The sequence below is a fragment of the Acrocarpospora macrocephala genome (assembly GCF_009687865.1).
In the GTDB taxonomy this organism is placed as follows: Bacteria; Actinomycetota; Actinomycetes; order Streptosporangiales; family Streptosporangiaceae; genus Acrocarpospora; species Acrocarpospora macrocephala.
In genome coordinates this window covers 1-94,994 of record NZ_BLAE01000045.1, presented here as the reverse complement: position 1 = coordinate 94,994, position 94,994 = coordinate 1, and the positions used below count along the sequence as shown (strand labels likewise).

At 68.1% G+C, this 94,994-nt stretch carries 90 protein-coding genes; 39 read left to right on the top strand and 51 right to left on the bottom strand.

Annotation, left to right across the window (positions count from 1 at the left end; genetic code table 11):
* The 5 genes from Amac_RS34565 to Amac_RS34540 all read right to left on the bottom strand — a co-directional run.
* On the bottom strand, positions 1-934 hold a 934-nt coding region (locus tag Amac_RS34565; RefSeq protein ID WP_155358618.1), incomplete at its 3' end, for a trypsin-like serine peptidase.
* A 420-nt stretch (positions 935-1,354) separates the two neighbouring features.
* The gene (locus Amac_RS54535) at positions 1,355-2,728 is read right to left on the bottom strand and encodes a trypsin-like serine peptidase (RefSeq protein WP_174900259.1); all 1,374 of its coding nucleotides are present in this window, start codon (positions 2,726-2,728) and stop codon (positions 1,355-1,357) included.
* A gap of 406 nt (positions 2,729-3,134) precedes the next feature.
* On the bottom strand, positions 3,135-4,382 hold the full coding sequence (locus Amac_RS34550; RefSeq protein ID WP_155358617.1) for a trypsin-like serine peptidase: 1,248 nt from the start codon (positions 4,380-4,382) through the stop codon (positions 3,135-3,137).
* Positions 4,383-5,098: 716 nt separating this feature from the next.
* Positions 5,099-6,286, bottom strand: coding sequence for a trypsin-like serine peptidase (locus Amac_RS34545; protein WP_155358616.1), 1,188 nt, complete (start codon positions 6,284-6,286; stop codon positions 5,099-5,101).
* Between the two features lie 73 nt (positions 6,287-6,359).
* A complete protein-coding gene (locus Amac_RS34540) occupies positions 6,360-7,427 on the bottom strand; it encodes a trypsin-like serine peptidase (protein WP_155358615.1) in 1,068 nt (355 codons plus the stop codon).
* A gap of 153 nt (positions 7,428-7,580) precedes the next feature.
* On the opposite strand from Amac_RS34540, the gene Amac_RS34535 reads away from it, so the two are divergent.
* Positions 7,581-8,036 carry an SSI family serine proteinase inhibitor gene (locus tag Amac_RS34535; RefSeq protein WP_170322806.1) on the top strand — a complete coding sequence of 152 codons (456 nt, stop codon included), beginning with the start codon at positions 7,581-7,583 and terminating at the stop codon, positions 8,034-8,036.
* Between the two features lie 54 nt (positions 8,037-8,090).
* Here the strand turns inward: Amac_RS34535 and Amac_RS34530 are convergent, their stop codons facing one another.
* Positions 8,091-9,188, bottom strand: a complete 1,098-nt coding sequence (locus Amac_RS34530; RefSeq protein WP_155358613.1) for a trypsin-like serine peptidase — start codon at positions 9,186-9,188, stop codon at positions 8,091-8,093.
* A 389-nt stretch (positions 9,189-9,577) separates the two neighbouring features.
* Between Amac_RS34530 and Amac_RS34525 the strand changes: the two genes are divergently transcribed.
* On the top strand, positions 9,578-10,432 hold the full coding sequence (locus Amac_RS34525; RefSeq protein ID WP_155358612.1) for a hypothetical protein: 855 nt from the start codon (positions 9,578-9,580) through the stop codon (positions 10,430-10,432).
* 9 nt (positions 10,433-10,441) lie between these two features.
* On the top strand, positions 10,442-11,404 hold the full coding sequence (locus Amac_RS34520) for a zinc-binding dehydrogenase (protein WP_155358611.1): 963 nt from the start codon (positions 10,442-10,444) through the stop codon (positions 11,402-11,404).
* 63 nt (positions 11,405-11,467) lie between these two features.
* Here Amac_RS34520 and Amac_RS34515 read toward each other — a convergent pair whose 3' ends face one another.
* From Amac_RS34515 to Amac_RS34485, 7 genes are all read right to left on the bottom strand, one after another.
* Positions 11,468-12,271, bottom strand: coding sequence for a helix-turn-helix transcriptional regulator (locus Amac_RS34515; RefSeq protein WP_155358610.1), 804 nt, complete (start codon positions 12,269-12,271; stop codon positions 11,468-11,470).
* Positions 12,268-13,068, bottom strand: coding sequence for a DUF4097 family beta strand repeat-containing protein (locus Amac_RS34510; RefSeq protein ID WP_155358609.1), 801 nt, complete (start codon positions 13,066-13,068; stop codon positions 12,268-12,270). The genes Amac_RS34515 and Amac_RS34510 overlap by 4 nt, the downstream gene beginning before the upstream one ends.
* Before the next feature lie 146 nt (positions 13,069-13,214).
* Positions 13,215-14,837, bottom strand: coding sequence for an amidohydrolase (locus Amac_RS34505; protein ID WP_155358608.1), 1,623 nt, complete (start codon positions 14,835-14,837; stop codon positions 13,215-13,217).
* 64 nt (positions 14,838-14,901) lie between these two features.
* On the bottom strand, positions 14,902-16,380 hold the full coding sequence (locus Amac_RS34500; RefSeq protein WP_155358607.1) for an aldehyde dehydrogenase family protein: 1,479 nt from the start codon (positions 16,378-16,380) through the stop codon (positions 14,902-14,904).
* Positions 16,377-16,775 carry a cupin domain-containing protein gene (locus Amac_RS34495; protein ID WP_155358606.1) on the bottom strand — a complete coding sequence of 133 codons (399 nt, stop codon included), beginning with the start codon at positions 16,773-16,775 and terminating at the stop codon, positions 16,377-16,379. The genes Amac_RS34500 and Amac_RS34495 overlap by 4 nt, the downstream gene beginning before the upstream one ends.
* Before the next feature lie 27 nt (positions 16,776-16,802).
* Positions 16,803-18,404, bottom strand: coding sequence for a phytoene desaturase family protein (locus Amac_RS34490; RefSeq protein WP_155358605.1), 1,602 nt, complete (start codon positions 18,402-18,404; stop codon positions 16,803-16,805).
* Between the two features lie 32 nt (positions 18,405-18,436).
* A complete protein-coding gene (locus Amac_RS34485) occupies positions 18,437-18,823 on the bottom strand; it encodes a nuclear transport factor 2 family protein (protein ID WP_170322805.1) in 387 nt (128 codons plus the stop codon).
* A 132-nt stretch (positions 18,824-18,955) separates the two neighbouring features.
* Between Amac_RS34485 and Amac_RS34480 the strand changes: the two genes are divergently transcribed.
* The 5 genes from Amac_RS34480 (at position 18,956) to Amac_RS34460 (ending at position 24,896) form a co-directional block, all read left to right on the top strand.
* The gene (locus Amac_RS34480) at positions 18,956-20,068 is read left to right on the top strand and encodes a PLP-dependent cysteine synthase family protein (RefSeq protein WP_218041464.1); all 1,113 of its coding nucleotides are present in this window, start codon (positions 18,956-18,958) and stop codon (positions 20,066-20,068) included.
* Between the two features lie 118 nt (positions 20,069-20,186).
* Positions 20,187-21,254, top strand: a complete 1,068-nt coding sequence (locus Amac_RS34475) for an ABC transporter substrate-binding protein (protein WP_155358603.1) — start codon at positions 20,187-20,189, stop codon at positions 21,252-21,254.
* A 113-nt stretch (positions 21,255-21,367) separates the two neighbouring features.
* A complete protein-coding gene (locus Amac_RS34470; RefSeq protein WP_155358602.1) occupies positions 21,368-23,035 on the top strand; it encodes an ABC transporter permease subunit in 1,668 nt (555 codons plus the stop codon).
* Positions 23,032-24,123, top strand: a complete 1,092-nt coding sequence (locus tag Amac_RS34465; protein ID WP_155358601.1) for an ABC transporter ATP-binding protein — start codon at positions 23,032-23,034, stop codon at positions 24,121-24,123. The genes Amac_RS34470 and Amac_RS34465 overlap by 4 nt, the downstream gene beginning before the upstream one ends.
* Before the next feature lie 11 nt (positions 24,124-24,134).
* Positions 24,135-24,896, top strand: a complete 762-nt coding sequence (locus tag Amac_RS34460) for an IclR family transcriptional regulator (protein ID WP_170322804.1) — start codon at positions 24,135-24,137, stop codon at positions 24,894-24,896.
* A 20-nt stretch (positions 24,897-24,916) separates the two neighbouring features.
* Here Amac_RS34460 and Amac_RS34455 read toward each other — a convergent pair whose 3' ends face one another.
* The 4 genes from Amac_RS34455 to Amac_RS34440 all read right to left on the bottom strand — a co-directional run bounded on the left by Amac_RS34455 (position 24,917) and on the right by Amac_RS34440 (position 32,153).
* Positions 24,917-25,096: a DUF6104 family protein gene (locus Amac_RS34455; RefSeq protein WP_155345236.1), complete on the bottom strand. Its 180-nt coding sequence runs from the start codon at positions 25,094-25,096 to the stop codon at positions 24,917-24,919.
* A 69-nt stretch (positions 25,097-25,165) separates the two neighbouring features.
* Positions 25,166-28,831, bottom strand: coding sequence for a multifunctional oxoglutarate decarboxylase/oxoglutarate dehydrogenase thiamine pyrophosphate-binding subunit/dihydrolipoyllysine-residue succinyltransferase subunit (locus Amac_RS34450; RefSeq protein WP_155358599.1), 3,666 nt, complete (start codon positions 28,829-28,831; stop codon positions 25,166-25,168).
* A gap of 127 nt (positions 28,832-28,958) precedes the next feature.
* On the bottom strand, positions 28,959-29,600 hold the full coding sequence (locus Amac_RS34445) for a B3/B4 domain-containing protein (RefSeq protein WP_155358598.1): 642 nt from the start codon (positions 29,598-29,600) through the stop codon (positions 28,959-28,961).
* 45 nt (positions 29,601-29,645) lie between these two features.
* Positions 29,646-32,153: a glycoside hydrolase family 9 protein gene (locus tag Amac_RS34440; protein ID WP_155358597.1), complete on the bottom strand. Its 2,508-nt coding sequence runs from the start codon at positions 32,151-32,153 to the stop codon at positions 29,646-29,648.
* 266 nt (positions 32,154-32,419) lie between these two features.
* Here Amac_RS34440 and Amac_RS34435 point away from each other — a divergent pair, with 266 nt between their 5' ends.
* From Amac_RS34435 to Amac_RS34420, 4 genes are read left to right on the top strand one after another with little or no spacing between them, the layout of a single operon-like run.
* On the top strand, positions 32,420-32,992 hold the full coding sequence (locus tag Amac_RS34435) for a winged helix-turn-helix domain-containing protein (protein ID WP_155358596.1): 573 nt from the start codon (positions 32,420-32,422) through the stop codon (positions 32,990-32,992).
* 19 nt (positions 32,993-33,011) lie between these two features.
* Positions 33,012-34,283 (top strand): MFS transporter, encoded by a 1,272-nt coding sequence (locus tag Amac_RS34430; RefSeq protein WP_155358595.1) that lies wholly within the window; start codon positions 33,012-33,014, stop codon positions 34,281-34,283.
* Positions 34,280-35,338, top strand: coding sequence for an MBL fold metallo-hydrolase (locus Amac_RS34425; RefSeq protein ID WP_246268913.1), 1,059 nt, complete (start codon positions 34,280-34,282; stop codon positions 35,336-35,338). The genes Amac_RS34430 and Amac_RS34425 overlap by 4 nt, the downstream gene beginning before the upstream one ends.
* 46 nt (positions 35,339-35,384) lie before the next feature.
* Complete coding sequence (locus Amac_RS34420) at positions 35,385-36,527, top strand: Fic family protein (protein WP_155358593.1); 1,143 nt, start codon at positions 35,385-35,387, stop codon at positions 36,525-36,527.
* 208 nt (positions 36,528-36,735) lie between these two features.
* On the opposite strand, the gene Amac_RS34415 is transcribed toward Amac_RS34420, so the two are convergent.
* Positions 36,736-37,632: an SDR family oxidoreductase gene (locus tag Amac_RS34415; protein ID WP_155358592.1), complete on the bottom strand. Its 897-nt coding sequence runs from the start codon at positions 37,630-37,632 to the stop codon at positions 36,736-36,738.
* A gap of 247 nt (positions 37,633-37,879) precedes the next feature.
* Here Amac_RS34415 and Amac_RS34410 point away from each other — a divergent pair, with 247 nt between their 5' ends.
* Positions 37,880-38,929, top strand: a complete 1,050-nt coding sequence (locus tag Amac_RS34410) for an NAD(P)H-dependent amine dehydrogenase family protein (protein WP_155358591.1) — start codon at positions 37,880-37,882, stop codon at positions 38,927-38,929.
* Between the two features lie 17 nt (positions 38,930-38,946).
* On the opposite strand, the gene Amac_RS34405 is transcribed toward Amac_RS34410, so the two are convergent.
* The 7 genes from Amac_RS34405 to Amac_RS34375 all read right to left on the bottom strand — a co-directional run bounded on the left by Amac_RS34405 (position 38,947) and on the right by Amac_RS34375 (position 45,540).
* Complete coding sequence (locus tag Amac_RS34405; RefSeq protein ID WP_155358590.1) at positions 38,947-39,585, bottom strand: flavin reductase family protein; 639 nt, start codon at positions 39,583-39,585, stop codon at positions 38,947-38,949.
* The gene (locus Amac_RS34400) at positions 39,582-40,094 is read right to left on the bottom strand and encodes an NADPH-dependent FMN reductase (RefSeq protein ID WP_155358589.1); all 513 of its coding nucleotides are present in this window, start codon (positions 40,092-40,094) and stop codon (positions 39,582-39,584) included. Before Amac_RS34400 ends, Amac_RS34405 begins: the two co-directional genes overlap by 4 nt.
* Positions 40,094-41,416 carry an LLM class flavin-dependent oxidoreductase gene (locus tag Amac_RS34395; RefSeq protein ID WP_281356376.1) on the bottom strand — a complete coding sequence of 441 codons (1,323 nt, stop codon included), beginning with the start codon at positions 41,414-41,416 and terminating at the stop codon, positions 40,094-40,096. Before Amac_RS34395 ends, Amac_RS34400 begins: the two co-directional genes overlap by 1 nt.
* A complete protein-coding gene (locus Amac_RS34390; protein ID WP_246268912.1) occupies positions 41,413-42,345 on the bottom strand; it encodes an ABC transporter permease in 933 nt (310 codons plus the stop codon). Before Amac_RS34390 ends, Amac_RS34395 begins: the two co-directional genes overlap by 4 nt.
* Positions 42,338-43,135, bottom strand: a complete 798-nt coding sequence (locus tag Amac_RS34385) for an ABC transporter ATP-binding protein (RefSeq protein ID WP_155358588.1) — start codon at positions 43,133-43,135, stop codon at positions 42,338-42,340. The genes Amac_RS34390 and Amac_RS34385 overlap by 8 nt, the downstream gene beginning before the upstream one ends.
* Complete coding sequence (locus tag Amac_RS34380; protein ID WP_246268911.1) at positions 43,132-44,109, bottom strand: ABC transporter substrate-binding protein; 978 nt, start codon at positions 44,107-44,109, stop codon at positions 43,132-43,134. The genes Amac_RS34385 and Amac_RS34380 overlap by 4 nt, the downstream gene beginning before the upstream one ends.
* 216 nt (positions 44,110-44,325) lie before the next feature.
* Positions 44,326-45,540, bottom strand: a complete 1,215-nt coding sequence (locus Amac_RS34375; protein WP_218041462.1) for a PP2C family protein-serine/threonine phosphatase — start codon at positions 45,538-45,540, stop codon at positions 44,326-44,328.
* Between the two features lie 162 nt (positions 45,541-45,702).
* On the opposite strand from Amac_RS34375, the gene Amac_RS34370 reads away from it, so the two are divergent.
* The gene (locus Amac_RS34370) at positions 45,703-46,902 is read left to right on the top strand and encodes a UDP-N-acetylglucosamine--N-acetylmuramyl-(pentapeptide) pyrophosphoryl-undecaprenol N-acetylglucosamine transferase (RefSeq protein ID WP_155358587.1); all 1,200 of its coding nucleotides are present in this window, start codon (positions 45,703-45,705) and stop codon (positions 46,900-46,902) included.
* Positions 46,903-46,918: 16 nt separating this feature from the next.
* Positions 46,919-47,122, top strand: a complete 204-nt coding sequence (locus Amac_RS34365) for a helix-turn-helix domain-containing protein (RefSeq protein ID WP_218041461.1) — start codon at positions 46,919-46,921, stop codon at positions 47,120-47,122.
* A 137-nt stretch (positions 47,123-47,259) separates the two neighbouring features.
* Here the strand turns inward: Amac_RS34365 and Amac_RS34360 are convergent, their stop codons facing one another.
* Positions 47,260-47,874, bottom strand: coding sequence for a class I SAM-dependent methyltransferase (locus Amac_RS34360; RefSeq protein WP_155358586.1), 615 nt, complete (start codon positions 47,872-47,874; stop codon positions 47,260-47,262).
* Between the two features lie 66 nt (positions 47,875-47,940).
* On the bottom strand, positions 47,941-48,279 hold the full coding sequence (locus Amac_RS55465; protein ID WP_218041460.1) for a hypothetical protein: 339 nt from the start codon (positions 48,277-48,279) through the stop codon (positions 47,941-47,943).
* 23 nt (positions 48,280-48,302) lie between these two features.
* Here Amac_RS55465 and Amac_RS34350 point away from each other — a divergent pair, with 23 nt between their 5' ends.
* The gene (locus Amac_RS34350) at positions 48,303-49,037 is read left to right on the top strand and encodes an aminoglycoside 3'-phosphotransferase (protein WP_218041459.1); all 735 of its coding nucleotides are present in this window, start codon (positions 48,303-48,305) and stop codon (positions 49,035-49,037) included.
* 60 nt (positions 49,038-49,097) lie between these two features.
* On the opposite strand, the gene Amac_RS56610 is transcribed toward Amac_RS34350, so the two are convergent.
* Together Amac_RS56610 and Amac_RS34340 are read right to left on the bottom strand one after the other, a co-directional pair.
* Positions 49,098-53,060, bottom strand: coding sequence for a ThuA domain-containing protein (locus Amac_RS56610; protein WP_174900258.1), 3,963 nt, complete (start codon positions 53,058-53,060; stop codon positions 49,098-49,100).
* 167 nt (positions 53,061-53,227) lie between these two features.
* Positions 53,228-54,397, bottom strand: coding sequence for an ROK family protein (locus Amac_RS34340; protein ID WP_155358625.1), 1,170 nt, complete (start codon positions 54,395-54,397; stop codon positions 53,228-53,230).
* A 116-nt stretch (positions 54,398-54,513) separates the two neighbouring features.
* Between Amac_RS34340 and Amac_RS34335 the strand changes: the two genes are divergently transcribed.
* From Amac_RS34335 to Amac_RS34315, 5 genes are all read left to right on the top strand, one after another.
* Positions 54,514-56,046: a sugar ABC transporter ATP-binding protein gene (locus Amac_RS34335; protein WP_155358584.1), complete on the top strand. Its 1,533-nt coding sequence runs from the start codon at positions 54,514-54,516 to the stop codon at positions 56,044-56,046.
* 33 nt (positions 56,047-56,079) lie between these two features.
* Positions 56,080-57,132, top strand: a complete 1,053-nt coding sequence (locus Amac_RS34330; RefSeq protein WP_155358583.1) for an ABC transporter permease — start codon at positions 56,080-56,082, stop codon at positions 57,130-57,132.
* 81 nt (positions 57,133-57,213) lie between these two features.
* Positions 57,214-58,278 carry a substrate-binding domain-containing protein gene (locus tag Amac_RS34325; RefSeq protein ID WP_155358582.1) on the top strand — a complete coding sequence of 355 codons (1,065 nt, stop codon included), beginning with the start codon at positions 57,214-57,216 and terminating at the stop codon, positions 58,276-58,278.
* Entirely contained in the window at positions 58,275-59,441 is a 1,167-nt protein-coding gene (locus tag Amac_RS34320; RefSeq protein ID WP_246268910.1) for a Gfo/Idh/MocA family protein, read from the top strand. Before Amac_RS34325 ends, Amac_RS34320 begins: the two co-directional genes overlap by 4 nt.
* Positions 59,442-59,586: 145 nt before the next feature.
* The gene (locus Amac_RS34315) at positions 59,587-60,591 is read left to right on the top strand and encodes a sugar phosphate isomerase/epimerase family protein (protein ID WP_155345254.1); all 1,005 of its coding nucleotides are present in this window, start codon (positions 59,587-59,589) and stop codon (positions 60,589-60,591) included.
* A gap of 69 nt (positions 60,592-60,660) precedes the next feature.
* Here the strand turns inward: Amac_RS34315 and Amac_RS34310 are convergent, their stop codons facing one another.
* The 3 genes from Amac_RS34310 to Amac_RS34300 are packed head-to-tail and all read right to left on the bottom strand — an operon-like array spanning position 60,661 to position 62,433.
* Positions 60,661-61,746 carry a Zn-dependent alcohol dehydrogenase gene (locus tag Amac_RS34310; RefSeq protein WP_155358581.1) on the bottom strand — a complete coding sequence of 362 codons (1,086 nt, stop codon included), beginning with the start codon at positions 61,744-61,746 and terminating at the stop codon, positions 60,661-60,663.
* A 29-nt stretch (positions 61,747-61,775) separates the two neighbouring features.
* The gene (locus Amac_RS34305) at positions 61,776-61,970 is read right to left on the bottom strand and encodes a ferredoxin (protein WP_155358580.1); all 195 of its coding nucleotides are present in this window, start codon (positions 61,968-61,970) and stop codon (positions 61,776-61,778) included.
* 10 nt (positions 61,971-61,980) lie between these two features.
* Entirely contained in the window at positions 61,981-62,433 is a 453-nt protein-coding gene (locus Amac_RS34300) for a pyridoxamine 5'-phosphate oxidase family protein (RefSeq protein ID WP_155358579.1), read from the bottom strand.
* A 66-nt stretch (positions 62,434-62,499) separates the two neighbouring features.
* Here Amac_RS34300 and Amac_RS34295 point away from each other — a divergent pair, with 66 nt between their 5' ends.
* Positions 62,500-63,123: a class I SAM-dependent methyltransferase gene (locus Amac_RS34295; RefSeq protein WP_155358623.1), complete on the top strand. Its 624-nt coding sequence runs from the start codon at positions 62,500-62,502 to the stop codon at positions 63,121-63,123.
* Here Amac_RS34295 and phnE read toward each other — a convergent pair.
* From phnE to Amac_RS34275, 4 genes are all read right to left on the bottom strand, one after another.
* Positions 63,116-63,859, bottom strand: a complete 744-nt coding sequence (gene phnE / locus Amac_RS34290; protein ID WP_218041458.1) for a phosphonate ABC transporter, permease protein PhnE — start codon at positions 63,857-63,859, stop codon at positions 63,116-63,118. The two genes, Amac_RS34295 and phnE, sit on opposite strands and share 8 nt — an antisense overlap.
* A 35-nt stretch (positions 63,860-63,894) precedes the next feature.
* The gene (locus tag Amac_RS34285) at positions 63,895-64,605 is read right to left on the bottom strand and encodes a phosphonate ABC transporter ATP-binding protein (RefSeq protein ID WP_155358577.1); all 711 of its coding nucleotides are present in this window, start codon (positions 64,603-64,605) and stop codon (positions 63,895-63,897) included.
* A gap of 2 nt (positions 64,606-64,607) precedes the next feature.
* Positions 64,608-64,997, bottom strand: coding sequence for a phosphate/phosphite/phosphonate ABC transporter substrate-binding protein (locus Amac_RS34280; protein ID WP_281356378.1), 390 nt, complete (start codon positions 64,995-64,997; stop codon positions 64,608-64,610).
* Between the two features lie 105 nt (positions 64,998-65,102).
* Positions 65,103-66,218, bottom strand: a complete 1,116-nt coding sequence (locus Amac_RS34275) for a TIGR03364 family FAD-dependent oxidoreductase (RefSeq protein ID WP_155358575.1) — start codon at positions 66,216-66,218, stop codon at positions 65,103-65,105.
* A 132-nt stretch (positions 66,219-66,350) separates the two neighbouring features.
* On the opposite strand from Amac_RS34275, the gene Amac_RS34270 reads away from it, so the two are divergent.
* Together Amac_RS34270 and Amac_RS34265 are read left to right on the top strand one after the other, a co-directional pair.
* A complete protein-coding gene (locus Amac_RS34270) occupies positions 66,351-67,103 on the top strand; it encodes a GntR family transcriptional regulator (RefSeq protein WP_155358574.1) in 753 nt (250 codons plus the stop codon).
* A complete protein-coding gene (locus Amac_RS34265) occupies positions 67,100-67,747 on the top strand; it encodes a phosphonatase-like hydrolase (protein WP_155358573.1) in 648 nt (215 codons plus the stop codon). The genes Amac_RS34270 and Amac_RS34265 overlap by 4 nt, the downstream gene beginning before the upstream one ends.
* Here Amac_RS34265 and Amac_RS34260 read toward each other — a convergent pair.
* From Amac_RS34260 to Amac_RS34250, 3 genes are read right to left on the bottom strand one after another with little or no spacing between them, the layout of a single operon-like run.
* A complete protein-coding gene (locus Amac_RS34260) occupies positions 67,744-68,805 on the bottom strand; it encodes a prenyltransferase (protein ID WP_155358572.1) in 1,062 nt (353 codons plus the stop codon). The two genes, Amac_RS34265 and Amac_RS34260, sit on opposite strands and share 4 nt — an antisense overlap.
* Complete coding sequence (locus Amac_RS34255; protein ID WP_155358571.1) at positions 68,802-69,530, bottom strand: class I SAM-dependent methyltransferase; 729 nt, start codon at positions 69,528-69,530, stop codon at positions 68,802-68,804. The genes Amac_RS34260 and Amac_RS34255 overlap by 4 nt, the downstream gene beginning before the upstream one ends.
* 7 nt (positions 69,531-69,537) lie before the next feature.
* A complete protein-coding gene (locus Amac_RS34250) occupies positions 69,538-70,767 on the bottom strand; it encodes a glycosyltransferase family 4 protein (protein ID WP_174900257.1) in 1,230 nt (409 codons plus the stop codon).
* 229 nt (positions 70,768-70,996) lie between these two features.
* On the opposite strand from Amac_RS34250, the gene gmd reads away from it, so the two are divergent.
* The 3 genes from gmd to Amac_RS34235 all read left to right on the top strand — a co-directional run bounded on the left by gmd (position 70,997) and on the right by Amac_RS34235 (position 73,545).
* Positions 70,997-72,001 carry a GDP-mannose 4,6-dehydratase gene (gene gmd, locus Amac_RS34245; RefSeq protein ID WP_425544308.1) on the top strand — a complete coding sequence of 335 codons (1,005 nt, stop codon included), beginning with the start codon at positions 70,997-70,999 and terminating at the stop codon, positions 71,999-72,001.
* A gap of 81 nt (positions 72,002-72,082) precedes the next feature.
* The gene (locus Amac_RS34240) at positions 72,083-72,634 is read left to right on the top strand and encodes an RNA polymerase sigma factor (protein WP_155358568.1); all 552 of its coding nucleotides are present in this window, start codon (positions 72,083-72,085) and stop codon (positions 72,632-72,634) included.
* A complete protein-coding gene (locus Amac_RS34235; RefSeq protein ID WP_155358567.1) occupies positions 72,634-73,545 on the top strand; it encodes a hypothetical protein in 912 nt (303 codons plus the stop codon). The genes Amac_RS34240 and Amac_RS34235 overlap by 1 nt, the downstream gene beginning before the upstream one ends.
* Here Amac_RS34235 and Amac_RS34230 read toward each other — a convergent pair.
* On the bottom strand, positions 73,542-74,744 hold the full coding sequence (locus tag Amac_RS34230; protein ID WP_155358566.1) for a cytochrome P450: 1,203 nt from the start codon (positions 74,742-74,744) through the stop codon (positions 73,542-73,544). The genes Amac_RS34235 and Amac_RS34230 overlap by 4 nt on opposite strands.
* A gap of 250 nt (positions 74,745-74,994) precedes the next feature.
* On the opposite strand from Amac_RS34230, the gene Amac_RS34225 reads away from it, so the two are divergent.
* The 8 genes from Amac_RS34225 (at position 74,995) to Amac_RS34190 (ending at position 81,953) form a co-directional block, all read left to right on the top strand.
* Positions 74,995-75,801 carry a fumarylacetoacetate hydrolase family protein gene (locus Amac_RS34225; protein ID WP_444978808.1) on the top strand — a complete coding sequence of 269 codons (807 nt, stop codon included), beginning with the start codon at positions 74,995-74,997 and terminating at the stop codon, positions 75,799-75,801.
* Positions 75,798-77,108 carry an L-fuconate dehydratase gene (locus tag Amac_RS34220; RefSeq protein ID WP_246268907.1) on the top strand — a complete coding sequence of 437 codons (1,311 nt, stop codon included), beginning with the start codon at positions 75,798-75,800 and terminating at the stop codon, positions 77,106-77,108. The genes Amac_RS34225 and Amac_RS34220 overlap by 4 nt, the downstream gene beginning before the upstream one ends.
* A complete protein-coding gene (locus tag Amac_RS34215; protein WP_155358564.1) occupies positions 77,105-77,851 on the top strand; it encodes an SDR family NAD(P)-dependent oxidoreductase in 747 nt (248 codons plus the stop codon). Before Amac_RS34220 ends, Amac_RS34215 begins: the two co-directional genes overlap by 4 nt.
* A 142-nt stretch (positions 77,852-77,993) precedes the next feature.
* Positions 77,994-78,299: an L-rhamnose mutarotase gene (locus Amac_RS34210; RefSeq protein WP_155345271.1), complete on the top strand. Its 306-nt coding sequence runs from the start codon at positions 77,994-77,996 to the stop codon at positions 78,297-78,299.
* A gap of 67 nt (positions 78,300-78,366) precedes the next feature.
* On the top strand, positions 78,367-79,284 hold the full coding sequence (locus tag Amac_RS34205; RefSeq protein ID WP_246268905.1) for an aldo/keto reductase: 918 nt from the start codon (positions 78,367-78,369) through the stop codon (positions 79,282-79,284).
* Between the two features lie 46 nt (positions 79,285-79,330).
* Positions 79,331-80,113 (top strand): amidohydrolase family protein, encoded by a 783-nt coding sequence (locus Amac_RS34200; protein WP_246268903.1) that lies wholly within the window; start codon positions 79,331-79,333, stop codon positions 80,111-80,113.
* Positions 80,114-80,431: 318 nt separating this feature from the next.
* Positions 80,432-80,620, top strand: coding sequence for a LacI family DNA-binding transcriptional regulator (locus Amac_RS58425; RefSeq protein ID WP_425544309.1), 189 nt, complete (start codon positions 80,432-80,434; stop codon positions 80,618-80,620).
* Between the two features lie 148 nt (positions 80,621-80,768).
* Complete coding sequence (locus tag Amac_RS34190) at positions 80,769-81,953, top strand: C40 family peptidase (RefSeq protein WP_155358560.1); 1,185 nt, start codon at positions 80,769-80,771, stop codon at positions 81,951-81,953.
* 185 nt (positions 81,954-82,138) lie between these two features.
* Here Amac_RS34190 and Amac_RS34185 read toward each other — a convergent pair whose 3' ends face one another.
* The gene (locus tag Amac_RS34185; RefSeq protein WP_155358559.1) at positions 82,139-83,029 is read right to left on the bottom strand and encodes a sigma-70 family RNA polymerase sigma factor; all 891 of its coding nucleotides are present in this window, start codon (positions 83,027-83,029) and stop codon (positions 82,139-82,141) included.
* 85 nt (positions 83,030-83,114) lie between these two features.
* Here Amac_RS34185 and Amac_RS34180 point away from each other — a divergent pair, with 85 nt between their 5' ends.
* Positions 83,115-83,564: a carboxymuconolactone decarboxylase family protein gene (locus tag Amac_RS34180; RefSeq protein ID WP_246268901.1), complete on the top strand. Its 450-nt coding sequence runs from the start codon at positions 83,115-83,117 to the stop codon at positions 83,562-83,564.
* Here the strand turns inward: Amac_RS34180 and Amac_RS34175 are convergent.
* A complete protein-coding gene (locus Amac_RS34175) occupies positions 83,533-83,925 on the bottom strand; it encodes a dihydrofolate reductase family protein (protein ID WP_218041456.1) in 393 nt (130 codons plus the stop codon). The genes Amac_RS34180 and Amac_RS34175 overlap by 32 nt on opposite strands.
* 92 nt (positions 83,926-84,017) lie before the next feature.
* On the opposite strand from Amac_RS34175, the gene Amac_RS34170 reads away from it, so the two are divergent.
* Positions 84,018-84,758: an SAM-dependent methyltransferase gene (locus Amac_RS34170; protein ID WP_155358557.1), complete on the top strand. Its 741-nt coding sequence runs from the start codon at positions 84,018-84,020 to the stop codon at positions 84,756-84,758.
* Here the strand turns inward: Amac_RS34170 and Amac_RS34165 are convergent.
* The 9 genes from Amac_RS34165 to Amac_RS53945 all read right to left on the bottom strand — a co-directional run bounded on the left by Amac_RS34165 (position 84,755) and on the right by Amac_RS53945 (position 92,918).
* Positions 84,755-85,927: an ABC transporter permease gene (locus tag Amac_RS34165; protein ID WP_155358621.1), complete on the bottom strand. Its 1,173-nt coding sequence runs from the start codon at positions 85,925-85,927 to the stop codon at positions 84,755-84,757. The two genes, Amac_RS34170 and Amac_RS34165, sit on opposite strands and share 4 nt — an antisense overlap.
* Before the next feature lie 17 nt (positions 85,928-85,944).
* Positions 85,945-86,625, bottom strand: coding sequence for an ABC transporter ATP-binding protein (locus Amac_RS34160; protein WP_155358556.1), 681 nt, complete (start codon positions 86,623-86,625; stop codon positions 85,945-85,947).
* Positions 86,622-87,683 carry a peptidoglycan-binding domain-containing protein gene (locus Amac_RS34155; RefSeq protein WP_155358555.1) on the bottom strand — a complete coding sequence of 354 codons (1,062 nt, stop codon included), beginning with the start codon at positions 87,681-87,683 and terminating at the stop codon, positions 86,622-86,624. Before Amac_RS34155 ends, Amac_RS34160 begins: the two co-directional genes overlap by 4 nt.
* Entirely contained in the window at positions 87,683-88,177 is a 495-nt protein-coding gene (locus tag Amac_RS34150) for a hypothetical protein (RefSeq protein WP_155358554.1), read from the bottom strand. The genes Amac_RS34155 and Amac_RS34150 overlap by 1 nt, the downstream gene beginning before the upstream one ends.
* 45 nt (positions 88,178-88,222) lie before the next feature.
* Complete coding sequence (locus tag Amac_RS34145) at positions 88,223-89,623, bottom strand: sensor histidine kinase (protein ID WP_155358553.1); 1,401 nt, start codon at positions 89,621-89,623, stop codon at positions 88,223-88,225.
* Positions 89,620-90,303: a response regulator transcription factor gene (locus Amac_RS34140; protein ID WP_155358552.1), complete on the bottom strand. Its 684-nt coding sequence runs from the start codon at positions 90,301-90,303 to the stop codon at positions 89,620-89,622. Before Amac_RS34140 ends, Amac_RS34145 begins: the two co-directional genes overlap by 4 nt.
* Before the next feature lie 46 nt (positions 90,304-90,349).
* A complete protein-coding gene (locus Amac_RS34135) occupies positions 90,350-91,039 on the bottom strand; it encodes a FadR/GntR family transcriptional regulator (protein ID WP_281356375.1) in 690 nt (229 codons plus the stop codon).
* Between the two features lie 13 nt (positions 91,040-91,052).
* Positions 91,053-92,087, bottom strand: coding sequence for an MBL fold metallo-hydrolase (locus Amac_RS34130; protein ID WP_307729789.1), 1,035 nt, complete (start codon positions 92,085-92,087; stop codon positions 91,053-91,055).
* Positions 92,088-92,474: 387 nt separating this feature from the next.
* Positions 92,475-92,918 (bottom strand): hypothetical protein, encoded by a 444-nt coding sequence (locus Amac_RS53945; RefSeq protein WP_170322801.1) that lies wholly within the window; start codon positions 92,916-92,918, stop codon positions 92,475-92,477.
* Between the two features lie 406 nt (positions 92,919-93,324).
* Here Amac_RS53945 and Amac_RS34120 point away from each other — a divergent pair, with 406 nt between their 5' ends.
* A complete protein-coding gene (locus Amac_RS34120) occupies positions 93,325-94,263 on the top strand; it encodes a helix-turn-helix domain-containing protein (RefSeq protein WP_155358550.1) in 939 nt (312 codons plus the stop codon).
* Positions 94,254-94,466 (top strand): DUF397 domain-containing protein, encoded by a 213-nt coding sequence (locus tag Amac_RS34115; protein ID WP_155358619.1) that lies wholly within the window; start codon positions 94,254-94,256, stop codon positions 94,464-94,466. The genes Amac_RS34120 and Amac_RS34115 overlap by 10 nt, the downstream gene beginning before the upstream one ends.
* Positions 94,467-94,994: the final 528 nt, after the last annotated feature.

The following is a 94,994-nucleotide window of genomic DNA, read 5'->3' as shown; positions in this document are numbered from 1 at the left end:
CGGCGCTGGCAGCGAAGGTCTTGCCGTAGCTCCACTTGAGGGTCTTGCCGGAGTAGGCGTAGTTGCCGTCCGGGTGCGACCCGCTCGGGTAGCCGAACACGAAGACCGGCTTGCCGACCTTCTGGTTGTAGGCCAGACCCTGGCCACCGACGTTGTCGCCGAGGCGACCGGCGTCGATCCACTTCCAGACGTAGAACTTGCCCTCGAACTTCCAACGCGCCCACGGCGAGTACGTGTTGTACACGGCCTCGGTGACCTCGACGAAGGAACCGATGTCGGACGGCTTCTTGATGTCGGCGAAGCCACCGTGCGGGAGCTTCAGGCCGTTGTAGACCGTGACGAAGGCGTAGTCGCGGTCGCCGTCCTCGTAGACGTCGAAGTCGTAGTGCGTGAAGGCCTGCTTGCCGACGTACACGCCCCACGGGGTCTTGCCCTGGTAGTAACCCGGGACGAACACCCAGCGGTCCAGCGTGGCCTTGTTGGACTCCGTGTCGTAGACACAGCTACCAGCGGTGGCCACCAGGTTCTTGTACGCCGACTGGATCGACGAAGCGGTGCACCAGTGCGGCTTCTTGTCGGAGCCGAGGAAGAACACCTTGCCCGAGGTCTTGGGCAGGTTGACGTTCTTCGACTTCGCGGTCGACTTCTTCTCGTCGCCGATCGCCGGAACGACACCGGGCTTGCTGTCCGCAGCCGGGCCACCGGTCGAGATGTGCTTGGCGACGATCTTCGTCTCCACGTCGTACGGCGTGGCGGCGATCAGGTTGGCCGCGCCTTCGGCAAACCAGAACGCCGCAATGTTCTTGCCCGCGATCGCGGTGGTGGCCAGCGGGGTGCCGACCACGTCACCAGCAGCGGTGGCCGGAGCGGCGAGGCCCGCGGCCAGGAGGCCGGCGGTGGCGACGACGCCACCGAAGGCGAGAGTGCGCTTCATGGGGGAACTCCTTGGTCTGTCGTGGAACGCCTCATGCGTCCCATGCGTCAGGAAAGGGATAGCCCGGAACTTACAGCGCAGATCTTGATAGGAGGAAGTCGTTCCGGCATACCGTGTGACGACTCTGCGTGTGCGTTATCTTTTCGTGACATGTCAGATTTCTTGTCAATCCGGGCCAGGAAGTGACATTTGGCCAGCTGGTTGACTGGGTGATGACCTTGGAGTCCAGGATGATCCTGTGGCAAGTGGGGCCCGCGAGGCAACGGGTGTGTGACGTAAATCACACTGAATCGATGGCACTGAGATGAGGTTGGACGCGTCTAACCGCGCGCACCCCAGAAAACGAACAAGGGCCCGGCCGCGAGGCCGAGCCCTTGCTATGGGGTGATCACCTCGACCTGACGAGATGACCCTTGACCGTTAGTCCCAGAAGATCGGGCGCTTCCAGCCGGAGGGAACCTCGTAAGGAACAGCGATGCTGCCGCTCCACTTGTTGGCGACCGCCTTGTAGACGCCGTAGAGCTCGCCGTCGAAGTACGGGGAGACCGAGACGTCGATCCGGTTGTTGCCGTCGGTGTCGGACACCTTGCTCGTCACACCGTTGAGGTAGCCGAGGCGGCGGGAGTTCTTGTAGGTCATCAGCCACGCGGAACCGGCGGAGCCGGCGCCGGTGAAGGAGGACTTGACCCCGATCAGTTCCTCGGCCTTGATGGCGAGGGCCTGCGCCTTGAAGGTCTTGCCATACGACCACTTCTGGGTGATCCCGGTGTAGGCGTAGTTGCCGTCCGGGTGCGACCCGCTGGGGTAGCCGAACACGAAGACCGGCTTGCCGACCTTCTGGTTGTAGGCCAGACCCTGCCCGCCCACGTTGTTGCCGAGCGCGCCGGCGTCCTCGAAGGCCCAGACGTAGTACTTGTACTTCTTCTTCTGGTCCTCGGTGAACGCCGCCACGTTGGTCTCGGCGGTGATCGGAGCGGTGCCCGCCTCGAGCGGCTTCGCGTAGCACCAGCGCTCGCGGTCACGGAAGCCGCGCGGGAACTCCTTGAAGACGTTCCACGAAACTTCCTTGTACGCGCCCGGGTTCTGGTCGAACGGCTTCACCACTCCGTCATGCGGCATCGCGAGGCCGTTGTACACCTGAACGAAGGCGTAGTCGCGGTCGTAGTCCTCGTAGACGTCGAAGTCGTAGTGGGTGTAAGCCTGCTTGCCGACGTAGATGCCCCACGGGGTCTTGCCCTGGTAGTAACCCGGGACGAACACCCAGTTGTCGAACGTGGTGGCGTTGCTGTCGGTGTCGTAGACACAGTGCCCAGCGGTCGCGACCAGGTTCTTGTACGTCGACTGGATCGAGGTCGCGGTGCACCAGCGTTTGTCCGGGAGGCCGTCCTTCTCCACGGCCTTACCGGTCCGCGGGTCGGTGCCGCTGCCGTCCGGCACGTTGAAGAACACCTTGCCGACGGTCTTCGGCAGGTTGATGTTCTTCGAGGTGCTGGTGGACTTCTTCTCGTCGCCGATCGCGGGGACCGCGCCGGGCTTGCTGTCCGCGGCGGGGCCACCGGTCGACACGTGCTTGGCGACGACCTTGGTCTCGATGTTGTACGGCGTGGCGGCGATCAGGTTCGCCGCCTTGTTGCCGTACCAGTACGCGACGGTCGCCCAGGCCGCGATGCCCTGGTTGGCCAGCGCGTCGGAGGCCACGTCGTTGTCGGCCTGCGCGGGCGCGGTCACGAGACCGGCCGCGAGCAGGCTTGCCGTGGTGGCGACAACGCCACCGAAGGCGAGAGTGCGCTTCATAGGGGAACTCCTTGGTCTGTCGTGGAACGCCTCTTGCGTCCCATGCGTCAGGAAAGGGATAGCCCGGACCATACAGCGGAGATCATGAAGCGATAAAGCCAAACCGAATAGCTGAATTGTTGCTCTGGGTGACGGAGATAATTCCGTTACTTAATAGCCGACCGGAAAGTCCGTTGGGTCGGAATGTGTGACGTCCTGATGAATAAATTTCCGGTCGATATATAAGTCGACCCCTGCGGACGCGCCATTCCGTGACCGTCCGCAGGGGCATGTGATGCAGATCACATGCAATGAGGACCTGGTGGCTGGTGTGAAAGCAGACATTTCCGGAAACGACAAAGGGCCCGGCCATAAGGCCGGGCCCTTTGTTTGGTGTCAGTCAGGGTTCAGAACCCCAGCTTCAACCTCACTTGTACGACGGCACCGCGATCGAGCCCGACCAAAGGTTCTTGGCCGCGCTGTAGACGCCGAACAGCTCACCGTCGAAGTACGGGGAGATGCTGGTGTCGTAGCGGTTGTTGCTGTCGGTGTCGGAGACGCCGATGGTCACACCGTTCAGGTAGCCGAGACGACGGGTGTTCTTGTACCCGACCAGCCACGACGAACCCAGCGCGCCCTCACCGGTGAAGGACGACTTGACCCCGATGAGCTCCTCGGCCTTGATGGCCGAAGCGCTGGCAGCGAAGGTCTTGCCGTAGCTCCACTTGAGGGTCTTGCCGGAGTAGGCGTAGTTGCCGTCCGGGTGCGAACCGCTCGGGTAGCCGAAGACGAAGACCGGCTTGCCGACCTTCTGGTTGTAGGCCAGACCCTGCCCACCGACGTTGTCACCCAGACGACCGGCGTCAACGAAGGCATAGGCGTAGTACTTGCCGTTCCACTGGAAGCAGTGGTAGCCCTTGGCGCGCCACTCGTACGGGAAGTTGTCGTAAACTTCCTTCGACACTTCCTTGTAGTCGCCGAGCACGTCGCTGCCGTCGTGCAGGCCCTTGACACCGTTGTAGACGGTGACGAACGCGTAGTCGCGGTCGCCGTCCTCGTAGGTGTCGAAGTCGTAGTGGGTGAAAGCCTGCTTGCCCACGTAGATGCCCCACGGGGTCTTGCCCTGGTAGTAACCGGGGACAAACACCCAGGAGCTCGTCGTGGACTTGTTCCTGTCTGTGTCGTAGACACAGCTACCCGCGGTGGCGACCAGGTTCTTGTAAGCGGCCTGGATCGACGTGGCGGTGCACCAGTGCGGGTTGATGGCCTGCGGCCACCAGTAGGTCCGGCCGTTCTTCGTGATCGGAACCCACTTGTAGCCGTCGCTGAAGAACACCTTGCCCGTGGTCTTGGGCAGGTTGACGTTCTTCGACTTGGCGGCCGTCTTCTTCTCGTCGCCGATCGCCGGAACGACACCGGGCTTGCTGTCCGCAGCCGGGCCACCGGTCGAGATGTGCTTGGCGACGATCTTCGTCTCCACGTCGTACGGCGTGGCCGCAATGAGGTTCGCAGCGCCCTCGGCGAGCCAGAACGCGGAGATCTCGTATGCGGTGATGCCGGTGTTGGCCAGCGGGGTGCCGACCACGTCATCGGCGGCCTGAGCCGGGGCGGCGAGGCCCGCGGCCAGGAGGCCAGCGGTGGCAACAATGCCACCAAAGGCGATGGTGCGCTTCATGGGGAACTCCTTGGTCTGTCGTGGAACGCCTCTTGCGTCCCATGCGTCAGGAAAGGGATAGCCCGCACCATACAGCGGAGATCTTGCGACCATAAAGACAGATCAAGAAATCACGTCGTTACGGTAAGTAGTCGACATCACTCCGTTATCGGGTTGGCTACGAGTCAATCTGGCAGTCAACCTGTTGCGGACGATGTTCGAGCAGCTAAAGGGCCTCGTGGTTGTTGTGGGAGGTCAGAGGGGCGTGTGACGGCGTTTGTCGCGGTCCAACCGGGATGTGACGCAGATCACACTCCCGCGCGAGATTGTGGAGACGTTCAAGGGGTCCGAGTCAGGATCGAGCTTGGTCGTCTGGCGTGGTTCGCGCGGCGATCGCACCGCCGAAGGGCGGGAGGGCGCTTCGTCGGAAGGGCGGCTCCTGGCTCTCTGTCCGGGTGGGGCCGGCCTCGCACCCCATTCATCAGAAATGACGAAAAGGACTTTACTCACGGAGCTGTCACGACAAAAGACGATGTATATAACGAGTTAAATGCGGCGCGTCATTAATCAACGGTCATCGCATGTCTGGCCATATTCTGGTGTTCCCTCACTCCGGGCTCCGACGTAGGGTGTGAGGTAAGTCACATGAAAGCGCGGAATCGTGTCGAACCCCGGACATGGCGAAGGGCCTGGCTGATGGTGTGCGCCGTAGCCAGGCCCTTCGGTCTATGGGGTGATTACGCGATAGAACCCGACCACAGGTTCGCCGCGTGCTTGTAGATGTCGTAGGTCTCGCCGTCGAAGTACGGCGAGAGGCTGGTGTCGATCCGGTCATTGCCGTCGGTGTCGGAAACCGCGGTCGTGACGCCGTTCAGGAAGCCCTTGCGGGTGCTGTTGCTGTACTTGTACAGCCAGGCCGAACCCGAAGAACCCTCACCGGTGAAGCTGCACTTGATGCCCAGCAGCTCCTCCGCCTTGATTTCCGCCGCCGAGGCGCCGAAGGTCTTGCCGTAGCACCACTTCTGGGTCTGGCCGCTGTAGGCGTAGTTGCCGTCCGGGTGCGACCCGCTCGGGTAGCCGAAGACGTAGTCGGTGACGTTGCGCTTCTGGTTCCAGGCGATGCCCTGCCCGCCCACGTTGTCGCCGAGGCGTCCAGCGTCCACGAACTTCCAGATGTAGTACTTGCCGTTCTTCTTCATGGTGTAGTTGTTGACCACCCACGGGTAGCTGCCGTAGCTGCGGTACTTGTCGTACTCCGCCTTGGTGACCTGCTTCCAGTCGCCTTCGAGCGGGCCGCCGCTGTGCGGGGCCTTCAGGCCGTTGTAGACGGTGACGAAGGCGTAGCTCCGGTCGAAGTCCTCGTAGACGTCGAAGTCGTAGTGGGTGAAGGCCTGCTTGCCGACGTAGATGCCCCACGGGGTCTTGCCCTGGTAGTAGCCGGGCACGAACACCCAGTACTTGAGCGTGGCCGCGTTGGACTCGACGTCGTAGACGCACTGGCCCGCGGTGGCGACCAGGTTGCGGTACTTGGACTGCAGCGAGGTGGCCGTGCACCAGTGCGGCTTCTTGTCGTCGTCGAGGAAGAAGACCTTGCCGGTGGTCTTGGGCAGGTTGACGTTCTTGGACTTGGTCGATCCGGCGCCGCCGATGGGCTCGACCTTGCCGGGCTTGCCGTCGGCGGCGGGGCCGCCCTTGGACAGGTGCTTGGCGACGACCTTCGTCTCCACGTCGTACGGGGTGGCCGCGATCAGGTTGGCCTTGTTCTGGGCGTACCAGAAGGCGACGACGTTCCAGGCGGCGACGCCGCTGCCGGCCAGCGGGTCGGCGGCCACGTCGTCGGCGGCCGCGGCGGGGGAGACCAGGGCGGCGCTCAGTAAGCCGGCGGACGCGGTGAGGAGGACGAGGTTCTTCGCACGGGTGTGCATGGGACTCCTTCAAGCCAGAGGGTGTGCTGGGATGAAGGTAAAGACATGTGCTTTCAAGTGGCTTGCAGACCACTTAGCCCGTGGCTTGCTTGGCCGCTTCGGCGTACACGCGCTGGGTGACCGCGTTGAAGTAGGGCGTCGAGATCGCGTCCAGCTTGCCGTCGCCGTTGACGTTCCAGGTCAGGCTGGTCACGCCGTTGATGAACCCGGTCTGCCTGGCCTGGTTGTAGTTGAGCACCCAGGGCCCGCCGCTGGCCCCGGCGGTGAACCCGCAGGACCGCAGCAGCACGCCGTGGCTGAGCAGGTACGTCGGGGCGGTCACGTACTTCCGGTCGGTCACCCCGCTGCACGGGCGCACCGTCTGCCCGTTGTACGGCCTGCTCCCGTCCGGATGCGCCCCCGCCGGGTAGCCGAACGCGTTGACCGCCAGCGAGGTGCCCTTCGTCGCGGTGAATCGGAACGCGCCAACCTTGTCTTCCAGGCGTCCCACGTCGGTGCGCTGGTAGCCGCCCGAGGTGGTCTTCCAGGTGAAGCCGCGGTTCACGGTCACGAACGCGTAGTCCCGGTCGAAGTCGCCCTTACCTGGGTAGTCCAGGTGCAGGAAGAGCGTGTGCCCGACGTAGATCCCGGCGTCGGTGCTCCCGTTGGCGTACGACGGGATGAAGATCCAGTTCTCCACCGTGCGGTTCTGGGCGAGCGAGTAGCCGCAGTGGCCGGCGGTCGCCACCAGGTTGCGGTTCTTGGAGTGCACCACCGAGCCGGAGCACCAATACTCCTTGGTCCCGAGCTTGAAGAACACCTTGCCGACCATGGGCGGCTGGTTCGGGTCCTTCTTGGCCGCCTTCTTCTTGTCGGGGGCGGCCTTCGTGCCCGCCGCCGCGACCTCCGCGACGGACGGGGTGGCCTTCGCGCCTTGCGACGGTTTGCTGCTCGGCACGTAGGTGCTGGCCTGCCTGAGGCGTTCCGGTGTCCAGTAGGCGGCGATTCGCTGCATCTCGGTGGCGCTTGAGCCGAGCGAGTAGGTCACCACATCGTTGGGCAGCAAGGTCTTTGTGGGAGCCTGCGCCAGTGCTGGTCCCGAAGCCACGAGCACGGCGGCCACGCTCACGCCTAGGGCGGTGAGGGGGGTTCGCCTGGACATCGGGGGCCTTTCCGCTGGTGATATCGATCGTAAGGGGTGATTTTTCCAGATCCACTGTGATTCGGCACACCTTCTTGACTTTCTCGTTATGAAACAGGTGGAACCGAACGTGCCTGGAGTGCGTCAGATTTCCCCATGGTGCGGAGTGGGCACTTGATCGTCTTGCGGCCCGCGGAGATCGTTGCGCTCATGCGCATGCCGTCCGGGGGCCGCCTGGCCGCCCTTCTCGCCGCCACCGCCATCGTGACCTGCTCGGCGGCCACGCCGCCGCCACCGGTCCAGCCCGATCTCCCGCAACCGGGGAAAAACAGGGAGTTCGTGCTCAGCATCGGCCACGACGGGACAACGAACAAACGCTTCGTGCTGCTGGGCTGCTCGCCGCCGCGCGGCACCCACCCGAAGGCCGCCGCGGCGTGCGCCACGCTGGCCAAGGTCGGCGGCGACCTCACCGCGCTGGAACCCGACCAGGACGCCATGTGCACGAAGGAATTCATGCCGGTCACCATCACCGCCAACGGCGTCTGGGACGGCAAGTTCAGCTGGTTCGAGCGCACCTACGGCAATGCCTGTGAGATGCGCTCGATGATGGGCCCGCTGTTCGACTTCTAACGCACGAAGGGCCCGGCCCCCCAAGGGGAGCCGGGCCTTTCGTCTATCGATGGATCACTGGGTCCACCGGTTGGCCGCGACCTTGTAGACGTCGTAGGTCTCGCTGTTGAAGTACGGCGAGGACAGACGGTCGTACCGGTCGTTTCCGTCGGTGTCCCAGGCGACGCTGTTGACACCGTTGAGGAGGCCGGTGCGGCTCTTGCTCTTGTAGTTCATGAGCAGCGGGCCGCCGCTGGCGCCTGCGGTCATGCCGCACTTGATGCCGATGTGCTCCTGCAGGTTGTACTTCGCGGCGGCAGGCATCGGAGCGGTCTTGCCGTAGCACCACTTCATCGTCCGCCCGGTGAAGGGACGGTCGCCGTCGGGGTGCGGGCCCGCAGGGTAGCCGAAGGAGAACACGGTGACCTTGGTGCTGCGGTTCCAGGTGAAGCCCTGGCCGCCCACGTTGTCACCGAGTCGCCCGACCGGCGTCTTGGTGAACTTCCCCTTGTCCCAGGTGACCTTGAACCCGGAGGAGACGTTGACGAACGCGTAGTCGTAGTCGTAGTCCTCCTTCACGACGAAGTCGTCGTGCGCCTGGTACCACTTGGCGGGGTAGATCCCGTACGGGGTCTTGCCCTCCCACGCCTGGTTCCCATCCCAGTACGACGGGATGAAGATCCAGTTGTCGTAGAACCGGTTGCTGTCGGGGTCGTACACGCAGTGTCCCGCGGTGGCGACGACGTTGCGGTACTTGCCCTGCAGCGACGTACCCGAGCAGTACTTCCAGCTCTTCGGGTCGAAGGGGTTCTTGCCCGGCAGGGTGAAGAACACTCGGCCGACCGTGTTGGGCAGGTTGACCTGCTTGCTCTTGGTGGTCACCTTCGCTTCGCCGCCGATGGGCGGGACCACGCCGGCCTTGCCGTCCGGCTCGGCCGCGCTGGGCTTGCCCGAACCCTTGACGGAGTTGCCCAGATCCTCGGTGCGGTCCTTGGCCGCCCGAAGCCGCTCGGGCGTCCAGAACGCGGTGGCCGCGTCCGCGGTGGTGACGGCCGCCTTGGCGGTGACGTCCTGGGGGTCGGTGGCCGACGCGGAGGTGCTGGCGCCGACGACGCCGAACGCGACCAGCGCGCCGGCGACGGGGATGGAGATGCGCCGTGCTCGGGAGATCAATGTGACTCCTTTCTTAACGAGTCCGGCGCGCTTGGACGGGCCGCGCAGGTGCCCACCGGGGCTGCCTACTGTCGCGGCGATCCACTTCACGCTTTTCTCGTTAAACGGTTGGGACGAATTTGAGGGGACGTCCCAATTCAGAGGAAACGCATAGAACGTTAATGACCGTTCGCCGCGTGCGGCGCAGCTATAACGAGAAGGCTCGGCGTGGTGGCCCTTCCGTTATTCATAACCGCCGGTTATGAATTGTCTGCGCAGGTCAGCGGGCATGTGAGGAATCGGTTGACAAGTTATTCGCGGTCGGTCTCCATCGATTTCCATCTCGCCTGTAACAGGCGCATCAAAAGTGTCAGGTTGCCAGCCGGACGCCGGGGGCCGATGATTTCGGTGTGGCAGGGTTCGACGTGATCGAACAGCGGCCGTCGCGGCGGCGCTGGATCGCGGGAGTGGTGCTCGCGCTGGCGGTGGCGGTCCCGATCGGGGGCGTGCTGTTCAGCCGGGACACCCGCGCGCCCGAGCCGGAGCCGACGCCGCGTCCGGTGGTGTCCGCGTTACCCTCCGCCGCGAACATGGTGCATCCCGTGGAGACCGGGGACGAGGTCCGGACGATCAAGGTCGCCTTCCCGGACGGCAGCCGGGCGCGGGTCAGCTATCCGGCGGATCTGCGCCTGGCCGATCTGGGGCTCCGGCCGTACGCGACGGTGTTGATGGGCACGGCCTTCCGCGAGCTGATCGCGCCCTACCAGGGCGCCGCCGAGGTGGCCGCGGGCGGGCCCATGATCAGGAGGCTGACCCCGCAGGTGTCGCTCTGGCCCCGCCAGGTGGGCGGCGGCGGCCAGATCCTGCTGTACGGCTTCGACGACTGGCAGATCACGCTGCGGGACCAGCCGATGCCGCTCACCTTCGAGGACCGGATCACGCTGGCCGAGAGCGTGCACGGCGAGGTGACCCCGGATGGGTTCCTCACCTTCCGTACCGATCCGCCGGTCAAGCTGATGGAGCCGGGGCGCATCCTGGCCGGGCAGCCGGTCGGCCCGCAGCTGTGGATCGGCGGCGGGGTCGGGCCGCTGGTGGTGCTCACGCCGCTGCCGGACTGCGGCGCCGACTCCCGGATCGCGCCCGCCATCACCCGACGCTCCGGGGCCTTCGGCGCGGCCTGCCGGAACGGCTACCAGGTGTCGGCGTCGGGGCGGCGCGACTTCGTGGAGCGGGCCATCGAAACCATCAAGATCCGGCCCGAGTAATGTTCTGGCATGTTCGCTGTCACCGCATCGCAGACCGATCCCGACGACCCGCTCAGCGGCCTGACCCTCGGCGAGCGGCCTGACCCGGCGGTCCCCGACGGCTGGACCACAGTCCGCGTCCGGGCCGCCGCGCTCAACCACCACGACCTGTGGACGCTCAAAGGCGTCGGCATCAGCCAGGACCGCCTGCCCATCGTGCTCGGCTGCGACGCCGCCGGGGTGGACGAGGACGGGCGGGAGGTCATCGTGCACGCGGTCATTGGGACGCCGGTGCACGGGGACGAGACGCTGGATCCGAAACGGTCCCTGCTGTCGGAGGTCCACGACGGCACGTTCGCGGAGAAGGTGGCGGTGCCGCGCGGGAACCTGGTGCCCAAACCGGCCGGGTTGTCGTTCGAGGACGCGGCCTGCCTGCCGACCGCCTGGCTGACCGCCTACCGGATGTTGTTCGAGAAGGCGGCGGCGCGGCCGGGGGAGACCGTGCTGGTGCAGGGGGTGGGCGGCGGCGTGGCGACCGCGCTGATCGCGCTGGGCCGGGCCGGGGGCCTGCGCATGTGGGCCACCAGCCGGTCGGCGGACAAGCGCGAGCGCGCGCTCGATCTGGGCGCGGACCGGGTCTTCGAGACCGGGGCCCGGCTGCCGGAACGGGTGGACGCGGTCATGGAGACCGTCGGCCTGGCCACCTGGGACCACTCGCTCAGCGCGGTGCGGCCGGGCGGGCGGGTCGTGATCAGCGGGGCCACCAGCGGCTTGGTGGCCCCCACCAAGCTGGCCCAGGTGTTCTTCCAGCAGAAGTCGATCATCGGCTCGACGATGGGAACCCGGGAGCAGCTGGCCCGGCTCGCCGTCTTCCTCGACCAGACCGGCCTCCGCCCGGTGATCGACCGGGTGCTGCCGCTGGAGCGAGCCAGGGAAGGTTTCGCCGCCATGCACGCGGGCGACCTGTTCGGCAAAGTGGTGTTCACCGTGTAGGTGCTGTGGGCGACCGCTGGTCATGCGGGTTCGGCCGCCCGTTACCTCCCACCGGGCGTCGGTTCAGGAGTCGAAGCGGGACTTGATCCGGGCCGCGGCCTCCTCCAGGATCGCCCGGCAGGCGGCCAGGTCGGCGTCGGAGAGGCGGGTCTCGGCCGCGCCGGAGCGGATGTCGGAGACGAAGTCCGCCAGTGCCTGGCCGAGGGCGGCGTCGTTGGCGGTCGCCTGCTCGGCGGAGACGTCACCGCCGCGTTCCGGGCCGAACGGGAAGCCGGTCATGGACCAGGTCTCGGTCCAGATCCGCCGCCACTCGCTCTTCCAGCGGTCGGTCTCGTCCTTCCACTGCCGCTTCTGCCGCCGCCACTCGTCCTTCTGCTCTTCCCGCTGCCGCCGCCACTCGTCCTTCTGTTCCTCCCGCTGACGCCGCCACTCATCTTTCTGGCCGCGCCAGGCGTCCCTGGAATCCCTGCCGTGCTCCTGGTTGATGTTCCTGGCCATCTGGGTGAGCTCCTGGCGCAGCGAGCGCACGGTCTGCCGCACGTCCTCCTTGACCTCGCGCGCGATGTCCTGCACCGAGGCGGTGATCTCGCGCTCCAGGTCGGCCAGCTCGTCCATCCGGTCGACCAGCTCGGCCCGGCCCTGATCGGTCAGGGTGAACACCTTCTTGCCCTCGACCACCTCGTGGGTGACCAGGCCCTCCTCCTCCAGCCGCGCCAGCCGGGGATAGATCGTGCCGGGTGAGGGGGAGTAGACGCCGAGGAACCGGTCCTGGAGCAACCGGATCACCTCGTAACCGTGCCGTGGGCTCTCCTCCAGCAGCTTCAGCAGGTAGAGCCGAAGCCGTCCATGCCCGAAAACGGGACTCATGCCTGGGTGTCCTTACTTAGCAGGGTGATCTCTCCCGAGACGGTGGTGGCCCGCAGCGAGGCCATGCCGCCGCCCAACCGGCCCGACAGCGACCGTTGGCCCGGCCCGCCGCCGTTCACGAGCCCGGGGAACTCGCTCTCCAGCGTGCCGGAGGTGGATTTGAGGGACACGTCGGTGTGCACCGTACGCGGAAGGCGAACGAACACCGCGCCCGAGATGCTGGAGAATGCGACGTTGCCGGTCGGGGTCAGCTCCAGATCGGCGGTGATCCGGCCGGTCACCGTCTTCGCGCGCAGCCGGTGCGGCACGCCGTCGGCCACGGTCAGCTCGCCGGAGACGCTGCTGAAGGTGAGATCCCCGGCCAGCGCCCGGCTCTCCACCGTGCCGGCCACGGTGTCGGCGGCGATGTCGCCGCTCACCCCGTCCAGCACGATATTTCCTGACACGCTCTTCACCCGCGTACGGCCTTCGAACCCGGCCAGCACCGCACCCGCCGTGATCACCCCGGCCTGCACCGGGCACTCCTTCGGCACCGTCAGGGTCAGCACGCAGCGCCGGTCCCCGGACCGCAGCCAGCCGAGCACCCCGTCCCAGGTGAGGTCGCCGTAGCTGACGGTCAGCCAGCCCTCCTCGTCGTGCTCCACCACCAGCGGCGCGCCGCGGATCTCGCTCACCTCCAGGGTGGGCGGTCCTTCGCTGGCGAGCACCGCCAGATGACCTCCGACGATCCGCACCGACAGCCCGGTCACCGGGCCGAACGTCAGCTGCTCGGGTTTCTCTATCGTCCAACGGGACATGACGCAGCGCCTTTCACGCGAACATCTCTATAAACACGATATGTCGCGTCAGGCAAAAGTCAAGATGTATCGCGTTACTGGGAAGCCGCGGAAGGCCTCCTACGCTCGCGTCGGCGGCAGCACCGCACCGGTCTGCTCGTCCACACTCAGCCTCGCTCGAAGACCAGCGTTCCGCCGATCCAGGTCTGCAGGACGGTCAGGGCGGCCAGATCCGTCGGCTCGGTTTCCAACGGGTCCGCAGCCAGAAGCACGAAGTCGGCGAACTTGCCCACCTCAAGCGACCCGACCCGGTCCTCCCAGCCGATCGAGAACGCCGACCACTCGGTGTACATCCGCAGCGCCTCCTCGACCGCGACCGCCTCCTGGAGATCCAGCACGTCGCCGTCGTTGGTACGCCGGGTGACCGCGGCCTGCATCGCGGGGAACGGGTCGTGCTGGTCCTCGGTGATGCCGATCGCGTCGGAGTTGCCCGGGATCGGCAAGCCGTGGTCGATCAGCCTACGGAACGGCATCACGGTCCCGATCCGGTCGCTGCCCAGGTGCGCGACGTATCCGGCCGCAGTGGTCAGGATGAAGGCCGGCTGCGGAACGGGGACGACTCCGGAGGCTACCAGCCGCTTGATCCGCTCGTCGGTCATGAACATGTTGCCCGCGTGCTCGATGCGGTGCCGGGCGACGCCGTGCCGCCCGGCCGGCAGTGCCAACGCGCCGTCCAGAGCCTGGTCCAGGGCACGGTCGCCGATCGCGTGCATGGCGATCTGCAGTCCCGCATCATCGGCGGTGGCGACCAGGGCGGCGACCTCCTCGTCGGTGAACGCCAGTTCACCGCGGTAGCCGGGCTGGGCGGGGTAATCCTCGTGGAGGGCGGACGCCCCCGCGGTGAGCCCGCCGTCGAGGAAGACCTTGAAACCGACCATCGCGAGATGGTCCGGGTCGAGGGCGTCGATACGGTCCTTGGTACGGCCGGCGCGCACGTCCTCGGCCGACACCACCGCCCCCAGCTTCGGGTACAGCGCGGCCCGCAGCACCAGGTCACCGTCGACAGCGACGGAGGCGATCGCTTCCAACCCGGCGCGGTGCAGCGGGATGTCGCCGACCGTGGTGACGCCGACCGCGAGGTACCGGTCCTGCACCCGTTTGATCGCCGCCGCGAGATCCGGGACCGACGGCTGCGGGCCGCCGAGAGGCTCGAACATGTCATAGGTGCGGCCGGTGGCGACGCCGGTGGCCGGGTCGCGCTCGATCCGGCCGCCGGGCGCGTTCGGAGTGTCGTCGTCGACACCCAGCAGCTCCAGGCCCAGCGAGTTGAAGACGTTGACGTGGTAGCTCGCCCGGTACATCACCGGATGGGTAGTGCTGACCCGGTCCAGGTCATGCCGATCGGGATAGCGCCCCTCGGCGAGCTTGAGATTCTGGTAGTGCTCCCCCTGACCGAGGATCCACTCGCCGGCGGTCGTGGCGCCGGCGCGCTCCGCGAGCACGGCGACCAGCTCCTCGATGCTCGATACCCGGGACGAGCGGCAGTCGACGGCGAGCTCCCAGGCATAGGCGAGCAGTTCCAGGTGGGAGTGGCAGTCAACCAGTCCGGGGAGCACCGCCGCACCGGCCAGGTCGACGACCCGCGCCTCGCCGGCCCCCGCGAGAATCTCCTCCGTCGTCCCGATCGCCGCGATCCGGCCGTTTTCGGCGCGAAACGCCTCCGCGACGGTTCCGGTCCGATCCATCGTGCGGACCCGGCCACCGACGAAGCACACGGTCTCTGTTGGCACTGCTCTACCTCTTTCTGGGCATGGTTGCGGAGCCACCGTCGCGGGTGGCGGGTCAGGAGGTGCTTCAGCGGACGGCAGGCATTTGCACGGTCTTGGTCTCCAGGTACTCCTCGACGCCGAGCCGCCCCCGCTCCCGTCCGAGACCACTGCCGCGCATGCCACCGAACGGCAGGGCCGGCTCGCTGACCAGCGAAGTGTTGACACCGACCGAGCCCGCCTTGAGCTTGCGGGCGACCGCGGTCGCGGCGGCTTGGTCACCGCCGAACACGTACGCGGCAAGGCCGTACTCGGTCGCATTGGCCAACCGGACGGCCTCGTCGACGTCGGCGCAGCGGATGACGCTGAGCACCGGACCGAAGAACTCCTCGCCGAGCACGGCGGGCTGGCTCTTTCCCTCGGCCGTCAGCAGCGTCGGCGCCAGGAACGCACTCACCTCGTTCTCGGCAGTCCTGGCACCGCCCGCGACGACGGTCGCACCGCCCGCCACGGCCTCGGCCACCTGCGCCTCGATCCGTCCCACGGCCGCGTGGTCGATGAGCGGGCCCATCGTGGTCGCCGGGTCGCGCGGGTCGCCGAGGACGATCTGGCCGACCGCCGCGGTGAGCTCGGCGACCAGATCGCCCACCTTCGACTCGACGACGTACACCCGGTTGGCGGCCATGCACGCCTGCCCGGAGTTGAGGAACCGGGCCCGGACCAGGTCACGCGCGGTCTGGACGACGTCCGCGTCGGGAAGCACCACCGCGGCCGCGTTGCCGCCCAGCTCGAGCAGGACTCGCTTGATCGACGACGCGGCCTTGCGCATGACGAGCTCGCCCACCTTGCGCGACCCGGTGAGGCTGATGCACGCGACCTCGGGGGCGTCCAGCAAGGCGTCGCTGACCCGCTGCGGATCGCCGGCGACGACGACGTTCAGGACACCGGACGGGAGACCCGCCTCCTCGAAGCAGCGTGCGATGGCCAGTGCGGTGAGCGGCGTCTGCGGGGCCGGCTTCAGCACGACCGTGCAGCCGGCCGCGAGCGCGGCGCCGACCTTGCAGGCCACCATGAACGCCGGGAAGTTCCACGGCGTGATCGCCAGGACCACCCCGATCGGCTCGTGCAGCACGAGGGCGTCGCGTCCGGGCGCGACGTCGGCCCAGGCCTCACCGGGGAGACGCAGCGTCTCGTGGCTGAACCACTCGAAGAAGCGGACCGTGTTGCTGGCCTCGCCGACCGCCTCGGCCAGCGGCTTGCCGGTCTCCGCGCTGATGAGCTCACCGATCGCCTCGACCCGCTCCCCCAGCAGGTCGGTCGCACGGCTGAGGATCTCGAAGCGCTGCCAGCCGGTCGCCGCCGACCACCCGTCGAGGGCGGCCGCCGCCGCAGCGACCGCCGCGGTGGCCTGGTCGGCGTCGGCGTCGCCGACCGCGCAGATCGTGGCCCCGGTGGCCGGGTCGTGGACCTCGAACGTGTCCGGGGAGATCACCCAGGTGCCGTCGATCCACGAGCCCGGACTGTCGCCCACGAGCCGTGCGACCAGATCGGCCGCCCGGCTGCTCATCGCGCGACCTCGGCACCGCAGGCGGCGTACTCGGCCTCGCCGACCTCTCCCGTCCACTCGACATCACCGAAGTGGAGCACCAGCTGGATCAGCTGGGCGGACGCGGTGGCGCCGTGCCAGTGCTCGATCCCGGGCTCGGTCCAGACGACGTCGCCTGGACGCATCACCACCACCTCGCCGCCGCGCTCCTGGATCCAGCCCTCGCCGGAGACGGTGTAGAGCATCTGTCCGCCCGGGTGCCGGTGCCAGTGCGTGCGCGACCCGGGCGCGAAGAACATGTTGAGGGCGCGGGGCCCGCCGCCGGCCAGGACGATGTCCGACCAGACCTGTCCGGTCGTGGTCGCCGACCGCATGGCCGACACCCGGTCCGCCGGAATGCCTCGTCCGATGATCATCGTGCTCCTCTGGTTCGTGGGATCGCGTCAGTCGGTGGTACGGCGGACGTCGGCCAGCACGCGGTCGCTCGCGTTGTAGCCGGTGACGCCGCTCATGAAGTTGCCCGGCCAGTTGCCGACGCCGGTCAGGTAGAGCCCCTCGACCGGCGTCCGGTAGTCGGCGCAGCCAGGGATCGGGCGCGAGTCGAAGATGTGCCCGGGCACGATGTCGCCGTGGGCGCCGTTGCCCTCGACGAGAGCGAATTCGCGCTCGAGGTCCAGCGGCGAGTAGACGTGTACGCCGGCCAGGATCTCGGACAGGTTCGGGATGTGCTCCTCCAACGCTCCGACCACGGCCTTGCCCAGGTCGTCGCGCTGCTCGTCCCAGGTGCCCTCGGCCAGGTGATACGGAACACCTCGGACGCTGATGCTCATGAAGTGGCATCCCGGTGGGGTCAGCGAGGGGTCGTGCGCCGAGTCGATCATCGCGGTGACGGTGGGTCGCTTGGTCCACCGCCCGAGCACCGCCTCGTTGTACGCGTTCTGGAGCACGTCGATGCTGGCGGCGATCCGGAAGTTGGTGCCGAGGAAGAGACGGTTCTCGTCCTCGTCCTGCGCGGCGGCGAACCGTGGGGTGCCGTCGAGCGCGAGGTGGACCTTGGCGGAGGTGCCCTTCATGCTGACAGTCTTGGCGAGGTCGTACAGGTCCGCCCCGATGTCCTCGGGTCCGACCAGCTCGGTCAGGGTCAGCTTCGGGTTCGCGTTGGAGACGACCCGGGGTGCGCGGAACTCGCGACCGTCGCTGAGGGCGACACCGACGACCCGCTGATCCTCGCAGAGGATGCGCTCGACCTGCGCGCCGGTGAGGATCGTGGCTCCGTGGGCGCGGGCGGACGCTGCCATCGCGCCGGTCACGGCGCCGATGCCGCCCAGCGGCGCCGCGTTCCGCATCATCAGCTCGTTGTCGTCGTGGCTGCCGACACTGCGGAGTGACTCCTCCCACAGCGGCCGCTGAAGCAGCAGGTAGCCGCTGCCCGGTGTGCGCGGGCCGACGAAGTTGGTCGCGACCGCGGTGCCGGCGAAGAACGCCTGCAGCTGCGGCGACGAGAGCCGCTCCTCGAGGATGTCCGCGACCGGACCGAACATGATCGACTCGAAGTCGCGGCGCTGGCGCGGGGTGGTGAAGCGGGCGGCCACCTCGGCGAACGACGGCGGCGGGTCGTAGAAGGAGACCTTCATCTGCCGGGCCACCGAGGCGTACAGCTCGATGACCGAGGCGTAGCCGTCGAGGTCGGCGTTCCCGTGCGCGAACTGCTCCATGACCGCCCGGCGCTTGGCCCGGTCCGGCCAGGCCGGCAGGGCCCGGCCGTCCGCGAAGAGGGTCAGGGATCCGAGCGGCGGGTGGGCGAAGCGGAGCCCATGCTTCGCCAGCTCGAGTTCCTGGACGATACGCGGATCGAGGCTGTGGCTCGCATTGGCCACGCTGCTCCCGCGGTAGCCCGGGAAGATCTCTTCGGTGACGCAGGTGCCACCGACGACGTCGCGCCGCTCCAGGGCAAGTACCTTCAACCCCGCCCGAGCCAGGTACCCGGTGGCCACCAGACCGCTGTGCCCGGTCCCGACGACGATCACGTCGTACGCCTGCTCCATCCGCTTCCTCTCGTTCGGTCGCCGTTCCAGGGTCAGCTCAGCGGACTGATACGTCGAGCCGAGACGCGCCAGCCGGCGTCGGTGCGGGTCACGGTGTCGCGGTAGATCGCGGCGGTGACCTCTCCTCCCGCCCGCAGCGCGAGCGCCTTGCTGACGCATTCCGCGGTGCCGTCGGTGCCACCCACCACCACCACATTCGTAATGTGGTGACTGACCGCGGGCGTCGCGATCGCCTTGAAGGCCGCGATCACGTCATCGAGCCCGTTGGCCGTGAGACGGCCCGGGTTGTCGAAGGAGATCTCGGGCGCGAAGACCTCTCCGAGCCGGTCGTACTCGTGGGCGTCGAGGATGTAGGCGACCCGGTTGAGGACTTCCTCGATCGCTCGGGCGTCGGCCGGGCTCACGGGTTGGTTGATCACTGAACTCCTTCGAATGTTCCATACAGTGGAAGTAGAACTTCCGCACCATAGGATGCCTTCGAATCCGAACCCGGTCAAGCGCCACCCCGGCATCCGCGAGAGCGGTCGGAAGACCCCCGAAGGAGACCTCGAATGACGATGTGCAAGCAGACCCGTGCCGACCGGACCTGGGTCGACGAGGCGATCCGTCGCGTCGAGGCCGATGCCACCCGCAGTTCCGACACCCACCTGCTGACCTTCGACCTGCCCGGTCGGCACGGCATCGACCTCTACCTGAAGGACGAGTCCTCGCACCCGACCGGGAGCCTCAAGCACCGGCTCGCCCGCTCGCTCTTCCTGTACGCGCTGTGCAACGGCTGGATCGGCCCGACCACGACGGTGGTCGAGGCCTCCAGCGGCTCGACCGCGGTCTCCGAGGCCTACTTCGCCCGTCTGCTGGACCTGCCGTTCATCGCCGTCGTCCCGGCCTCGACCAGCCCGGCCAAGCTCAAGCTCATCGAGTGGCACGGCGGGCGCTGCCAGGTGGTGGATCATCCGGGACAGGTGTACGACGAGGCGCGCCGTCTCGCTGCCGAACTCGGTGGCCACTACCTCGACCAGTTCACCTACGCCGAGCGGGCCACCGACTGGCGCGGCAACAACAACATCGCCGAGTCGATCTTCGAGCAGATGTCCGGCGAGGCACAACCGGTGCCGGCCTGGATCGTCGCCAGCGCCGGGACCGGCGGAACGGCGGCGACCATCGGACGCTACCTTCGCTACCGGCGGCACCCCACCCGGCTGCTGGTGCCGGATCCCGAGCACTCGGTCTTCCTCGACGCCTGGCGCCTCGGCGATCGCGGACTGCGGTCGGCCGAAGGCTCCCGGATCGAGGGGATCGGCCGCCCACGGGTTGAGCCGTCCTTCGTTCCTGAGGTGATCGACGAGATGGTCCGCGTGCCGGACGCGGCGTCGGTCGCGACGATGCTGTGGACCTCGCGACGCCTGGGCCGCCGGGTCGGACCCTCGACCGGGACGAGCATGTGGGCGACCCTCCAGCTCATCGCCGGACTGGAGCGCAACGGCGAGCGAGGCAGCGTGGTGAGCTTGATCAGCGACGGCGGCGAACGCTACGCCTCGACGTACTACGACGCGTCCTGGCGCGCGGACCAAGGCATCAACGTGGCGCCATACGTCGCCTTACTGGACGAATACGAACGTTCGGGATCACTTGCGGCGTCAGGAAAGCCCGGCTGCAGCTCTTGACAGGCCGCCGCTCGGGCCACAGCATCTCTGCAATGGAAGTCGCACTTTCATTCTGTGGAAGAACTGCCCGAGGTGGTTCACTCACCCAACCGGCCGCCCTGACCAAGAAGGAACCCTAATGCGAACATATCTCGACGCCACCAGGGGTCGGCGTCGCATCGGCGCCGTGCTGGCCGCGGTTGTCGTGGCCCTGGGCAGCCTCACTGCCTGCTCGGGCGGCGGAGACGAGAAGGGGTCGATCACGTACGCCGGGTTCGGCGGCACCTACCAGGAGGCCGTCAAGGCGGCGCTCTTCGACCCGTACTCGAAGGACACCGGCGTCAAGGTCCTCTACGACAGCAGCGGCTCCGACGTTGCCAAGCTGGTGCAGATGTCCAAGTCCAACTCGATGACCCTCGACCTGATCGACGCCGAGGACTCCTCGCTCGCCCAGTTCATGGCCGCCGGCGTGCTGCAGCCGCTCGACACCAAGGGCCTCAACGGATTCGCCGACCCGAGCGCGGTCACCGAATACTCGGTGCCGTGGTACACGTTCTCGCGCAACCTGTTCTGGAACAAGGACAAGGTGCCCGGTGGCCTAGATTCCTGGGCCGACCTGTTCGACACGAAGCGCATTCCAGGCAAGCGCGGCATGGTGGCGCTGCCCTGGGGCATCATCGAGGGCGCCCTGATCGCCGACGGCGTCAAGGTCGACCAGCTCTACCCGCTCGACCTGGACCGCGCCTTCGCCAAACTCGACACCATCCGCGACGACACCGTCTTCTTCACGTCCAACGGTGACCTGCAGAACGCCATCTCACAGGGCGAAATCGCGTTGGGCTACGGGAACCTCGCGCGGATCAAGAGCATCGCCAAGAGCGGCGCGGTGCCGCTGGACTACACCTGGACGGGCGCCGTCCTCTCCGTTCAGCAGCTCGTCATTCCCAAGGGAGCGCCGGACGAGCCGGACGCCCTCAACGCGATCACGTACTCGTTGAAGCCCGAGGTCCAGAAGGCGATCATGGACAAGCTCGGTTACACGCCGTCGCTGAAGTCGTTGCTCGACGGCCTCGACGCCAAGACACGCGCCGACCTTCCCGGCACCGAGGAAACCGCCAGTAACGAGACCTTCCGCATCGACGTGGACTGGTGGGCCAAGAACGGCGCGGACGTGCTCAAGCGCTGGCAGGACTGGCAGAACGCGTGACCACCACTCCGGCATCCCCAGACGTGGACCGTTCGGGGCCGGCCTCTCGCAGCGCGGGAGGTCGGCGCCGTCGGCGCGGCTGGGACCTGAGCGGGGTTCCTGCGGTCTTGGTCGTGACCCTGGTCTTCGTGCTTCCCGTCGCGATCCTCTGCCTGCGTAGCGTCACGGAACCGACCTTCGGCCTGGAGAACTTCACTCGGCTTCTTGGGCACTCCGGTTATGTCGACAACATCGTGCGGACGATCCTGATCTCCGCGGCTTCGACATTCGTGGCGCTGATCTTCGGCTACCCTATCGCGTACCAGATGGTGCACGGCGGCGTCTGGCTGCGCACCTTCCTGACGGTGGCGATCATGGCGCCGTACCTGACCTCGGTCCTGCTGCGGTCGTTCTCCTGGCTGGTGATCCTCGGGCGCGAGGGCCCGGTCAACAAGCTGATCGAGCAGTTCGGGCTGGAGCCGATCGGGATGGTCTTCACGCCGATCGCGGTCGTCGTCAGCCTCTCCCACTACCTGCTCCCGCTGATGATCCTGCCGCTGGCCGCCACGATGCGCTCGGTCGACGACTCGCGGGTGCGCGCCGCGACCAGTCTGGGCGCCGGGCCGGCCCAGGCGTTCGTCCGGGTCTATCTACCCTTGACCAAGCCTGGCATCCAAGCGGGATCGGTCCTGTGCTTCGTCTACGGCATCGGCGCGTTCGTGATCCCTGCGCTCCTCGGCGGCTCCAAGGGCAGCATGCTCGGCTCGCTGATCCACAGCGCGATCAAGCAGAGCGGCGACTACGGCCTTGCCTCGGCCGCTGCTCTCGTGCTCGGCGCCCTGGTCCTGGTCATCGTCCTCGTCTTCCAGCGGCTGACCGGGATGTCGACGACCGAGCTCGCTGGGCGGTCCGGCGCCACGGTCACCCGCTCCCCCCACGCCAAGCGCGGCGGCGGACGCGTCCTCAGGCTCGCGGGACGCGCGGCCGGCGGGCTTGACCGCCTCGGCGTCACCCGCAGCCGCAGACTGCCGAAGGTCCTGGCCGCCGCCCTCGGCGCCCTCGTGCTGGCGCCGCAGTTCATCGTCATTCCGATCTCGTTCGCCTCCACCCAGGCGCTGATCTTCCCGCCGGTCGGCTACTCGACCCAGTGGTACGCGGAATTCTTCACCGCGAGCTGGCTCGATCCGCTCGCGGTCAGCGTCCGGATCGCGCTCTTGGTGACCATCATCGCCGGAGTGCTCGGGACGCTTGCCGCGATGGGCGTCGTCCGGGGAGCGGTCCGCGGGTGGGGAGCGTCGACCTCGACCCTGATGATGCTGCCGCTGCTGTTCCCCACGGTGGTCGCCGCTGCCGGCTTCTCCATGGAGTTCGAGCGGATCGGGCTCGTCGACACCGAGCTGGGGATCGTCCTGGCCCACGTGACGCTGGCGCTGCCGTTCGTGTTCAGCGTGGTCAGCGCGGGGCTCCGCTCGCTCAACCCGGTCTACGAGCGAGCCGCTTCCAGCCTGGGTGCGAGCCGGACGGTCCAGCTGCGCCGGATCGTGCTGCCGCTGATCGCCCCGTCCATCCTGACCGCCGGCCTCTTCGCGTTCCTGACCTCGTTCGACGAATCGACGGTCGCAATCTTCCTCTCCGGCGTGCACGTCAAGACGCTCCCCAAGCGGATCTTCGAAGCGCTATCACTGGAGACCAACCCGACCGTGGCGGTGATCGCCGTCTTCGTCATGGCGTGCGCCGCTCTCATCTGGCTCGGCTATGCGCTGTTCCGCCGCCTCACCCAGATCTCGAGGAGCAACTCATGACCTCCGGCCACGGCGCGATCCACTTCGACAACGTGCGCAAGGAGTACGCCGGCCAGGTCGCCGTCGACGACCTCACCCTCACGATCGAGCCTGGTGAGTTCTTCACCGTGCTCGGCCCGTCAGGATCGGGGAAGACCACGACCCTGATGATGCTTGCCGGTTTCACGGACCCGACGTCGGGGACCATCCGCGTCGATGGCATCGACATCGCGCACGTGCCGAGCGACAAGCGCAACATCGGTGTCGTATTCCAGGACTACGCGCTCTTCCCCCACATGTCGGTCCGCGACAACCTCGCCTTCCCCCTGGAGATGCGCAAGGAGCCGCGCAAGGTTATCGCCGAGCGGGTAGACCGGGCGCTCGCGCTCGTCGACATGGCCGCCGCGGCCGACCGGTTGCCCGACCAGCTCTCCGGCGGCCAGAAACAGCGGATCGCGGTGGCGCGGGCAATCGTGTTCGACCCGGCGTTCCTCCTCATGGACGAGCCACTGGGCGCCCTCGACCGGAAGTTGCGACAGCGTCTCCAGGTCGAGCTCCGGCAGCTCCAGCAAGCGCTGAAGGTGACAATGGTCTACGTCACCCACGACCAGGAGGAGGCGATGTCGATGTCTGATCGCATCGCCTTGATGAACCACGGCCGGATCGAGCAGATGGGGACACCACGGGAGCTCTACGAGCACCCCCGGTCTGCCTTTGTCGCGGACTTCCTCGGCACCAACAACATGTTCGCGGTCCATCCCGAGGCCCCGGGGCGGCTGAGCGTCGAGAACGGCGGACTGCTGTCAGTCGACGACGGCAGGGGCGTGCCCGCCGACGCGTCTGTGGCCGCGGTGCGACCGGAGCGGATCGCGCTGACGGACATCGCAGCTGCCCCACCTTCTGGGTTCAGCCGCTGCACCGGGAAGATCACGCATCGTCTGTACCTTGGCTCGCACACGATGTACACCGTCCACTCCGAGACACTCGGCCCGGTGCGGGTGCAGATGCAGCATGATGACGGCGAGCACCCCTACCGCACCGGCGAGACAGTGGGCATGATCTGGCGGACACGCGATGTGAACGTCTTCGGCTCGCCGGCCGAAGGATGAAGGAGGATCCGGTGACCGAGCTGGCAGATGAGCCCACCGAGCAGCGCGGCGTCAGGTCGGTGATCCGTGCGCTCAACCTGCTCTCCGCGGTCGCTCGCGGGAGCCGGACGCTCACCGAGCTCGCCGGCGCGGCCGGTGTCAGCCTGAGCACCGCATCGCGGCTCTTGGCAACCCTGAAGATGGCTGACTTCCTGGAGCAGGACGGGGATGGTCAGTTCGTCCCCGGACCCGAGCTGACCGCGCTCCTGTACGCCAGCGACCAGTGGTCGGGAATCCGCAAACTCGCGGGAGAAGCCGCCGCCAGCCTCCGAGACGAGCTCGACGAGACCGTGGCGTTCTTCGTCCGCTCCGGGAATGACCGTGTCTGCATCGAGTCGGCCGAGTCCGGCAGGCTCGTGCGGAGGGTCTGCCACCCCGGTGAGCGCGGGCCGGTGTACCTCGGCGCCGCAGGTAAGGCCCTTATCGCCTTCAGCAACGCCGAGCACGGCTACCTCGGTCTGCCGCCGGGCACCGACGAGTTCAAGACAGAGTCCGGGGCCGTGCGTACCTTGGCCGATCTGCGGGCCGAATGCGCCGTCATCCGAGAACGTGGCATGGGCTACAGCGGTCGCGAGTCGACCGAGGAATCGTGGGCGGTCGCAGCGCCTGTCTTCCGGGGTGACCTCCTTCTCGGAGTTCTGGCCGTGGTCGTCCCGATGACCCGGTCGGATGAGCAATACGTCGCGACGATCCAGGCGGCTCTGCAGCGAGCGGCGGCGGCCAACAGCCGCTGAGTGCCCCACTGATCGAGTCGTCAATCGTCCTCGTCGTCGTCGAGGCGCGCCAGCCAGGTCGCCAGGCGCTCGATCGGGGTCTCGAACTCGGGGTTGAGATCGACGAACTCGCGCAGGCGCTCGGCCAGCCAGAGCATCGCCACCTCCTCCTCGCCCCGGCGCTCGACCAGCTCCTCGATGCCCCGGTCGGTGAAATACACGGTGGTGCCTCCCCAATATGGAGAAGTCCCCCGCGGCCCGGGCCGCAGGGGACTTCTCACCTTCATGTCCTATCCGAAGATCTCGTCCACGATCGCGGCGAGCTCGGCGTCGTGCGCGGCGTGCGACCCGGCCGCCGGTGAGGAGTTCGGCGTCCGCGACACCCGCCCCAGGCGACGGCCCGCGAGCGCGTCCGGCCGCTCGGTCATCTTGAGCGCCAGGTACGGCCACGGCCCCATGTTGACCGGTTCGTCCTGCGCCCACACCAGCTCGACATTGCCCGCATACCTGGCCAGCTCCGTCTTGAGCGGGTTCTCCGGGAACGGGAAGAGCCGCTCAAGCCGGACGATCGCCACATCCTGGCGGCCCGACTTGTCGCGGGCGGCGGCCAGGTCGTAGTAGATCTTGCCCGAGCAGAGCACCACCTTCGTGACGTTCGCCGGATCCACCGTCTCGTCGCCGAGCACCGGCCGGAACGCGCCCGAGGTGAAGTCCGCCGTGGCCGAGGCCGCCGCCTTGGCCCGCAGCAGCGACTTGGGCGTGAACACGATCAGGGGCTTGCGCCGGTCCGACAGCGCCTGCCAGCGCAGCAGGTGGAAGTAGTTCGCCGGGGTGGTCGGCTGCGCCACCGTCATGTTGTCCAGCGCGCACATCTGCAGGAACCGCTCGATCCTGGCGGAGGAGTGGTCCGGGCCCTGGCCCTCGTAGCCGTGCGGCAGCAGCAGCACCACCGAGGAGCGCTGGCCCCACTTCTGCTCGCCGGCCGAGATGAACTCGTCGATGATCGACTGGGCGCCGTTGACGAAGTCGCCGAACTGCGCCTCCCAGAGCACCAGCGCCTCGGGCCGCACCACGCTGTAGCCGTATTCGAAGCCGAGCGCCGCGAACTCGCTGAGCAGCGAGTCGTAGACGTAGAACTTCGTGGTGCCCTCGTTGAAGGTCTTCAGCGGGGTGTGGTCCTCGCCGCTCACCCGGTCCACCAGCACCGCGTGCCGCTGGCCGAAGGTGCCGCGGCGCGAGTCCTGGCCGACCAGGCGGACGGGGTGGCCGTCCAGCAGCAGCGAGCCGAAGGCGAGGGTCTCGCCGGTGGCCCAGTCGATCGCGTCCTCTTCGATCATCGAGCCGCGCTTCTGCAGCACCGGCGACAGGCGCGGGTGCACGGTGAAGCCCTCGGGCAGGTTGAGCTGGGTGTCGATGACCCGCTTGACGGTCTCCTGGGAGATCGCCGACTTGACGTCGTCGTGCGACCACGGGATGACCTCGTCGGCGGGCGGCTTCACCACCGCGCCCGGCTCCAGCGGCTTCCTGGACGCCTCGCGGGTCTCGGTGAAGGCCCGCTCCAGCTGCTCCTGGTAGTCGCGCAGCGCCTGCTCGGCCTCCTCCACCGTGATGTCGCCACGGCCGATCAGGGCCTCGGTGTAGAGCTTGCGGGTGGAACGCTTGGCGTCGATCAGGTCGTACATGAGCGGCTGGGTGAAGCTCGGGTTGTCGGCCTCGTTGTGGCCGCGCCGCCGGTAGCAGATCATGTCGATCACGACGTCCTTGCGGAACGCCTGGCGGTATTCGAAGGCCAGCTTGCCGACCCGCACGACCGCCTCGGGGTCGTCGCCGTTCACGTGGAAGATCGGGGCCTGGATCATCTGGGCCACGTCCGTCGCGTATACCGAGGAGCGGGACGAGGCGGGCGAGGTGGTGAAACCGACCTGGTTGTTGACCACGATGTGCACGGTGCCGCCGGTGCGGTAGCCGCGCAGCTGCGACAGGTGCAGCGTCTCGGCCACCACGCCCTGGCCGGCGAAGGCCGCGTCGCCGTGCACCAGCACGGGCAGCACGGTGAAGCCCTCCTCGCCGCGCTCCAGCAGGTCCTGCTTGGCCCGGACGACACCCTCGAGCACGGGGTCGACGGCCTCCAGGTGCGATGGGTTGGCCACCACCGAAGCGGTGATCTTGCAGCCGTTCGGCGAGACGAAGTCACCGGTCGCGCCGAGGTGGTATTTCACGTCGCCCGAGCCGTGCGCGGAGCGCGGGTCCAGGTTGCCCTCGAACTCGCCGAACACCTGCGCGTACGACTTGCCGACGATGTTGGCCAGCACGTTCAGGCGGCCCCGGTGGGCCATGCCGATGACGACCTCGTCGAGCTCCTCGGCCGCGGCCGAGCAGATCACCGAGTCCAGCAGCGGGATCAGCGACTCGCCGCCCTCCAGCGAGAACCGCTTCTGGCCGACATACTTGGTCTGCAGGAACGTCTCGAACGCCTCGGCGGTGTTGAGGCGGCTGAGCACGTGCAGCTGCTCTTCGCGGTCCAGCCGGGCGTGCGGCTTCTCCACCCGGGCCTGGATCCAGGCCCGCTCCTCGGGACCCTGGATGTGCATGTACTCGATGCCGACCGTGCGGCAGTAGGAGTCGCGCAGCACGCCCAGCACCTCGCGCAGCGTCATCAGCGGGCGACCGCCGAAACCGCCGGTGGGGAACTCGCGCTCCAGGTCCCACAGGGTCAGGCTGTGCTTGGTGATGTCCAGGTCGGGGTGCTTGCGCTGGCGGTATTCCAGCGGGTCGGTGTCGGCCATCAGGTGGCCGCGCACCCGGTAGGCGTGGATCAGCTCGATCACCCGCGCCGACTTGGCCACGTCGTCGTCGTGCGTGGCCGACACGTCCTGGGTCCAGCGGACCGGCTCGTACGGAATCCGCAGTGACTCGAAGATGTCGTCGTAGAAGTCGTCGGCCCCCAGCAGCAGCTGGTGGATCCGGCGCAGGAAGTCGCCCGACTGCGCGCCCTGGATGATCCGGTGGTCATACGTCGAGGTGAGCGTCATGACCTTGCTGATCGCCAGCCGGGACAGGGTGTCGCCGGAGGCGCCCTGGTATTCGGCCGGGTATTCCATCGCGCCGACACCGATGATCGTGCCCTGGCCGGGCATCAGCCGCGGCACCGAGTGCACGGTGCCGATCGTGCCCGGGTTGGTCAGCGAGATCGTGGTGCCCTGGAAGTCGTCCACGCCCAGCTTGCCGGACCTGGCCTTGCGCACGATGTCCTCATACGCCATCCAGAAGTGCAGGAAGTCGAGGGTCTCGGCGTTCTTGATGGACGGGACCAGCAGCTGCCGGGTGCCGTCGCTCTTCTGCACGTCGATGGCCAGGCCCAGGCCCACGTGTTCGGGCTTGAGCAGGGTCGGCTTGCCGTCCACCTCGGCGTAGGCGTGGTTCATCTCCGGCATGCTCTTCAGCGCCTGGATGATCGCGTAACCGATCAGGTGCGTGAAGGAGATCTTGCCGCCGCGCCCGCGGGACAGGTGGTTGTTGATGACGATCCGGTTGTCGATCAGCAGCTTGGCCGGGACCGCGCGCACGCTGGTCGCGGTCGGCACCGCGAGGGACGCCTCCATGTTGAGGGCGGTCCTGGCGGCGGCGCCGCGCAGCTTCTCCTCGTGCGCGCCCGCCGGAACAGGGGTCGCCGCCTTCGGCCGCTGCGGGGCAGGAGCCTGGGGGACGACCTTTGGCGGGGCTACTTTCGTCGCCGGGGGGGTCTGGGTTGCGGGAGCGGCGGCAGGGGTGGCGCCGTTGGGTGCCCCCGGGGGCGGGGCTGTCTTACCCGTCCCGTTGTAATCAGCGAAGAAGTGCCACCAGGCCTTGTCCACCGACTCCGGATCCTGGAGATACTTCTGGTACAGCTCGTCGACAAGCCACTCGTTTTGCCCGAAGCTTGCCAGCGGGTTAGACCGCGACGACTCTGACGACACGGCGGAAATCGCCCTCTTCCGCAGATCGGCGTTGATGTTAAGAACCTGTCCAAGGCTACTCGCCCGGAACAGCGAGGCGCGCCCTCTCCTACCCTATGGCTTTCACCGTTGGAGCGTCACAACCGCATCAGGCCAGGAGGCGGGTTTCGGTCCGGACATTAGGGGAGATCTCGCCCAGCAGGTTCGCCAATTCCCCGCCCGCCGCGGTCAGTTCGTCAATGGACAGGGGTTCCAGGCGCTCCAGTAGAAACACCGCGTCCACGGTCTGCTCGGTGATGCGCGTCCTGACGCACTGCCGCCAGTTCCAGCGGCGGCAGGTGACGCCCACGTCGTCCCGCCAGACCACCTCGCCGATCTCCGGCTCGCCCAGGGCCTCGTCGGAGGGCTCGTCGCCGCTCGCGCGTACCAGCCGGGCCGGGCCCGCGTAGTGTCCGGCGTCCTCGCCGCCGATGGGCAGCGCGTGCCGTACCGACACGGCGTTGTACGCGTCGACCACGAGGTTGATCTCGGGGAGCGGCATGCGGCGGATCAGGGCGTCCACCGAGGGGCGGGTGCGCTGGGGTTTCGCGCCGAAGGCGCGGTAGGCGGCGCGCCACGCCTCGATCTTCTCGTGATCGAGGGGTACGGCTCGCGCCGCCGCGTCGGCCAGCCAGGCTCGGGATCGTTCGTCGGAAGGGCCGTTGCGCAGCCCGTACGCGCCGATGACCAGCACGGCGAAGTCGGGTCGTAGTTCGCGGACGCGGTCGTCCACCCAGATGTCCTCGATCACACGACCAGGGTAGGACCCGCGGCGCCGCCGCGGGCCCTGGCCCTTTTACTTACAAGCGGCTCCGTTCAGCGTGACCAGGTCGGGGACCGGGTTCGGGCCGGGGGCGTTCTTCGCGACGAAGCCGAACTTTACGGACTTGCCCGGCTTGATCTGCTTGTTGAGGGAGATGTTCTTGGCCGTCACGGTCGCGCCGCTCTGGCTGTGGTCGGCCCCGATGGCGGCGAGGACCTTCTGGCCGCCGAGGAAGGACCACGTGAGCGACCAGCCGTTGATCGTGCTGGGACCGGTGTTCTTGATCGACACCTCGGCGGCGAAGCCCTGAGGGACCGAGCCGAGGATCTTGTAGTCGACGTCGCACTTGCCGGGTGTGGTGACCGAGCCGTCGCCCTGGTCGGCGATGAACGCCGAGATCTGGGAGAGCGGCGAGTTCCAGTTGATGGTCAGCTCGTTGGTGGACCAGGACTCGATGTCGTCGATGTAGCAGAACTGCGGCTTGCAGCCCTGCAGCTTGGTCTGGGCGACCGGGTCCTGGATGGAGGAGTTCGGGCCGCCGGACAGGGTGCCGCGCGGCGGGTTGGGCAGGTCGGGGTTGAGCTGGTGGGAGTACCAGCGGCTGTGCTGGTTCTTGGAGGCCACCTCGCCGTAGCCGGTCACGTACGACTGGTTGAGGGCGTTGCGGCCGAGGATGTAGTCGATGCCCTCCAGGACGCCGTCCAGGTACTTCTTCTGGCCGCTGATGTCGTACGCGGCGGCCATGACGGCCATGTTGTTGAGCACCAGGTTGTTGGAACCCCAGTCGAAGACGTTGTCGGCGGGGGCGTACGGCAGGCCGTACGGGTGGGCCTTCAGGGTGGCCAGGTACTTGTCGGCGCCCGCGAGGACCGAGGCGCGCACGGCCGCGCGGCCGGGGAGCGCGTTCGGGACGGTGGCCAGGTCGAGGCGGCCCAGCTGGGCGGTGGCGGCCCAGTCGAAGCCGCGCTCGCGCCAGACGTCGGCGGAGTGCAGCGGGGAGGCCAGGATGTAGTCCTTGTATTCCTTCTCGCCGGTGCTGATGTAGAGCTCGGCGGCCGCCCAGTAGAACTCGTCGGTGACGGTGTCGTCGTTGTAGGTGCCGCCGCCGTTGCCGTCGGCGGGGGAGGCCAGCACGGCGGGGTTGGCCTTGGCGGCCGTCCATGCCTTCTTCGCCGCTGTCAGGTTCTTCGCGGCGAAACTCGCGTCGTACGGGGCGAACAGGCGGGCGGCCTGGGCGGCGGTGGCGGCCAGGTTGAGGGTGGCGGCGGTGGAGACCGGGTGCAGTTCGCGCAGCTGCGGGTCCAGGTGCGGCAGCAGCGGCAGGCCGGTCCAGTTCTGGTCGTGGATCTTGTGGTGGACCATGCCGTCGGGGCGCTGCATCTTCAGCAGGAACTCCTGCTCCCAGCGGGCCTCGTCCAGCACGTCGGGGACCTGGTTGGCGCTCTCCGGGATGGTCAGGCCGCCGATGGTCTCGGCGGTGGCGGCGTTCTTGGTGCGCTCGAAGGTGCTCATCACCTGCCAGACGGAGATGCCGCCGTTGACGACGTACTTGCCGTGGTCGCCGGCGTCGTACCAGCCGCCGGAGACGTCCAGGGAGTAGTCGCAGACGCCCGGCTGGCAGGGGACGTTGGTGTCGCCCTGGTTGGGGGCCGTGCCGACGTGACCGGCCGGGCGGCCGTAGCCGGGGCGGAGGGAGTCGTCGATGGCGATGCCGCTGCGCTGGGTGTAGTAGAACTTCAGCGCGTCCAGTTTGAGCTGATCGTAGGCGGTGGCCGAGAGGTCGAACGGGCGGCTGGTCTCGCCGTCTGCGGTCAGAGTGTAGCCGGTGCCTGCTTTGGTGTACGAGCCGAAGTTGATCGAGTGCACGTTCTGGCCGGAGGAGGCGTCCACGCCGCGCGGGGTGGTCTGGCCGTGGGCGACCACGGTGCCGCCGGAGTTCTTCAGCTGCCAGGGGAGCGCGGTGGTCGCGGTGGTGACCACGGTGGCGTTCTTGGGGCCCTTGGGGAGGTAGGCGACCTGGTTGACGCGGACGCGGGGGCCGGTGTCGGGGACGTACACCTCGGGCTCGGCGCCGCCGGTGAGGGAGACGTTGTCCAGGCAGAACCGCCAGGGGGTGGCGCTGCCGCCGAGCTGGAAGGCGACCTGGCCGGTGGGGAGGTCGACGGGGGAGGTGAACGTGTAGTTGTAGGTGTTGCCGGAGACGCTCAGCTCTGGGTTGGCGGTCAGGTATGAGGTGAACGGGTCTACCGGGAGTTGGATGAGGGCGCGGGCGACTCTGGCGGGGGTGGCGGTGGCGAAGAAGGTGTAGGCGTAGGTCTCGCCGGCGACCAGGGGGATGTTGTCGAGGCCGATGATCGCGTCCCAGGGGTTGGTGGTGCCGCCGGGGACGTCGGTGCACAGCTGCCCGTTGGTGATGCCGACCGTGAGGTTGCCGGTGTTCCACCAGGGGGCGGTGGTGATGTCGAAGGTGCCGTTGGAGATCTGTTCGGGGCCTTCGGCGTGGGCGGCGGTGGGGGTCATTCCGGCGACGATGAGAGCCATCGCGGCTAATGCGGCGAGGCGTCTTCTGCGGGCTGGTTTCTTCGCTTCGGCTGGTTTCAAGGTGCACCTCGGTTGCGGGGCGTCGGCGACGTGCCAGGAGGGATGTGGGAGCGCTCCCATTACTGTGAGTCCATTGATGTTTCCAACACGTTTCCCCCGAGTCAACGAGCTCCTGGCCGCGACCCACGGTGACCGGGCGATATCCCGTTGGCTGGCATGAAAGTTTCACGATTGCAAAGAACTATTTGCAAAGGTATCTTTGCGATATGGACGAGGTCTACCACGTCAGCGACCCGCGCACCCTGAAAGCCGTCGCCCATCCCCTCCGGGTCCGCCTCCTCGGCGCCCTCCGCAACGACGGCCCCGCTACTGCCACCGAGCTGGCCGCCCGGTTGGGCGAGAGCTCCGGCGCCACCAGCTACCACCTGCGCCAACTCGCCCGCTTCGGCTTCACAGAAGAGGACCCCACCCCCCGAGACCGCCGCGAACGCCGCTGGCGCGCCCGCCACCGCTACACCTCCTGGAGCAACGCCGAACTCTCCACAACACCCGAGGGCCGCGAGGCGGCCGCGTTCATGCGCCATCGCCAGCTAGAGGTCATGACCACCTCTATCGACACGTTCCACCGCGAACACGACACATGGAGCAACGCCTGGATCGAGGCCGCCGGCATGTCCGACCACGTGGCGCGCCTCACACCCGCATCCGTCATGGCGCTGTACGAACGCGTGACGGCGCTGATCGCCGAAATGGAGGAACACGACGAGGCAGCGATCGACGCGGAACAGGTCCACGTGTACATGGGCGCCTACCCCAGACATCCGGAATCGTCCCGGTGAATCCGAAGAGGTGATTCAAATGTCCCCCCGTTCGATTCGAAGGCGTTTTGTTCTCGTGGCCTTTCTGGGCTGGTTGCCTGCTGGGCTGATGATGGCTCCGCAGGTTCTGTTGATGACCTCTCGTGGGTTGGAGTTGGCGGAGATCGGGGTGGTGTTCTCCGTTTACGGGCTGACCGTGATGGCGCTGGAACTGCCCACGGGGGGATTAGCCGATGTGATCGGGCGGCGGATGGTCGTCGTGGCGTCGGCGGTGTTCACCGTGGTTGGGCTGAGCGTGCTCGCGTTGGCGACGTCCACGGGGATGTTCGTGGTGGCCATGGTGCTCAAGGGCATAGCCAGGGCGCTGTCGAGCGGACCGGTCGAGGCCTGGTTCGTGGACGCGTTGCACGAGGCCGAAGGGCCGGAGGCGGATCTCAAGCCGGGGCTGGCGGCAGGGTCGGTGGCGGCTTCGGTCGCGTTGTGTGGCGGGGTGCTGGCCGGGGGATTGCTGCCGCTGATAGTGCCGGGGGAGTCGCTGGCGGTGCCGATCTGGGCGGGGGCCGGTGCGGGAGTCGTCCTGCTCGTGGTCGCCCTGGTGGTGCTGCGGGAGCCCGCGCGGGGACCCAAGGCGTCGCTGGGGACGGTGTTGCACGGCGTTCCCCTGGCCATACGGTCCGGATTCGGGGTGGCCGTTCGAGACCGCGGGGTCGGGCGGTTGCTGCTGGTTTCGGCCGGTCTTGGGGTGATGCTGAACACGATCGAGATGTTGACGCCGGGACGGCTGGCCGTACTGACCGGGGGAGTGGAGACCGGCAGCACCGCCTACGCGCTCGTCGCCGCGGTCGGTTTCGCCGCGAACGCCGCGGGCGGATCGCTGGCGCCCTGGTTCGCACGGCGTTTCGCCACCTCGGAACGGGCCGCGATAGCCGGAACGATCGCGACCGCACTGGCCGTGGGCGGCCTCGCGGCTTCGGTCGCCCTGGCCGGAGCCGCCGGCATGATCGGCGCCGGATCCGGATACATCCTCATCTTCGCCGCTCTGGCTCTGAGCGAGGTCATCCGCATGGAACTCCTCCATCGCCGCGTCGTCTCCGGCCTGCGCGCGACCGTACTCTCCGTGAACTCGCTCCTGCTCCAAGCGGGCGGCACCCTCTCCGCCGTCGCCCTCGGCGCCCTCGCCGCCACCGAGGGCGTCGCCTGGGCTTGGGCGGTCTGCGCCGCCGTCATGCTCCTGCTGGCCCTCCTGTACGTACGCCTCCCCGCCCCCCGAATAGAACGATGTTCTGCCGACGAGGCACAATCGACGGCGTGACCAAATTGGCGAAACCCGCGAACCCCTCCCAACGGGATGCCTGGCTCGACAAACGACTCCCCGACGTCGAGCAGGTCCGCCCCGGCCTCTGGTCGATCCCGGTGCCGATCCCGATCAACCCCCTCCGCTACGTCCTGGTTTACGCCCTCGAGCACCCCGGCGGCGTCACCATCATCGACGCCGGCTGGAACACCGACGAGGCGTACGACGCGCTGGCCGCCGGACTGGCCACCGCCGGATACCAGATCACCGACATCCAGGCCGTCCTGGTCACCCACATCCACCCCGACCACTACGGCCTGGCCGGACGCATCCGCGAGAACACCGGCGCCTGGATCGGCCTCCACCCCGCCGACGCCGCCCTCGTCCACGACCGCTACGACGAGTCGGCCATCGACGACCTGGTCGCCCGCGAGGGCGCGCTCCTGCGCCGCTGCGGCGTCCCCGACCTCACCGCCCAGGAACTCGCCGGCGCCTCCATGATGATCAGACACCTGGTCACCATGGCCGTCCCCGACCGCCTGATCGAAGACGGCCAGCACCTCGACATCCCCGGCTGGAACCTCCAGGCCCGCTGGACCCCCGGCCACTCCCCAGGCCACCTCTGCTTCGTGGAACCCACCCGCCGCCTCCTCTTCTCCGGCGACCACGTCCTCTCCAAGATCACCCCAATCGTCGCCGTACACCCCCAATCCGCCCCCAACCCCCTCGCCGACTACCTCGACGCCCTTCGCACGATCGCCAAACTCGACATCGCCGAGGTCCTCCCCGCCCACGAGTACCGTTTCACCGACCTCGCCGACCGCGTCAACTACGTCGTCGGCCACCACGAGGACCGCCTGGCCGAGGTCGCCACCACCGTCGGCGAGTCCGACGGCATGACCTGCTGGGACCTGGCCTCCCAACTCACCTGGTCCCGCCCCTGGGAGACGATCCCCCCATTCATGCAGCGCTCCGCCAACAACGAGACCCTCGCCCACCTGGTCTGGCTCGAACTCGACGGCAAACTGACCCGCACCCCAGGCGAGCCCGACCTCTGGCACCGCACCCGCTGAAACGGGCTAATTTGACGCGATGATTGCGTCACCATATCATTGCTGCATGCTCTTTCCTACGCCCGCCCTCAGTCGTGAAGACGACCAGGTCGTGGCTGAAATCGAGGCCATGCGACACGAGTTGCGGCATCAATTGCGCAACACGCCGGCCAAATGGACGGAAGGCCTGCGGAAATTCCTCACCGCTGACGCCGTCGCCGCGTCCAACTCCATCGAAGGGTTCCGCGTGTCCACGGTGGACGTGGAAGATCTCATGGACGGAGAACGCGACGTCGAGGTCTCTGAGGTGAATCGAGAAGAGACCCTCGCGTACCAGCGGATGATGACCTACATCCAGACGCTCCACGACGCGACGGACTTCTCCTACAGCAAAGGGCTGCTCAATGGGCTGCACTGGATGCTGCAGGGCCACCGTCACAGCATCCGCAAACCGGCGGGCCAGTGGCGCAGGGGCCCGGTCTATGTCACCGACCCGCGCGACCCCGGCATCGCCGCCTACACGGGTCCGGATGCGGAAGAAGTCCCCGCCCTCATGGCCGAACTGGTTGACTGGCTGAACACCGACGACGGTTCCCATGCCCTGGTCCGAGCGGCGATGGCTCACCTGCATCTGGTTTCCATCCACCCCTGGGCGGACGGGAACGGCCGTATGTCGCGCTCCTTGCAGACCCTGATGATCGCGCGGGAGGGTGTCCTCGCGCCGGAGTTCTCCTCTATCGAAGCCTGGCTCGGGCGCCCAGGGAACACCTGGGAGTACTACCGCGAACTCGCCCTGCGCGGTCCCCGCTACCTCCCCGACCAGGACGTAACCGACTGGATCCGCTTCAACCTGACCGCTTACCACCAGCAGGCCCAAACGGTTCAAGGCCGCGTTGACCGATCCCGCGTTGTCTGGGGAATCCTCTCCGACTTCGCCGAAACCGCCGCCACCGACGAACGAATCGTCTCCGCCCTCTACGACGTGGCGATGTTCGGCCGCGTCCGCCGTTCTCGCTACGAGCACGCCGAAGGCCTGAGCTTGCAACAGGCCCAGCGCGACCTCCGCGACCTCGTGACCTCCGAGGTCCTCACTCCCGTCGGACGCACCCGTGCGCGCATGTACGTAGCCGGTCCGCACTTCCCCGAACAAGCCCTAGAGGTAGCTCGCACCCCCATGACGCTGACGCATCCGTACCAGGCTGATCGTTAACAGGGGCCGCCCTGCTCATCCGTATCAAATCCAACCCATGGAGGCGGGCGAGGGGATGGATTTGATACATGTGCGGCGATCGAGAGGGCGGCCTTGCTGGTGTACCGCGGTGAGCAGCCAGATCCGCAGCGTGCTTGTCCCGTGCACCAAATCCTCCGCACTGATGCTGGTTATGCGGTGGATTTGACGCATGTCCGTACCTGGCTGGCTAAAGCATCGCCTGCATGGAGGCGGATGCCTGCTGGCCGAGAGTTGTCGGCTGGAGGTACGGCTGTTCGGTCATGATGGTGTCCCAGTTGTCGCGGATGGATTCCATCGTGAGGTCGTCGGTACGCCAGCCGGGGCCCTCGGCGACGAATACGCGGGCGACTCGGCCGCCGCCGACGCTGAAGACCTCGCCGGAGGTTTCGCAGGATTCGTGGGCGAGGAAGGCGACCAGAGGGCTGATCGCGTCGACGGTGAACTTGGCTTCGAATTCGGCGGGGAGGAGGGCCTCGGTCATGCGGGTCCAGGCGATGGGGGCGATCGCGTTGGCCTTGATGTTGGCGCGGGCGCCTTCGATGCCGAGGGTCTTGGTCAGGCCGACCAGGCCCATCTTGGCCGTGGAGTAGTTGGCCTGGCCGAAGTTGCCGAACAGGCCGGCGGGGGAGGAGGTGTTGACGATCCGGCCGTACGCCTGCTCTTTCATGTGCGGGAAGGCCGCCCGGCTGACCAGGAACGAGCCGCGGACATGTACGGCGAGCACGCTGTCGAACTCCTCGACCGACATCTTGCCCAGCGATTTGTCGCGCAGGATCCCGGCGTTGTTGACGACCACGTCCAACCGCCCGAACGTGTCGACGGCGGCCTGCACGATCGCCTCCGCGCCCTCGGGGGTGGCCACGTTGTCGGCGTTCGCGACCGCCTTGCCGCCGTTCTTGGTGATGAGCTCGACGACCTCGGCCGCGGGGCCCGCGGACGCGCCGGAGCCGTCCAGCGCGCCGCCCAGATCGTTGACGACGACCGCGGCCCCGCGTTCGGCCAGCAGCAGCGCGTGCGCCCGCCCGAGCCCGTGCCCGGAACCGGTGACGACCGCGACTTTCCCGTCGAATCTGAGCTCGGACATGCGCCCACCCTCCACGAAGAGAACAAGATTCTAGTCAGGCTGAACCCTATCAAGAGCGCTGGGGCCCACAAATGGGTCGTTGCGGATAGTGATCGGACGAGTAAATTCCTGCTATAGTTTCGGCTTCGCCAGGGCGTGGGGCTACCGGCGACACCCCTCCCCAGCATGCCCTCCGCCCGGCTTGGCTCCCCAGCGGCCAAGCCCGTCGCGCCGGAGGCGCGGCCATAACCCAGTCTGGAGGCTCTGCATGCCCCGTCTGCGCGTGGTCCAATGGGCCACCGGAGCAGTAGGCGGCTACGCTCTGCGCAGCGTCATCACCCGGCCGGAATTCGAACTCGCCGGCGTGCTCGTCTACGACCCGGACAAGGTGGGCGTCGACGCGGGCTCGCTGATCGGCCTGGACCCGGTCGGCGTGACCTGCACCGACGACGTGGAACAGATCCTGTCCCTGGACGCCGACTGCGTCCTGCACATGCCCCTCCCCGCGTCGTACTTCGGCGGCGACCACGCCACCGACGTCGAGACGATCTGCGCCCTGCTGTCCTCGGGCAAGAACGTTATCACCACGACCGGCTTCGTCTACCCCGCCGCGTACGGCCCCGGCGTGGTCGAACGCCTCGAAGCCGCCTGCGCGGAAGGCGGCACGACACTCCACGGCACCGGCATCAACCCCGGTTTCGTCAGCGACCTCCTCCCGCTGGCCCTGACCGGCCTCTCCTCCCGCCTGGACCACATCTACGTCCGCGAATCCTCCGACTACCGCGGCCACCCGTCCCGCCAGATCGTCACCGACCTGATCGGCTTCACCCGCTCCGCCAAGGATTACGCCGCCGCCGTCCGCCCGTTCCGGGCGTTCCAGCGCGCCCTCTTCGCGGAAAGCGTGCAGCTCGTCACCACCGCCCTGAATGTACGGCTCGACGAGATCGAGGAGAGCGACGAGTTCGAACTGGCCACCGAAGAGTTCGAGATCGCCGCCGGAACGGTCCTCCCCGACACCGTCTGCGCCTCCCGCTGGACCTTCAGCGGCCTGATCCGCGGCCGCCCCTTCATGACCGTCGAATGCGTCTACAAAGCCGACGCCACCAAGGTCCGCCGCTGGGCCGACCCCGGCTTCGCCATCCACATCGAAGGCCGCCCCACCATCGCCCTCACCATCGACGAGGTCAGCCACGGCCTGGCGGGCGCCGCGGCCCACGCGGTCAACTCGATCACGTCGGTCTGCGCCGCCCCACCAGGCATCCGCACCATGCTCGACCTCCCCCTAGCCATCGGCCGAGGCACCGCCCGCCTGGCCTGAACCGGTGGGAGAACCACCTAGCGCGGTTGGAAATCTCCGAATCGGCCTTGGTGGTAAAGGAGTGGGCGCCCGTCGCCGCCGGCGGTGGCCACCACGAGGCCGACCACCAGGATGTGGTCGCCGACCTCGCTGGTGTGGTGGGCGCGGCAGACGAGGTGGCTGGCGACCTCCTCGAGTAACGGGACGTCCGCCAGACCGGGTGACCATCGGGTCGGCGCGGCGAACCGGTCCACGCCCTTGCGCGCGAACCTCGCGGCCAGCTCCACCTGATGGCTGGCGAGCACGTTCACCGCGAAATACTCGGCTTTGCTGAGGGCGGGCCAGGTGGTGGAAGCCTGATCGACATAGAAGGAGACCAGCGGCGGAGCAAGACTGACCGAGGTGAAGGAGGTCGCGGTCAGCCCGACCGGCTCGCCGCCCGGCCGCGCCGTGACCACGACGACTCCCGCCGCATGGGCCGCCAACGCCTGCCGGAACTCCTCAGGCCCGATCGGAACCTCCCCACCGGCGGGCCGGACTTCCTCGGATCCGATCGAAGCGTGGGATTCCCCTTCCTCACCGACACGCCGGAACTTCCTGCCGCGGCCACCCTGCTCCGGAACGGACACCAGTCGAAGATGGCTGGCTGGCGGTTGCTCGTCGGGGGCCGCGGTCATGTGAGCACCTCCGTATGTCTGGTCAGTTGCGGTATCACCGTGTCCGCCCAAGCGGCGAGAAGCTCGTCCAGGTCCGGAATGCGCGACTCCAGGACGACCAAGCCGGGAGTGGGGACGGCCGCGCCCAACTCGACCAGGAGCGGGCGGAAGTGGACTTCGACGGCCAGGGAGTGTTTCGGATCGCCCAAGACCAGGAGCGGCAGGGCGACCTTCCCGGCAAGCGCTTGGCTGGGAAGTTTGTCGAGAAAGGACTTGAGGAGCCCGGTGTAGGTGCCTTTGTAGGTCGGGCTGGCCACGACGAGGATCGACGCGTCAAGAAGGAGTTCCAGCGCGACCTCAACGCCCGGCGAAGGCTCTGGGGAGAACAGGGCAGGGGCCAGCCCCGACAGATCCACGACATCGCCCGCCTCGACCCCCAGCCGGTTGGCGAGCGTTTCGGCGGCTTTGGTGGCGACGGTCAGCGTACGGGAGCCGCTGCGCGGGTTGCCGACCACGGTCACGATGCTCATCAGACCCCCGCCAATTCCGCGTAGCGGTTCGCCGGACGGGCCAGTCCGTAGTTCTCGCGGAGGGTACGGCCCTCGTATTCGTACCGGAACAGACCACGCGCCTGGAGCACAGGCACGACATGATCGACGAAGTCGGCCAGCCCGCTGGGGAGCACCGGCGGCATGATGTTGAAGCCGTCGGCCGCGCCCTGCTCGAACCATTCCTGGATCTGATCGGCGATCAGCTCCGGGGTCCCGGCGAGGACACGATGCCCGCGCCCACCCGCCAATCGGGCGATCAGCTGCCGAAGAGTGAGGTTGTCCCGCGAAGCCAGATCGAGCACCAGCTTGACCCGGCTCTGCTGCCCCTCGGTTTCGGGCGATATTTCCGGCAACGGTTCATCGAGCGGATGATCGGACAGATCGACCCCGAGAATGGTGGACAGCTGCGCCACGCCGTACGCCGGAATGATCAGCTCCTCGAGTTCGCGCTCCAACCGAAGTGCTTCCCGCTCAGTGCTCCCGATGATGGGCGAAATCCCAGGAAGAATCACGACGTCCTCCGGCCTGCGTCCGGCGGCGATCGCCCGAGCCTTGATGTCCGCGTAGAACTCCTGCCCTTCGGCCAGGGTCTGCTGCGCGGTGAAGACGGCCTCCGCGTGCCGGGCGGCGAAATCCTTGCCATCCGACGAGGACCCCGCCTGCACGATCAGCGGGTGCCCCTGCGGCGGCCGCTGCGTGTTGAGCGGACCCTTGACGGCGAAATGCGGACCCGAATGCTCGACCGCGTGAATCTTGTCGGTATCGGCGTAGATGCCGCTCTCCCGATCCTTGACGACCGCATCGTCCTCCCAGCTGTCCCACAATTTGGTGACAACATCGAGGAACTCATCGGCACGCGCGTATCGATCCCGATGCGCCGGTCGTTCAATCCCGAAATTGTGGGCTTCGGCCTCGCTCGCCGAGGTGACGATGTTCCACCCGGCCCGCCCGTTGCTGATGTGATCCAGCGAGGCGAACTTGCGCGCCAGATGGAACGGTTCGTTGTAGGTCGTGGACGCGGTCGCGATCAGCCCGACGTGCTCGGTGACGGCGGCGATGGCCGACAGCAGCGTCAGCGGCTCAAGCCCGCCGAGCGCGTTGTGCCGGACATTTCCCCACAAGGCAACCCCGTCGGCCAGGAAGACCGAATCGAGCTTCCCCCGCTCGGCGATCCTGGCCAGGTTCTGGAAGTGTTTGACATCGGTGACCAGCGCGGGTTCGGTCCGAGGATGCCGCCAGGCCGCCTCGTGGTGACCCACACCCATCAGGAACGCGTTGAGATGAAGCCGGCGGGGGCTCACGTGATCCTCCAGGTCGAGAAGCGCCGCTCCAACGTGACGAGCAGCTGGTTGAACAACAATCCGAGCAAGGAAATGGTGATGATTCCGGCGTACATGTCGGGGATGCGGAAGTTGAACTGAGCGGCGTTGATCAGGTATCCGAGGCCCGCTTTCGCCCCGACCATCTCGGCGAAGAGCAGCACCAGAATCGAGTACGCCCCAGCCAGCCGAACCCCCGTGAAAATGGTCGGAACAGCGGCCGGAAGGATCACCTTCTGGAAGAGCCGCAGCGGCCCCAGACCCATCGACCGCGCGGATTTGATCAGGAGCGCGTCAACGGTCTTCACGCCGCTGATCGTGTTGAGCAGGATCGGCCAGGCGCAGGCGTACAGGACGAAGGTGATTTTCGCGGTCTCGCCCAGGCCGAGGATCAGCGTGAACACCGGCAGCAGCGCGACCGCGCTGGTGTTCCGGAAGAGTTCGAGCAGGGGTGTGAGGAAGTCGGCGACCGGTTTGTACCAGCCGATCAGCAACCCGAGCGGGATCACGGTGACGATCGCCAGCGCGAATCCGGCCAGCGACCGCCCGAGCGAGGCACCCACGTGCTCGCCGAGTTCGCCCTTGAGAGCCAGTTCATACCAGGCGCCCACCACCTCGGACAGCGGCGGCAGGAACACCCGGTCGACGACACCCAGGCGCGGAAACGTCTCCCAGACGACCAGCAACAGCGCCACGGCGGCCGACCGCCGTCCCAGCGAGGTGACCTTCCGGATCACTCGCCGGAGGCGGGTGTCACCAGAGACCGGCGGCCCTTCCGGCTCGGCCTCCTCCTCTGGATCCGCGTCATCGTCAGGCAGGTCGTACCAGTGCACGTCCCCGGGAAATTGCTCGGATTTTTCGGGACTCGGGGTGGATTCTGTGGCGAGGGCGGTGCCCTTGTTGTCAGCCAACGGAGAGCACCTCGTCCCGTCGGGCCGCGGCGACCTCGTCGCGCAGCAGCGTCCAGATGTGATGGCGGTATTCACCGAATCGCGGATCAGCGCGCAGATCCCCGGCCCGCGAGTCGAACGTGACGTCGATGATCTGCTTGATCCGCCCCGGCCGCGAGGTCATGATCGCCACCCGCTGCCCCAGGTACACGGCCTCGTCGATGCCATGCGTGATGAAGACGATGGTCTTGCCGGTCTTCTCCCAGATGCTCAGCAGTTCTTCCTGCAGCGACTCCCGCGTCTGCGCGTCGAGCGCCGCGAACGGCTCGTCCATCAGCAGCACCTCGGGATCGAACGCGAGGCTGCGCGCGATGGCCACCCGCTGCCGCATCCCCCCGGAAAGCTCATGCGGATACCGATCCGCGAACCCACCCAACCCGACCAGATCGAGAAAGTGCCGCGCCCGTTCCTCCCGCTCCTTCCCCGGTACGGCTTTCGCCTCCAACCCGAACTCGATGTTGGCCTGCGCCGTACGCCACGGAAACAGCGCGTACTGCTGGAACACGACGCCACGATCGAGCCCGGGCCCGTTGATCGCACGACCGTCCAGCTGCAGCGTCCCGCTCGTCGGCGTGGTCAGCCCCGCGATCAGATCGAGCAGCGTGGACTTGCCGCAGCCGCTGGGCCCGACCAGGGTGAGGAACTCCCCGGCCCGGACATCCAGATCGATCCCCTCAAGCGCGGCGAACGGCCGCCCCTCGCCGCGCACCTGAAAGGTCTTCCCCACACCCCGGATCGTGATCTTGTTCACTTGACGCTCCCGGTCGCGTACGGATTGAACTGGTTGGTGTACACGTCGCCGACCTTCACCTGACCCGGCTTGAGCTCACCCTCACGCTCCAGCCAGTCGATCCACGTCTGGAACTCCCGGTCGGCGATCAGGCCGCCCTTGGAGGAGACGCCGAAGCTCTTCCAGTACCCGATGGCCGAGACGTCCTCGTTCCGCCCACGCTTAGCCGCGATATCCCGAAATTTCGCGATAACTTCGTCGCGGCTGTGCTCGCGGGTCCACTCGATCGCCTTCGCGACGCCTTCGCCGAACTTCTTGGCCGCCACCGGATTCTTCGCGATGAAGTCCTCGCGCAGCACGTACGTCCCGGCATTGAAGGGCCCGAGCAGTTCGGTGTCGCTGAACAGCAGCCGGATGCCACCCCGCTCCAGCGCCTTGTCCCGCAGCACGCCGGTCAGCGCGCCCACATCGATCTGCCCGCCACGCAGCCCCTGCTCGGTGTTGACCGGAGGCACCACCACCAGCTCGACCTGCTTGACCTCTTCAGGCGTGAGCCCACCCCGCTTGAGATATTCCTTGATCACTGCCTCGGCATGCGCCCCGAGCGTATTGACGCCGATCTTCTTTCCGAGAAGATCCCGCGGACCCTTGATCGGACTGCCTTGCGTCACCCAGAACCCGCTGAAGGTGTCCGGGTCACTGCCGTAATAACTGACGACCGCCTTGATCGGCGCCCCACTGGCCCGAAGCTTGACGACCGCCCCATTGAACGCGCCGCCAAAATCCGTTTCCCCGGTCGCCGCCGACTGAATATCCTGCGGCCCGCTGATCGTGTTGCCGATCCACTTGAGCTTGATGGGAGCGAGATAGCCGAGCTCCTCGGCCAACTCGGGAAGGGTAACGGCCCCGACACTGCCCTGATACCGCAGCTCGGTGACCTCGTCTCCGCCGGAACTCCCGCACCCCGCGAGGGCCACGGCTAAGACTCCGGACACAAGGACTTTCCTGAAGTTGTTCATTTGGGTTTCCTGTACGCATCGCGATTGAAAGGGGTCGAAGCGATCAGTCGCGGCGGCAACACTGGGCGCTGGCGACGTGCCCGTGATCCACGTGCACACGCCGCGTCAGGTACAGGTCCTTGCTCATACTCAGCACGCTAACCAGCGACCTGCGCTAAGTCAATATTTCCTACCTGATATGAAGGAAATACCTCAAGCGGGCGACTCGGCCGCGATCCCGTGCCATTCGGTCAGCAACACGGTGGCATCGTCGTTCAGCCGCCCGTCATGGTAGGCGAGGATGCTGGTGATCAGGCGGCGCAGGGTCTCCGGCACCGGCAGGCCGGCACTGGTGTGCTTGATGATGAAGTCCACGAAACGCGCCAGCCCGAACTCGCGGCCCTGCGCGGCGCCCGCCTCGACGATGCCGTCGGTGTAGATCAGCAGCCGGTCACCGGGCTCCAGCTGCTCCGTACACACCGTGACGGGCACGCCCAGGTCCAGGCCGAGCGGGTGGGCCGCCGAGCAGTCGAGCGAGGTGCTCCACCGCCCGCTGCGGATCAGCACCGGCGGCGGATGACCGCGGCTGACCCAGGTGAGCTGCCCGGTGCGCAGGTCGAGCTCGGCGATGACGGCGGTGACGAACCGGGTGCCCGGCCCGAACTCGCTGATCAGGGTCCGTTCGATCGCCTCACTGTTGGCGGCCAGATCCATACCCTGGCGACGATGGTTCCGGCAGGCGGCCATGGCCAGACTCGCGGTCAGCCCCGCCGAGACGTCGTGGCCCATCGCATCGAAGACCGCCAGGTGCATCGTGTCACCGGACAGGGCGTAGTCGAAGACGTCCCCGCCGACCTCGTAAGCCGGCTCGATGACCCCGCTGACCGTCACCTCCGGCGTGGCGAACGTGAGCGGGGGAACCAACCGCCACTGCATCTCGGCCGCCACGTTCATCGCCCGGGTCCGCACCAGCTGGGCATAGGTGTCGCTGTGCGCGCGCTGACTGACCAGCAGCAGCGCCACCAGCGCCGCCAGGTGCCTGGCCGCGTCCGGCAGTTCCGCCCCGGCGGCGGTCACCCGCATCACGCCCAGCCGTTCCGTCCCGTCAAGCAACGGCACCCACCAATGCTGCCGCTCCCCACCACCGTTCTGCGGCAGCGCCCTGACCTCCTGGAACGCACGCCCGGCCAGGGTGGCATCGATCCGCAACTCGGCGCTCTGCCCCTCCGCGGCGCGGGCGGGCGTCCCGGAAGCCGCCAGCAGACTCAGAACGGCCTGCTGAAGGTCGGCCAGATAGATCAGCGCCCCACCAAGATCCGCTTGGTCCCCATATTCGGCCACCAACTCAGGCAGCCGCTCCACCGTGATCAGATGGCTGGCATCCAGCAACCCCGTCAGCATGCGTTCCAGCCCAGTCAGCCCAGCCATGGCCTCAGCCCCCGCCCGGCCTAGTACCGCACCCGTCCGACCTCCATCATCTCCCACCACCCCCCGGGCGCTCACGACCGGCTCGACCATCCGTGCCTGCTATCGTCCGTAACTCGCTCTGTTCCAAGGCGTGGTTCGCTTCAATCAGACAGGACGCCCTCCATGTCCCGCGATGCCCGTAGCGGTCCGCCGCCCCGCGCTGACCAGCCGCTTCGCCTGATCGTGACAGGCGGCGGCACCGGCGGCCACACCTACCCCGCGCTGACCGTCGTGCGGACCCTGCAGGCCCGCCTTGCCGCCGAAGGGCAGGAGCTCACGGTGATCTGGGTCGGCACGCACGGGGGCCTGGAGGCCCGGGTCGCCGTCGAACAGCGCATCCCCTTCGCCGCGGTAGCCACCGGCAAGATCCGCCGCTCCGCGAACCCTCTCAAGCTCGTCTCCCCATCGAACATCAAGGACATGGGACGCGTCCCACTCGGGGTCGCCCAGGCCCGCCGTATCATCGCCGGCTTCGGCCCGGACGTCGTGCTCGCCACGGGCGGCTATGTCGCCATCCCCGTCGGCCTGGCCGCGAAGATGTGTGGCCGCCCCCTGGTCGTGCACGAGCAGACCGTACGGCTGGGCCTGGCCAACCGGATCCTGGCGCGCGCCGCCACCACCATGGCGGTCTCCGCACCGTCGACGCTGGACCTGATCCCCGAGTCGGTGACCGCCCGCGGGGCGGTCGTCGTCACCGGCAATCCCGTACGCCCCGAACTACTGACCGGCCAGCCGAGCAGGGCGCTGGAGGCGCTCGGGCTACACGCCTTCGACCTGTCCCTGCCCACGGTGTACGTCACGGGCGGAGCCCAGGGATCTCAGCAGATCAACACCCTCGTCCAAGCCGTCCTGCCGTGGCTGCTCGCCCACGCCAACGTCATCCACCAGGCCGGGACGGCAACCCTCGACGAAGCCCGCCGGCGCGCCGCCACTCTCCCGCCCGAGCTGGCTGCCCGCTACCACGTGACCGCCTTCGTCGGGGCCGAACTTCCAGACGTGCTCGCGTTGGCCGATGTCCTGATCTCTCGCAGCGGTGCCGGAACGATCGCCGAGGTCACCGCGCTGGGCAAGGCCGCGGTGTTCATCCCCCTCGCCAACTCCGCGGGTGGCGAGCAGGCGCACAACGCCCGCCACCTCGCCGCCGCCGGCGCGGCCGTCGCGCTCCTTGACGAGGCCACCCCAGACGCCCTGCGCGAGGCGGTGGCCCCGCTGCTGGCCGACCCCGCCCTACGCGCGCAGATCGCCGACCGCGCGCGCACCCAGGGCCGACCGGACGCGGCCGAGCGGCTCGCCGACGTCGTCTTATCCGCCGCCGGCCGGTAACGACGACCTGGCCAGCGTGAGCACCGACTGGTACACCCGTCTCGAAAAAGGCCATATCACCGGCGTCTCCGAGGACGTCCTGAACGCCGTCTCCCGAGCCCTGCAGCTTGACGACGCCGAACGTGCCCATCTGTTCGACGTGGCCCGTGCGGCTGGTGCCGGGCACCGCCCCCGTCGCCCCGCCCACAAGGTCCGGCCCGGGCTCAGGGCTGGGCTCTGACCTGGTGTGAGGAACCTTAGAGTGGCGAACTGATGGAGCCCAGAGGTGTCGGGCTGTCCAGGAAGCCAGGGGTTTCGCCAGTGGATCTTGCTCAATCTTGGTTGTGGCTAGGTGCCGATGCGTTTTCCAAACACCAGCTAGCGGGCGGGTTTTCCCCAGGTCAGCGAGTACCGGCGGAGCACGTGCCGGCGGTAGCGCATGCCCGGTAGCAGCCGCCGCGCCGCGGCCCGCACCTGTCCGTAGCTCATCTGTGGGTCGGCGATCGGCATCCCCTCCGGGCCGTGCGCGCGGCGCAGCACTTTGATGATCCGCACGACGGGGGCGGCCGCGATCGTCGCTGCCCACTCCGCCGGGGTCGTCTCGCGGGCCAGGCCGACCACCACCAGCGTGCCGCCGGGGCGCAGCATCTGGCGCATGCGGGTGAGGGCCGCCTCGAAGTCCATATGGTGGATCGTGGATACCGAGCAGATGAAGTCGTAGCTCGCGGCAGGGAGGTCGGCGATAAGGAAGTCGCCCTCGACGAAGGTGAGATCCGGGTGGCCGGAGGCGAGTTCACGGGCGCGGGCGATCATCTGTGGCGAGTTGTCGATGCCGGTGACGCGCTTTGCCCGCCCGGTCAGCTTCCGGGCGAGCAGACCGTCCCCGCAGCCGACGTCCAGCGCATGGCCGCACCCCCGGGGAACGGCGCGCAGGATGCCCGGATGGCGGGCCACATTGGTGTTCCAGTAGGGCTTCGGGTCGGCCTGGCGCATCGGATCATCGTAGGGGCATGGCAACGCCTCGGCCGGTCGCATCCTCTGGTTCTCACAAACGGTCCTTCACCCGGACCGACACCCGATCAGCGCGAGGTTGGACTCGGCCTCAGCGATGTCGGTGATGTTGCCCCGGCGTGAGATCGGAAGGTCGGAGAACCGGGCGAACTCCATCGCGATCATCTTCGGGGTGGCCGCAGGCGGGACGGTGATGTAGACGACCGGGATGTCGCCGACCGAGCGTGGATGGCGGCGCGCCGGTGGATCACTTCGACGGTCTTGCCGAGCTGGGTGAGCGCGATGGTCTTGCCGGGTGACCAGGCCGCCGGTGTCCGCCAGGCGCACTGCCATGCCCGATGCCGCGATCACCGTGTGCAGCGTCCCCGCCAGCCGTACTCGATGCATCAGATTGGATGAGAATGCGATCTATGCAGCTTTCAGAGCAGCTTCGTCGGCTAATTCAGCAGGACGCTTCCTGGTCGGCCGATCATGAAGGAGCCAGTGGTACGGCCCTGCGGGTCGTCTCGGGGTCGAAGGTCTTCTACGTCAAGCACGGTCCTCTCGCCGGGGCTGAGCACCTGCGATTGGGTTGGCTGCACGGACGTGTCTCCATCCCTGAGGTGGTTGCCTTCGAAGACCCCGTTCTTGTTCTTGCCGATGTGGGCGCTCCGTCGCTGGAAGCCGCCGCGCCCGCCGACGTGGGGGCCGTGCTGGGCCGGACGCTGCGCATGCTGCACGAGTTGCCCGTCGCTGAATGCCCTTTCGATGGTCGGCTGTCAGCGGTTCTCGAACGTGCTGGGGCCAACGTTCGGGAGGGCCTCGTGGATCCGGACGACTTCGACTCCGACCATCTTGGGCTGACCCCTGAGGTGATCTACGAACGGCTGCTGGCCGCGCGTCCCGGCGTTGAGGACCTCGTCGTCGCGCACGGGGACTACACCCTCTCGAATGTGCTGCTGCCTGTCTCGGGAGAGCCTGTGGTCATCGACGTCCCGGCATTGGGTGTGGCCGACCGGTACCGTGACCTCGCCATCGCTCATCGGGATTTGTCCGAGGATCACGGCCCGGCGGCGTGGGAGGGGTTCCTTTCCGCCTACGGCCTTGTCGACCATGTCGAGGTAGAGCGGTTGTATTACTACCGGCTGCTGGACGAGCTTCTCTGACCCAGGACAGTCACCAAGCGAAGAGCCCCGGCCTGGTGACCGGGGCTCTCGCGTCATTGGTTAGCTGCCATAGACCTCGAAGGCGAAGAGGGAGTAGCCCCAGGCCGTGCCTCTGGCGGTGCCGTTGATGCGGACGTATCTCGCGGAGTTCGACAAGCCGGTGTGGTCGTCGACGCCGCCGTTCTCACCGGTGACCGTCTTGATGGTCGACCAGGTCGTGCCGTTGGGGGAGGTCTGGATCTGGTAGGCCGAGCCGTAGGCCGCCTCCCAGCTCAGCCGTACCCTGCTGATGGTGTAGGTCTGGCCCAGGTCCACCTGGATCCACTGCGGGTCCGAGAAGGCGCTGGACCAGCGGGTGGTGGCCGAGGCGTCCACCGCGTTGGCGGCCGGGAACTCGGCGCTTTCGACGCTGGAGGCGACGGCGGGCTTGTTCAGGGCCACGTTGGTGGGAGCGGGCGGGCCGCCGGAGCCGTACACCTCGAACTCCCAGAGGGAGTAGCCCCACGCGGTGGCGCGGGTGGTGCCGAGGATGCGGACGTATCTCGCCGTTCCGGTCAGGCCGGTGTGGTCGTCGATGCCGCCGTTCTCGCCGGTGACCGTCTTGATCGTGCTGAACGTGGTGCCGTCGGTCGAGGTCTGGATCTGGTAGGCGGAGCCGTAGGCGGTCTCCCAGTTCAGGCGGACCCGGTTGATGCTGTAGGACTGGCCGAGGTCGACCGTGATCGACTGCGGGTCGCTGAAGGCGCTGGCCCAGCGGGTGGTGGCGGAGCCGTCGACCGCGTTGGAGCCGACGTAGGCGGCCTCGGTGCTGGTGACCGTCACCGGCTTGTTCAGGGCCAGGTTGGTGCCGGTCGGGGGAGACGGTGACGGGGAGGGGGAAGGCGAAGGTGAGGGCGAGGGCGACACGACGGGGCCGGTGTTGAAGGTGAACTCGTCGATGTCGTACAGGCCGGAGCCGGTGCCCTTGAAGACCAGGAACAGTTCCTGGGTGCCCGCCGGTGGGGTGATCGTGCCGGTCACGTTCTGGAAGACCGCGTACCCGCCGGTGGCCGGAACCGTCGCCGAGCCGACCAGCTGGCCGGTCGGCGAGCCGACCCGGAACTCCAGCGTGTTGCCCGCCGTCGGGGCGCCGACCCGCGCGGTGAACGAGGTCACCCCGGTCAGGTTGTACGGCTTGAACGAGATCCAGTCGTTGTTCTCGATGAACCCGACCGCCCTGCCGCCGTTGGCCGAGGCCGGCGCGCTGATCTGCACGCCGCTCATCGCGCCGAAGTGCTCGGCCTGCCGGATCTTCGGCTGGATGATGGCCTGCGCGTGCGTGGTGAGCGCGCCCTGGCCGCCGCCCCCGTTGTCGGTGTATTCGGCGTCGATTACACCGAAGATGTTGGCCGCCGTGTCGTGCTCGCCGTCGGCGGTGGTCTGCAGGGTGCCGGTGCAGCCGTTGGCGCTGGTCACCGGGTGCCCGTGCGAGTCGTGGCCGAGGATGTAGCTGACCTTCACCCGGGCGCAGTTGATCGTGCCGTCCTGCGGGTCGGTCACGGTCACCTGGAACGGGATGGCGTCGCCGAAGGAGAACACCCGGCCGTCCAGCGGCGCCTGGATGGTCACCGTCGGCGCGTCGTTGCCGACCGTGATGACCACGCTGGCCGTGCCGGTCTTCCCGGTGCTGTCCCGCGCGGTCAGCGTCGCGCTGTAGGTGCCGTTCGTGGTGTACGTGAAGGACGGGTTGGCCGCCGTCGAATCGGTGGAGCCATTGCCGTCGAAGTCCCACGCGTAGGTGATCGGGTCGCCGTCGGGGTCGACCGTGCCGGCCGAGGAGAACGTCACCGCGAGCGGCGCGAGCCCGGAGGTCCGGTTGGCGGTCACGACCGGCGCGGGGGCCTGGCCGTTGCGGGCGTACTCGATCCGGTAGAGGCCGGAGTTGGCGTCGCCGTTGAACCACCCGGTGCCGTAGTCCAGCACGTAGAGCGCGCCGTTCTTGCCGAACTCCATGTCCATGACCTGGGTGCCCGTCCACGGGAACGGGTTGATCGCGAGCGGCGCGCCGGCGCTGTCCACGACCACGTTCTTGATCCACCGGCGGCCGAACTCACCGGCGAAGAAGGTGCCGTCGTAGTAGCGCGGGAACGCGATCGGCGAGGTCGAGGCCGGGTCGTAGCGGTAGACCGGGCCGCCCATCGGCGACAGGCCGCCGCCGCCGAACTCGGGCGGGGTGGAGCCGGTGTAGGGGATCCAGCCGCGCTGCGACGGCGGCAGCGTGGTGATGCCGGAGTTGTTGGGGGAGTTGTTGGTCGGCCCGCCCGCGCAGTTGTACTTGGCGCCGGAAGGACCGGACGGGAAGGTGTACTCGTTGTACGCGTCGTTGAAGCTCGAGCAGTACGGCCAGCCATAGAACCCCGGCTGGGTGATCCGCGCGAACTCCACCTGCCCGGCCGGACCCCGGTTCGGGTCGGCGGTGCCCGCGTCAGGCCCGTAGTCGCCCAGGTAGACGATCCCGGTGCCCTTGTCGACGCTCATCCGGAACGGGTTGCGGAAGCCCATCGCGTAGATCTCGGGCCGGGTCTGCGCGGTCCCCGGCGCGAACATGTTGCCCGGCGGGATCGTGTAGGCCGGGCTCCCGGACGCGGTCGGCTTGATCCGCAGCACCTTGCCGCGCAGGTCGTTGCTGTTGGCCGAGGAGCGCTGCGCGTCGTAGGCCGGGTTCCGGCCGGCCCGCTCGTCGATCGGCGCGTATCCGGCCGAGTCGAACGGGTTGGTGTCGTCGCCGGTGGACAGGTAGAGGTTGCCCGCCGAGTCGAAGTCGATGTCGCCGCCGACGTGGCAGCACATGCCGCGGCTGGTGGGCACGTCGAGCACGGTCCGCTCGCTGGCGGGGTCGATCGTGTTGTCGGCCCGTACGGTGAACCGGGACAGGCGGTTGACCCCGTTGAACGGCGCGAAGTCGGCGGCGGTCCCGGTGCTGGGCGCGTCACCGCCCGGCGTGCTCAACGGCGGGGCGTAGAACAGGTAGATCCACCGGTTGGTGGCGTAGCCGGGGTCGGCCGCGATGCCCTGCAGGCCCTCCTCGTCGTGGCTGTAGACGGCGAGGGTCCCGGCGACCTTGGTGTTGCCGGCGTTGTCGGTGTAGCGGACCGTGCCGTTGCGGGCGGTGTGGAAGACCGCGCCGTCGGGCAGCACGGTCAGGCTCATCGGCTCGCCCACCTCGTCGACGCCCTTGGCCAGCGCGACCTGCTGGAAGTTGCTGGTGACGGTGCCGCCGCACTCGCCGGCCACGAAGCCCGCCGCGGTCTGGATGCCGCCGAGCAGGTGCTGCCGGAAGTTGGCCTCGGCGTAGGACTCGTCGGTGTGGCCGCCGCCGGTGTACCAGGAGCGCCCGCCGTCGTAGTTGTGGCACCAGGCGATCGGGTGATCGAAGCCGTTGCCGCCGCCGGTGTAGGTGGTCTCGTCCAGGGTGGCCAGCACGTGCACCTTGCCGCGCGGGTTGGCCTGGTAGTTGTACCACTCGTCGAACCGGCTCCAGCGCTGCGGCAGGTGCGCGGTGGACGGGTGGAAGCGGTCGGCGACCTTCACCGTGGCCTGCTGGGGGGCGGGGTGGGAGGCGAAGTAGGCGCCGACGAGCTGGCCGTACCAGGGCCAGTCGTATTCGGTGTCGGAGGCGGCGTGGACGCCGACGTAGCCGCCGCCGGCCTCGATGTAGCGCTCGAAGGCGGCCTGCTGGGTGGCGTTGAGCACGTCACCGGTGGTGGACAGCCAGATGACGGCCTTGAACCTGGCCAGGTTGGCGTCGGTGAACTGGGCCGCGTCCTCGGTGGCCTCGACCGCGAAGTTGTTGGCGGTGCCGAGCTGCTGGATCGCGGTGATGCCGGGGCCGATGGAGCTGTGCCGGAAGCCGGCGGTCTTGGAGAAGACCAGGACGGTGAAGTCGGGAGCGGCGAACGCGGGGGGTGAGGCGACGGTGATCCCGGCCACGATGAGTGACAGGGATAACAGTAAGCGGGATAACAGGCGGGGCAATGGGCGCACGACGATCCTTCCGGAACGGGACGCGTGCGCCGAACGCGCCAATGAGGGAGCGCTCTCTTAACCAGGCCAAACGTGCCACGGCGGCCAGGATGAAGGCGTTCGCCCACATTGTTGCGACTATGTTGCCGATGCGTCAAGGGCCTGTTAGCTCAGGTCAGAGAGCGCTCTCAGCTATTGACGACGAGATCTACCGCCTCCGGCGCGAGCACCGCCTCGATGACCATGACCGCCGCACCGATCACTCCCGCCCGGTCGCCCAGCTCGGTGGCCCTGATGCTCAGATGCTGGGTGGCCAGCGGCAGCGATCGGCTGTAGATGACCTCGCGGACCCCGGCCAGCACGTGCTCGCCCGCCTCCGCGATGTCGCCGCCGATCACTATCACCGACGGGTTGAAGAAGTTCACGATGGAGGCCAGCACGTCGCCGATCTCCCGCCCGGCCTGCCGGATGAACTGCACGGCCTGGGTGTTCCCCGCCCGGACCAGGCCAACCACGTCCCGGCTGTTCTCGGCGTGGATCCCGGCGTTGCGCAGCTGCGAGGCGATGGAGGCCCCGCCCGCGACCGCCTCCAGGCAGCCCGCGTTCCCGCACCGGCAGATCACCTCGGCGGCCGAGGTGACCCGGATGTGCCCGATGTCGCCCGCGGCCCCCTGCGCGCCGCGATGCAGCCGCCGTTCGGAGATGATCCCGCAGCCGATGCCGGTGCCGATCTTCACGAAGACCAGATGCTCGACCTCGGGCCGGGCGGCCCAGTGCTCGCCCAGCGCCATGATGTTGACATCGTTGTCTACCAGAACCGGCGCGCCCAGCCGTGAGCCCAGCCACTCGGGCACGGGGAAGCCATCCCAGCCCGGCATTATCGGCGGGTTCACCGGCCGTCCGCTGATGTGCTCGACCGGCCCCGGCAGCCCCACGCCGACCCCGCACAGCTGCCCGCCGGTCTCGACCAGCAGCTCCTTGAGCGTGTCGACCAGCCAGCCGAGCGTCATCTCGGGGCCGCGGTCGATCGGCAGGTCGGCGGTCCGCTCGACCAGCACGTTGGAAGCGAGATCGGTCACCGCGACGCGGGCATGAGTGGCCCCCAGATCGGCCGCCGCCACCACCCGGGCCCCCTGGTTGAAGGCGAAGGCGGTCGCGGGCCGCCCCCCGGAGGAGATCGCGTCCGTCGCGGGCACGATCCACTGGTGCGTCAGCAGCGCGTCCAGGCGCTGCGAGACCGTGGATCGGGCCAGCCCTGTCAGCTGCACGAGCTCGGCCCTGGTCCGGGCCTGGCCGTCCCGAAGGATCGAGAGCAACGCTCCCGCGCCGGTGACAGAACCGGTCGGCTCGCTCAGCATCCCCTGTGTCAACCTCGCCTCCTCTCGCCTAGTCGATGATTCCAGATCTCATTATGACATCATGCCATCGACTTTTGCTTGACCGTCAGCATAAGTCCTCTCTAGCATCCGGAAATATGGAAGACATAAGCCGGGAACAGACGGATAACCCCTCGCTGCTACTGATGCGCGGGATCGTCAAGCAGTTCCCCGGAGTTCGCGCCCTGGACGGCGTCGACCTCGACGTCCGGGCCGGCGAGGTGCACTGCCTCCTCGGCCAGAACGGCGCGGGCAAGTCAACCCTCATCAAGGTCCTCGCCGGAGCGCACCAGCCGGACAGCGGCGAGGTGCTCCTCGACGGCCAGCCCGTGCGGCTGGCCAACCCCACCGCCGCCATGCGACAGGGCATCGCCACCATCTACCAGGAGCTCGACCTGGTCGACGGCCTCAGCGTCGCGGAGAACATTTTCCTCGGCCACGAGCAGGCCACCTTCGGCTTCACCCGGCGCGGCGAGATGTTCGCCGCCACCCGCGAACTGCTCGCCAGGCTCGGCCATGGCGAGATCCGTCCCAGCACCGAAGTGGGCCGCCTGTCGCCCGCCGGCAAGCAGGTCGTCAGCATGGCGCGCGCCCTCTCCCACGAGGCACGCCTGATCGTCATGGACGAACCGTCGGCGGCGCTGGCCCACGACGAGGTGATGAACCTGTTCCGGATCATCCGGGAGCTCACCGGTCAGGGCGTCGCGGTGGTCTACATCTCGCACCGTCTCGAGGAGATCCGGGAGATCGGCGACCGGGTCACCGTGCTGAAGGACGGCAGAACCGTGGCGGTCGGCCTGCCCGCCCGTACCACGCCGACCGCCACCGTGGTCTCCCTGATGACCGGCCGCAACGTGGAGTACGTCTTCCCGCCCCGCCCGACCGGCGGCTTCGGGGACGAGGTGCTCCGGGTCGAGAACCTCACGGTTCCCGGCGTGGTGTCGGGCGTGTCGTTCACCGTACGGGCCGGGGAGATCGTCGGCCTGGCCGGTCTGGTCGGCTCCGGCCGCTCGGAGATCATGGAAGCCGTGTACGGCGCCCGCCGGGCCACCGGCACGGTGCTGCTCAACGGCAAGCAGGTCAAACTCGGCGACACCGCCAACTCGGTCCGCATCGGCATGGGCCTGGCCCCGGAAGAGCGTAAAGCTCAGGGCCTGCTCCTGGACCAGAGCGTGGCGCGCAACATCACGCTGGCCAGCCTGGGCCGCTACTCGCGGTTCGGCTGGCTCAACCGCAAACAGGAGAGCGACGAGGCCGAACGCCTGGTCAAGGCGCTCGACATCCGCCCGCCCGACCCCAACCGCCCGATCAAGACGCTCTCCGGCGGCAACCAGCAGAAGGCGGTGCTCGGCCGCTGGCTGGTCGAGGGGCGCAAGCTGCTGCTGCTGGACGAGCCCACCAGAGGCGTCGACGTGGGCGCCCGCGCCGAGCTCTACGCGCTGGTCAGAAGGCTGGCCGACGAAGGCGTCGGGGTCCTGCTCATCTCCAGCGAGGTGCCCGAGGTGCTCGGCCTGGCCGACCGGGTGCTGGTCGTCAGGGACGGCCGGATCATCCACGAGGCCCCCGCCACCGAGCTCGACGAGCACCACGTCCTCGACCTCGTCATGGACGCGACCCCGTCCCATGGCTGATATCGCTTACTTCCGACCTCAGGAGTTCGTCCGATGACCGAGGTGAATCCGCAGAAAGTCTCCGCGCCGGAGGCCGATGAACAGGCGCGGGTGGAGGCGGCCGCCGTCGCGCCTTCAGGGCCGGGGAACGGGCGCCTGGCCCTGGGCAGGATCGGTGAAGCCCGCCATCTCGGCCTCTTGATCGCGCTGGCCCTGCTGGCCGCCGTCGGCCTCATCACCGCCCCGGACACGTTCGCCACCACGTCCAACATGGTCAGCCTGCTGGCCCTGGCCTCCACCATCGGCGTCATCACCGTCGGCAGCACCTTCGTCATCATCGGCGGTGGCATCGACCTGTCGGTGGGCGCGGTCATGGCGCTGGCCTCGGTGTGGGCGACCACGCTGGCCACCCAGGCGTACGGTCCCGTCGTGATGGCCATCTGCGCCATCCTGGTCGGCACCGGCGCCGGGCTCGTGAACGGCTTCCTCATCTCGTACGGCCGGATGGTGCCCTTCATCGCCACCCTGGCCATGCTGGTGGCCGCCCGCGGCCTGGCCCAGCGCATGTCCGAGCGGCGCACCCAGCTGGTCAGCCAGGACAACAGCGCCCTGGTCGAACTGTCCACCACCCGGGTGCTCGGCCTGCCGCTACTGGTCTACATCTTCGCCGTGGTCGTCATCATCGGCTGGCTCATCCTCAACCGCACCACCTTCGGCCGCCGGACGTACGCGGTGGGCGGCAACCCGGAGGCGGCCCGGCTGGCCGGTATCGACGTCCGCCGCCACACGATGCTGCTCTACGCCCTGTCCGGCCTGTGCTGCGGCATCGCGGCAGTGATCATCATGGCCCGCACGACCACCGGCTCCTCCACCCACGGCGACCTCTACGAGCTGGACGCGATCGCCGCCGTCATCATCGGCGGCACGCTCCTGACCGGCGGCCGCGGCACGATCATCGGCTCCATCCTCGGCCTGCTGATCTTCACCGTGATCACGAACCTGTTCATCCTGAACGGACTCAACACCAGCGACCAGCTCATCGCGAAAGGCCTGATCATCGTCGTCGCCGTGCTCCTGCAGCGACGCAGCCTGCAGACAGCGACTTAGCACCCCGCCATCAACGGGCCTAGGGATCCACCCGTGGCCCCGGTTCCTCACTGCCTGATTAATAACAAAAGGGAGAACACCATGGCCCAGAACCCGGGTCGCCGCGGATTCCTCGTCGGCGGAGCGGTCATCGGCGTCGGCGCCCTCGCGGCGGCGTGCACCAGCAACGAGCCGGCCCCGGCGGCAAGCGCCGCCGCCCCCACGGCCGCCGCGCCCGCCCCCACCGGCGGCAACGACGCCCCCGGCACCAAGGTCGTCATCGGCTTCTCGGCCCCCGCCGCCGACCACGGCTGGATCGCGGCCATCGCCAAGAACGCCGAGGCCGCGGCCAAGCAGTACAGCGATGTCGAGTTCAAGCCGGTCGAGCCGACCAACGACATCAACCAGCAGATCTCCGCCGTCGAGTCGCTGATCCAGCAGAAGGTCAACGTCATCGTCATGCTGCCGAACGACGGCCAGCAGCTCAACCAGGTGGCCCGGCAGGCCACCGACGCCGGCATCCCGGTCGTCAACCTGGACCGCATCTTCCCCGACAAGCTGTCCTACCGGACCTGGATCGGCGGCGACAACTACGGCATGGGCGTGGCGGCCGGCCACTACATCGGCAAGAAGCTCAAGGACGCGGGCACCAGCAACCCGGTCATCCTGGAGATCCAGGGCATCGCCACCCTGCCGCTCACCCAGGACCGCAGCAAGGGCTTCGAGGACGCGCTCAAGTCCTACGGCTTCAGCGTGACCGCCAAGCAGGACGCGCAGTTCACGGTGGAGTCCGGCACCGAGGTGGCGAGCAACCTGCTGCAGGCGCACAAGAAGATCGACGCCATCTGGAACCACGACGACGACCAGGGCATCGGCGTGCTGGCCGCCATCAAGGAGGCCAACCGCAGCGAGTTCTTCATGGTCGGCGGCGCCGGTTCCGCCAACGCCATGCGGGACATCCAGGCCGGCTCCAGCGTCCTTGAGGCCACGGTCACCTACAGCCCCACGATGGCCTCCTCGGCGATCAAGCTGGCCCGCCTGATCGCCCAGGGCAAGGGCATGAGCGACCTGCTGGAGAACCAGGTCCCGCAGTCCATCACGCTGGCCTCCGAGACCATCACCAAGGAGAACGTGGACCAGTACCTGCCGCTGGGCTTCGAGTCGTGAAGCAGCCAATCGGGGTCGGCATGGTGGGGTACGCGTTCATGGGACGCGTGCACTCCCAGGCCTGGCGCAGCGTCGGAGCCTTCTTCGACCTGCCCCTCTCGCCGTCCATGGCGGTGCTGTCCGGCCGATCGGCCGGCCGGACAGCGGAAGCGGCCGAGTCCCTCGGCTGGGCCGCCGTCGAGACGGACTGGAAGGAGCTGGTCAAGCGCGACGACGTGCAGGTGGTCGACATCTGCACGCCGGGCGACTCGCACGCCGAGATCGCCATCGCCGCGCTGGAGGCCGGCAAGCACGTGCTCTGCGAGAAACCCCTCGCCAACACCGTGGAGGAGGCCGAGGCGATGGCCGCCGCGGCCCGGGCCGCCGCAGCCCGGGGCGTGCGCAGCATGGTCGCCTTCAACTACCGGCGGGTGCCGGCCATCGCGCTGGCCCGCCAGCTGGTGGCCGAGGGGCGGCTCGGCCAGATCCGGCACGTCCGGGCCCAGTACCTGCAGGACTGGATCGTCGATCCGCAGTTCCCGCTGGTCTGGCGGCTGCAGAAGGACAAGGCCGGGTCCGGCGCGCTGGGCGACATCGGCGCGCACATCGTGGACACCGCCCAGTTCATCCTGGGCGACCTGCTGACCGGCGTCTCGGCCCTCACCGAGACGTTCATCAAGGAGCGCCCGCTGGCCGACGACTCGGCCGGGCTCTCCGCGGCGGGCAGCGGGGCGGCCACCGGACCGGTCACGGTCGACGACGCCGCGCTGTTCACCGGCAGGTTCGCGGGCGGGGCGGTGGCCTCCTTCGAGGCCACCCGGTTCGCCACCGGCCGCAAGAACGCGCTGCGCATCGAGGTCAACGGCTCGCTCGGGAGCATCGCCTTCGACTTCGAGGAGATGAACGAGCTGTGGTTCCACGACCACGCGCTCGCGCCCGAAGAGGGCGGCTTCCGGCGTGTCCTGGTGACCGAGGGCGGGCATCCCTACGCGGGAGCCTACTGGCCGCCCGGCCACGGCCTCGGCTACGAGAACACTTTCACCAATGAGATCAAGGACTTCCTGGAGGCGATCGCGGGCGGGTACGACCCGACGCCGTCCTTCGAGGATGGCCTGCAGGTGCAGCGCGTGCTCGCGGCGGTCGAGCGCAGCGCGGCAGAAGAGAGCAGATGGACCGCCATTTGAGCTCGGGGGACCGCTTGCCTGCCGCCCGGAACGCGTCCTGGTCAGGGCGTCCGATTCCACGCTGCGCCGAAGCGCGGAAACGGGCGGGTGCCACCCGACCTGACCGGGCGGCAGGCTCGACCCTTCATCGCAAAGGAGAAGTGGGATGACGCGACCGATCACTCTGTTCACCGGCCAGTGGGCCGATCTGCCCTTCGACGAGGTGTGCCGGCTGGCGGCCGAGTGGGGGTACGACGGCCTGGAGATCGCCTGCTGGGGCGACCACTTCGAGGTCGACCGGGCGCTCGCCGAGCCCGACTATGTCACCCGCAAGCTGGAGACCCTGGACAAGCACAACCTCAAGGTCTGGACCATCTCCAACCACCTCGTCGGCCAGGCCGTCTGCGACAGCCCGATCGACGAGCGGCACAAGGGCATCCTGCCCGGGCGCCTGTGGTCCGACGACGCCGAGACGGTGCGCCGCAACGCCGCCGAGGAGCTCAAGAACACCGCCCGCGCGGCGGCCAAGCTGGGCGTCTCCACCGTGGTCGGGTTCACCGGCTCGTCGATCTGGCACACCCTCGCGATGTTCCCGCCGGCCTCGGCGGCGATGATCGAGGCGGGCTACCAGGACTTCGCCGACCGGTTCAACCCGATCCTGGACGTCTTTGAAGCCGAAGGCGTGCGGTTCGCGCACGAGGTGCACCCCAGCGAGATCGCCTACGACTACTACACGACCGTGAAGACGCTGGAGGCCATCGGCCACCGCGCGTCGTTCGGCCTCAACTGGGACCCCTCGCACATGGTCTGGCAGGGCCTGGACCCGGCGAACTTCATCCTCGACTTCGCCGACCGGATCTACCACGTCGACTGCAAGGACGCCAAGGTCCGCACCCCCGACGGCCGCCGCGGCCGCCTCGCCTCGCACCTGCCCTGGGCGGACCTGCGCCGCGGCTGGGACTTCGTCTCGACCGGCCACGGCGACGTGCCCTGGGAGGACTGCTTCCGCGCGCTCAACGCGATCGGCTACGACGGCCCGATCTCGATCGAGTGGGAGGACGCGGGCATGGACCGGCTGGAGGGCGCCCCCGAGGCCCTCGGCTACATCACCCGCCTCAACCGGATCACCCCGCCGACGGCGTCCTTCGACGCCGCCTTCTCGTCGGAGTGACCACTTTTGTGATCCCATAGACGGGTACGGCCTGCGCCTCAGGTCAGGGACGCAGGCCGTACCTACCAGTCAGTCGATGACGACGATCTGGCGGAGGACTTCGCCGCTCTTGAGGTTGGCCACGGCGTCGTTGAGGTCGGTGAGGCGGATTCTGGAGCTGATCATGCTGTCCAGGTCGAGTTTGCCGGCTTTGTAGAGGCCTGCGAGGAATGGGAAGTCGCGGCGGACGTCGGAGCCGCCGTACAGGGAGCTGAGTAGGTTCTTGCCCTCGAAGAGCAGGCTGAAGGCGGTCAGGGGGACCGTGTCGTCCATCGCGCCGGCGCCGACCACGATCACGTCGCCGCCGCGGCGGGTGGCCTGCCAGGCGGTCATGATGGCCTGGGACTTGCCGACGACCTCGAAGCCGTAGTCGAAGCCCTGGCCGCCGGTGAGTGTGGCGATCGTGTCCATCAGCTGGTCGGGGGTGCAGGCGTGGGTGGCGCCGACCTTCTTGGCCAGGTCGTGTTTGGACTCCAGGGGGTCGATGGCCAGGATCGTGGTCGCGCCGGAGAGGCGGGCGCCCTGGATCACCGACAGGCCGACGCCGCCGCAGCCGACCACGGCCACCGTTGAGCCGGGTCTGACCTTGGCGGTGTTGAGGACGGCGCCGACGCCGGTGGTGATGCCGCAGCCGATCAAGGCCGCCGCCTCGTACGGAACCTCCGGGTCGACCTTGATCGCGCCTTGCCAGGGGACCACGATCTCCTCGGCCCAGGTGCCGCAGCCGGCCATGCCGAAAGCCTGCTTGTCGCCGTCGAAGCGGAATCCGGAGTGGGAGAAACTCCGCAGGACGTACGTCATGCACAGGAACGGCTGGCCGCGCACGCAGCTGGGGCAGGTGCCGCAGGCGGGGGTCCAGTTGATGATGACGTGGTCGCCGGGGGCGACCGTGGTGACGTGGTCGCCGACCTCCAGCACCTCGCCCGCGCCCTCGTGGCCGGGGATCAGCGGCAGCGGCATCGGGAGCACGCCCGACATCGCCGACAGGTCGGAATGGCAGACCCCGGTGGCCCGGATCCGGACCCGCACGTCGGCGGGGCCGACCGGCGCCAGCGCGAGGTCGTCGCGGATGTCGAGCTTGTCGTCGCCGACCGCGTGCAGCAGTGCGCCGCGCATGGAACCTCCTGAGTGGATTAGTCCCCGGATTAGTCTTCGTCCAGGGTGAGGGCTGCCTTGGGGCACGAACGCACCGCGTGCCGTACTCGGTCCAGGACCTCGGCGGGCGGGTTCGGCAGCAGGACGTGCAGGTTGTCGTCGTCGTCCACGTCGAACACCTCCGGGGCCAGGCCCGCGCAGATCGCGTTCGCCTCGCAGACCTCGTAGTCGACGATTACCTTCATGACGTCTCCCTCAAGCGAGTTTGCGGTGATCCCAGGAGACTACGCGGGTTGGTTCCACGATGAATGCCACCCGTTTGCGGGCGGTGTGCTCGACGTACTCCCGGAGTTGGGCCACGTCGGTGAGGCCGGTCATGCGGCGGGTGACGTCCATGCCGACGGCCAGGATCTCCTGGGGATCGTCGATGAGTTCCGCCTTGCCGTAGACGAGGGCGCCTCTCAGTTCGAAGTAGTCCTCGCCTGTCTCGATCAGGCAGGTGACTCGCGCGTCGCGCTGGATGTTCTTCGTCTTCTGGGCTTTGTGGTAGGTCCAGAAGGTCAGCCGTCCGTCGGTCAGGCCGTAGAACATGGTGACGAGGTGCGGAGTGCCGTCCGGGTTGATCGTGGCGAGTTGCAGTTTCCGGGAGTCCCGCAGCAGCGCCGCGATCTCTTCCTCGCCCATCGCGATCCGAGCACGCTGGTTCACGCAGCAAAGTAGAACACGTTCCAGAACTGCCGACAAGGGGTCCGGTAGTGTTCCCCGGTGACCGTAATGCCCCCGGACCTCCGCTTCGCGGCCGAACACGCCAAGGGTTTCATGCCTTCCGCCGAAGGCCAGGCTCTGTTCGAGATCGGCTGTGCCTACGCTCCGCTGGGTCCGCTCTGTGAGATCGGTACGTACTGCGGGAAGTCGGCCATCTACCTGGGCGCGGCGGCCCGGTTGGCGGGTTCCGTGCTGTTCACCGTCGATCACCATCGGGGTTCTGAGGAGATCCAGCCCGGGTGGGCTCATCATGATCCGGCGCTGATGGATCCGCGTGTCGGGAAGATGGACTCCCTTCCCTTCTTCCGCCAGGCGATCGCCGCCGCCGGGCTGGAGGATCAGGTGATCGCCGTCGTCGGGGCGTCCGCGACCGTGTCCCGATACTGGAACACGCCGCTGGCCCTCCTGTTCATCGACGGCGGCCATTCGGACGATCCGGTCACCCGCGACTACGAGGGCTGGTCCCCGCACGTCCTGCCCGGCGGTGTCCTGATATTTCATGACATCTATCCGAACCCGGATGATGGGGGGCAGGCGCCTTACCGGGTCTACCAGCGTGCGCTGAGCTCGGGGGACTTCGTCGAGGTCCGGATCGAGGGGTCGCTGCGCGCGCTGGAACGTGTGGTCAGGTGAGCCCGCGCCGTACGAACGCGGACAGCTGGTCCACGGCGACGACCAGCACCAGGACGACGAGGATGTGAGTCGCCATCTCGTCGAACCGGAACAGCTTGATCGACTGGTTGATCAGGAAGCCGATGCCGCCCGCCCCGACCAGGCCGAGCACGAGCGACGCGCGCACATTGACGTCGAAACGGTAGAGCAGCAGGCCGACGAACTGGGGGACGACGGCCGGGAGCACCGCGTGCGCGGCGGTCTGGATCCCGGAGGCGCCGCTGACGCGGAGCGCGTCGCGTGGGCCCAGGTCGATCTCCTCCATCGCCTCCGCCCACAACTTCCCCATCACGCCGGTGTTGTGGAAGATCAGCGCGAGCACGCCGGCGAACGGCCCGAGGCCCACGGCGGTGACGAAGATCAGCGCGAACACCACGTCGGGGACCGCGCGCAGGAACGACAGGAGCGAGCGCGCGGCCTGGTAGGTCCAGCGGCCCGGGGTCGTCGTCCTGGCCGCCAGCAAGGCCAGGCCGAGCGCGAACGGAACCGAGAGCGTGGTGCCGAGCAGGCCGATGTAGAGCGTCACCAGGGCCGCGTCCAGGCTCGGCCCAAGCACCCGCCACGACAGATCGGGCGGGAACGCCTGGCCGAGGAAGTCGGCCATGCCCTCCCAGCCGCGGACCAGCGCGGCGGGCGAGAACTCGGTCGCCCGCCAGGCCAGCACGTGCGCGACGACCACCACGACGGTCACGCCCACTGCGAGCGCCGAAGGTCCTTTCCGGCGCGGCGGTTTCATCGCGTGACCGCGGGCAGGTAGAGCGCGTCCACGTCGGCGTCGCCGACCGCGACGGCGGGGGAGTCGAGCACGACCCGCCCCGCCACCATGCCGACGATGCGGTCCGCGTGCCGCCTGGCCAGGGCGGGCTGGTGCAGGACCGCCCCGACCGCGAGGCCGCGCTGGTGGGCCAGGTCGGCCAGCAGGGCGACGACCTGCTCCGCCGCGGACGGGTCCAGGGCCGAGACCGGCTCGTCGGCCAGCACCACGTTGGCCCGCTGGCAGAGCGCCCGCGCGATCGCCACCCGCTGCTGCTGGCCGCCGGACAGCCGCCCGGCCCGCTCGGCGGCCCGGTCCGCCAGGCCGACCCGGTCCAGGCAGGCCATCGCCTCCTCGCGCAGCTCCCGGGGGAACAGGGCGGGCGTCAGCGAACGGCGCAGGGGCAGCCGCCCGAGCGCCCCGGCGCAGACGTTGTCGATCGCGCTGCGGCGCCGTACCAGATGGATCTGCTGGAAGACCATCGCCGGGCGGCCGTCCACCCGTACCGTGCCGCCGTCGGGGGTTTCGAGGCCGACGGCGCAGCGCAGCGCGGTCGATTTGCCGCATCCGTTGGCGCCCAGCAGCGCCACCAGCTCCCCCGAACGCACGTCCAGGTCGAGCGAGTCGAGGACCTGGCGGCCGGAGTAGGACTTGCGCAGTCCTCTGATCACGAGTGCGGCCTCGGACATGGTTACACGTCCTTCTCGGTCAGGCCGAGCGCGGTGGCCAGGTCGAAGAGCGGCTGGTACGTCTCGCTGGTGACCGCGATCATCGGCCCCGGCGGGGTCACGTCCAGGAAGGCGCCGACCTTCTCGATGTCGGCGGGCTTGAGCTTGAGCAGCGCTTGGGCGACGGCGTCGCGGAAGGCCTGGTCGAGCTTGCCGGAGACGGTGATCGGGTCGTTCGGGATCGGGTCGGAGGTCCAGATCTGCCGGAACTTGGAGGCGTCGAAGCTGCCCTCGGCCTGCGCGCTCGCCAGCTGCTGGCTGTTGATCTCGGCCGCCTCCACCTTGCCGTTGGCGAGCGTTTGGCCGGATCCTCGTACGGCTCCACGCCGAAGCGGATCTTGCCGTTGGGGCAGGTGGCGCTCGCGCCGGTGGCCGTATCGTCGGTTCCGCCACAGGCGGCGGCGAACAAGGTGAGCGCCGCGGCGGCGATGAGTCGTCGGGTGTTCATGTCAGGGCTCCTACTCGAGAAGGTCGTCCAGGACGCGCGGGGCCAGGCCGAGCGCCGTGGTCATGCCGATGCCGGAGGTGACCGCGACCACGCGGACGCCGGGCATCGGGGAGGCGTTGAGGAAGGGGCGTTCTGCGGCGGCGTAGACGCCGCGCCAGCGTTCGCGCACGGTCAGGCGGGGGACGCCGAGCAGCCGGGCGGTCTCGGCGAGGATGTGCCGGTCGAGTTCGTCGGCGTTGAACGGGTCGAGCGTGGTGGCGTAGGCGTGGGTGTCCCCGATGGTGAGATCGCCGTCCGGCCGCTGGGTGAACATGAGGTTCATCCCGATCTCGACCAGCGGTGAACTCTCGGCCGTGAGCCTGGCCTGGACGGCGGGCAGGCTCGGGCAGGCCGCGAAGCCGTCGTAGCGCAACATCGAGAATCCGGTCAGCACGGCCGGGTCGATCTCGCGCCGGTGCGGGTCGGCGACGCGGAGCATGTGCAGGGCGCACCGGCGCACGCCGTTGTCCTCGGCCAGGCCGGGGAAGTGCCGGTCGACGTCGTGGCCGACCGCGACCACCGTCTTCCCGGCGGTGATCCGGCCCCGGCTGGTGCCGATCAGGCCGGGTTCGATCGTGTGCACGGTCGTGTTCCAGTGGAAGCGCACGCCCTGGGCGGCCAGCCAGGAGGCGAGGGCGTGCGCCGCCTCGCGGGCGTCCACGCGCAGATCCAGCGGGAACCACGCGCCACCGGCGACGCCGGGTCCGGCGGGCACCCGGGCGGTCACCTCGTCCCGGCTCAGGAGTACGACCTGGTCGCCGCGCTCGGCCTGGAACTCCGCCAGTACGGCCAGTTCGTCCTCGGCCCTGGCGATGAGGACGGTTCCGGTGTCGCGCAGCCAGAATCCGGCCTCCTTCGCCAGCTTGAGCCAGGCGGTCCTGGCGTCCAGCGCGTACTCCAGGGCCTCGCCGGACTGCGCGGTGACGCAGCCGTGCCCGAAGTTGCGCACCGAGGCGCCGGTCGCGTGGCCGTCACGCTCCACGACGGCGACCGAGAGCCCGCGCGCGACGGCGTCCACCGCGTGCGCGAGCCCCACGATCCCCGCCCCGACGACCACCAGATCGGCCGAGCCGAGAGAACTTATCATGACAAGTACGGTGCGGTGCTGCCCGCGGCATCGTCAACACAGCGTGGGCATATGTCACTGCATGTTTCCCTGCCTGTCACCCCGCGCGGATACCTTCCGGGCATGACCTGGCCACCTGTAATGTCAAGTGACATGGACCGGCCCCTGTACGAGCGCATCGCCGCCGAGATCCGCCACCAGATCGCCTCGGGTCGCCTCCCGGTCGGCGCGGCGCTCCCGTCGGAGTCCCAGCTGTGCGAGCAGTGGGGCGCCTCCCGAGGCCCGGTACGGCAAGCGCTCGCCGCCCTGCGCGCGGAAGGCATCATCGGCGGCGGGCAGGGCAAACCCCCGGTGGTCCGCTCACAAGCGGTAACCCAGCCCTTCGAGACATTCCTCTCCTTCTCCCGCTGGGCGCACGATCTGGGCCGCACCCCGGGCCAGCGCACTCTGGAGATCGCCAGACGCCCCGCGTCCCCCGAGGCTGCCGAGGCCCTGCGCGTCTCGGAGGGCGAACCGGTGGTCGAGCTGCTCCGCCTGCGTTCCCTCGACGGGACCCCCGCCATGATCGAGCGCACCACGTTCATCTGGTCGGTGGGCCGCCTGCTCTTCGACCATGACTGCGACTCGGGCTCGATCTTCGCCTTCCTCAGCGGTCAGGGCGTCGACCTGGCCCGCGGCCGGCACGTCTTCGACGCCGTCAACGCCGACGCGACCGACTCGGAGCTCCTGGAGATCCCGCCGGGCGCGGCCCTGCTGCGCGAGCGACGCCACACCTCCACGACCGCCGGTGAACCCCTCGAATACTCCGACGACCGTTACCGCCCCGACATCGTCTCCTTCACCATCGAGAACTCCCAGCAGGCGGCTCGCCCCGCCCTGCTGCGCACCCAAGGACTCGTCTCATGATCGAACTCGTCGTCCTCGACATCGCCGGCACCACCATCGAGGAGCACGGCTCCGTCTACGTCGCGCTGGCCGAGGCCGTGCGTGCCGCCGGTGGCGATCCCGCGCCGGCGGACATCGAACGCTGGATGGGGGCCGACAAGCGGGAGGCCATCGCCGCTCTGCTCGGTTCCGGCGAGCAAGTGGAGACGGTTTATGCGGACTTCCGGGCACGCCTGGACGCCCTCTACGCCGAACGTCCGCCGAGTCCGCTGCCCGGTGTGCCCGAAGCGATCGCGAGTCTTCGGGCTGATGGGATCAAAGTCGCGTTGACGACTGGTTTCGATAGGGATGTCACGGAAGGGCTGCTGGCGTCCGTCGGCTGGGATAAGGATGTGCTTGATGCCGTCATCTGCGTGGACGATGTTCCGGCCGGGCGCCCGGCGCCGTACATGATCTTCCGGGCGATGGAGGCCACCGGGGTGCACGATGTGCGGCGGGTCCTGACGGCGGGGGACACGACGCGGGATCTTGAGGCTGGGAGCAACGCGGGGGCGGGAATCGTCGTCGGCGTGCTCACCGGCGGGCAGGACGCCGCCACCCTGGCCGGGGCTCCGCACACGCATCTGCTGCCGAGCGTGGCGGGTATTCCCGATCTCCTCGCTTAGAGGCTGGCCACCTGCTGGCAGCCGCAGCCGGTGGGGGCGCGGTCGGCGGCGTGCTGGCCCGCGTTGCGGAAGATGGAGGCGCCGCCAGTGGAGTTCGAGAGGGCGTCGGCGGCGAGGATGACCGCCGCGGCCGTGTACGCCGAACGTTCGTGGGGGAAGTGCTTCTCGTTGACGAATTGCCAGCCGGTCCAGTAGGAGCCGTCGTCGTGGCGTAAGTGCTGCATGTCGGCGAAGAGTTCCAGGGCTCGGTCGCGGTCGCCGAGGGCGTCCAGGGCCAGCACGAGTTCGCAGGACTCCGCGCCCGTCACCCACGGCTGGTCGGAGACGCAGAGGATGCCCAGGCCGGGCGCCACGAAGACGCCCCATTCGTCGTCGATGCGCTGATGGGCCTGGGAGCCGCGGACCGCGCCGCCGAGCACGGGGTAATACCAGTCCATGGAAAATCGGCTTTTGTCGGTGAAGGCTTCGGGGTGTTCGCGCAGGACGTGGCCGAGGTGGTCGGCGGCCAGTTCCCATTCGGGGCGCGGGTCGTCCAGCCGTTCGGCCAGGGCGACGCCGCAGCGCAGGCCCTGGTAGACCGACGAACAACCGGTCAGCAACGCGTATGGCGCAGGATTTCCGTGTATGTCGCGTTCCCAGACGATTTCGCCGCGGCGGGTCTGTAAGCCGACCACGAAATCCAGCGCGCCGGCGACCACCGGCCACATCGTGCGCGCGAACGTCTCGTCGCCGGTCACCAGCAGGTCGTGCCAGACCCCGACCGCCACGTACGCGGCGTGGTTGGACTCGCCGCCCGCCTCCAGGGCGACCCCGTCGCGGAGTTTCATCGGCCACGAGCCGTCCGGGCGCTGGTGCCGTACCAGCCAGTCGAAGCCTTTCCTGGCCGGGGCCCGCAGGCCCGCGACGGTGAGCGCCATCAGGCATTCCACGTGATTCCAGGCGTCCACGTGGCCTTCAGGCCACGGGATGCCGCCGTCGGCGTCCTGGACGGCCGCGATGCTCTCCGCCGTCCGCCGCACCTGCTCAGCGCTGATCACGCCGGGTACGGCCGGGATCATGCGGGTTTCCGGCCGTAGACCACCACACTCTTACCGATCAGCGGATTGAGCACGGCCTCCGCGATCCGGGTCACCGCGGGCCGCTTCATGATGTCCCACACCAGCAACTCGTGGTACGCCTTCGCCAGCGGATGCTGATCATCGTTCACCCCGACCGCGCACTTGAGCCACCAGTACGGCGTGTGCAGCCCGTGCGCGTGATGATGCCCCCCGACCTCAAGCCCGGACGACTTCAACTTCGCCCGCAACTCAGCCAACGTATAAATCCGGATATGTCCCCCGGGGGCGGTGTGGTAGTCCTCCGACAGCGCCCAGCACACCCGCTCCGGCAGGAAGCTCGGCACAGTCACCGCCACCCGCCCGCCCGGCTTCAGCACCCGGACGATCTCCCGCATCGCCGCCAGGTCATCCGGAATGTGCTCCAGCACCTCCGAGGCGATCACCTGATCGAAGTACGCGTCCGGGAACGGCATGTCCAGCGCGTCCCCGACCACGGTCTCCGCGCGCGCGCCGGCCGGGATCTCGCCTTCCTTGTCCATGGCGGCGAACATCGCGGCCACGCTCTCCATCTCGCCCGCGTCCTGGTCGAACGCCACCACGTCGGCCCCCCGGCGCAGCACTTCGAAGGCGTGCCTGCCGCCGCCCGCGCCCAGGTCCAGGACACGATCTCCCGGCCCCACCGGCAGCTTGTCGAAGTCGACGGTCAGCACGTGATTCCTCCATATTGATGTGTCAACGAGCGGAGATGGCCTCGCGGTAGGCCTCGACGGTGCGCTGGGCGACGACCGGCCAGGCGTACCGTTCCATCACTCGGTCGTAGCCGCGCTGGCCCACGGCCGCCCGCTCCTCGGGCGAGTCGTGCAGCCGCATGAGCACCGCCGCCAGCTCTTCGGGGTCACCCGGCGCGACCTGTACGGCGGCGTCCCCGACCACTTCCGGCAGCGCGCCGGTGCGGGAGGCCACCAGGGGCGTGCCGCAGGCCATGTGCTCCACGGCGGGCAACGAGAAGCCCTCGTACAGGGAGGGCACCACCGAGATCTCGGAGGTCGCGATCAGCTCGGCCAGTTCGGTGTCGGAGATCCCGTGCACGAACCGCACCCGATCCTGCAACGACAGCTCGGTGACCAGCTTCTCGGTCGAGCCGCCCGGCGTGGGGCGGCTCACCACGGTGAGGTTCACGTCCCGCTCGGTGGCCAGCTTGGCGACGGCGTGCAGCAGCGTGGCGACTCCCTTCATGGGGGAGTCCGCGCTGGCCACGGCGACGATCGAGCCGCGCCGTTTGGGCAGGTGCGGGCGCGGATGGAAGAAGCGGGTGTCCACGCCGAGCGGGATCAGGCGCATGTTCGCCTGCGGCACGTTGAAGTCGCGGTGGATGTCGGCCAGGGAGGACTCGCTCACCGTGAGGATCGGGCTCAGGCGGGGGGCGACCTTCGCCTGCATGCGGACGAAGCCATACCAGCGGCGCATGGAGAGCTTCTTCCACCGTTTCGCGGCTTTGAGCTCGATCCGGCGGTCCACGCTGATCGGGTGGTGGATGGTGCCGACCACGGGGAAGAGCTTCTGGATGCCGAGCACGCCGTACCCGAGGGTCTGGTTGTCCTGGACGACGTCGAAGTCGCCGACCCGCTTCTTGAGCTCGCGGTGGGCGCGGATGCTGAAGGTGAGCGGCTCGGGGAATCCGGCGGTCCACATGGTGGCGACTTCCAGGACGTCGATCCAGTCCCGGAACTCCTTCAGCGGAGGGGTGCGAAAGGGGTCGGCGTCGTTGTACAGGTCCAGGCTGGGGATCTTGTTGAGGATGACGCCCTCGTCCAGTTCCGGGTAGGGCTGGCCGGAAAAGACCTCGACATGGTGGCCCAGGGCGATGAGTTCGCGGCTAATGTGCCGGAGATAGACCCCCTGGCCGCCGCAGGTGGGCTTGCTGCGATAGGACAGCAGCGCGACGCGCAGCCTCTCCGCCAAGGGAGCACCCCTTTCCGGCCCCGGTCCGGGGCACCACAAAGATGACCTTAGCTCCCATTTGCGGTAGAGGGTGCCAGGTAAGGAGACCTTGTCGCTGCTGTCACATTTGCGCTGTCACGACGGGAAACAGCCTAGCCGAACATGGTTCGGTGGAACACGTTCTACCCAGGGATGGCGCTCGGATAGGGGCAGGGCGGTACATTCGGTACAACATCAGCAGAGGGAGGGCGTGTTGGCCAAGCGTGCGCTGATCACGGGAATTACCGGTCAGGACGGGTCCTACCTCGCCGAATACCTGCTGTCGGAGGGATACGAGGTCTGGGGTCTCGTCCGTGGCCAGTCGAACCCCCGCGTCTCCCGCCTGCGCCGCCTGCTCGGCGACGTCCAGGTCGTCCGCGGCGACCTGCTCGACCAGGGTTCGCTCATCTCCGCCGTCGAACGCGTGCGGCCTGACGAGGTCTACAACCTGGGCGCGATCTCGTTCGTCCCCATGTCATGGGAACAGGCCGAACTGACCGCTGAGGTCACCGGCATGGGCGTGCTCCGCATGCTGGAGGCGATCCGCGTCATCAGCGGGGCTTCGTCCATCCGCTTCTACCAGGCTTCCTCCTCCGAGATGTTCGGGCAGGTACGGGAGACTCCGCAGACCGAGCGAACCCCGTTCCACCCGCGCTCGCCCTATGGCGTGGCCAAGGCATATGGCCACTTCCTCACCCAGAACTATCGCGAGTCGTACGGCATGTTCGCCGTGTCCGGCATCCTGTTCAACCATGAATCTCCCCGCCGGGGCGCGGAATTCGTGACCCGCAAGGTCTCGCTGGGGGTGGCCCGTATCAAGCTCGGCCTGGCCGGCGAGCTCCGGCTGGGCAATCTGGAAGCCCGCCGCGACTGGGGTTACGCGGGCGATTATGTGCGGGCCATGCACATGATGCTCACCGCCGACAAGCCCGAGGACTACGTCATCGGCACTGGCCGCACCCACTCCGTGCGCGAGCTCATCGAAGCCGCTTTCACGGCGGCTGGCCTCACGTGGCAGGACTACGTCATCGCCGATCAGTCCCTGCACCGGCCCGCCGAGGTCGACCTGCTCTGCGCCGACCCCAAGAAGGCCCGCACCCAGCTCGGGTGGGAGCCGACCGTGCCCTTCGAGGAGGTCGTCGCGATGATGGTCGAAGCCGATCTCCGCCTGCTCTCCGATGGCGGTGATCCCGACCAGGACAGTTCCTGGCCGTAGAAATTTCCCCGGTTGGGGGAAACAGGGCGCCATTCTCCGACACGTACGGAGAGAAGGAGTCCCCCAACGAATGGGAGCGGCGTGGCTTCCCCTGACCTCAAGCAGCGCTTCGAGGAGATCTACACCGCGCACTATCCGGACATTCTTGCTTATCTCCGGCGGCGTACCGGCTCTCCGGACGACGCGGCCGACGCGTTGGCGGAGACCTTCGCCACCGCCTGGCGTCGAGTGGCGGACATTCCCGGCGGGGCGCGAGCCCGCCTGTGGTTGTACGGCGTCGCCCGGCGCGTCCTGGCCAACGGCAGGCGCGCCGAATCCCGCCGCAGCGAGCTCGTCGAACGGCTCAGCGCGCAGCTCGCCCTCTGGGGTGACTCGGTGGATCCATCCGGCGTGGACGATCTCGACACTGTCCGCGCGGCCTTCGAACAGCTCAATCCCGACGATCGGGAGGTGCTCTCCCTGGCCACCTGGGAGGAGCTGGGCTCCCAGGAGATCGCGACGGTGCTCGGCTGTTCACGGGGCGCGGCCCGGCTGCGGCTGCACCGCGCCCGGAGACGCCTGGCTGTGGAGTTACGCGCCGCCGGTCTTGACCTGTCCCCGCGTGTGATCGCACTCACGAAAGGAAAGAGCTGATGAACGACGCCGACCGCACCGTCCACCGGTTGGTCGCCGCCATCGCCCCCGATCCCGGTCCTGGCCTGACGCCGCTCGCCCGGGAGCTGTTCGAGGAGATCACCGCGGAGCCGATACCGGCTCGCTCACGGTGGTGGTTCGTGGCCGTCGTGTGGCCGCGCCGGTGGTTCGCCGTGCCGGTCGTCGCCGTGCTGGCCGTGGCGACGGTCGTGCTGGGCTGGGTCTTCCCGGCCGTCCTCGGCGTCGGCCCGACCCCGGCTTCGGCTCTGGACATCAGACCCGCGGGAAACTTCTATATCGTCACGGTGCGGGACATCTTCGCGGATCCGGACGTGTACCGGTCCGAGCTCGCCGCGCGTGGCCTGGACATCACGCTCACGCTCCTGCCCGCCGCCCCCGAGGATGTGGACGCCGTCATCGTCGTCAACGAGGACCTGCAACGCGCGGGAAAGCTGTCCTTCTCGGACGGCGGCATCGGGACCGTCGAGAAACCCGGCTTCTGCGGACGCTGGGCCGGCTGCCCGATCGGCCTGAAGATTCCCGTCGGCTATCCGCACAAGGCGAGAATCCTGCTAGGCCGGGAAGCCCGTCGCGGGGAGCGGATACAGATGGTGCAAAGCGACGTCAGGCCACTTGAAGCGGCCGGCGAGCCCTTCCACTGCATCGACTACTACAACAAGCCCGTCCCGGAGATCCGGAACATGCTCCTGGTACAGGGTGTGACGATAGAGCCGGAGTTCGTCTACACCTTCAAGGAGAAGGCCATGGACATCCGCCAATCGGCCCCCGATGACTGGTATGTCCACAATGGCGCCATAACTCGAGGGGGGAGACCGTACCTCTTCGTTGGTGCGACGCCGTATGCGATGCCTCCCGGACTCGGGATGAACGAAGGTTGCCCCGCCGGTTAGAGGGTGACCGGCAGGGTCTTGATGCCGTTGATGAAGTAGCTGCGCAGGCGGGTGGCCTCGCCGGACTGCTGGATCTTCGGCGCGCGGTCGGCGAGGATCTCGAAGAGCACCCGGAGTTCCATCTTGGCCAGATGGTTGCCGAGGCAGAAGTGCGCGCCGCCGCCCCCGAAGCCGATCTGCGGGTTGGGATCACGGGTGATGTCGAACGTCTCCGGGTCAGCGAAGATCTCGGGGTCCCGGTTGGCGCCCGAGTAGAAGACGACGACCTTGTCGTTCTCGGCGATCCGCTGGCCGCGCAGTTCCATGTCGGTGGTGGCCGTACGACGGAAGAGGTTGACGGGGGAGACCCAGCGCACGATCTCGTCGGAGGCCGGGCGGGCCAGCGCCGGGTCTTTGAGGAGTTTGCGCCATTCGTCCGGGTGCTCGAAGAAGGTGAGCATGCCGCCGGAGGCCGCGTTGCGGGTCGTCTCGTTGCCCGCCACGACAAGCAGGAGGACGAACAGGTCGAACTCGTCCACGGCCAGGGTCTCGCCGCTGTCGTCGGGCTGGAGGAGTTTGGTGACGATGTCGTCCTGGGGCTGCTCGCGCCGCGCGGCGGCGAGCTCGTTGGCGTACGAGTAGACCTCGAGAGCGGCGGCGGTGCCCTCTTCGGGGCTGTCGGCGTAGTCGGGGTCCTCGGAACCGATCATCCGGTTGGACCATTCGAAGATCTTGTCGCGGTCCTCGACGGGCGCGCCCAGCAGCTCGCAGATCACGTAGAGCGGCAGCGGCGCCGAGATGTCGCGGACGAAGTCGACATCGGACCTGCCCTCGGCCTCGTCCAGCAGCTGGTGGCAGATCTCCCGGATGCGCTCCTCGAGCTTGGCGATGGCGCGCGGGGTGAAACCGCGGTTGACCAGGGAGCGGCGGCGGGTGTGCTCCGGCGGGTCCTGGTTGAGCATCATCATCCGCTGGAGTTCCAGCGTCTCGTCCGGGGTCTCGTTGAACAGTGCGAGCCGCCGGGCTGAGGAGAACAGGTTGCTGTTGCGGGATACGTGCACGACGTCGGCGTGTTTGGTGAGGGCCCAGAAACCGGGCCAGTCGCGTACGGGGTCGCCCTGGTGCCAGTAGACCGGGGCGTTCTCCCGTAACCAGCGCAGCTGGTCGTGGGGGACGCCGTCGCGGGCGTACTGGTCCTGATTGACGAGGTCGATGTGCATGCGAATCACCCGAGTTTGCCGAAGAGGACCAGCGCTTGGTTTCTGTTTACTGAAACGTGTTCTATTACGAGCTGTGGGCAACGTCAAGGCAGGCCAGCATAGCGCCCAAAAGATCATCGGATGTCTTATGTTGGGACCGTATTGACACATCGGACCGTCGCCCGGCAGTCTTTCTCGTGAAAACATCGGATGTATAGGGGACGTTGTGAGACTGGTTCGAGTAGGTGACAGGGGCGGGGAGAGACCCGCCGTGCTGGCGGACGACGGACGCCTGCTCGACCTGGGGGATCTTCTAGATGGAGGGGATCTCGACGGTGCCTTCTTCGCTTCCGATGGGATCAGCCGAATTCGGACGGCGGTGGCCGAAGGTGCCCTTCCCGAGCTCGACGGGGATGGTCTGCGGATCGGAGCGCCGATCGCCCGGCCGGGAAAGGTCGTGTGTATCGGTCTCAACTATCGGGACCATGCCGAGGAATCCGGCGCCCAGGTGCCCGCAGAGCCTGTCGTCTTCATGAAGGCCAGCAACACAGTCGTCGGACCTTTTGACGAGGTTCTGATCCCCAGGGCCAGCACGAAGACCGACTGGGAGATCGAACTGGCCGTCATCATCGGCCGGACCGCGCGATACCTGGAGTCGCACGAGGCGGCGCTGGAATGCGTCGCCGGGTACGCGATCTCCAACGATGTCTCCGAGCGTGAGTTCCAGCTTGAGCGCGGCGGGCAGTGGGACAAGGGCAAGTCCTGCGAGACGTTCAACCCGCTCGGGCCCTGGCTGGTCACGGCCGATGAGATCTCCGACCCGCAGCGGCTCGGCCTGCGGCTGTGGGTGAACGGGCAGCCCCGGCAGGACGGCGACACCAAGAACATGATCTTCGAGGTGGCCGAGATCGTGCGGTATTTGAGCTGGTTCATGGTGCTCGACCCCGGTGACGTGGTCAACACCGGCACCCCGGCGGGCGTGGCGCTCGGCGGACTTCCGTACTTGCGTGAGGGCGATGTCATGGAGCTGGAGATCGACGGACTCGGGCGGCAGCGGCAGACGGTGGGTCAGGCGTGATCCAGCCCGCACCACTCCTGCCGTCCACTCTGACCATCCAGACCTTTGAGACGCACGACATCAGATTTCCCACCTCGTTGGAGCTCGACGGCTCCGACGCGATGAATCCCGACCCGGACTACTCGGCCGCGTACGTGATCCTTGGCGACGGGGAGTACGAAGGTCACGGGTTCGCCTTCACCATCGGGCGGGGGAACGACATCCAGACCGCTGCGATTCGGGCGCTTGAGCCGTACGTGCTGGGGCGGGATGTCAGCGACCTTGGCGCGATTTATCGGGAAATGGCGCACGACTCGCAGTTGCGGTGGCTCGGTCCGGAGAAGGGCGTCATGCATATGGCGATCTCCGCGGTCGTCAACGCGCTCTGGGATCTGCGGGCCAAGCGGGAGGGCAAACCCCTCTGGCGGGTGCTGTCCGAAATGTCGCCTGAGGAGATCGTCGATCTTGTCGACTTCCGTTATCTCACCGACGAGCTCACGCCGGAGGAGGCGCTGGAGATCCTGCGCCGGGCCGAGCCCGGGCGGCAGGAGCGGATCGCTCAGGCGTTGGAGCGCGGGTATCCGGCATATACGACGTCTCCTGGCTGGCTGGGGTATGACGATGACAAGTTGCGGCGGCTCTGCGTGCAGGCAATTCAGGATGGGTTCTCGCAGATCAAGCTGAAAGTCGGCGCGGATCTGGACGACGACATCCGGCGCATGCGGATCGCACGGGAGGTCTGCGGCGACGGATTCCCGATCGCCATCGACGCCAACCAGCGGTGGGACACCACGACGGCGGTGCGGTGGGTGGACGCGCTCGCGCCGTACCAGCCGTGGTGGGTGGAGGAGCCGACAAGTCCGGACGATGTGCTCGGGCACGCCACGATCGCGCGGGCCATCGCCCCGATTCCGGTCGCCACCGGTGAGCATGTGCAGAACCGGGTGGTCTTCAAGCAGCTGCTCCAGGCGCGTGCGATCTCCTACCTGCAGCTGGACGCGGCCCGGGTGGCCGGGGTCAACGAGAACATCGCGATCCTGCTGCTGGCCGCCAAATTCGGCATTCCGGTCTGCCCGCACGCCGGCGGCGTCGGCCTCTGCGAGCTCGTGCAGCACCTGTCGTTCTTCGACTTCGTCGCGGTGAGCGGGTCCATGCAGGATCGGGTCATCGAATACGTCGACCACCTGCACGAGCACTTCGCCGACCCGGTGGTCATCGACCACGGCAGATACCGGGCTCCCACGGCGCCCGGGTTCAGCGCCACGATGCATCCGGAGTCGATCGCGGCCTATTCCTATCCCGACGGGCCGGTTTGGAGGTCCTCATGAGTGAGTTCGACGGCCTCAAGGCGCTGGTCACCGGCGGCGGATCCGGCATCGGCCTGGCCACCGCGACCCTGCTGGCCGCCCGCGGCGCCCGGGTCGCCTGCCTGGACGTCAACCCGCCTGGCGATCCGTTCTTCGGGGTCAAAGCCGACGTCACCGACGATTTTTCGGTCCGTACGGCTGTCGCCGCGGCCGCGGAGCAGTTCGGCGGCCTGGACATCGTTATCAACAACGCCGGAATCGGGGCGGCCGGCACGATCGCCGACAACCCCGATGACGAGTGGCTGCGTGTCCTGGATGTCAATGTTGTCGGGATGGTGCGGGTGGCCCGGGCGGCGTTGCCGTACCTGCGGGAGTCGGCGCACGCGGCGATCGTCAACACCTGCTCGATCGCGGCCACGGCGGGGCTGCCGCAGCGGGCGCTCTACAGCGCGACCAAGGGGGCGGTGCTCTCGCTCACGCTGGCGATGGCCGCCGACCACGTCCACGAAGGCATCCGCGTCAACTGCGTCAATCCCGGCACAGCGGACACCCCCTGGGTCGGCCGCCTGCTCGACGCCGCCGTCGACCCGGACGCCGAGCGGGCCGCGCTCAACGCCCGCCAGCCGCTGGGCCGTCTGGTCAGCGCCGACGAGGTCGCCCACGCCATCGCCTACCTGGCCAGCCCCCTCGCCTCCGCGACCACGGGAACGGCCCTCGCCGTAGACGGGGGTATGCAAGGCCTCCGGCTCCGGCCGAAGGAGTGAGGGATGTCCAAAGGCACGTTTCGGAGGTGGGCGAGGGCTCGCTTCGGTTCCGGCTGAAGGGATGAAGGCGTCCACGTGCTTGCTTCGGCTGCGGCCGGACGTGGGCGAAGGTTTGCTCTGGTTGTGGCCGAAGAGGTGAAAGATGCAGAGAATCGCGTTGCGTACGCGGCTCAAGCCCGGCTGCGAGGAGATCTACGACCGGGAGCATGCGAGCATTCCGCCCGAGCTTGAGGCCGAGCTGCGTGCCTTCGGCGTACATTCCTGGCGGATCTGGCGGAGCGGGCGGGAGATTTTCCACTACGTGGAGGTGGACGATTACGCCATACTCCAGGCGAAGCTCCGCGACAGCACGGTCAATCAGGCGTGGCAGGCCCAGATGAACCGGCTCCTGGACGGCGACTTCGACCCTGACGACGGCGGCCTCCGCAAGGTCTGGGAGATGTCATGACCTCCTTGAGCACCCGCGGGATCCGGCCACCATCGTGATAGGGGTTCGACGTGAGTAGGTGCTTGACGTGACGCGGTACGGCTTGGGCTGCGCGCCGATCGGGAACTTGTTCACCGCGCTGACCGACGAGACGGCGCGCGCCGCGGTGGACGCGGCATGGGAAACCGGGATCCGGCTCTACGACACCGCGCCCCACTACGGTCTCGGCCTGTCGGAGCGCCGTATCGGCGAGGCACTCCGGCATCGCCCCCGCTCCGAGTTCACGCTGTCCACGAAGGTGGGCCGCCTGCTGGTGCCCGCGGATGGGATCGGGCGCGACGACCAGGGTTTCGACGTTCCCGCCACGCACACCCGTATGTGGGATTTCTCCGCTGACGGGGTCCGGAGGTCGCTGACCGAGTCGCTCGAACGGCTCGGCCTGGATTCGATCGACATCGCGCTCATCCACGATCCCGATCACCACTGGAAGGAAGCCGTCGGGGAGGCGTTCCCGGCACTGGCCGACCTCCGCGCGCAAGGCGTGATCAAATCCGTCGGTGTCGGGATGAACCAGTGGCCGATGCTCGCCGACTTCGTCCGGGAAACCGACGTGGACACGATCATGCTGGCCGGGCGCTACACCTTGCTCGACCAGTCGGCGGCGGCCGAGTTGCTGCCGCTCTGCCTGGAACGCGGCGTTTCGGTGGTGGCCGCGGGCGTGTTCAACAGCGGCATACTCGCCACGCACGACCTGAGGGGCACCTACAACTACGTCCCCGCGTCCCCCGAACTGCTCGACCGGGTCCGCCGCCTCGCGCGCATCTGCGAGAAGCACGGCGTCACGCTGCCTCAGGCAGCGCTCGCGTTCCCTCTGCGGCATCCGGCGATCTCCTCGGTCGTCCTGGGCATGCGGTCAGCGGATGAGGTACGGCAGAACATGGCTTTGGCGGCTTCGTCCATTCCCGAGGCTCTCTGGGATGACTTGGCGGAGGTTGAACATGATTGACAGTCATCATCATCTTTGGGATCCGTCTCGCCGGACATATGGGTGGATGGCGGGTGAAGCACTGGCGCCGTTGCGCCGGCCGTACGGGTTGGACGACTTGCGCCGAGAGACGTCGGCAGCCGGAGTAACCGGAACCGTCCTGGTCCAGACGGTCAGCGACATCTCCGAGACCGAGGAGTTCCTCGCCCTCGCCGCCGCCTCCGACGGCCTCATCCGCGGCGTCGTCGGCTGGGTCGACCTCACCGCCCCCGACGTCTCCGACCAACTCGCCCGCCTCCGCACCCTCCCCGGCGGCGACCTCCTCGTCGGCATCCGCCACCAGATCCAGGACGAACCCGACCCCCACTGGTTCGCCCGCCCCGACGTCCGCCGCGGCCTCCTCGCGGTAGCCGCCGCCGACCTCGTCTACGACCTCCTCGTCCTCACCCCCCAACTCCCGATCGCCCACGAGGTCGCCGCCACCCTCCCCGACCTCCGCTTCGTCCTCGACCACGCCGCCAAACCCCCCATCGCCACCGGCGAACTAACCCCCTGGTCGGACTCAATAGCCACCCTCGCCAAACTCCCCCACATCACCTGCAAACTCTCCGGCCTGGTCACCGAAGCCTCCTGGACAAACTGGAAACCCGCCGACCTAACCCCCTACACCGACCACATCCTCAATTCCTTCGGCCCTTCCCGCGTCATGTTCGGCTCCGACTGGCCCGTCTGCGAACTAGCCGCCACCTACTCCCAAGTCACCACCCTCGCCCAATCCCTCACCCCCACCACCCACAACCAGATCTTCAAATCCACCGCCGAATCCGTGTACGGCCTCCAGCCCATGTAACCACCCGGCCGCAACAACACATGACACCCTGTGGATAAGCTCCGCACGCTCGTGGCGATGATGCGTCACGCCCTATGGATAAGCGCGCACACTCGTGGCGCTTTGCACGCCGTCACGATGCGGCACGCGCCAGGCCGCGTCGGGTGAGCCGACCAAATCAACACTTGTCACGGAGACGGAAGCCTGCGGACTGCGAAGTGCCAGCGGCCGGCGTCATGAATACCGCCAGATGCGCCCCGCCCCTGCGGATGAGTGCCGCACCTCCTGTGATGATGCGCCCCGCCCCTGCGGATGAGTACCGCACCTCTACGGGCCGGCGTGTCCATCGCCACCGTGTCCCGGGCGTTGCGCGGCACGGGGCCGGTCGCCGCCAAGACTCGGGAGCGGGTGCTGCGCGCCGTCGAGGAGCTGATGTGTCATGCGCCTGTGGATGAGCACCACACCCTCTTGGTGATGATGCGTTACTCGCCTGTGGATAAGTCGTCCGGCGCTCTGGATCTTTATTAAGACCCGCTGAACTGGCCACCTCGTCATCATCGGGCAATTGACCGAATCCTCCTTCCAGTGTTATCCACAGAATCCCACTCGGTCAATTGGGCGGTGCCTACTCGCTCCACCATTGGGCTCGATTTCCCTTCGAGCCTAGGAGGAGCCCGTGCTACCAGCGCTGCTCGCCGCATCCGCAATCACCGGCGTCGCCTTCGCCGGACCCGCATTGGCCGACATTCCCCGACGTCCCTGTGCCGTCGTCCGGCCTTACCCCGATCGATCTTGGGTCGCACCAAACGTATTCACCAACGATCGCGACCACTTCGAAGATCTGTCCACCTGGGAAGAACACTGGGAAGACTGGGTAGCACAACAGGAATACTGGTGGAACACATTCATTACCCGCTTCCTACCTCACACCGATGATCGAGATACTCCCACTCCACCACACCTGCCCACCCGCCGCCCCTCATGCCCACCTCGCAACGAAACCCTCCCACCAAACCATTTCCAACCCCCGCTCCACCCCACCAGGGAGAATTCCACGCCCAGCGGAGACCCAATAACCGGTTGGAACTCCACGCCCAGCGAGGCACCAATAACCACCTGGAATCCCAAGATCAGTTGGAATCCCAAGCCTCGCGAAAGGCCTAAGACTGGCGAAGAGCTCAAGATCGGTGGAAAGTCCGGGACTGGAGAAAATCTGGGGACCAGCAAAAAGCCGTGGACCGGGGAAAATCGGGAGACCAGGAGAAATCAGGGGACCGGGAAAAACCGGGGGAGCGGCGAAAATCTGGGGATCGGCGAGAAGCGGGGAAACAGAGAAAGGCCCGGGACTGCCAAAGAATCCGAACCCGGCCCGAGACCCGCGAACAGCCCAAAGCCTGCCACCAAGCCCCAACCTGCGCACGACCAGAAGCCTGGGGAGATCGCTGTTGCGGCGGTCAAAAGCTGGCTGGGCACGCCCTATACCTGGGGCGGCGGGAACGACAAGGGCCCCAGCCGGGGAATCGGCAGAGGAGCCGCCCGAGTCGGCTTCGACTGCTCAGGCTTGGTGATGGCCGCCTGGGCCAAAGCCGGAGCAGACCTGGCCCACTACACCGGCACTCAAATCCGCCAGGGCCACCCCGTCGCCATCAAAGACCTTCGCCCAGGCGACCTCATGTTCTTCGGCGGCACCCGCGCCCACCCCGCCCACGTCGGCATGTACATCGGCAAAGGCACAATGATCCACGCCCCCAAAACCGGCGACGTAGTCCGCAAAGCAAACGTCCTCAACTCAAAGCACTACATGTCCACCTTCCAAGGCGCCACTCGTCCCACTCCCAAAGCACCCACACCCAAGAAGTAAACAGCGACAGTAGCTAAGGAAGTGCCCCGGCCTCGATCCGCTCGCTCCATGGGGCACTGGATTCATCTGATCCGGCCACCCCGGCCGGATCAGATGGGCCCCGAGCTATGGTCGTGGGCAATCCACGGACAGATCGATCAGCCAGTTGCGGCATTCAAGCGCGGTATTCAATTGATGGGACGGTGTCAGATTTCCAGTGCGGTCAGGTCCAGGCTGGCCACGCGAGTGGGGTCGGCGAGGATGTCGATGCCCGCGATTCTGGCGTCGAGGATGGTGAAGCTCATGACTGAAATCGGTTGGCCGTTGATGGTGCCGATGACGCCGGCGGTGCCGTTTACCAGGGCGGGTAGCGCGGCCAAGGTGGATTGTGCGGTGCTGGTGGAGCGACTGAAGAGGAGCGACTGGCTGGCCACGTCCGGCGCGCCCCGGACGACCCGCAGGCCGCCTGGCGTGTCGACCCGTAGGACCACATCCGGGTCCAGGACGGCGACGAGGGCGTCGAAGTCGCCGCCGCGTGAGGCGGCCAGGAAGGCGTCCACGACCTGGCGCTGGCGGGTCAGGTCGAGGTCGGGGGTGGGCGCTGAACGCTGCACCCTCCGCCGGGCACGACTGGCGAGTTGTCGGGCGGCGGCGGGGGTCCGCCCCACCATGGGTGCGATCTCATCGAAGGGGACCGCGAACATGTCGTGCAGGACGAACGCCAGCCGCTCCGCGGGTGCCAGGGACTCCAGGACGACCAGTAGGGCCAGACCCACCGAGTCGGCCAGCAGTGCCTCATGCTCGGGCTCGATCCCGTCGGCGGGGCTGATGACCGGGTCCGGCAGGTGCTCCTCCAGGGGATCCTCACGCCGGGAGGCACGAGATCGGAGCATGTCCAGGCAGACCCGCCCGGTCACCGTGGTCAGCCAGCCGGCCAGGTTTTCCACCTGGGTGGTGTCGGTACGGCTGAGCCGGATCCAGGCCTCCTGTACGGCATCGTCGGCCTCGCTCAGCGAACCAAGCATCCGGTAGGCCACCGCCTTGAGCCGCCCGCGGTGAGCCTCGAACCGGTCCGCCAGGAACTCGTTCTCATCCATCGGTCACATCCTCCCGTTAAGTCCCGTCATACCGATGACGAACCGAAACAACCCGGTGTGACCTGGAGGAATTATGGAAGCACGGATGAGCAACCCGGCGATGGCCCTCCCTGGCGTGATGACGGCCATCCAAGGGCTCGTCAAGGCCAAATCCAAGGGAGGAGTGCCGGAGGAGACTCTGGAGCTGGTGCACCTGCGGGCCAGCCAGATCAACGGCTGCAGCGCCTGCGTGTACGCGGGCGGGATTTCCGCGAGGAAGGCCGGGATGAGCGACGAGCGGCTGTGGGCGGTGGCGGCCTGGCGGGAGGCACCGTACTTCTCGGAAGCGGAGCGTACGGCACTCGAACTGGCTGAGACGATGACCCGGCTCAGCGACCGCACCGGCGAGGCCGTGCCGGACGAGCTGTGGGAGCGCCTAAGCGGCCACTACGACGAGCCGCAGCGCGCGGCTCTGATCCTCTGGATCGCCACCGCCAACTTCTTCAACCGTATCAACACCGCCATCAAGGAACCGGCGGGCACCACCTGGGGATGAACCACAACAAACCCGCTACCGCAACATCCGCTCCGCAGGGGCCTGACGCCAACCCAGTTACCTGCACGTGCTCAGGCCGGACGGCGAGCGTCGCATCCTCGGGGTGATGAGTGAGCACGAAGATCGGTCCGTCCCAGGAGCCGCCGTACGGGCGGCTGTCGCCCGAGACGTCCAACCGTCTCGACCCCCCCAGCACGGCGCCCGTGGTCTTGACGTACTCGTCGATCAGGCCCGGACGGGCAGAGATTCCGGTCATCATCCAGTCCATCTCGTGGTTGGGCCCCGCCACGAATCCGTCCAGTGACATCGTGAAGTGCCAGAGCACCTTTCCGCTCGCGGTCTGCGGTTCGGTGTCGCTCACTCGCTGCTTCCTGCGATCTGCTTGCGATGGCGATACCGGTAGGTCTTAAACGGCTGGTGCGCGCTGCGGGAGATAGGACAGAGTTGGACCCCATGGATCGCCAGCTCATCAGCCATCTCGCTCATCGTGACCATCCCATCGCCGCGCCGGTCTCCGGCGCGCAGGTGACCCGGCTGCTCCGCCGGGCCCGGTTGCCCGAAGGCGCGAGGATTCTCGACCTCGGCTGCGGCGAGGGGGCCTGGGCGCTGCGGGCGCTGGCGATGTATCACGACGCGACCGCCGACGGCGTGGACATCTCCGCCGAAGGGCTCAAGGCGGCCGAGCGTATGGCCGAAATGCAGGGTGTCTGGGAGCGGATCCGCCTGCACAACAAGCCGGCCGCCGACTTCCCGGTGGCCGAGCAGTACGACCTGGTGCTCTGCGTCGGCGCGACGCACGCGTTCGGCGGCCTTCTCCCGACCGTCGAGCACGTCCGCCGCTACCTGCGCCCGAACGGGCTCGCGCTGGTCGGCGAAGGCTTCTGGGAACGCGAACCGACGCCGGAGGCGCTCACCCGCCTGGGCACCGACCCGTCGGAGTACCTGGACCTGCCCGGCACCGTCGCCGCCGCCGAATCCGCCGGCTTCGACACGGTCTACGCGTACACCAGCGACCTGTCCGAATGGGATGACTACGAGTGGTCCTGGACGGGATCCCTCCTTCGCTGGGCCAACGAACACCCCGGCCCGGACGCCGCCGACGCCCGCGCAGCGGCCCTCACCCACCGCGACATGTGGCTCAACGGTTACCGGGGCGTCCTCGGCTTCGTCACCCTCCTACTCCAGCGAACCTAGGGAGTCGCAAGGGCCTCCGTGGGGGGCATCCGGGCGGCCCGGACGGCGGGGTAGAAACCGGCGAGCCCGCCGATGACCAGCGTCGCCACCACGCCGCCGATCATCGCCCAGGCGGGCACGATGGCGGGCCAGCTCTGATAGGTCGCGTACGCCCCGGTCACCCCGATGCCGAGCAGCACCCCGCCGACGCCGCCGAGCAGCGAAAGCAGCAGCGACTCGGCCAGGAACTGCAGCCGGATCTGCCCCCGGGTGGCCCCGAGCGACCGGCGCAGGCCGATCTCCGCCCGCCGCTCCAGGACCGAGATGACCATGGTGTTGGCCACCCCGACCCCGCCGACCAGCAGCGCCACCCCGCCGAGGCCGAGCAGCAGCGCGTTGAGCGTCGCGTCGGTGGCCTGCTTGGCGGCCAGCGCGTCCGACGGCCGCGAAACCTTGACCTCCTGCGGGTTCTCCGGGTTGGCGGTCCCCGCCAGCACCCCTTGCACGGCCACGACCTGGGACTCCTCGGCCCGGGTGTACACCGTCGTGGGATATCCGTCGAAGCCGAGCCGTTCCTCGGCGACGGGCCAGCCGACCAGCGCGGCGGTGTCCAGCTCGGGCGCGAGCGGCGCGGGAGCCAGCACCCCGACGACCGTGAACCACTCCCCGCCCAGCCACACCCGCTGCGCGGGGCCGGGCTGGTAGACGCCGAGCCGGTCGGCCGCCGTCGCGCCGAGGACCACGGCCGGGTAGCGTTCGGTCGCCGCGTTCAGCCACGCGCCGGCCGCGACCGTCGCGCTCACCTTGCCGAGCAGGTCCAGCCGGGTCGCGGTGACCGCGATGCTGCCGCTCTCCGCCACCGGGATCCGGTCATTCCTGTACACCTTGGCGGGCGTGGTCCCGATCGCGGTCACCGCCGTCACCGGCCCGATCCGGGCGATCATCCGCTCGGCGTCGGCCGGCAGGTGCGAGTGGTCGCCGAACAGGGACTGCCCGGGCGCGACCGTCAGCAGGTTGGTGCCGAGGGCGGCCAGCCGGCGGTTGAGGTCCTCCTGGCTGGACGCCGAGATGCCGACCACGGAAAGCATGGCCGCGATCCCGATGGCGATGCCCAAAGCCGACAGGAAGACGCGCAGCGGGCGCGACCGCAGTCCTGCTCCGCCCACCCGCACCACGTCCCGCGGGCTCATCCGCGCGGGCCGATAGGTCACCACGTGCTCACCTCCAGCGCGGAGTCCCGTACGACCCGGCCGTCCAGGAGCTCGATCTGGCGGGGGAGCGCGGCGGCGAGGTCGCGGTCGTGGGTGATGACCAGGACCGTGGTGCCGCCCGCGTTGAGCTCCCGGAGCAGGGCCAGCACCGCGGCTCCTGAGGCGGAGTCGAGGTTGCCCGTGGGCTCGTCGGCCAGCACGACCGCCGGGTTTCCGACGACGGCGCGGGCGATCGCCACCCGCTGCCGCTCGCCGCCGGACAGCTGGTGCGGCCGGTGGCCGAGGCGGTGCCCCATGCCCACCTGCCGCAGCGCGAGCTCGGCCCGCCGTCGCCGCGCGCCCAGCGGCACCCCCGCGTACAGCAGCCCGTCCGCCACGTTGTCCAGCACCGGCACACCCGCGGCCAGGTGGAACTGCTGGAAGACGAAGCCGATCGCGCGGGCCCGCACCGCCGACAGCTCGCGGTCGGTCAGCGCGGCCACGTCGTGCCCGGCGATCCGCACGGTCCCGCCGGACGGGCGGTCGAGCGTGCCGATGAGATGGAGCAGCGTCGACTTGCCCGAGCCGGAAGGGCCCACGATCGCGGCCAGCTCGCCCGCCCCGATCGTCAGGGACGCCCCGCGCAGCGCGGTCACCTGGCCGTTGTAGCGCTTGCTCACGTTCGCCAGCTCGATCATCGCGGCACCACCACGGCGGCGCCCTCGGCGACCCCGGTGACCTCGACCTGCCCGTCCGCGAACAGGCCCGTCTCGACCGGCAGGTAAGAGCCGTCCACCGCCTGTACGGCATAGCCGCCCTCAGCCAGCGCGACCAGCGCGTTCACCGGGACCGCGAGCACGTCCGCCCGGGTCCTGGACACGATCGTCACGTCCACGGGCGCCTTGTCGTACGCGGACAGCCGCTTGGCCGGCTGGACCACCACGCGGATCGTGGTGACCGGGTTCTGGCCGGTGCTCGTCGTGGCGACCTTCCCGACGCTGGTCACCTTCCCCTCGACGGTCGCACCGCTGGGCAGCTCGACCGTGGCCGCGACGCCCTTCCTCACCAGGTCGGCGTCGGCCACGTCCAGGTCCACGTCGACCTGCTGCCGGGTCCCCGTGTACGCGAGGACGGGCCCGCTGGCGGGAGAACCGGCCACGGACGTCACGTCGGCCACCCGGATGGCTGCCCGTGCGAGCACGACGTCGCCGGGGCTGACCCGGCCGGTGACGGGAACGCCGAGGTCGTCCTGCCACTCCTCGACCGCGTTCGCCGTGGCCGACGTGAAGGTCCGGTCCACGGTGAACCCGTCATAGCCGAGGGCTTTGAGGTTCTTCTCCAGTTCCTCGACGTCTCGGCCTTCCACGCCGCTGGACAGCGTGCGGTAGAGGGGCAGCGTGCCGTACAACAGAGGCACCTTGTCGTTGTCCACGCTGTAGACGGCCCGGCCCCGTTTGATCGTCTTGCCCTCCTCGGGCAGCCAGGTGATCGTGCCCTGCCCGGCGGCGCGGACGGTCGTGGGGTCGCCGAAGCCGAGGGACCCGGCGACGGTCTCGGTCGCGTTGAGCGTGGTTCGCTCGACCCTGGCGGTGGCCGGGGGCGTACGGGTGACCGCGGGCTCGTCCCCGCCGCCGACCCCGACGGCGGCCACGACCGCGGCGGCGAGCACCGCGGTGGCGCCGCCGACCGCGAGCGCGGTCCGCCCGCGCCGCCGGTGCCGAGCCGGAGCCTCGACCGCGACCTCCTGATCGATCATCACTTTCCTCCGGTCAGGGGGGAGAGCTTGTCGCGACAGGCGTCGAAGGCCTTCAGCACCTTGGGGTCGCTCCGGTTGAGCCCTTCCATGGCGATTCGCCCGGACGCCGGGTCGGGGTCGGGCATGTCCACGCCGTTCGCGCGCATGCACCCCGCGAACTGGCGCAACGCCTCCTGGACTTCAGGATCCGTCGGGTCGATGTCGCCTGCGGGCGCGAGCGATCGGCAGGCCTGTAGCGCCTTCTCGACGTTGCCGGTGGTCTTGGGCAGCTCGCCGAAGGTGCCGTCCGGGCCGGGATCGGGCATGTCCACGCCGTTGTCCCGCATGCACTGCGCGAACGCGCGAGGATCGGCCGAGGCCGACGCGGACGCGCTGGCGCCGGGGGTGGCGCCGTCCTTGAGGGACGCGACTCCGGTGTTCGCGGGCGACTGGCCGCACCCGGCGAGCAGGCCGATCAGGAGGCCGACGGCCAGGCCGGTTCGATGAATTCTCATGCCCGGATGCTGGCGCGGCTGCCTCGGAGCGGGCTCGGAGCCACCTCAACGAGGCAGCAGGATCCGGAACGTCGCGCCGCCGGGCTCGTCACCGAGTTCCACCCGGCCGCCATGCGCGCGGATGATGGCGGCCACGATCGCCAGGCCGAGCCCGGCGCCGCCGTCCGCGCGCGACCGGCTCCGGCCCGCCCGGTAGAGCCGCTCGAAGATGTACGGCGCGTCCTCGGCTGGGATCCCGGGGCCGGTGTCGGCCACCTCGACCACTCCCTGCGTTGGGGAGACCCCGACCCGGACCGTGATCTCGGCCTCGGCCGGCGTGTGGGTCAGGGCGTTGCCCACCAGGTTGGTCAGCACCTGGCGGAGCCGGGCGTCGTCCCCGGGCACGATCACCGGCCGGAGCGGACCCTCCCCGTACGGCATGAGCCGGATCCTGCGCTCCGGAACCCTGACCCGGGCGTCCCTGATCGTGTCCGCCGCGATCTCCAGCAGGTCGACCGGCCGCCGGTCCAGCGGACGCTCCTGGTCCAGCGCGGCCAGCGTCAGCAGATCCTGGACCAGCACCCCCATCCGGGTGGCCTCCTCCTCGATCCGGCGCATCGACTCGTCCAGCTCGGGACCTGGCGGCGAGCCGCCGTGCCGGTACAGCTCGGCGAAGCCGCGGACCGACGTCAGCGGGGTGCGCAGCTCGTGCGAGGCGTCCGCGAGGAACTGGCGCAGCCGCACCTCGGACGCGCTGCGCGCGGCGATCTCCCGCTCGACCCGGTCGAGCATGACGTTCATCGCCAGGGCCAGGCGGCCCGGCTCGGTGTGCGGGTCGGGCCCGGGCGCCCGGTGGGCGAAGTCGCCGCCCGCGATCCGCGCCGCCGTGTGCTCCATGCGGGTGAGCGGGCGCAGGCCGAGCCGTACCACGGCGGCGGCGGCCGCGCCGAGCAGGAGCAGCACCGCCGCGGTGACCAGCACCTGGATGACGTTCAGCTTCGACTCGGTGTCCAGGATCGGGCGGAGCGAGCCGGCGACCACCGCGACACCGCCGTTCGGAACGGTCTGGACGGCCACCCGCCACGGCCCGGTGGCCGAGGGGACGTCGAACTCCTGGCCGCCACGGGCCACCAGCTCGGTGAAGGGCGGCAGCTGAGGATCGCCGGATTCCGGACTCATCAGGGACGCCAGGGAACCGTCGGGCGCGTAGACGTAGAAACGATTGTCGATGGCCAGCCGCTTGGCGATCACCTCGGTCGGCAGCTGGAGGCTGGAGTAGTCGAACGCCGTCGACACGCGCGCGAGGGCGGTCGCGCTCGTGGTCAGCTGCTGGTCCAGCCGGTCCACCAGGTAGCCGCGGAGCAGCGCGGCGCCCACGACGTCGGCCAGCACCAGCCCGGCCGAGGTCAGCGCGAGGATCGCCAGCACCAGCCGGGTGCGCAACGTCCACAATCCGGGCTTTCTCATCGCGGGAGCCGCAGGGTGTAGCCGACGCCGCGGACCGTGTGGATCAGCGGCGGATCCCACCGGTCGATCTTCTTGCGCAGGTAGTAGACATACGACTCCACGATGCTCGCGTCGCCGTCGAAGTCGTAGTGCCACACGTTGTCCAGGATCTGCGCCTTGCTCAGCACCTGGCCCGCGTTCGTCAGCAGGTATGCGAGCAGGTTGAACTCGGTCGGCGACAGGTCGACCGGCACGCCGCCGCGCCGCACCTCGTGCGCGCCCGGATCCAGCTCCAGGTCCGCGTAGCGCAGCGCCTGACTCTCCCGGGCCGGTACGGCTCGCGCCCGCCGCAGGATCGCGCGGATCCGCAGCACCACCTCCTCCAGGCTGAACGGCTTGGTCACGTAGTCGTCCGCGCCGATCAGCAGCCCCTTGACCCGGTCCTCAACCGTGTCGCGGGCGGTGAGGAACAGCACCGGCACCCGATCGGTCAGCCGCCGCGCCACCTCGAACCCGTCGAGGTCGGGGAGCATGACGTCGAGCACGATGAGGTCGGGCCGGAACCGCTCGGCAGACACCAGGGCCGCCCCGCCCGTCCCTGCGGCGCAGACCTCGAAACCGGTCAGCCGCAGGGTCTGCGACAGCAGCGCGCAGATGTTCGGCTCGTCGTCGACGACCAGAACCTTGCTCGTGGGGTCCATATCCCCAGCTTCTACCCCGGCAAGCTCAACGCCGGCTGGGAGCCGGTCAGAGGGCTTGGCGGAGCCATTCTTCGACGCCGGCGATGTGGACGGTGGCCCAGGCCTGGGCTATCTCCGGCTGGCGGGCGGCGATGGCCTCGTAGATGGCGTAATGCTGGTCGAGGGTCTTGCTGGGGGCGTTCTCCTGGGTCAGGCCGCGCCATACTCGGGCTCGGGTGGTGGGGCCGGAGAGGCTCTCGATGAGGGAGCAGAGGACGGCGTTGCCGGAGCCCTCGGCGATGCGCTGGTGGAACTCCAGGTCGTTGGCGACCAGTTGTTCGATGCTGGGGTTGGCGGGGAGGGCGTCGAGGATCTTGCGGAGTTCCGCGATGTCGGTGTCGGACATCGTGGTGGCGGCCATGGCGGTGGCGGCGGGTTCGAGGATGCGGCGGACCTGGAAGAACTGCAGGACGGTGTCGTCGCGGTGGAAGTCGACGACGAAGGAGAGAGCGTCGAGCAGGAGGCGGGGTTCCAGGCTGGTGACGTAGGTGCCGTCGCCTTGCCGTACATCCAGGACGTTGATCAGGGCGAGGGCGCGGACGGCCTCGCGGAGGGAGTTGCGGGACAGGCCCAGCCGCTCGGCCAGGTCGGCCTCCTTGGGGAGCCGGTCTCCGGGAGCCAGCTCGCCCGTGATGATCATATCTTTGATTCTGTCGATCGCCGCGTCGGTAACCGCCACGCTACGCACCCCACCCATAGACATCCGATGTCTATGAGTGTATGACGAACCGGACCGGCTCATCTGCTGTGCGTTCGATCACATCCCGGACTTCGAGGGTGCGCAGGTGGGCGGCGGCTTCTCCGGCGGCCATGCCGCGCAGCATCGGCGGCAGCTGGTCCCAGGGGCGGTTCCAGGTCATCCGGGCGGCGACCTCCCAGATGGTGAGGGGTTCGGGGGTTTCGGCCAGGAGGGTCTGCAGGCTCTGGAGCTTCTCCTCGTGGTGGGTGTGGATCTCGGCGGCCCGGGCGGAGACGTCGGGGAATCGGATCTCGTGGGCGGGGAGCGCCTCGATCGGGCCGAGTTCGGTGACGCGCAGCAGCGACGTCATGAAGTCGCCGAGGGGGTCGACGTCGTTGCGGTCGTAGGGATATATGCCGATATGGGGGGTGATGTCGGGGAGGACGTGGTCGCCGGTGAAGAGGCGGTCGGTGTCTTCGAGGTGCAGGCAGATGTGGCCGGGGGAGTGGCCCGGCGTCCAGATGGTACGCAGGCGGCGGCCCGGGAGGTCGATCAGGTCGCCGTCGCTCAGCGACAGGTCGGGAAGCGCGGGAGGTTCGGGGCGGTTCGCGACGCCCTCGGCTACTTCGTGGCTATCGGCTCCGGCACGGCGCAACATGTCGGCCTGAAAGTCCTTGTGGTTGCCATCCTTGACGACGTCCCGGAACAGTCGCACTAAGGCGATATCGGCTTCGTGCATCGCGATCCAGGCGCCGGAGCTTTCGCGAACCTGACCGGCCAAGCCTGAATGGTCCGGGTGGTAATGCGTCACCACCACACCGCGCACATCCGCGACATCCATCCCCACACTGGCCAGCCCCTCCGTCAGAGCCAGCCAGGCATCCGGATGATTCCACCCCGCGTCGATCAACACCGGCCCACCCGGCGACTCGACCGCATACACCAGCGTGTACCCGAGCGGATTCCCCGGAATCGGCACCGGCACGCTCCACACGCCCCCGCCGACATCCATCGGCCGCTGCTCGATGTACGCCCGCCGCCGTGACCTGACGCCGCTCTCACTCACGCTAGCCGTCCACTCCCAGGGTCCACGGCCGAGCCGCCCCCCGAATAAGCCCTACGCAAGCGAATCAAGCGCTTGGTACGCCGAGTCTACCGATCAAACAATCGACTCCCCATCATGGCCCTTGAGTTTCAGGAGCCCAACTGAGTTCCCGGAGCCCAACTGAGTTCCCGGAGCCCAACCGAGGCTTTCGGCGCCAGCGGGTTGGCTCACCTCGCTGTTTGGGTCCAGGGCGCCGCCGCGCTGACCTTCTCCAGGAACGGGCGTTTCCTCCTGATCGGCGGCCTCGCCGGAGTCAATCCGGAGGGCGGTTCGCTGATCCTCCACGACCTGGCCCAGAGCTGCGACCCGCCGTATGCGTTGGGGCGGTCTCGACGAGGGCGCTGACTTTCAGCTCGTCCTCGGCGCCTCCCCGAGATCCAAGAATCCGCGATCCACCTCGTCCTCGTCCTCCTCGTCCTCCTCGTCCTCCTCGTCCTCCTCGTCCTCCTCGTCCTCCTCGTCCTCCTCGTCCTCCTCGTCCTCCTCGTCCACCTCGTCCACCTCGTCCACCTCGTCCACCTCGTCCACCTCGTCCAGGTCGTCCAGGTCGTCATCGTCCAGGTCGTCATCGTCCAGGTCGTCAAAGTCGAGGTCTGGTTTGACCCCTATGGGACGGCATAGGTCTGGGGCGAACCTGAATATGGTCTTGGGGCTGGTTGGTTCGGGGGAGCGGCGGATGGCTATACCGCCTGGGATCGCCGCCACGTAGATGCACTCGTCGTCCTGGACGTAGGGGGGCGTGATGTCCTGCCAAATCGTGCCCTCGGGGATGAACCTGTCCAGCATGGTCATGGTGGCTGCTCCTTCTTGTTCTGCGGTCGCGGTCGTTCCGCGGTCGTGTGGTCTCGGTGAGCCGACTGGACGCTGAACTCCCATTCCGGAAAGGGCCCGCCTCGATCGCATCGGCGAGGCCGAGGCGGTGGAAGTCCGGGCCCACGCGATCGAGGCGGTGGAAGTCCGCGCCCACGCGATCACGATCGAGGCGGTGGAAGTCCGGCCGACGTGATTGAGGCGGTGGAAGTCCGGGCCGACGCCTTGGCCGGGCGTGATCGTGGCCGATCACCCGGGCGGCCGGGCGGTGTCCTGCGTGGGGTGATGAGTTCGAGTGCTGTTATTTCCGGTTCGCCCTTTTAGTCGTGCGATTTTGGGTGGGGGTTGTAGGACCTGTCTTCGTGGTTCTTGACTAACTGCGATTAGCGTGCCGTTAATCAGCTTTGATGCGAAGAACATCGGCAGCCACGTAAATCGGACAGGTTTGTACGATCATTGTGCGACCGACGTCCGGGCATCCAAGACACAGAACAGAGGCAGAATGCCCGCCGCCCGAGAGCTGGACCCAAATGCTGGTCCAGTCGCCCTCCTCGGCTTCGAACTGCGAAAATTCCGGCTGGCCGCGAAATGGTCCCAAGAACAACTAGCCGAAAAGATCAACTTCAGCGCGTCTCTGGTCGGTTTCATCGAACGCGGCGACCGCGTTCCCCGGCGCGACTTCATCGAACGCTGCGAGGAGGTGCTCGGCCTGAACGGCGAACTCCTCCGCCTCTGGCCCCGCATCAGCCTGGAATCAAGTCCACGCTGGTTCCGCCCCTGGCTGGAGATCGAGGCCGAGGCCCGAACGCTGCGCACGTGGCAACCGGCCCTTATTCCCGGCTTGCTGCAGACGGAGGAGTACATCCGCACGACTTACAGCGGTGAGCCAGGAATGGCCAGAGAGAAGTGCGAAGAACTCGTCGTCGCCCGGCTGAGCCGACAAACGATCTTCGATCGTTCCATCCCGCCCATCTTCTGGGCAGTCATCGACGAGACGGTGCTCTGGCGTCCGCTGGGCGGCAGGGAGGTGATGCGTCGTCAGCTTGAACATCTGTTAGAGATGTCGAATCATCCGTTCGTCACGATTCAGGTGGTCCCCCTGGCCAGCGGGTCCACGGCTGGCCTGGCTGGAGCCTTTGTGATCGCACAGCTCCCGAGCCAGCCTGATACCGTGTATGTCGATTCGCCCGCAAAAGGATATGTCTCCGATCACGCGGCGGATGTGGCGGCTGTCAACGACAGGTATGAAGCCGTGCGTGCCCATGCGCTCCCCGCTCATGTGTCGGTCGAGCTGATCAGAGAAACAATGGTGAACAGATGGACCTGAGAGACGAGTTGGCAAACGCCGCTTGGCGTAAGGCGTCGTTCTCCTCGGGCAATGGCGGCGACTGCATTGAGGTCGCGCCTCTGTCCGGTGGTCGTGTGGCTATGCGTGACACCGAAGCTCCAGGGCAGGAGCCTTTCGTCGTCTCCGCGAGCGTGTGGAGCGCGTTCGTGAGCGGCGCGAAGGCCGGAGAATTCGACTTCTGACAGCGCATCGAAACGGTGAGCCCTTGGCCAGAACAGCCAGGGGCTTTCTTTGGAGCAAACGCGTTCCAAGAACAGGCCGCCCCAGGGCCGAAGGAATTCTCGCCCTGTGAGGCCGAGGGCGATGAGCGGGTTGTGGAAGTCGTCGCGTGCCCAGCGGGTACCTTCGGCGATGTTGGTGAAGTTCAGCAGGCGTAGAACGCCGATCGCGTAGCCACGCATGGTGGCGCACCGATCGCGTGGCTACGCATGGCGGCCAGGATCGGCCCTTCACGCGCTGTCTCAGGATCGGAGAACTCCCACGATCCTGGGTTCCCGGCCTGGGTGGGTGGCGCTCTCGTGCCGGTCCGGTTCAGCGCCGGAACCGTCCGGCGAAGCGGTTCCTCTTGCCGTGGTAGAGGAGGGTCCAGGTGCCGTCGTGGTTGCGGCGGGTGCGGTAGCGGTCGGGGTGGGTTGCTTTGTCGCGGTTGTGCCAGGTGCAGGCGGGGGCGAGGAGGTCCAGGTCGGTGGTACCGCCGTCGGCCCAGCCTT

Excerpts from the sequence above, each read along its gene's own strand:
- Amac_RS34325 (WP_155358582.1), top strand. The coding sequence starts at position 57,214 with ATGGCCCAGAACCCGGGTCGCCGCGGATTCCTCGTCGGCGGAGCGGTC.
- Amac_RS34180 (WP_246268901.1), top strand. The coding sequence starts at position 83,115 with ATGAGCAACCCGGCGATGGCCCTCCCTGGCGTGATGACGGCCATCCAA.
- Amac_RS34270 (WP_155358574.1), top strand. The coding sequence starts at position 66,351 with ATGGACCGGCCCCTGTACGAGCGCATCGCCGCCGAGATCCGCCACCAG.
- Amac_RS34200 (WP_246268903.1), top strand. The coding sequence starts at position 79,331 with ATGGCGGGTGAAGCACTGGCGCCGTTGCGCCGGCCGTACGGGTTGGAC.
- Amac_RS34340 (WP_155358625.1), bottom strand. The coding sequence starts at position 54,397 with ATGCTGAGCGAGCCGACCGGTTCTGTCACCGGCGCGGGAGCGTTGCTC.
- Amac_RS34510 (WP_155358609.1), bottom strand. The coding sequence starts at position 13,068 with ATGTCCCGTTGGACGATAGAGAAACCCGAGCAGCTGACGTTCGGCCCG.
- Amac_RS34490 (WP_155358605.1), bottom strand. The coding sequence starts at position 18,404 with ATGGAGCAGGCGTACGACGTGATCGTCGTCGGGACCGGGCACAGCGGT.
- Amac_RS53945 (WP_170322801.1), bottom strand. The coding sequence starts at position 92,918 with ATGACCATGCTGGACAGGTTCATCCCCGAGGGCACGATTTGGCAGGAC.
- Amac_RS34405 (WP_155358590.1), bottom strand. The coding sequence starts at position 39,585 with ATGACCGCGGCCCCCGACGAGCAACCGCCAGCCAGCCATCTTCGACTG.
- Amac_RS34310 (WP_155358581.1), bottom strand. The coding sequence starts at position 61,746 with ATGCGCGGCGCACTGCTGCACGCGGTCGGCGACGACAAGCTCGACATC.
- Amac_RS34430 (WP_155358595.1), top strand. The coding sequence starts at position 33,012 with ATGTCCCCCCGTTCGATTCGAAGGCGTTTTGTTCTCGTGGCCTTTCTG.
- Amac_RS34160 (WP_155358556.1), bottom strand. The coding sequence starts at position 86,625 with ATGATCGAGCTGGCGAACGTGAGCAAGCGCTACAACGGCCAGGTGACC.
- Amac_RS34315 (WP_155345254.1), top strand. The coding sequence starts at position 59,587 with ATGACGCGACCGATCACTCTGTTCACCGGCCAGTGGGCCGATCTGCCC.
- Amac_RS34410 (WP_155358591.1), top strand. The coding sequence starts at position 37,880 with ATGCCCCGTCTGCGCGTGGTCCAATGGGCCACCGGAGCAGTAGGCGGC.
- Amac_RS34305 (WP_155358580.1), bottom strand. The coding sequence starts at position 61,970 with ATGAAGGTAATCGTCGACTACGAGGTCTGCGAGGCGAACGCGATCTGC.
- Amac_RS34360 (WP_155358586.1), bottom strand. The coding sequence starts at position 47,874 with ATGCGCCAGGCCGACCCGAAGCCCTACTGGAACACCAATGTGGCCCGC.
- Amac_RS34370 (WP_155358587.1), top strand. The coding sequence starts at position 45,703 with ATGTCCCGCGATGCCCGTAGCGGTCCGCCGCCCCGCGCTGACCAGCCG.
- Amac_RS34515 (WP_155358610.1), bottom strand. The coding sequence starts at position 12,271 with ATGAGTCCCGTTTTCGGGCATGGACGGCTTCGGCTCTACCTGCTGAAG.
- Amac_RS34285 (WP_155358577.1), bottom strand. The coding sequence starts at position 64,605 with ATGTCCGAGGCCGCACTCGTGATCAGAGGACTGCGCAAGTCCTACTCC.
- Amac_RS34295 (WP_155358623.1), top strand. The coding sequence starts at position 62,500 with ATGCCCCCGGACCTCCGCTTCGCGGCCGAACACGCCAAGGGTTTCATG.
- Amac_RS34135 (WP_281356375.1), bottom strand. The coding sequence starts at position 91,039 with ATGGGTGGGGTGCGTAGCGTGGCGGTTACCGACGCGGCGATCGACAGA.
- Amac_RS34400 (WP_155358589.1), bottom strand. The coding sequence starts at position 40,094 with ATGAGCATCGTGACCGTGGTCGGCAACCCGCGCAGCGGCTCCCGTACG.
- Amac_RS34475 (WP_155358603.1), top strand. The coding sequence starts at position 20,187 with ATGCGAACATATCTCGACGCCACCAGGGGTCGGCGTCGCATCGGCGCC.
- Amac_RS34170 (WP_155358557.1), top strand. The coding sequence starts at position 84,018 with ATGGATCGCCAGCTCATCAGCCATCTCGCTCATCGTGACCATCCCATC.
- Amac_RS34330 (WP_155358583.1), top strand. The coding sequence starts at position 56,080 with ATGACCGAGGTGAATCCGCAGAAAGTCTCCGCGCCGGAGGCCGATGAA.
- Amac_RS55465 (WP_218041460.1), bottom strand. The coding sequence starts at position 48,279 with ATGCATCGAGTACGGCTGGCGGGGACGCTGCACACGGTGATCGCGGCA.
- Amac_RS34140 (WP_155358552.1), bottom strand. The coding sequence starts at position 90,303 with ATGGACCCCACGAGCAAGGTTCTGGTCGTCGACGACGAGCCGAACATC.
- Amac_RS34550 (WP_155358617.1), bottom strand. The coding sequence starts at position 4,382 with ATGAAGCGCACCATCGCCTTTGGTGGCATTGTTGCCACCGCTGGCCTC.
- Amac_RS34465 (WP_155358601.1), top strand. The coding sequence starts at position 23,032 with ATGACCTCCGGCCACGGCGCGATCCACTTCGACAACGTGCGCAAGGAG.
- Amac_RS34230 (WP_155358566.1), bottom strand. The coding sequence starts at position 74,744 with ATGCACATCGACCTCGTCAATCAGGACCAGTACGCCCGCGACGGCGTC.
- Amac_RS34545 (WP_155358616.1), bottom strand. The coding sequence starts at position 6,286 with ATGCACACCCGTGCGAAGAACCTCGTCCTCCTCACCGCGTCCGCCGGC.
- Amac_RS34115 (WP_155358619.1), top strand. The coding sequence starts at position 94,254 with ATGGACCTGAGAGACGAGTTGGCAAACGCCGCTTGGCGTAAGGCGTCG.
- Amac_RS34540 (WP_155358615.1), bottom strand. The coding sequence starts at position 7,427 with ATGTCCAGGCGAACCCCCCTCACCGCCCTAGGCGTGAGCGTGGCCGCC.
- Amac_RS34155 (WP_155358555.1), bottom strand. The coding sequence starts at position 87,683 with ATGATCGATCAGGAGGTCGCGGTCGAGGCTCCGGCTCGGCACCGGCGG.
- Amac_RS34420 (WP_155358593.1), top strand. The coding sequence starts at position 35,385 with ATGCTCTTTCCTACGCCCGCCCTCAGTCGTGAAGACGACCAGGTCGTG.
- Amac_RS34265 (WP_155358573.1), top strand. The coding sequence starts at position 67,100 with ATGATCGAACTCGTCGTCCTCGACATCGCCGGCACCACCATCGAGGAG.
- Amac_RS34415 (WP_155358592.1), bottom strand. The coding sequence starts at position 37,632 with ATGTCCGAGCTCAGATTCGACGGGAAAGTCGCGGTCGTCACCGGTTCC.
- Amac_RS34520 (WP_155358611.1), top strand. The coding sequence starts at position 10,442 with ATGTTCGCTGTCACCGCATCGCAGACCGATCCCGACGACCCGCTCAGC.
- Amac_RS34495 (WP_155358606.1), bottom strand. The coding sequence starts at position 16,775 with ATGATCATCGGACGAGGCATTCCGGCGGACCGGGTGTCGGCCATGCGG.
- Amac_RS34500 (WP_155358607.1), bottom strand. The coding sequence starts at position 16,380 with ATGAGCAGCCGGGCGGCCGATCTGGTCGCACGGCTCGTGGGCGACAGT.
- Amac_RS34145 (WP_155358553.1), bottom strand. The coding sequence starts at position 89,623 with ATGAGAAAGCCCGGATTGTGGACGTTGCGCACCCGGCTGGTGCTGGCG.
- Amac_RS34375 (WP_218041462.1), bottom strand. The coding sequence starts at position 45,540 with ATGGCTGGGCTGACTGGGCTGGAACGCATGCTGACGGGGTTGCTGGAT.
- Amac_RS34480 (WP_218041464.1), top strand. The coding sequence starts at position 18,956 with ATGACGATGTGCAAGCAGACCCGTGCCGACCGGACCTGGGTCGACGAG.
- Amac_RS34440 (WP_155358597.1), bottom strand. The coding sequence starts at position 32,153 with ATGGCTCTCATCGTCGCCGGAATGACCCCCACCGCCGCCCACGCCGAA.
- Amac_RS34350 (WP_218041459.1), top strand. The coding sequence starts at position 48,303 with ATGCAGCTTTCAGAGCAGCTTCGTCGGCTAATTCAGCAGGACGCTTCC.
- Amac_RS34165 (WP_155358621.1), bottom strand. The coding sequence starts at position 85,927 with ATGAGCCCGCGGGACGTGGTGCGGGTGGGCGGAGCAGGACTGCGGTCG.
- Amac_RS34150 (WP_155358554.1), bottom strand. The coding sequence starts at position 88,177 with ATGAGAATTCATCGAACCGGCCTGGCCGTCGGCCTCCTGATCGGCCTG.
- Amac_RS34275 (WP_155358575.1), bottom strand. The coding sequence starts at position 66,218 with ATGATAAGTTCTCTCGGCTCGGCCGATCTGGTGGTCGTCGGGGCGGGG.
- Amac_RS54535 (WP_174900259.1), bottom strand. The coding sequence starts at position 2,728 with ATGAAGCGCACTCTCGCCTTCGGTGGCGTTGTCGCCACCACGGCAAGC.
- Amac_RS34210 (WP_155345271.1), top strand. The coding sequence starts at position 77,994 with ATGCAGAGAATCGCGTTGCGTACGCGGCTCAAGCCCGGCTGCGAGGAG.
- Amac_RS34335 (WP_155358584.1), top strand. The coding sequence starts at position 54,514 with ATGGAAGACATAAGCCGGGAACAGACGGATAACCCCTCGCTGCTACTG.
- Amac_RS34260 (WP_155358572.1), bottom strand. The coding sequence starts at position 68,805 with ATGATCCCGGCCGTACCCGGCGTGATCAGCGCTGAGCAGGTGCGGCGG.
- Amac_RS34185 (WP_155358559.1), bottom strand. The coding sequence starts at position 83,029 with ATGGATGAGAACGAGTTCCTGGCGGACCGGTTCGAGGCTCACCGCGGG.
- Amac_RS34235 (WP_155358567.1), top strand. The coding sequence starts at position 72,634 with ATGAACGACGCCGACCGCACCGTCCACCGGTTGGTCGCCGCCATCGCC.
- Amac_RS34215 (WP_155358564.1), top strand. The coding sequence starts at position 77,105 with ATGAGTGAGTTCGACGGCCTCAAGGCGCTGGTCACCGGCGGCGGATCC.
- Amac_RS34435 (WP_155358596.1), top strand. The coding sequence starts at position 32,420 with ATGGACGAGGTCTACCACGTCAGCGACCCGCGCACCCTGAAAGCCGTC.